101 protein-coding genes and 1 pseudogene (1 of these 102 running past the window's edge) are annotated in these 115343 nt (G+C 70.6%); 53 read left to right on the top strand and 49 right to left on the bottom strand.

All coding sequences use genetic code 11. From position 1 onward, the window contains the following. The first annotated feature begins 183 nt into the window (after window positions 1-183). The 3 genes from C4T78_RS31230 to C4T78_RS31240 all read left to right on the top strand — a co-directional run bounded on the left by C4T78_RS31230 (window position 184) and on the right by C4T78_RS31240 (window position 4812). On the top strand, window positions 184-2022 hold the full coding sequence (locus C4T78_RS31230; RefSeq protein ID WP_093350520.1) for an NHL domain-containing thioredoxin family protein: 1839 nt from the start codon (window positions 184-186) through the stop codon (window positions 2020-2022). Between the two features lie 364 nt (window positions 2023-2386). Next, on the top strand, window positions 2387-2707 hold the full coding sequence (locus C4T78_RS31235; RefSeq protein WP_093350517.1) for a GroES family chaperonin: 321 nt from the start codon (window positions 2387-2389) through the stop codon (window positions 2705-2707). A gap of 95 nt (window positions 2708-2802) precedes the next feature. Next, window positions 2803-4812, top strand: coding sequence for a VanW family protein (locus C4T78_RS31240; RefSeq protein WP_093350514.1), 2010 nt, complete (start codon window positions 2803-2805; stop codon window positions 4810-4812). Window positions 4813-5005: 193 nt separating this feature from the next. On the opposite strand, the gene C4T78_RS31245 is transcribed toward C4T78_RS31240, so the two are convergent. After that, window positions 5006-5767, bottom strand: a complete 762-nt coding sequence (locus C4T78_RS31245; RefSeq protein WP_093350511.1) for an exonuclease/endonuclease/phosphatase family protein — start codon at window positions 5765-5767, stop codon at window positions 5006-5008. Between the two features lie 465 nt (window positions 5768-6232). Here C4T78_RS31245 and C4T78_RS31250 point away from each other — a divergent pair, with 465 nt between their 5' ends. The 5 genes from C4T78_RS31250 (at window position 6233) to C4T78_RS31270 (ending at window position 12449) form a co-directional block, all read left to right on the top strand. Continuing rightward, window positions 6233-7048, top strand: coding sequence for a basic amino acid ABC transporter substrate-binding protein (locus C4T78_RS31250; RefSeq protein WP_235863427.1), 816 nt, complete (start codon window positions 6233-6235; stop codon window positions 7046-7048). A gap of 79 nt (window positions 7049-7127) precedes the next feature. Further along, the gene (locus C4T78_RS31255; protein WP_093350508.1) at window positions 7128-7973 is read left to right on the top strand and encodes an amino acid ABC transporter permease; all 846 of its coding nucleotides are present in this window, start codon (window positions 7128-7130) and stop codon (window positions 7971-7973) included. Between the two features lie 136 nt (window positions 7974-8109). After that, window positions 8110-8868, top strand: a complete 759-nt coding sequence (locus C4T78_RS31260) for an amino acid ABC transporter ATP-binding protein (protein WP_093351145.1) — start codon at window positions 8110-8112, stop codon at window positions 8866-8868. 278 nt (window positions 8869-9146) lie between these two features. Continuing rightward, a complete protein-coding gene (locus tag C4T78_RS31265; protein ID WP_093350505.1) occupies window positions 9147-11420 on the top strand; it encodes an oxidoreductase in 2274 nt (757 codons plus the stop codon). A gap of 180 nt (window positions 11421-11600) precedes the next feature. Beyond that, window positions 11601-12449 carry an SGNH/GDSL hydrolase family protein gene (locus C4T78_RS31270; RefSeq protein WP_235863426.1) on the top strand — a complete coding sequence of 283 codons (849 nt, stop codon included), beginning with the start codon at window positions 11601-11603 and terminating at the stop codon, window positions 12447-12449. A gap of 47 nt (window positions 12450-12496) precedes the next feature. On the opposite strand, the gene C4T78_RS31275 is transcribed toward C4T78_RS31270, so the two are convergent. Next, on the bottom strand, window positions 12497-14581 hold the full coding sequence (locus tag C4T78_RS31275; RefSeq protein ID WP_235863425.1) for an AfsR/SARP family transcriptional regulator: 2085 nt from the start codon (window positions 14579-14581) through the stop codon (window positions 12497-12499). A 180-nt stretch (window positions 14582-14761) separates the two neighbouring features. On the opposite strand from C4T78_RS31275, the gene C4T78_RS31280 reads away from it, so the two are divergent. The 9 genes and pseudogenes from C4T78_RS31280 (at window position 14762) to C4T78_RS31330 (ending at window position 27408) form a co-directional block, all read left to right on the top strand. Next, the gene (locus tag C4T78_RS31280; protein WP_093350502.1) at window positions 14762-15187 is read left to right on the top strand and encodes a hypothetical protein; all 426 of its coding nucleotides are present in this window, start codon (window positions 14762-14764) and stop codon (window positions 15185-15187) included. A gap of 52 nt (window positions 15188-15239) precedes the next feature. Next, the gene (locus C4T78_RS31285) at window positions 15240-16946 is read left to right on the top strand and encodes a PPE domain-containing protein (RefSeq protein ID WP_093350500.1); all 1707 of its coding nucleotides are present in this window, start codon (window positions 15240-15242) and stop codon (window positions 16944-16946) included. Continuing rightward, window positions 16943-17704, top strand: coding sequence for an ESX secretion-associated protein EspG (locus C4T78_RS31290; protein WP_093350497.1), 762 nt, complete (start codon window positions 16943-16945; stop codon window positions 17702-17704). Before C4T78_RS31285 ends, C4T78_RS31290 begins: the two co-directional genes overlap by 4 nt. Before the next feature lie 20 nt (window positions 17705-17724). Next, window positions 17725-18006, top strand: a pseudogene (locus tag C4T78_RS37350) (type VII secretion target); the annotation flags it as partial. 814 nt (window positions 18007-18820) lie between these two features. Continuing rightward, entirely contained in the window at window positions 18821-19423 is a 603-nt protein-coding gene (locus C4T78_RS31300; protein WP_093350491.1) for a YbaB/EbfC family nucleoid-associated protein, read from the top strand. Between the two features lie 83 nt (window positions 19424-19506). Next, window positions 19507-21171 (top strand): WXG100 family type VII secretion target, encoded by a 1665-nt coding sequence (locus C4T78_RS37470; protein ID WP_093350488.1) that lies wholly within the window; start codon window positions 19507-19509, stop codon window positions 21169-21171. A gap of 98 nt (window positions 21172-21269) precedes the next feature. Beyond that, window positions 21270-21794, top strand: a complete 525-nt coding sequence (locus C4T78_RS31310) for a type VII secretion system-associated protein (protein WP_143185773.1) — start codon at window positions 21270-21272, stop codon at window positions 21792-21794. 68 nt (window positions 21795-21862) lie between these two features. Next, entirely contained in the window at window positions 21863-27025 is a 5163-nt protein-coding gene (locus C4T78_RS31315; protein ID WP_143185771.1) for an RHS repeat-associated core domain-containing protein, read from the top strand. 29 nt (window positions 27026-27054) lie between these two features. Further along, on the top strand, window positions 27055-27408 hold the full coding sequence (locus C4T78_RS31330) for a toxin-antitoxin system YwqK family antitoxin (RefSeq protein ID WP_093350482.1): 354 nt from the start codon (window positions 27055-27057) through the stop codon (window positions 27406-27408). Here C4T78_RS31330 and C4T78_RS31335 read toward each other — a convergent pair. Then, window positions 27405-28646 carry an ROK family transcriptional regulator gene (locus C4T78_RS31335; protein ID WP_093350480.1) on the bottom strand — a complete coding sequence of 414 codons (1242 nt, stop codon included), beginning with the start codon at window positions 28644-28646 and terminating at the stop codon, window positions 27405-27407. The genes C4T78_RS31330 and C4T78_RS31335 overlap by 4 nt on opposite strands. A gap of 219 nt (window positions 28647-28865) precedes the next feature. Between C4T78_RS31335 and C4T78_RS31340 the strand changes: the two genes are divergently transcribed. Genes C4T78_RS31340 through C4T78_RS31350 form a run of 3 tightly spaced genes read left to right on the top strand, consistent with a single transcriptional unit; the run spans window position 28866 to window position 31923 of the window. Continuing rightward, window positions 28866-30200: an extracellular solute-binding protein gene (locus tag C4T78_RS31340; RefSeq protein ID WP_235863424.1), complete on the top strand. Its 1335-nt coding sequence runs from the start codon at window positions 28866-28868 to the stop codon at window positions 30198-30200. Continuing rightward, window positions 30200-31084: a carbohydrate ABC transporter permease gene (locus tag C4T78_RS31345; RefSeq protein WP_093350477.1), complete on the top strand. Its 885-nt coding sequence runs from the start codon at window positions 30200-30202 to the stop codon at window positions 31082-31084. Before C4T78_RS31340 ends, C4T78_RS31345 begins: the two co-directional genes overlap by 1 nt. Continuing rightward, entirely contained in the window at window positions 31084-31923 is an 840-nt protein-coding gene (locus tag C4T78_RS31350) for a carbohydrate ABC transporter permease (protein WP_093350474.1), read from the top strand. Before C4T78_RS31345 ends, C4T78_RS31350 begins: the two co-directional genes overlap by 1 nt. Before the next feature lie 301 nt (window positions 31924-32224). Here C4T78_RS31350 and C4T78_RS31355 read toward each other — a convergent pair whose 3' ends face one another. Continuing rightward, window positions 32225-32905 (bottom strand): TetR/AcrR family transcriptional regulator, encoded by a 681-nt coding sequence (locus C4T78_RS31355; RefSeq protein ID WP_093350471.1) that lies wholly within the window; start codon window positions 32903-32905, stop codon window positions 32225-32227. 82 nt (window positions 32906-32987) lie between these two features. Between C4T78_RS31355 and C4T78_RS31360 the strand changes: the two genes are divergently transcribed. After that, window positions 32988-34181 carry an FAD-dependent monooxygenase gene (locus tag C4T78_RS31360; RefSeq protein WP_093350468.1) on the top strand — a complete coding sequence of 398 codons (1194 nt, stop codon included), beginning with the start codon at window positions 32988-32990 and terminating at the stop codon, window positions 34179-34181. 76 nt (window positions 34182-34257) lie between these two features. Next, window positions 34258-35886: an alpha/beta hydrolase gene (locus C4T78_RS31365; protein WP_093350465.1), complete on the top strand. Its 1629-nt coding sequence runs from the start codon at window positions 34258-34260 to the stop codon at window positions 35884-35886. A gap of 114 nt (window positions 35887-36000) precedes the next feature. Here the strand turns inward: C4T78_RS31365 and C4T78_RS36655 are convergent, their stop codons facing one another. From C4T78_RS36655 to C4T78_RS31375, 3 genes are all read right to left on the bottom strand, one after another. Next, window positions 36001-36165 carry a hypothetical protein gene (locus C4T78_RS36655; protein WP_170210236.1) on the bottom strand — a complete coding sequence of 55 codons (165 nt, stop codon included), beginning with the start codon at window positions 36163-36165 and terminating at the stop codon, window positions 36001-36003. A 283-nt stretch (window positions 36166-36448) separates the two neighbouring features. Further along, complete coding sequence (locus C4T78_RS31370; RefSeq protein ID WP_093350463.1) at window positions 36449-38263, bottom strand: phosphoenolpyruvate carboxykinase (GTP); 1815 nt, start codon at window positions 38261-38263, stop codon at window positions 36449-36451. A gap of 399 nt (window positions 38264-38662) precedes the next feature. After that, on the bottom strand, window positions 38663-39421 hold the full coding sequence (locus C4T78_RS31375) for a DUF6802 family protein (RefSeq protein ID WP_258958386.1): 759 nt from the start codon (window positions 39419-39421) through the stop codon (window positions 38663-38665). 135 nt (window positions 39422-39556) lie between these two features. Between C4T78_RS31375 and C4T78_RS31380 the strand changes: the two genes are divergently transcribed. The 3 genes from C4T78_RS31380 to C4T78_RS31390 are packed head-to-tail and all read left to right on the top strand — an operon-like array spanning window position 39557 to window position 42799. Continuing rightward, window positions 39557-40135: a TetR/AcrR family transcriptional regulator gene (locus tag C4T78_RS31380; RefSeq protein ID WP_093350460.1), complete on the top strand. Its 579-nt coding sequence runs from the start codon at window positions 39557-39559 to the stop codon at window positions 40133-40135. Next, a complete protein-coding gene (locus C4T78_RS31385) occupies window positions 40116-41525 on the top strand; it encodes a nitrilase-related carbon-nitrogen hydrolase (protein ID WP_093350457.1) in 1410 nt (469 codons plus the stop codon). The genes C4T78_RS31380 and C4T78_RS31385 overlap by 20 nt, the downstream gene beginning before the upstream one ends. 41 nt (window positions 41526-41566) lie before the next feature. After that, entirely contained in the window at window positions 41567-42799 is a 1233-nt protein-coding gene (locus C4T78_RS31390) for an MFS transporter (protein ID WP_235863421.1), read from the top strand. Between the two features lie 93 nt (window positions 42800-42892). On the opposite strand, the gene C4T78_RS31395 is transcribed toward C4T78_RS31390, so the two are convergent. Continuing rightward, window positions 42893-43111 carry a hypothetical protein gene (locus C4T78_RS31395; protein WP_093350454.1) on the bottom strand — a complete coding sequence of 73 codons (219 nt, stop codon included), beginning with the start codon at window positions 43109-43111 and terminating at the stop codon, window positions 42893-42895. Window positions 43112-43388: 277 nt separating this feature from the next. Here C4T78_RS31395 and C4T78_RS31400 point away from each other — a divergent pair, with 277 nt between their 5' ends. The 3 genes from C4T78_RS31400 to C4T78_RS31410 are packed head-to-tail and all read left to right on the top strand — an operon-like array spanning window position 43389 to window position 45050. Beyond that, window positions 43389-44222, top strand: a complete 834-nt coding sequence (locus C4T78_RS31400; protein WP_093350451.1) for a helix-turn-helix domain-containing protein — start codon at window positions 43389-43391, stop codon at window positions 44220-44222. Between the two features lie 11 nt (window positions 44223-44233). After that, entirely contained in the window at window positions 44234-44425 is a 192-nt protein-coding gene (locus C4T78_RS31405) for a DUF397 domain-containing protein (RefSeq protein ID WP_093350447.1), read from the top strand. 19 nt (window positions 44426-44444) lie between these two features. Continuing rightward, window positions 44445-45050: a hypothetical protein gene (locus tag C4T78_RS31410; protein WP_093350444.1), complete on the top strand. Its 606-nt coding sequence runs from the start codon at window positions 44445-44447 to the stop codon at window positions 45048-45050. 34 nt (window positions 45051-45084) lie between these two features. Here the strand turns inward: C4T78_RS31410 and C4T78_RS31415 are convergent, their stop codons facing one another. The 3 genes from C4T78_RS31415 to erm all read right to left on the bottom strand — a co-directional run bounded on the left by C4T78_RS31415 (window position 45085) and on the right by erm (window position 49015). Next, window positions 45085-45672, bottom strand: coding sequence for a TetR/AcrR family transcriptional regulator (locus C4T78_RS31415; protein ID WP_093350442.1), 588 nt, complete (start codon window positions 45670-45672; stop codon window positions 45085-45087). Further along, window positions 45669-48149, bottom strand: coding sequence for a PEP/pyruvate-binding domain-containing protein (locus C4T78_RS31420; protein WP_093350439.1), 2481 nt, complete (start codon window positions 48147-48149; stop codon window positions 45669-45671). Before C4T78_RS31420 ends, C4T78_RS31415 begins: the two co-directional genes overlap by 4 nt. Before the next feature lie 128 nt (window positions 48150-48277). Then, window positions 48278-49015, bottom strand: a complete 738-nt coding sequence (erm, locus tag C4T78_RS31425; RefSeq protein ID WP_093350434.1) for a 23S ribosomal RNA methyltransferase Erm — start codon at window positions 49013-49015, stop codon at window positions 48278-48280. Window positions 49016-49311: 296 nt separating this feature from the next. Between erm and C4T78_RS31430 the strand changes: the two genes are divergently transcribed. Then, window positions 49312-50139 carry a M55 family metallopeptidase gene (locus tag C4T78_RS31430; protein WP_093350431.1) on the top strand — a complete coding sequence of 276 codons (828 nt, stop codon included), beginning with the start codon at window positions 49312-49314 and terminating at the stop codon, window positions 50137-50139. Window positions 50140-50671: 532 nt separating this feature from the next. Beyond that, a complete protein-coding gene (locus C4T78_RS31435; RefSeq protein ID WP_093351131.1) occupies window positions 50672-52663 on the top strand; it encodes a PhoX family protein in 1992 nt (663 codons plus the stop codon). Between the two features lie 100 nt (window positions 52664-52763). Here the strand turns inward: C4T78_RS31435 and C4T78_RS31440 are convergent, their stop codons facing one another. Further along, window positions 52764-54035, bottom strand: coding sequence for an MFS transporter (locus C4T78_RS31440; protein WP_235863416.1), 1272 nt, complete (start codon window positions 54033-54035; stop codon window positions 52764-52766). Window positions 54036-54357: 322 nt separating this feature from the next. Further along, complete coding sequence (locus tag C4T78_RS31445) at window positions 54358-55620, bottom strand: MFS transporter (protein WP_093351126.1); 1263 nt, start codon at window positions 55618-55620, stop codon at window positions 54358-54360. Window positions 55621-55790: 170 nt separating this feature from the next. Between C4T78_RS31445 and C4T78_RS31450 the strand changes: the two genes are divergently transcribed. Continuing rightward, the gene (locus tag C4T78_RS31450) at window positions 55791-56474 is read left to right on the top strand and encodes an SDR family oxidoreductase (protein ID WP_093350428.1); all 684 of its coding nucleotides are present in this window, start codon (window positions 55791-55793) and stop codon (window positions 56472-56474) included. Between the two features lie 243 nt (window positions 56475-56717). On the opposite strand, the gene C4T78_RS31455 is transcribed toward C4T78_RS31450, so the two are convergent. The 4 genes from C4T78_RS31455 to C4T78_RS31470 all read right to left on the bottom strand — a co-directional run bounded on the left by C4T78_RS31455 (window position 56718) and on the right by C4T78_RS31470 (window position 62672). Then, complete coding sequence (locus C4T78_RS31455) at window positions 56718-58043, bottom strand: amidohydrolase family protein (RefSeq protein WP_093351123.1); 1326 nt, start codon at window positions 58041-58043, stop codon at window positions 56718-56720. 248 nt (window positions 58044-58291) lie between these two features. Continuing rightward, window positions 58292-59929 (bottom strand): ribosomal protection-like ABC-F family protein, encoded by a 1638-nt coding sequence (gene abc-f, locus C4T78_RS31460; RefSeq protein WP_093350425.1) that lies wholly within the window; start codon window positions 59927-59929, stop codon window positions 58292-58294. A gap of 260 nt (window positions 59930-60189) precedes the next feature. Further along, complete coding sequence (locus tag C4T78_RS31465; protein WP_093350422.1) at window positions 60190-60840, bottom strand: response regulator transcription factor; 651 nt, start codon at window positions 60838-60840, stop codon at window positions 60190-60192. Continuing rightward, window positions 60837-62672, bottom strand: coding sequence for a sensor histidine kinase (locus C4T78_RS31470; RefSeq protein WP_093350419.1), 1836 nt, complete (start codon window positions 62670-62672; stop codon window positions 60837-60839). The genes C4T78_RS31465 and C4T78_RS31470 overlap by 4 nt, the downstream gene beginning before the upstream one ends. A 207-nt stretch (window positions 62673-62879) precedes the next feature. On the opposite strand from C4T78_RS31470, the gene C4T78_RS31475 reads away from it, so the two are divergent. Both C4T78_RS31475 and C4T78_RS31480 read left to right on the top strand, forming a co-directional pair. Next, a complete protein-coding gene (locus C4T78_RS31475; RefSeq protein ID WP_093350416.1) occupies window positions 62880-63587 on the top strand; it encodes an ABC transporter ATP-binding protein in 708 nt (235 codons plus the stop codon). Then, window positions 63584-65806, top strand: a complete 2223-nt coding sequence (locus tag C4T78_RS31480; RefSeq protein WP_177247518.1) for an FtsX-like permease family protein — start codon at window positions 63584-63586, stop codon at window positions 65804-65806. The genes C4T78_RS31475 and C4T78_RS31480 overlap by 4 nt, the downstream gene beginning before the upstream one ends. A 357-nt stretch (window positions 65807-66163) precedes the next feature. Here the strand turns inward: C4T78_RS31480 and C4T78_RS31485 are convergent, their stop codons facing one another. Next, a complete protein-coding gene (locus tag C4T78_RS31485) occupies window positions 66164-67405 on the bottom strand; it encodes a nitric oxide synthase oxygenase (RefSeq protein ID WP_235863414.1) in 1242 nt (413 codons plus the stop codon). Window positions 67406-67670: 265 nt separating this feature from the next. On the opposite strand from C4T78_RS31485, the gene C4T78_RS31490 reads away from it, so the two are divergent. Further along, window positions 67671-68129, top strand: coding sequence for a nuclear transport factor 2 family protein (locus C4T78_RS31490; RefSeq protein WP_235863413.1), 459 nt, complete (start codon window positions 67671-67673; stop codon window positions 68127-68129). 72 nt (window positions 68130-68201) lie between these two features. Here the strand turns inward: C4T78_RS31490 and C4T78_RS31495 are convergent, their stop codons facing one another. The 4 genes from C4T78_RS31495 to C4T78_RS31510 all read right to left on the bottom strand — a co-directional run bounded on the left by C4T78_RS31495 (window position 68202) and on the right by C4T78_RS31510 (window position 70508). Beyond that, window positions 68202-68642: a GNAT family N-acetyltransferase gene (locus tag C4T78_RS31495; RefSeq protein WP_093350408.1), complete on the bottom strand. Its 441-nt coding sequence runs from the start codon at window positions 68640-68642 to the stop codon at window positions 68202-68204. A 25-nt stretch (window positions 68643-68667) separates the two neighbouring features. Next, window positions 68668-69171: a DinB family protein gene (locus tag C4T78_RS31500; RefSeq protein WP_093350405.1), complete on the bottom strand. Its 504-nt coding sequence runs from the start codon at window positions 69169-69171 to the stop codon at window positions 68668-68670. A gap of 17 nt (window positions 69172-69188) precedes the next feature. After that, a complete protein-coding gene (gene trmB / locus C4T78_RS31505) occupies window positions 69189-69833 on the bottom strand; it encodes a tRNA (guanosine(46)-N7)-methyltransferase TrmB (RefSeq protein WP_218161565.1) in 645 nt (214 codons plus the stop codon). A gap of 120 nt (window positions 69834-69953) precedes the next feature. After that, a complete protein-coding gene (locus C4T78_RS31510) occupies window positions 69954-70508 on the bottom strand; it encodes a hypothetical protein (protein WP_093350399.1) in 555 nt (184 codons plus the stop codon). Window positions 70509-70727: 219 nt separating this feature from the next. Between C4T78_RS31510 and C4T78_RS31515 the strand changes: the two genes are divergently transcribed. Continuing rightward, the gene (locus tag C4T78_RS31515) at window positions 70728-71195 is read left to right on the top strand and encodes a universal stress protein (protein WP_235863411.1); all 468 of its coding nucleotides are present in this window, start codon (window positions 70728-70730) and stop codon (window positions 71193-71195) included. Window positions 71196-71831: 636 nt separating this feature from the next. On the opposite strand, the gene C4T78_RS31520 is transcribed toward C4T78_RS31515, so the two are convergent. The 5 genes from C4T78_RS31520 to C4T78_RS31540 all read right to left on the bottom strand — a co-directional run bounded on the left by C4T78_RS31520 (window position 71832) and on the right by C4T78_RS31540 (window position 76430). Continuing rightward, window positions 71832-72560: a hypothetical protein gene (locus C4T78_RS31520; RefSeq protein ID WP_093350396.1), complete on the bottom strand. Its 729-nt coding sequence runs from the start codon at window positions 72558-72560 to the stop codon at window positions 71832-71834. Then, window positions 72557-73498, bottom strand: a complete 942-nt coding sequence (locus tag C4T78_RS31525; RefSeq protein ID WP_093350393.1) for an ABC transporter ATP-binding protein — start codon at window positions 73496-73498, stop codon at window positions 72557-72559. Before C4T78_RS31525 ends, C4T78_RS31520 begins: the two co-directional genes overlap by 4 nt. 165 nt (window positions 73499-73663) lie before the next feature. After that, complete coding sequence (locus C4T78_RS31530; protein WP_235863409.1) at window positions 73664-74464, bottom strand: HAD family hydrolase; 801 nt, start codon at window positions 74462-74464, stop codon at window positions 73664-73666. 51 nt (window positions 74465-74515) lie between these two features. After that, the gene (locus tag C4T78_RS31535; protein ID WP_093350388.1) at window positions 74516-75172 is read right to left on the bottom strand and encodes a response regulator; all 657 of its coding nucleotides are present in this window, start codon (window positions 75170-75172) and stop codon (window positions 74516-74518) included. Between the two features lie 76 nt (window positions 75173-75248). Then, window positions 75249-76430 carry a sensor histidine kinase gene (locus C4T78_RS31540; protein WP_235863407.1) on the bottom strand — a complete coding sequence of 394 codons (1182 nt, stop codon included), beginning with the start codon at window positions 76428-76430 and terminating at the stop codon, window positions 75249-75251. 159 nt (window positions 76431-76589) lie between these two features. On the opposite strand from C4T78_RS31540, the gene C4T78_RS31545 reads away from it, so the two are divergent. The 3 genes from C4T78_RS31545 (at window position 76590) to C4T78_RS31555 (ending at window position 80527) form a co-directional block, all read left to right on the top strand. Continuing rightward, window positions 76590-78125: a dynamin family protein gene (locus C4T78_RS31545; protein WP_093350382.1), complete on the top strand. Its 1536-nt coding sequence runs from the start codon at window positions 76590-76592 to the stop codon at window positions 78123-78125. 5 nt (window positions 78126-78130) lie between these two features. Then, window positions 78131-78562: a nucleotide exchange factor GrpE gene (locus C4T78_RS31550; protein ID WP_374703918.1), complete on the top strand. Its 432-nt coding sequence runs from the start codon at window positions 78131-78133 to the stop codon at window positions 78560-78562. A gap of 117 nt (window positions 78563-78679) precedes the next feature. Further along, on the top strand, window positions 78680-80527 hold the full coding sequence (locus tag C4T78_RS31555; RefSeq protein ID WP_093350376.1) for a dynamin family protein: 1848 nt from the start codon (window positions 78680-78682) through the stop codon (window positions 80525-80527). Window positions 80528-80581: 54 nt separating this feature from the next. Here the strand turns inward: C4T78_RS31555 and C4T78_RS31560 are convergent, their stop codons facing one another. After that, a complete protein-coding gene (locus tag C4T78_RS31560; RefSeq protein WP_093350374.1) occupies window positions 80582-81016 on the bottom strand; it encodes a DoxX family protein in 435 nt (144 codons plus the stop codon). Window positions 81017-81205: 189 nt separating this feature from the next. Between C4T78_RS31560 and C4T78_RS31565 the strand changes: the two genes are divergently transcribed. After that, entirely contained in the window at window positions 81206-81661 is a 456-nt protein-coding gene (locus C4T78_RS31565) for an NUDIX domain-containing protein (RefSeq protein WP_093350371.1), read from the top strand. A gap of 4 nt (window positions 81662-81665) precedes the next feature. Here the strand turns inward: C4T78_RS31565 and C4T78_RS31570 are convergent, their stop codons facing one another. From C4T78_RS31570 to C4T78_RS31585, 4 genes are all read right to left on the bottom strand, one after another. Then, the gene (locus tag C4T78_RS31570; protein ID WP_093350369.1) at window positions 81666-82355 is read right to left on the bottom strand and encodes a hypothetical protein; all 690 of its coding nucleotides are present in this window, start codon (window positions 82353-82355) and stop codon (window positions 81666-81668) included. A 261-nt stretch (window positions 82356-82616) separates the two neighbouring features. Next, window positions 82617-84608, bottom strand: a complete 1992-nt coding sequence (locus C4T78_RS31575) for a PhoX family protein (protein ID WP_093350366.1) — start codon at window positions 84606-84608, stop codon at window positions 82617-82619. A gap of 185 nt (window positions 84609-84793) precedes the next feature. Continuing rightward, entirely contained in the window at window positions 84794-86017 is a 1224-nt protein-coding gene (locus C4T78_RS31580) for an MFS transporter (protein WP_093350363.1), read from the bottom strand. 224 nt (window positions 86018-86241) lie between these two features. Beyond that, window positions 86242-87984, bottom strand: coding sequence for a hypothetical protein (locus C4T78_RS31585; RefSeq protein WP_093350360.1), 1743 nt, complete (start codon window positions 87982-87984; stop codon window positions 86242-86244). Between the two features lie 522 nt (window positions 87985-88506). Here C4T78_RS31585 and C4T78_RS31590 point away from each other — a divergent pair. Beyond that, on the top strand, window positions 88507-88911 hold the full coding sequence (locus tag C4T78_RS31590) for a hypothetical protein (RefSeq protein ID WP_093350357.1): 405 nt from the start codon (window positions 88507-88509) through the stop codon (window positions 88909-88911). Between the two features lie 21 nt (window positions 88912-88932). Here the strand turns inward: C4T78_RS31590 and C4T78_RS31595 are convergent, their stop codons facing one another. The 7 genes from C4T78_RS31595 to C4T78_RS31625 all read right to left on the bottom strand — a co-directional run bounded on the left by C4T78_RS31595 (window position 88933) and on the right by C4T78_RS31625 (window position 95361). Further along, entirely contained in the window at window positions 88933-91233 is a 2301-nt protein-coding gene (locus tag C4T78_RS31595) for a LuxR C-terminal-related transcriptional regulator (protein ID WP_235863404.1), read from the bottom strand. 147 nt (window positions 91234-91380) lie between these two features. After that, a complete protein-coding gene (locus tag C4T78_RS31600) occupies window positions 91381-92697 on the bottom strand; it encodes a rhodanese-like domain-containing protein (protein ID WP_093351113.1) in 1317 nt (438 codons plus the stop codon). Beyond that, on the bottom strand, window positions 92697-93044 hold the full coding sequence (locus C4T78_RS31605) for a cupin domain-containing protein (RefSeq protein ID WP_093350351.1): 348 nt from the start codon (window positions 93042-93044) through the stop codon (window positions 92697-92699). Before C4T78_RS31605 ends, C4T78_RS31600 begins: the two co-directional genes overlap by 1 nt. Before the next feature lie 61 nt (window positions 93045-93105). Continuing rightward, window positions 93106-93480, bottom strand: coding sequence for a fluoride efflux transporter CrcB (gene crcB / locus C4T78_RS31610; RefSeq protein WP_093350348.1), 375 nt, complete (start codon window positions 93478-93480; stop codon window positions 93106-93108). Further along, a complete protein-coding gene (locus C4T78_RS31615; RefSeq protein ID WP_218161553.1) occupies window positions 93477-93818 on the bottom strand; it encodes a DUF190 domain-containing protein in 342 nt (113 codons plus the stop codon). Before C4T78_RS31615 ends, crcB begins: the two co-directional genes overlap by 4 nt. Further along, window positions 93818-94261 (bottom strand): fluoride efflux transporter FluC, encoded by a 444-nt coding sequence (locus C4T78_RS31620; RefSeq protein WP_093350344.1) that lies wholly within the window; start codon window positions 94259-94261, stop codon window positions 93818-93820. Before C4T78_RS31620 ends, C4T78_RS31615 begins: the two co-directional genes overlap by 1 nt. Before the next feature lie 344 nt (window positions 94262-94605). After that, on the bottom strand, window positions 94606-95361 hold the full coding sequence (locus C4T78_RS31625) for a MerR family transcriptional regulator (protein ID WP_093350341.1): 756 nt from the start codon (window positions 95359-95361) through the stop codon (window positions 94606-94608). Window positions 95362-95538: 177 nt separating this feature from the next. Between C4T78_RS31625 and C4T78_RS31630 the strand changes: the two genes are divergently transcribed. Together C4T78_RS31630 and C4T78_RS31635 are read left to right on the top strand one after the other, a co-directional pair. Beyond that, window positions 95539-96210 carry a biliverdin-producing heme oxygenase gene (locus C4T78_RS31630; RefSeq protein WP_093350338.1) on the top strand — a complete coding sequence of 224 codons (672 nt, stop codon included), beginning with the start codon at window positions 95539-95541 and terminating at the stop codon, window positions 96208-96210. A gap of 134 nt (window positions 96211-96344) precedes the next feature. Further along, the gene (locus tag C4T78_RS31635; RefSeq protein ID WP_093350334.1) at window positions 96345-98189 is read left to right on the top strand and encodes an acyl-CoA dehydrogenase; all 1845 of its coding nucleotides are present in this window, start codon (window positions 96345-96347) and stop codon (window positions 98187-98189) included. A 181-nt stretch (window positions 98190-98370) separates the two neighbouring features. Here C4T78_RS31635 and C4T78_RS31640 read toward each other — a convergent pair whose 3' ends face one another. Then, entirely contained in the window at window positions 98371-98802 is a 432-nt protein-coding gene (locus tag C4T78_RS31640) for a DUF3224 domain-containing protein (protein ID WP_218161552.1), read from the bottom strand. 51 nt (window positions 98803-98853) lie between these two features. On the opposite strand from C4T78_RS31640, the gene C4T78_RS31645 reads away from it, so the two are divergent. Then, a complete protein-coding gene (locus tag C4T78_RS31645; protein WP_093350331.1) occupies window positions 98854-99816 on the top strand; it encodes a helix-turn-helix transcriptional regulator in 963 nt (320 codons plus the stop codon). 87 nt (window positions 99817-99903) lie between these two features. On the opposite strand, the gene C4T78_RS31650 is transcribed toward C4T78_RS31645, so the two are convergent. Both C4T78_RS31650 and C4T78_RS31655 read right to left on the bottom strand, forming a co-directional pair. After that, on the bottom strand, window positions 99904-101229 hold the full coding sequence (locus C4T78_RS31650; RefSeq protein WP_258958390.1) for a glycosyltransferase family 87 protein: 1326 nt from the start codon (window positions 101227-101229) through the stop codon (window positions 99904-99906). Between the two features lie 115 nt (window positions 101230-101344). Then, complete coding sequence (locus C4T78_RS31655; RefSeq protein WP_093350328.1) at window positions 101345-102112, bottom strand: deoxyribonuclease IV; 768 nt, start codon at window positions 102110-102112, stop codon at window positions 101345-101347. Window positions 102113-102278: 166 nt separating this feature from the next. Here C4T78_RS31655 and C4T78_RS31660 point away from each other — a divergent pair, with 166 nt between their 5' ends. The 6 genes from C4T78_RS31660 (at window position 102279) to dnaB (ending at window position 106847) form a co-directional block, all read left to right on the top strand. Then, window positions 102279-103205, top strand: a complete 927-nt coding sequence (locus C4T78_RS31660) for a hypothetical protein (RefSeq protein ID WP_093350326.1) — start codon at window positions 102279-102281, stop codon at window positions 103203-103205. A 193-nt stretch (window positions 103206-103398) separates the two neighbouring features. Further along, complete coding sequence (rpsF, locus tag C4T78_RS31665; RefSeq protein WP_235863400.1) at window positions 103399-103755, top strand: 30S ribosomal protein S6; 357 nt, start codon at window positions 103399-103401, stop codon at window positions 103753-103755. Window positions 103756-103797: 42 nt separating this feature from the next. Then, complete coding sequence (locus C4T78_RS31670; protein ID WP_093151210.1) at window positions 103798-104280, top strand: single-stranded DNA-binding protein; 483 nt, start codon at window positions 103798-103800, stop codon at window positions 104278-104280. A gap of 45 nt (window positions 104281-104325) precedes the next feature. Continuing rightward, entirely contained in the window at window positions 104326-104562 is a 237-nt protein-coding gene (rpsR, locus tag C4T78_RS31675; protein WP_093151213.1) for a 30S ribosomal protein S18, read from the top strand. A gap of 19 nt (window positions 104563-104581) precedes the next feature. Continuing rightward, window positions 104582-105034: a 50S ribosomal protein L9 gene (rplI, locus tag C4T78_RS31680; protein WP_093151215.1), complete on the top strand. Its 453-nt coding sequence runs from the start codon at window positions 104582-104584 to the stop codon at window positions 105032-105034. Window positions 105035-105455: 421 nt separating this feature from the next. Further along, window positions 105456-106847, top strand: coding sequence for a replicative DNA helicase (gene dnaB / locus C4T78_RS31685; protein WP_093351105.1), 1392 nt, complete (start codon window positions 105456-105458; stop codon window positions 106845-106847). Window positions 106848-106914: 67 nt separating this feature from the next. Here the strand turns inward: dnaB and C4T78_RS31690 are convergent, their stop codons facing one another. Together C4T78_RS31690 and C4T78_RS31695 are read right to left on the bottom strand one after the other, a co-directional pair. Then, entirely contained in the window at window positions 106915-107847 is a 933-nt protein-coding gene (locus tag C4T78_RS31690; protein WP_235863398.1) for an EamA family transporter, read from the bottom strand. Between the two features lie 140 nt (window positions 107848-107987). Beyond that, window positions 107988-108965 carry a helix-turn-helix transcriptional regulator gene (locus tag C4T78_RS31695; RefSeq protein ID WP_177247517.1) on the bottom strand — a complete coding sequence of 326 codons (978 nt, stop codon included), beginning with the start codon at window positions 108963-108965 and terminating at the stop codon, window positions 107988-107990. A 103-nt stretch (window positions 108966-109068) separates the two neighbouring features. Between C4T78_RS31695 and C4T78_RS31700 the strand changes: the two genes are divergently transcribed. Next, window positions 109069-109473 (top strand): VOC family protein, encoded by a 405-nt coding sequence (locus tag C4T78_RS31700; protein WP_093350319.1) that lies wholly within the window; start codon window positions 109069-109071, stop codon window positions 109471-109473. A 124-nt stretch (window positions 109474-109597) separates the two neighbouring features. On the opposite strand, the gene C4T78_RS31705 is transcribed toward C4T78_RS31700, so the two are convergent. After that, a complete protein-coding gene (locus C4T78_RS31705; protein ID WP_093350317.1) occupies window positions 109598-110731 on the bottom strand; it encodes an FAD-dependent oxidoreductase in 1134 nt (377 codons plus the stop codon). 69 nt (window positions 110732-110800) lie between these two features. Between C4T78_RS31705 and C4T78_RS31710 the strand changes: the two genes are divergently transcribed. Continuing rightward, complete coding sequence (locus tag C4T78_RS31710; RefSeq protein ID WP_093350314.1) at window positions 110801-111481, top strand: TetR/AcrR family transcriptional regulator; 681 nt, start codon at window positions 110801-110803, stop codon at window positions 111479-111481. 41 nt (window positions 111482-111522) lie between these two features. Here C4T78_RS31710 and C4T78_RS31715 read toward each other — a convergent pair whose 3' ends face one another. After that, entirely contained in the window at window positions 111523-111963 is a 441-nt protein-coding gene (locus C4T78_RS31715) for a MarR family winged helix-turn-helix transcriptional regulator (protein WP_093351100.1), read from the bottom strand. Window positions 111964-112050: 87 nt separating this feature from the next. Here C4T78_RS31715 and C4T78_RS31720 point away from each other — a divergent pair, with 87 nt between their 5' ends. Continuing rightward, entirely contained in the window at window positions 112051-112458 is a 408-nt protein-coding gene (locus C4T78_RS31720; protein WP_093350311.1) for a nuclear transport factor 2 family protein, read from the top strand. 63 nt (window positions 112459-112521) lie between these two features. Here the strand turns inward: C4T78_RS31720 and C4T78_RS31725 are convergent, their stop codons facing one another. Both C4T78_RS31725 and C4T78_RS31730 read right to left on the bottom strand, forming a co-directional pair. Then, window positions 112522-113025: a GNAT family N-acetyltransferase gene (locus C4T78_RS31725; RefSeq protein ID WP_235863397.1), complete on the bottom strand. Its 504-nt coding sequence runs from the start codon at window positions 113023-113025 to the stop codon at window positions 112522-112524. A gap of 192 nt (window positions 113026-113217) precedes the next feature. After that, entirely contained in the window at window positions 113218-114114 is an 897-nt protein-coding gene (locus C4T78_RS31730) for an RNA polymerase sigma-70 factor (RefSeq protein ID WP_218161551.1), read from the bottom strand. A gap of 250 nt (window positions 114115-114364) precedes the next feature. Between C4T78_RS31730 and C4T78_RS31735 the strand changes: the two genes are divergently transcribed. Beyond that, on the top strand, window positions 114365-114850 hold the full coding sequence (locus tag C4T78_RS31735; RefSeq protein ID WP_093350306.1) for a carboxymuconolactone decarboxylase family protein: 486 nt from the start codon (window positions 114365-114367) through the stop codon (window positions 114848-114850). A gap of 24 nt (window positions 114851-114874) precedes the next feature. Here the strand turns inward: C4T78_RS31735 and C4T78_RS31740 are convergent, their stop codons facing one another. After that, window positions 114875-115343, bottom strand: partial view of a hypothetical protein gene (locus C4T78_RS31740; RefSeq protein ID WP_093350303.1) — the 3' portion only. The gene runs 149 nt beyond the window's last position; the window shows 469 of its 618 coding nt (coding positions 150-618); its start codon lies beyond the right edge, outside the window; its stop codon occupies window positions 114875-114877.

Here is a 115343-nt window from a genome sequence, read left to right on the forward strand (position 1 = left end):
TCCAGCCCACGGCCCACCGGTCTCATCACGGGAGGGTCTTACGGGTGAGGGACGGGAACTGCCCCCGGCGGGGGCGCGCACGCGTAGGAGCGGACGCGGCGAGCACCCCGCCGGAAGTCGTCAGGTCTTCCACCTACTAAAGGGGGTCGGGTGGGAAATCCGAGGCCTGATTGACTGGTCCGCATGGCTAAACGACCGCGAGTCCGCGCACCCGAGTTGACCGGCCGTCGGTGGCTGAACACCGGTGGCCGTGACCTGCGTCTTTCCGATTTTCGAGGTCGTTGTTTGGTACTCGACTTCTGGACGTTCTGCTGCATCAACTGCTTGCACGTGCTGGACGAGCTGCGGCCCTTGGAGGCCGAGTTCGCCGCCGAGGTCGTCACGGTGGGCGTGCACTCGCCGAAGTTCGAGCACGAGGCCGATCCCGCCGCGCTGGCCGCCGCCGTCGAGCGCTACGCCGTGCACCACCCCGTGCTCGACGACCCCGAGCTGACCACCTGGCAGCACTACGCCGTCAAGGCCTGGCCGACGCTCGTCGTGGTGGATCCCGAGGGCTACGTCGTGCACGTCGCCGCTGGTGAGGGCCACGTCGAGGCGCTGCGCAGCGTCATCACCGAGGTCATCGCCGAGCACGAGGCCAAGGGCACGCTGCACCGGGGCGACGGTCCTTACGTGCCGCCCGAGGCGCCCGAGACGACGCTGCGGTTCCCCGGCAAGGTCATCGCGCTGCCGAGCGGGAACCTGCTGGTGTCGGACTCGGCGAATCACTCGCTGGTGGAGTTCGCCGCCGACGGCGAGACCGTCGTGCGGCGGATCGGCACCGGTGCGCGCGGTCGGGCCGACGGGGCCGCTCCCGAGTTCTCCGAGCCGGGCGGGCTCGCGCTGCTGCCCGGGCCGCTGGCCGAGCAGGTCGGGTACGACGTGGTCGTCGCCGACACCGTCAACCACCTGCTGCGCGGTGTTCGGCTCGCGGACGGGCACGTCACGACGCTGGCCGGGACCGGCGAGCAGTGGCGCGACGGCAGCGACTCCGGCGCCGGGCCGGAGACGCCGCTGACCAGCCCGTGGGACGTCGCCTGGTGGGAACCCGCCGGTGGCGTGGTGATCGCGATGGCGGGCAACCACACGCTGGGCCTGTTCGACCCGGTGTCCGGCGCGGTGCGGCGGTTCGCCGGGACCACCGTGGAAGGGCTGCGCGACGGCGCGGCCGAGGAGGCGTTCTTCGCCCAGACCTCCGGGCTGGCCGACGGCGGCGACCGGCTGTGGCTGGCCGACTCGGAGACCTCGGCGCTGCGCTGGGTCGAGGCCGCCGACGGCGGGTTCGCGGTGCGGACCGCGGTCGGCACCGGGCTGTTCGACTTCGGGCACGCCGACGGTCCCGCCGACCGGGCGCTCCTCCAGCACCCGCTGGGCGTGGCGGTGCTGCCGGACGGCTCGATCGCGATCTGCGACACCTACAACGGCGCTATCCGGCGCTACGAGCCCGCGACCGGCGAGGTGTCCACGCTGGCGACCGACGTGGCCGAACCGTCCGGCGCCGCGGTGGTGGACGGCGAACTCGTGGTGGTCGCCTCCGCCGCGCACCGGCTGGAGCGGCCGGTTCCGCCCGGCGTCGCCGCGCGACTGGTCGAAGGGGCGTCGCAGCAGGTCAAGCGGCCCGCGACCGAGATCGCTCCGGGCGCGGTGGAACTGGCGGTGGTGTTCACGCCGCCGCCCGGCACCAAGCTCGACGAGCGCTACGGCCCCTCGACCCGGCTGGAGATCAGCTCCTCGCCGGAGGGCCTGCTGCTGGAGGGCGCGGGCGTGGGCACCGACCTGACCCGTCGCCTGGTGCTGGCCGAGGGCGTCGAGCAGGGCGTTCTGCACGTGGTGGCGCAGGCCGCCAGCTGCGACGACGACCCCTCCGTCGAACACCCGGCCTGCCGCCTGACCAGGCAGGACTGGGGCGTTCCGATCAAGATCGCGGCGTCCGGCCCGAAGCGGCTCCCGCTGGTGATGGGCGGCCTCGACACCGAGAGCTGAACCGTTCGGCGGTTCCGGGCCGTGTGGATTGCGGAGCCGTGCGAACGGGCCGTCCGTCTCGGAGGGGGAGGCGAGGGCCCGTTCGCTCGGTGTCCCGCTCCCGAGGATTGCTCCACCTGAGTGACGGTCCGCGTGCGTTATGTACGCCTGATCGGGTGGTGCCGCGAGTTCGTCGGGCACGGCGGGTCGCCGCCTCGACCGGCGCGGAAACCTCCGGGAGCCGGTGTGCCCGGCATCGGCAGAACGGTCCCTACCAGCTGAAACGGCGGTTCCGGTGGGGGTCGCCGGGGGCTGTGGCGGGAGGAGACTCATAACACCTGCCCTGGCCGGTCGGTCATCCGGTGGCGGCAAGTAAACTTTTCGGGTGACCGATGCCAAGCTCGAAATCCAGATGCTGCACGACCGGGTCATGGTGCGCATCTCCCCGGAGTCCGGGGAGCGCCGCAGCACCGGCGGCATCGTGATTCCGGCGACCGCCCAGGTGGCCAAGCGGCTCGTCTGGGGCGAGGTCTTCGGCGTGGGCAGCCACGTGCGCACCGTCAAGGTCGGTGACCAGGTGCTGTTCAGCCCCGACGAGCAGTTCGAGGTCGAAGTCCAGGGCCAGGCCTACCTCGTGATGCGCGAGCGGGACCTGCACGCGGTCGCCACCGAGCAGACCGAGCAGGGCACCGGGCTCTACCTGTAGTCGGCAACCCCGGTCGGTCGGCGACGGCCGGCGAACGCGCAGGAGCAGCGGCTCCAGACGCCCCCACCGCAGGACCGACAGGAGAAGGGGAAGCGGTGCCGGAAAACCACGACCACCAGAGCGGTGCGGAGCCTTCCACCGAACGGCTTCACACCGGTTCGGACCAGCGCTCTAGCGAGCCGGAACGCGACGTCGAGCGGACCACCCGGATCCCCCCGGTGCCCGCGGCCGACGAAGGCACCCAGCGCATCCGGCCGACCGCCGAACCCGAGTCGGACGCCGAGCGCACCGCGCAGATCGCCGCGCTGCCCACCGACTTCAGCAACTTCCCGATCGGTGAGACCCAGGCCATCCCGCAGGTCGCCGGTGGCTGGAGCGCGGCCGTCCCGCCGCAGCCGCCCGCCGAGCGCAAGAAACGCGGCCTGATCCGCGCCGGGATCGCGGCCGGTGCCGCGGTCGGCGTCCTGGCCCTGCTCTACGTGGGCGACCTGGCCCTCACCAGCGGAACCGTGCCGCGCGGCACCGTGGTGGCCGGGGTCGCCATCGGCGGCATGGAACCCGCCGCGGCCGAGAGCGCCCTGAAGGCCGAGCTCGGCCCGGGCCTCGACCAGCCGGTGCAGCTCCAGGTCGCGGACCGCTCGACGACCATCAACCCGGCCGACGCCGGACTGCAGATGGACTGGTCGGCGACCGTGGCGGAGGCCGGTGAGCAGCCGCTGAACCCGTTCACCCGGATCGCCTCGCTGTTCAGCACGCGGGAGGTCGCGCCGGTCAGCCACGGCGACCGGGACCAGCTGGTGCAGGCGCTGGAACAGGCCCGCCCGCAGCTGGACCGCGAGCCCGCCGAGGGCACCATCCGCTTCGAGGGCACCGAGCCCGTCGCCGTCGAGCCGGTGACCGGCCAGTTCATCGACGTGCAGCGGGCCACCGACGAGGTGCTGACGCACTGGGCCGAGGACGGTCCCGTGCAGGTGCCCTTCACCGAGAAGCCGGTCAGCACCACCGCGGACGGCGTGCAGCGGGCGCTGCGCGAGATAGCCCAGCCCGCGGTGAAGTCGCCGGTGACGGTGCGCGGCGAGGGCAAGGACGCGACGCTGGCGCCGGAGGCGATCGCCGCCGCGCTGCGGTTCGAGCCGGGCGACGAGGGCGGCCTGAAGGCCAACATCGACCTGCCGAGCGTGATCGGCGCCGTCGAACCGCAGCTGGCCGACACCATCAAGCCCGGCAAGGACGCCGAGATCGTGCTCGAAGGCGGGCGGCCCGTGGTCAAGCCCTCCACTGACGGCATCGGGGTCAACTGGGACAAGAGCTTCGAACGGCTCATGGACGTGCTGCGCGCCCCGCAGAACCGCTCGGTGCAGGCCGTCTACGAGCACCAGCCCGCGAAGTTCACCACCGAGCAGGCCGACCGGATGGGCATCAAGGAGGTCGTCGGCGAGTTCACCACCGGTGGCTTCGAACCGGCTTCCGGCGTGAACATCCGCCGCACCGCCGAGCAGGTCAACGGCGCGATCATCAAGCCGGGCGAGACCTTCAGCCTCAACGGCCACACCGGTCCGCGCGGCACCGCGCAGGGCTACGTGGAGTCCGGGATCATCCAGGACGGCCGGCCCGGGCGCGCGGTCGGCGGCGGCATCTCGCAGTTCGCCACGACGCTGTACAACGCCTCGTACTTCGCGGGCATGCAGGACGTCGAGCACAAGGCGCACAGCTACTACATCAGCCGCTACCCGGCGGGCCGCGAGGCGACGGTGTTCCAGAGCCCCAGCGGGGCGAGCATCATCGACGTCAAGTTCAAGAACGTCTCCAAGAGCGGCATCCTGATCACCACGACGTGGACGCCGTCCTCGATCACGGTGAAGCTGTGGGGCACCAAGCAGTTCGAGGTGTCCTCGCAGACCGGTGAGCGCACCAACCCGACGCAGCCGCACGAGAAGGTCGTGCCGCCGGGCGAGCCGTGCAGCCCGAGCAAGGGCTCGCCGGGCTTCACGGTGACCGACACGCGGACCATCCGCGACATCACCACCGGTCAGACCCGCAACGAGACCCAGCGCACGCGCTACGAGCCGCAGCCGATCATCCACTGCGGTGCCCCGCCCGCCTGACCGGCGATCACCGGGCCCACGGCTTCAGCTGAAGCCGTGGGCCCGGTTCGCGTCAGCGAGCCTTTTCGTCTGGGTGGTTCCGCAGCTGCGGGGCTCGGAGTGGGCATACATAAGAACGGGCTCCCGGAGACCAGGCGGCCTCTGAGGTTCCGCTACGGGACCACCTACGCAAAACGAGGTTGGAAAACCTCTTTCAGCGGGTGGTCTGGACGAGCAGCCCCGGGTGGTCGGTGCCCTCGATCGGCAGCGTCTCGACCTGCTCGAAGCGGAAGGCGTCCATCGCGAACACGTGCTGGACGCCGCCGTCGTCCTTGCGGTACCAGCCCTCCGGCACGCAGCCCTGGACGTCGGGCTCGCCGCCGGAGACCAGGCTCAAGTCCCCGCCCAGCACCGCTTGCGCGCCGAGCGCGGTCGCGACCCCGGACAGCTCGTGGCACTGGTCGGCCGCCACCCGGACGTCGGTCTCCGACAGGTGCGCGGTGCACGCCGAGACCTGCGAGTACGGCACGCACAGCAGCACGCGCTGCACGCCGCTGGTGTCCTGCGCGGCGAACTGCTGCTCGACGGGTTCTCCCGGTGCGCCCACGTCGGGGTGGGTCAGGATCGCCACGCCGAAGTCGCCGCGGCCGTGCCGGCACCTGGCCGGGTCGCCGGTGCTCGCGTCGCCGACCGGGGTGAACTCCCAGCGGTAGCCGGTTTCGCTGGTCATGCGGGTGATGTCGGACGCGCAGACCTCGTTGACCGTCACCACGTCCGGCCGCCGCTGGTGGATGGCCTCGATCGCGGCGTCGACCGACCGGCCCGCGGAGAAGCAGGCCTCGTCGCCGCTGTTGCAGAGGTTGAGCTGGAGCACGTCGAAGGATCGAGGGGCCTGCGCGTGCGCAGCGGGCAGCACGGCGGTGACCGCCGCGGCGAGCGCGGCCACCGCCCAGAGCACGGTCGAACGACGCAACATCGTGACCTCCTTCGGGGATTCGCGCCGAACGGCTCGACACCCGTTGCAGTCTGCTCACCTGCGGATATTCCCTCGACCGCTGGATGGGGTAGTGGCAACTTCTCGACAGCCGCTGCGCCGGAGGCGTCACACGTGCCGATGATCTGTGCACGGAGGGTGATCACGAGTTCACGTGCGCACGGCGCCCGCGCGCCCGCGGAGCCCCCTGTTGACCAGTGGCGCGCGCCACATGAGACTGAAGGGCCACTCGGTCGGGACGGCACATGTCCCACGGAAATGGGGGAGGTTCGGCGCAATTCCTTTCGCTGCTCGCCCGCTGGGCCGCCAGGTTTGCCGATCTCGGCGGGTGGTGGCGACCGGGGCGGCGGGAAAACTTGATGGCTTCGCAACATTCGGCATTGGGATTACGACCGATCGGGTGGCACCATTCGAGAACTCAGGTCCTCACCTACTAGGAGTGACATCGTGGCGCGTCGCAGAACAACACGAGCGCTGGCCCTGCTGCCCGCTCTGGCCCTCGCCACCGCAGCCGCGGCGGGGTGCGCCGAGTCCACCACCGCGGGCGGCGGCACCGCGGACGGCGGGGTGGCGGTGATCGAGGCCGGTTTCCTCACCACCTGCACGCACATGGACTACAAGCCCTTCCAGTACCACGACCAGGGCAAGATCGTCGGCTTCGACGTCGACCTCGTCGACGCGATCGCCAAGGACATGGGCCTCCAGCAGAAGATCGTGGACACCCCCTTCGAGGGCATCCAGTCCGGCGAGGACCTGAACACCCGGCGCTGCGACGTCGCCGCCGCGGCCATGAGCATCACGCCCGCGCGCGAGGAGAACTTCGACTTCTCCGACCCGTACTTCGACGCCACCCAGGCGCTGCTGGTCAAGAAGGGCCAGCCCATCCGCAGCCTGGGCGACCTGCGGGGCAAGAAGCTCGGCGTGCAGCTGTCCACCACCGGTGAGACCTACGCCAACGACAACAAGGACGCCAACGGCTACGAGGTCGTGCAGTTCGAGGACCTGCCGCTGTCGGTGACCGCGGTGCAGACCGGCCAGGTCGACGCGGCGATCAACGACAACAGCGTGCTGGGCGACTTCGTCAAGAACAACCCGGAGGTGGAGATCACCACCGAGTTCACCACCGGCGACCAGTACGGCATCGGCATGGCGACCGGCAACACGGCGCTGAAGGACCGCGTCAACGCCGCGCTGAAGAAGCTGAAGGACACCGGCGAGTACGACAAGATCTACGAGAAGTGGTTCGGCAAGAAGCCGGAGTGAGCTCGGCGTTCTCGAATTCTCAGCAGCGGGGTCGGCGGATGCTCCAACCGCCGGCCCCGAACACTGATCAGGAGACTTCATGACAACCGACACCGAGCGGCCCAAGTCCAAACTGGGCCGGCGGCAGCGGGCGAGGCTGAACCGGGGCATCCAGTACGCGGTGCTGGTCGTGGTCCTCGTCGTGGTGGCCTTGGTCGCGGACTGGAGCTCGATCGCGCGCGCGTTCTTCAACGTCGACGTGGCGATCGCGCAGTTCCCCGCGGTGATCACCACGGCGCTGGTGAACACCATCATCTACACCGCTCTCGGCTTCGCCTTCGGGCTCGCGCTGGGCGTCGTGCTGGCGCTGATGAAGATGTCGTCGGTCGGCCCCTACCGCTGGATCGCCACCGGCTACATCGAGCTGTTCCGCGGGCTGCCCGCGCTGCTGGTGTTCATCGCGCTCGGTTTCGGCGTGCCGATCGCCTTCCAGCTGCGGTTCGACATCTACTCCACCGCGATGCTCGCGCTCGGCCTGGTCGGCGCCGCCTACATGGCCGAGACCATCCGGGCGGGCATCCAGGCGGTGCCCAGGGGGCAGATCGAGGCGGCGCGCTCGCTGGGCATGTCGCCGACCCGGACCATGATCACCGTGGTGATGCCGCAGGCGTTCCGGATCATCCTGCCACCGCTGACCAACGAGCTGATCCTGCTGACCAAGGACTCCTCGCTGATCTACCTGCTCGGCCTGGCCAGCAACGAGTACGAGCTGGCCAAGTACGGCCGGGCGGCGCTGAACGAGTACGCCTCGCTGACGCCGCTGCTGATCGCCGGGCTGTGCTACCTGATCATCACCATTCCGCTGTCGCGGGTGTCGAACCTGCTGGAGCGCAAGTACGGCGGCGCGGTGCGGACCAAGGGCGGCCACGGAGGTGCCGGGGCATGACCAGCCTGTGTCAACTCCGGCCCCGCTCAACCGCGCATCAGGGGAACGTGACGCGAACCGGCCACGAGGCACCGCGAGACGCGAGATCTATCCCGAACGCAACCACCACTGTGGATCGCGGGGAGGCGGAACAGTGATGATCGAGATTTCCGGGCTGGGCAAGTCGTTCGGTTCGCTGGAAGTGCTGCGCGACGTCGATCTGCAGGTCGAGCGCGGCGAGGTGGTGTGCGTGATCGGCCCGTCCGGGTCCGGCAAGTCCACCTTGCTGCGCTGCGTGAACCTGCTGGAGGAGCCGACCGCGGGCAAGGTCGTGGTGGACGGCACCGAGCTCACCGATCCGGACACCGACCTGGACGGCGCGCGGCGGCACGTCGGCATGGTGTTCCAGCAGTTCAACCTGTTCTCGCACCTGCACGTGCTGGACAACCTGACGATCGCGCAGCGCAAGGTGCTGGGGCGCGACAAGAAGACCGCGGAGAAGATCGCCCGGGAGAACCTGGAGCGGGTCGGGCTGGCCGAGAAGGCCGACGCGATGCCCGCGCAGCTCTCCGGTGGTCAGCAGCAGCGGGTCGCGATCGCGCGGGCGCTGTCGATGAACCCGAAGGTGATGCTGTTCGACGAGCCGACCTCGGCGCTGGACCCGGAGCTGGTCGGCGACGTGCTCGGCGTGATGCGCCAGCTCGCCGACGAGGGCATGACGATGCTCGTGGTGACCCACGAGATGCAGTTCGCCCGCGAGGTCGCCGACCGGGTGCTGTTCATGGACGGTGGCGGGATCATCGAGCAGGGGCCGCCCGCGGAGGTCATCGGCAACCCGAAGGAGGAGCGCACCCGCACCTTCCTCGCCCGGGTCCTCGACCCCACCCACACCCACCCGGAAACCCCCGCCGAGTAGCGGAATCCCGTCGCCCGCAGCCCCATCGGGCCCCGGAGCGGCGCAATTTCAATTGAAATCAGCGGTGTGATTTCAATTGAAATTGCGGAAGCCGTCGGCGTGTCGTCCGCACGACACGCCGACGGTTTGTTTCACGTGGAACCGTCCGATTGGTCCGTTCGGCTGCATTGCTGGTCCGTTCGCAACCTTCTTTCGTGGTCACACGTCGGAGTTGTCGGGGTAGCTGATCGACTACCTTTCGTGTGGAGCGACGGAACGGGACACGGTCGGGGGAACTGGTGGCGGTCGTCAAGCCGTGGGAGAGCAACGGTCCGTTGACCGCGGCCGAGCAGCGGTTCGAGGAACTGCTGCGGCAGAGCCGGGGCGACCGCGCGGCACCGGACACCGGCCGACCGCTGGACGTGCACGCCGTCAACCACGACCCGGAGCGGGTGATCCGCGGCGAGTACCTCAGCCGCCGCCTGGTGGAGTCGCTCGACGAGACCGGCTGGCGGCCCTTCTCCCGGCGCACCGGCCAGCAACCGGTCATCGCCATCGAGAACGCGGTGATCACCGGGCGCGTCGACCTGCGGGCCACCGACCTGCCGTACCTGCTGGAATTCGTCCGCTGCCGGTTCGAACTCGTCCCCGACCTCCGGCAGGCCTCCATTGCCGGGCTGGTGCTCTGGCACTGCCGGCTGCCCGGCCTCAACGCCCGGAATCTCACCACCAGCAACGACACGGTGCTGCGCCACTGCCTCAGCACCGGCGGCATCGACCTGGCGGACGCGCAGCTCGGCGGTTCCCTGCTGTTCAACGACTGCGAGCTGCGCAACCCCGGTGGCCGGGCCGTCTACGGCGACCGGCTGGCGGTCTCCGGCGCGCTGCTCGGACTGCGGCTGCAGACCTCCGGCGAGATCCGCATCCCCGGCGCGAAGGTCGGCGGCAACCTCAACCTCTCCGGCGGCGCGCTGCGCAATCGCGGCCGGATCGCCTTGAACGCCAACGGGATCCAGATCGGCGGCAGCCTGCGCTGCGACGTCGACCCGCTGACCCGGCGGCCGTTCACCGTGGCCGGAGTGCTGTACCTGCCCAGCGCGCACATCGCGGGCGACGTCCGGCTGCGCGACGCGGTGCTCGAACCCGGCGTGATGCCGCCGCGGCGCGGCGAGTCCAAGCACGACGACCCGACCAGCACGCTGATCTTCGACCGCGGCGACATCCGCGGCGACGTGCAGATCGACCAGGGCTTCCGCAGCGGCGGCACGATCCGGATGGTCAGCGCGCGGATCGGCGGCGATCTGCGGATGGCCGGCGCGAACATCGACCTGGGCTGGTCGCGGTCGGCGAAGGCCGCGGTGGAGCAGCCGCTGCGCGCGCTGCACATCGACGGCACCGAGGTGCTCGGCAACGTGGACGCCTCGCGCGTCGACCTGCACGGCCAGGTGCGGATGGTCGACGTGCGGGTGGCGGGCAGCTTCCAGCTCAACCGCGCGCGGCTGCGCGGGCCGCGCACCGACGTGGTGCAGGCCAGCCGGATCAACGTGGGCAGCAACCTGGACTGCCGGGAGACCGACATCTCGGGTTCCGTCCAGCTGCAGGGCGCCCGGATCGGCGCCAACGTCGACCTGCGCTCGGCGCAGCTGACCAAACCCGCGTGGCACCGGCACAAGATGGCCTACAAGCCGTCGGTCGACCTGCGCGCCGCGCAGATCGCGCGCGACCTGGTGTGCGCGGCGGGCAACCGGCCGTTCCTGGCCGAGGGCGAGGTGCAGCTGCGGCGCGCGGAGATCGGGCGGCAGGCCAACTTCCTGGGCTGCCGGCTCGGCGACGGCTCCAGCCGCAACGCGATCAACGCGTTCGGCCTGGTCGTGCAGGAGTTCACGCTGCTGCCGGAGACCGCGCCGCAGGGCCGCATCATGCTGCGGCAGGCGCAGTGCGAGCTGCTGGCGGACAACTCGGAGCTGTGGGCGGCTTCCGGCGGCGTGGACGTCGAGGACTTCACCTACGACAACTTCACCGAGACCATCGAGCCCACCGACCGCGCCACCGTGCTGGAGCGGCTGGGCTGGTTGCGCGCCAACTCCGGCGGTCGCTACCAGCCGGGGCCCTACGACCAGCTGGCGAAGGTGTTCCGCGGCAACGGCAACGAGGAGCACGCGGTCACCGTGCTGATCGAGAAGCAGCGGCGCCGCTACCAGGCGATCGCGGCGGCCACCCGGCCGGTCTTCCGGTTGCCGGTGCGGCTGTGGAGCATGCTGCAGCTGGTCACGGTGAGCTACGGCTTCCGCCCGCTGCGTGCGCTGATCTGGCTGGTGCTGCTCACCGCGGCGGGCACCAGCTGGTTCAGCTTCCACGAGCTGGTGCCGATCAACGAGGAGGACCACCCGGTGTGGAACCCCTTCCTGTACACGGTCGACCAGCTGGTGCCGATCATCAACCTGGGCCACGACGTGATGTGGCGGGCCGAGGGCAACTCGGAGTGGATCACGGTGGTCCTGATCGCGGCGGGCTGGATCCTGGCCACCACGGTCGCAGCGGGCATCACCCGTGCCCTCCGCCGCGACCCGTGACGGGAGACCGCGTCGATTCTCGCGAAATCGACGTCGCGCGCGCCGGGCGTGGCGTCGGCACCTGGGGATTCGTGGTGACGGGGCGGAGTGCACCCGACTGACGGGTGAAATTCCGGGCCGGAGTGGATCTGCCGTGCTAGATCAGGTTCGGCCCTGTTCAGCCACGGCACGGAGGTTCGCGTGGTCCGTCGTCTCCCCCAACTCGCCTTCGCCCTAGCCACCGCGGCAGCCCTGCTCGCCCCGGCCGCCCACGCGGCCGACGACTTCGAGTACGTCGCGCTGGGCGATTCCGCCGCAGCCGGCCCGCTCATCCCGAACCAGGATCCGAACCTGCTCTGCTTCCGCTCCGAGATGAACTACCCGCAGGTGGCGGCCGCGCTGATCGGCGCGGACCTCGTCGACGTGACCTGCTCCGGCGCGAAGATCGACGACTTCTCCCAGCGGCAGTACGGAATCCTGCCGCCGCAGTACGACGTGCTCAGCCGCCGCACCGACCTGGTCACGGTCACCATCGGCGGCAACGACGTGCAGCTGGTGCAGGCCGCGGTCTCCTGCCTGAACCTGCTGCCGGAGCCGCTCGGCAAGTCCTGCGCGGACCGCTTCACCGCGGGCGGGCGCGACGAGCTGGGTTCGCGGATCGACGCGCTGGCGCCGAAGGTGGACGAGATGCTCGCGCAGATCCGCTACCGGGCGCCGAACGCCGAGGTGGTGCTCGTCGGCTACGGAACCTACCTGCGGCCCGGCGGCTGCTACCCGCTGCAGCCGATGTGGTCCCGGGACGCCGACTACGTCCAGTCCAGTGTGGACAAACTCAGCGCGATGCTGCGGGAGCGCGCCGAAGCGCACGGCGCCGGATTCGTGGACCTGGGCCCGGTGAGCGTGGGGCACGACACCTGCGCGGCCCCGAAGGACAAGTACTTCGAAGGCCTCGTCCCGACGTCGGAAGCCGCGCCGCTGCACCCGAACGCCCGCGGCATGGCGGCCTTCGGCCAGGAGGTGGCCGACGCGGTGTCCGACCAGCAAGCCTGAGATGACCGGCAGGAAGCCCCCGTCTGCGCGGGGACTTCCTGCCGGTGTCAGGAGGCGAGGTTCTCGCAGAGGTGCGCGGAGAAGATCGCCTGCGCGCGGGAATCGCCCAGTTCACGCGCGATTCCCAGACCGCGCCGGGACAGCTCGGTCTGCGCCTCCCGGTCGCCGAGGCGGTGGTGGAAGCGCTCCAGCGACAGCGCCAGGTGGCACGCCCGCGCGTGCTCGCCGCGCGAGATCGCCAGTTCGAGCACCCGGTGCAGGTTCGTCTCCTCCGCCCGGAACCAGCTCAGCGCCGCCTGCGCGGTGCGGACCTCGGGCAGCTCGGTGGGAGTCGGCGACACCCAGCGGTGCCACGGGGAGTCCACGACGAACCGCAGGCCGCGGTCGGCGATGTGCATGTAGTGCTCGAGGAGCCTGGTGAAAGCGGCATTGCGCTCCGGCACCGACTCCTCCTGGCCGATCCCCACCGCGTAGAGCCGGACCAGGTCGGACCACCGGTAGCGGCCCTGACCGCTCTCCTGCAGCAGGTGCACCGAGGCCAGCTGCTCCAGCTGGGACTGGGTCTCGTGCGCCGCGGTGCCCGCGAGCGCAGCGGCCGCCAAGCAGTCGATGCTGTCACCGGGGTGCTCGCCCAGCAGCCGGAACAGCCGGGCCGATGCGGGTTCGAGCCAGCGGTAGCTCGCGGCCAGGGCGGTGCGGACGCCTTCGCCGGAGTCCGGCAGCGAGAGCGTGTCCAGCCGGTGGCGGTCGTTGGCGGTCGCGGCGACCAGCGAGCGGATCGTGCGGTTCGGGGCGCGGGCCGCGGCGATCCGCAGCGCCAGCGGGAGCCGGTCGCACAGCTCGGCGAGCTCGGCGGCGGCCTCCGGTTCGGTGTCGATCCGCTTGGCGCCGAGGACGGTCCGGAGCACGTCGACGGCCGCTTCGCGGCTCAGCGGGGACACCGGGATCTGCACCGCGCCGGCCATGGCGGCGAGACCGTTCAGCCTGCTCCGGCTGGTCACCAGCACCGAGCAACCGGCACCGGGCAGCAGCGGGCGGACCTGCGCGGCCGAGCGCGCGTTGTCGAGGACCACCAGCATCCGGCGGCTGGACAGCATCGAGCGGTACAGCGCGGCGCGTTCGTCGGTGTTGTCCGGGATGCGGGCCTCGGCGACGCCGAGCGCGCGGAGGAAACCGCCCAGCACGTGGCCGGGCTCCACCGGATCGGCATCGGCGATCCCCTGGAGGTCGGAGAACAGGCAACCGTCCGGGAACTGCGCGGCCGACCGGTGCGCCCAGCGCAGCGCGAGCGCCGTCTTGCCGACACCGGCCGGGCCGGTGAGGATCTGCACGGCGCCGTCGCCGCGGGTCCGGTCGAGCTGCGCCAGTTCGTCGGCGCGCCCGACGAATCCGGTGCTCTCCCTGGGTAGTTGCGCCGGTGCGGAGGGTGGTTCGGACTCCTCCGCGGCGCTGAGCACGCCGTGGAACGCGGCCTGCAGCGCGGGGCCGGGGACGACGCCGAGCTCTTCGGCGAGCCGGGTCCGCGTCGCGTGGTAGACGTCGAGCGCCTCGGCCTGCCTGCCGGCCTGGTGCAGGCTCAGCACCAGCAGTTCCACCAGGGGTTCGCGCAGCGGCCGCATCGCCACGGCCTCGCGCAGCGGGTTGATCCCCTCGGCCGCGCGGCCGATCCGGTGCAGCCGCCAGGCCAGCTCGTGCACCGCGTTGATCATGGACTCGTCCAGCCGGTCCACGACCTCCCGGCGCAGCCGCTCGGCCGAGACGTCGGCCAGCGGCGGCCCGCGGTGCAGGGACAACGCGGCGTCCAGCAGTTCGACGGCTTCGGCGTCGGGCGCGTCGCGGGCGGCGGCGACCAGGTCCTCGAACTGCGTCATGTCGACCGCGGAGCGCGGTGCGCGCAGCTGGTAGCCGGGCGCGCGGGTGATCAGTTCGACACCGTCGCCGAGGGACTTGCGCAGCTGCGCGACGTGGCCCTGCAGGGCGGCTTTGGCGGTGGGCGGCGGCGCGCCCTCCCACGCCAGGTCCATCAGGCGGTCCGCGGAGACGACGCGGTTGAGGTCGATGGCCAGCGCGGCGAGGATGCTGCGCCGCTTGGCGGCGCCGATCGCGGCCGCACTGCCGTCGGCCCGCAGCATTTCCACAGGTCCCAGCAGGCGTATTCGCAGCTGTGTTGGTGTTCTGGGGGAAGACATCCGCTCTCGTTCGAGTGCTCTACCGTGCGCGCTCGCCTCGCCGCCCCACGAGTTGGTGCGACGTTGGTGCGACGTTGGCGGCGCTTGCCAGCATAGTGCCGTGATGTTGTGGCTGGGGGATTCATGAGCGAACCCGAGGAAGACCAGGCGGTCCAGAACCTGGAGCGCTCCGCCGTGAGTGTGAAGCGGTTGCGCCGAGCGGTGGAATCGCAGCAGCTGCGCTTGGACCCGGCGGCGGGCGAGCAGATCCGCGTCGCCCTCGAGGACCAGATGTCCAAGGTGGACTCCTGGGTGTCCAGGGCGGGCGGTCTCACGGTGAACGCCCCGCTGGGCGAGAACCCGGTCGCGGAGGCGATGGCGACGAAGTTCGCCAATCGGGCCGAGGGCACCGGTCGCTCGTTCAACGATGCGCTGCGGAAGTACCGCGAGGTGCTCGAGGAGGCGCGGGACGCGATCAACGCGGCCATGCGCACCTACGAGCGCGCCGACGAGTACGCGGCCGATTCGTTCCGCAAGATCGCCGATGACGCGTTCCAGCGCCCCGTGTGATGGCGCAGTTGCTGGGGCTCACCTGCCGCAGCCGAGGGGATGAAAGCCTGAGATGACCGAGCCGAAAGCCAAGCTTGGCCAAGACGTCGTTCTGACGGAGACGCAGAACTGGGCCTCGCGCAGCCACGACGAGCTCTACGCGGCGGTGCACAACAACAACGACCCCGGCCGGGTCGGGCAGCTGGCCGACGAGTGGAAGTCGCTGAGCAGCGATATCGACGAGTCCTCGCAGCGGATGTCGGAGAAGCTGCGGTCCACCGAGTCGGGCTGGCAGGGCGAGGCGGCCGACGCGGCGCGCGCGGCGATCCAGCAGCTGGTCGACTGGAACAGCGACGCGGGTGCGACCGCGGGCACGCTGTCGGAGCGGATCGGCACCCAGGGCCGGATCATGGAGGTCGCCAGGGCCGAGATGCCCGAGCCGGTCAAGGGCAAGGAGAACCTGACCGCCGCGCTGATCGGCACCTACACCGCGGGCAACCTCGAAGGCTTCATGCGGGCCACCGCGGACCTGCAGATCCACGAGGCCAAGGCCGCCGATTCGCACGAGCGCGCCGTCCAGGTCATGTCCTGGATGGAGAACGAGTCCCGCAACATCGACCAGGACACGCCGAGCTTCGAGCCGCCGCCGAACCCGGTGGAGAAGATGCAGCTGGTCGCGGCGAAGCGCGTGCTGCCCAGCGTCGAACCGCAGCAGCAGGGCACGCCGATGGAGGACTCCGCGCCGGGTGGCCCCGGTGGCCCCGGCGGGATGCCGCCGGGTGTGCCGGACAGCACGGTGGCGGCCAGCGCCGGCGGCCCGGGAGCGCCCGGTGGCGTGCCCGGCGGTCCGGGCGGCGTTCCCGGTGGTCCCGGTGGCGTGCCGGGTGGTCCCGGTGCGCCCGGTGCCCCGAACATGCCGCCGCTGGGCGGAGTGCCCGGTGGCCCCGGTGGCGTTCCCGGGAAGCCGGGTGGGATCGACGGGCCGACCAAGGCGATGCCGATGCCCAAGCTCGGCGGGCCCGGTGGGATCGACGGCCCGACCAAGGCGATGCCGATGCCGAAGATGCCGCCGCTGGGCGACGTCAGCGGCTCGACGCCGCAGGGCACGAATCCGCAGAGCACGAACCCGCAGAGCTTCAGGCCGCCGAACCTGCCCCCGGTCCCGGGCGGCGGTGGGGATCACCAGTACCAGCCGCGGTCGTTCGGCGACGTTCCGCCGGTGCCGGGCACCAACTGGCCCAACAACCGGCCCGGCAGCACCAACCGGCCGGGCGGTCCGGGCAACAACCCGTCCAGCGGTCCCCAGCCGTGGCGCGGCCCGCTCCCGCAGATCCCGACCGGTGGTGGGCCGGGCGGCGGTCCCGTCGGCACCGGCCCCGGTGGGCCCGGTGGGTTCCGCGGCGGCCCGGTTCCGCCGGTCCCGGGTGTCGGCGGCGGTGGCGCGGGCGGCGCCGGTGGTTTCGGCGGCGCCGGCGGTGGCGCCGGTGGTGGCTCGTCCAACATGACCCCCGGTGGTACTTCGGGTACCGGACGCCCTGGTGAGGGCGGTTTCGGCGGCCGCGGCACGGGCGGTGCGCCCGGCACGCCGGGCGCTGCCGGCGCGGCCGGGATGGGTGCCGGCCCGATGGGCGGCGCCGCCGGTCAGCGCGGCCGCGGCGAGGACGACAACGAACGCCGGGCGAAGTACGTGCAGGGCGGCCAGATCGTCGAGGTGCCCGGCGCCGACCTGCCGCCGCCGGTGATCGGCGAGGGCAAGCGGAAGAAGCGGGACAAGGAATGACGACGACAACAGCGCCGAACTTCGTGCTGTCGGCCGCCGAGTACGACCTGGTCAACGACGCGCTCGGCTTCGGCCGCCCGAAGTTCCCGCTGCGGGTGCCCAGCCTGGGCCGGACGATGGAGGAACGCGCCGACCTCGCCGCCGACGCGTTCCGCGCGCTGGCGGGCCGCGGTCTGGCGAAGGGCGACGAGCTCGACGAGGACCTGGTGGCGATGCTCCGGCTGCTGGTCGAGCACGACACCTCGGTGGACGCGGTCGGCCACCTCGGTGCGCCGGTGCAGGCGTTCGCGGCGGTCAGCCGGCGGTCCGGCGTGCTGGCCCAGCTGGCGGACGACCAGCTGCTGCTGACCGAGATCCGGCCCACCGCGCTGGCCCTGGCCGCGGTGAGCGTGCTGCCGCCCGGCGAACCCGGCGGCAAGCGCACGCTGTCGCTGCGCAAGGAGCAGCTGAACAAGGCGCTCGAAGAGGACGAGGACGATCCGTTCGGCGGGGACTACGACGACGAGACGGCGCTCGTCCGGGCCGGGCTGTCCGGATCGGAGGCCGCGGCGCTGGCCGAGCTCGTCGAAACCCGCGTCGGTGGCGGGCAGTTCGGCGTCACGCACCGGGGCGAGCGGTCGTCGACGCTGGTCACCTGGTTCGACACCAACGAAGGCCGGTACCTGATGGTCAGCGAAGGCGACTGGCTGAGCATCGCCCCGGCAGACAACCGCCGCATCGAGCACCGCCTGGCCGAAGTCCTGGGCAAACTCGACTGACGAGCTGAAGAGGTACAGCCATGACGTTCCAGGTCGAAGCCGAGGACCTGACCGCGCACGCCAGCCACCTGGACGGCCTGGCCGACCGGTTCGACACCGCGATCTCCGCGGCCGAGCAGGCGATGTCCGATGACGCCTACGGTCTGCTGTGCTCGTTCCTGCCGCCCATCATCAACCCCACCGAGGAGGAGGGGATGGCGGCGCTCAAGGCCGCCAAGGAGGGCGTGAGCACGACGGCGGACAACGTGCGCCAGACGGCCAAGGAGTACCAGGAGACCGACGAGGCCGGCGCGGACAACTTCGGCAAGTTCGACGATGCGGTGCGGGTCAAGGAATCCGCCGTCGCGCAGCTCGGCGTCCCGGCCGCTGCCGGTGGTGCGTCGGGAACCGCACCGACCGGCTTCAACGCGAACCCGGGCGAGCCCGTCGGCACGACGCCCGCCGGGTACGACGCGCAGTCCGGCGGCGCGGGCCAGGTCATGCCGCAGGAGTTCGCCGGACGTGCGGCGTCCGGACCGGCGATGAGCTCGGACTCGGACTCGGTGGGGCAGCTGACTCCCGCTTCGTACGCGGAGCCGAAGCAGGCGCCCGAGGGCTTCCAGCGGTTGGAGCCGCGGCAGATGTCGGAGCCGCTGCAGGCCGAGCCCAGGCAGATGGCGACACCGGCGTCGTTCTCGGGGACGTTGGAGCCTGCGCAGCGGGGCGCTCCGGCTGGCGATTCGGAGCCGCTGCGGCCGATGAGCCAAGGCGTTCCGGCCTCGTTCTCGGGAACGTTGGAGCCTGCGCAGCGGGGTGTTCCGGCCGGGGATTCGGAGCCGCTGCGGGCGATGAGCCAGGGCGTCCCGGCGTCGTACTCGGAGCCGTTGCAGCCGACGCAGCAGGGAGTTCCCGCTGGCGATTCGGAAGCGCTGCGGCCGATGAGCCAGGGCGCTCCGGCGTCGTACTCGGAGCCGTTGCGGCCGATGAACCAGGGAATCCCGGCGTCCTACGACGCACCTGTCAGGAATCGCGACGCCTGATCGGCGCACGAGCGGGTCGAACCGCTGAGGCAACACCGCCACCCCGAGCCGGGGCAGCAGGCGGTTCGCAGATGAAGAGTTCTTTGGAGGAAGTGCGATGCCGGGCCAGAACCAGGGCGGCTTCGCTGCGATCGGGGCCGACCCGGACGAAGCGGAGCGGCGGATCCAGGAGTGGGCGAAGGGCTTCGAGGAGAAGGCCCAGCGCTACCAGGCCGTGCAGGCCGAGACCGAGCAGCTGCGGCTGACCGCGACCAGCGACGGCGGCCACATCAAGGTCACGGTGCGCGCCGACGGCAGCGTCACGGACCTGGAGTTCACCGACAAGGTCCGCTCGCTGCCGCCGAGGGAGCTGGCCAACCAGATCCTGTCCACGATGCACCGCGCGCAGGCCGACATCGCCAACAGGGTCGGCGAGACGATGGCGGCGCACCTCGGCGACGAGGACCTGCAAACGCGCACGATGATGCTGGACAACCTCCGCGAGCGCTTCCCGGAGGAGCCCGAGGACGAGTCGGCCGAGCCCGAGGTCTCCTCGAAGTGGGACGCCCCGGCCGAGGAGGAGCCGACGCCGCCTCCGCCGCCGCCCGCGCCGCCGGTCGCCGGACCGAATCCGCCTGCGGCGCCGAAGAAGCGGCCCACCTTCGAGGACGACGACGACCCCGACTTCGACGACCCCGACTTCGACCCGCTGCGCGACTGACCGGCAGAGCACCGGCTTTCCCGCGTCGCCGCCCGCCTGGGCCGTGACGTTTCCCCGACCTGATCTGTTCCTGGAGTGTTGTCGTGACCAATCCGCTGGTGGCGGAGCGCAAGGATTCGACGCAGGCGTTCAGCGGCGTCCCGATCATGGAGTCGGTCGACGAGACGAAGAAGGCCGTCGAGTCCGGCGACTGGGCCGCCGGCGTGATGGGTGCGGTCGGCACCGGCCTGGACGCGCTGACCATGGCGCTGGACCCCTTCGGGTCGATCCTCGCCGCCGGTGTCGGCTGGCTCATGGAGCACGTCGGGCCGCTGTCGGACGCGCTGGACGCGCTGACCGGTGATGCGGATCAGATCAAGGCGCACTCGGAGACGTGGAAGAACGTCGCCACCGAGCTCGGTGAGATCAACACCGAGATGGCCAACATGGTCAACAACGACACCGCCAGCTGGGTCGGTGCGGCCGGTGACGCGTACCGGAACCGCAGCGAGGACACCGCGAAGCTGATCGAGGCGGCGCAGAAGGCCGCCGAGGGCGCTTCCAGCGGGATCGGCACCGCGGGCGAGGTCGTGGCGGCGGTGCGCACGCTGGTGCGCGACATCATCGCCGAACTCGTCGGCCGGTTGATCTCCTGGGCGTTGCAGGTGCTGGCGACGCTGGGCATCGCGATGGCCTGGGTGGTGCCGCAGGTCGTGGCGGCGGTGGCCAAGACGGTGGCCAGGATCGCCGATGTGACCACGAAGCTGGTCAAGGCGATGAAGTCGCTGGGCAAGCTGATGAAGAAGCTGGGCGACGGCTTCGGCGACGCGAGCAAGGCGCTGAAGAAGATCAAGGGCGACCAGGGCCCCGCCGCGAAGGTGGACAGCCCGGCCCCGAACCGCTCGACGGGCAGCGGCGGCCCCGGCCCGAGGGGCGACTCGCCCGCGTCGACCCGCTCGATGAACAACGACGACGGCGTCCGGTCGACTCCCGACGGCCCCGCGTCCACGAGATCGCAGAACGCGAATTCCGACGTGACCTCGCACCGCGATCCGCAGCCGACGAACAGCGCGGGCAACAACTCCGGCAACTCCGGGGCGAAGCCGCTCACCGGCAAGAACTCGTGGGGCTTCAAGGTCGAGTTCAAGCCGGACGACGTGGTGAGCATTCCGCTGAAGGACAAGAACGGAAACGTCATCGGCGTCTCCTTCCCGACCAAGAGCAGCGACGGACCGACCCTGTCGCAGTGGTCCGGAGCGCCCAGCCGGACGAGCGACGCGTCGTACTTCAAGAACTTCCAGTCGTCGAAACCCGCCTCCCCGGACGGCAAGACCCCGGCCCAGCCCGCGACCGGGGTCAACACCGGCGCGCCGTGGAAGGACCCGTTCTACGCGCACGCGCACGCCAACCCCAACGAGTTCGCGGTCGAGGTGAAGAAGCCGTCGTTCTTCGGGCTCGGCGGCGACACCCAGACCGTCACGGTCGACGGGGCGACGCACGGCAAGATCCTGTCGAGCAACAAGTACTTCCAGGACGCGTCGACGGCCAACCCGAATCGGGACGTCGTGTACATGTCGTGCGAATCGGCCAGTTCCTCGGGCAACGCGGCGAAGTCCTCTTCGACCGTTCTGCACGGCTTGGGTCACTCGGGCGCCGTGTACGCCCCTACGGGCACGGGGCACCGGCTGACCAGGCCGGACGGCTCGTGGTCGGGCTACGGTGTGTCAGCGGATCCGGCCGGTGGGACCGGCGAGTTCAAGCGTTTTTGACGTTCGCGCCGCGTTGCGCGAACGGCCGGGCGCAGGCCCGGGCGAGTGGTTGATCGTGGGAACGGAAGGCCCGTACCCGAGCGGAAGGCGTTGCTGTGGTGGATGAAGCTCCGGGCGAGGGCGGTACCCAGGACTGGGCGATGGTGCTCGACCCCAACTGGCAGCCGAGCTATCCGGACGAGCCGCCGCCGGTCGAGGCGATGGTGGGCGGCTGGCGGCTCGACAAGGACGGCAACGCCGGCCCGTTCGAGCCGAACCCGGAGTACGTGCCCTCCAGCCCGGACAGTCCCACCGACCCGGCGGACGCGGTGCTGCGCCTGGTCGCGGAGGGCAAGGAGCCGGTGGACGCGGTGCTCCCGGTGGTCAAGGACGCCCTGCTGGAGGTCGCCGTCGATGACGAGGGCCGACCGCTGGTGGGCCCGGCCCCGGACGGCGCCCCGTGCGTGGCGGTGGTGACCGCGGCGGTGCACCGCCAGCGCGTCCAGACCCCGCAGTGGCACAAGCTCACCGCCGAAGAGCTGCTCGCAGGCCTCCCGCCGGACGTCGACATCCTGCTCAACCCGGGCGCACCCGGCTCCATGCGCCTGCTCGCCCGCGCCCTGCGCGACAGCTACACCGAATAGTCGTGGGACCTCGCTGATCCCGGCCCGTTGCCGACCGGCCTGCTCGTACTGACCTGTGGGGAGTTGTCGTGAGTAATCCGCTGGTGGCGGAGCGCGAGGATTCGACGAAGTCGTTCAGCGGCGTGCCGATCCTGGAATCGATCGACGAGACGAAGAAGGCGATCGAGTCCGGCGACTGGGCCTCCGGCGTGATGGGTGCGGTCGGCACCGGTCTGGACGCGCTCGGGATGGCGCTGGATCCCTTCGGTGCGATTCTCGCCGCCGGTGTCGGCTGGCTCATGGAGCACGTCGGGCCGTTGTCGGACGCGCTGGACGCGCTGACCGGTGATGCGGATCAGATCAAGGCGCACTCGGAGACGTGGAAGAACGTCGCCACCGAGCTCGGTGAGATCAACACCGAGATGGCCAACATGGTCAACAGCGACGTCGCGGACTGGGCCGGTGACGCGGCCGATTCCTACCGCAAGCGCAGCGAGGACACCGGCAAGCTCATCGAGGCGGCGCAGAAGGCCGCCGAGGGCGCTTCGGAGGGCGTGGGCACCGCGGGCGAGGTCGTGGCGGCGGTGCGCACGCTGGTGCGCGACATCATCGCCGAGCTGGTCGGTCACCTGGTGTCGTGGGCACTGCAGGTGCTGGCCACGCTGGGCATCGCGATGGCCTGGGTGGTGCCGCAGGTCGTGGCGGCGGTGGCCAAGACGGTGGCCAGGATCGCCGACATCACCACCAAGCTGGTGAAGGCGATGAAGTCGCTGGGCAAGCTGTTCAAGAAGCTCAAGGACGGCTTCGGCGACGCCAAGAAGGCCCTCGACAAGATCAAGAAGGACGACAAGGGCCCGAACGGCAAGCCCGACAGCCCCGCCCCGACCCGTTCGGCGGGCAACGACGGCCCCGGTTCGAAGGGCGGTTCCGGCGACTACCCAGCGCCGAAGCGGGACACCGGCAACGACGGTCCGGCGCAGACCTCCTCGAGCTCCCACAACGGGGATTCCTCCAGATCGCCCGGCGGTGGCGACAATTCCAGGTCGCTCGACGGCGGCCCGAACTCCAAGTCGCCCGACAGCGGCCCGACGCCGAGCACCAACGGCCCCGCGTCGACGAACCCGGCGGGCAACAAGCCAGGCAGCTCCAACAAGCCGGCGAACTCCCGGGAACACGCGGTGGAGGGCGACAAGAAGCTCACGAAGGACACCGACCCGGTCGACCTGGCCAACGGTTCCGTGGTGATGGGCGAGGTGGACCTGGAGATCCTCGGCCCGCTGAACATCGTCCTGGAGCGGATGCACGTCTCCTCGTACCGGGCCGGCCGGTGGTTCGGCCCGACCTGGTCCTCGACGCTGGACCAGCGGCTGGAGGTCGACGACGAGCACGTCTGCTACTTCTCGCAGGACGGCATGATCCTGGTCTACCCACTGCCCAGCGGCGATTCCCCGGTGCTGCCCCTCGACGGCCCGCGGTGGCCGCTGGTCCTGGGTGAGGACGGTTACGCCATCACCGAGCAGGGCCGGTACCTGCACTTCGGCAAGTCGTCCAAGCAGCACGGCGTTCTGCCGCTGCGGCGGATCTCGGACGACGACGGCCGGACCATCGACATCGAGCACACCCCGTACGGTCCGCCGAAGGAGCTGCGCCACTCCGACGGCTACCACGTGGTGATCGACAGCGAGCACGGCAAGCCCACCGCGGTCCGGGTGCTGGACGAGGAGCGCGGGCTGGACGTGGTGGCCGTGCGGTACGGCTACGACGCGCGCGGCCGGCTGAACGAGGTCATCAACTCATCCGGTGTCCCGCTGCGGTTCGACTACGACGACGAGGACCGGCTGACCGGCTGGCAGGACCGCCTCGGAACCTGGCTCCGCTACGTCTACGACGAGCGCGGCCGCTGCGTGCGGACCGTCGGTGACAAGGGGTTCTACGACGCGACGTTCTCCTACCGGGAACGCGTCACCACCCACACCAACTCGCTGGGCGGAGTCGCCGAGTACCACTTCAACGAAGCCGGGCAGGTGGTCCGGGAGATCGACCGCCTGGGCGGTGTCACGGTGTCGGAGTGGGACCGCTACGACCGCCTGCTGTCCCGCACCGACCCGCTCGGCCGGACCACCAGCTACGAGTACGACGGGACTGGGCGCCCCAGCGAGATCACCCGGCCGGACGGCAGCGTCGTGGAGCTGTTCTGGGACGGGGACTCGATCGGTTCGATCGCGGTGCACGACGGCGAGCAGACCTGGACCCGCACCTACGCGCCGGGAGAGCGGCCGGACCCGTTCAGCGGGAAGGTCGGTGCGGCACCGGAGTTCAGCCTCGACCTGCTGTCGTCCGGGGGCATCGGCGCCGACAGCGGCTCCGAACCGGATTCCGCGCCGGAACCGCCTCGCGACCTGTTCGGGCGAGTGACGGTGCGGACCACTGCGAGCGGTGCGCGGATCCAGCACGGCTGGACCATCGAGGGGCTGCCGTCCTGGCAGCTGGACGCGCGGGGCGGCAGGCAGCAGTGGCGCTACGACCCCGAGGGCCACGAGATCTCCCGCACCGACGAGCTGGGCGGCGTCTCGATCAGCGAGTACGGGCCCTTCGAGGTGATCACCGCCGAGGTCGACGCGGTCGGAGCGCGCACGGTGCGCGACTTCGACACCGAGCGGAACCTGCTGTCGGTCACCAACCCGCAGGGCCAGACCTGGCGCTACACCTACGACCTCGTGGGCCGGGTGGTCGAGGAGTGCGACTTCGACGGTCGCGTGCTGCAGTACGCCTACGACGCAGCGGGACAGCTGGTGCGCTCGGTCAACGGCGCGGGCGAGGTGACCGAGTACGTCTACGACGCGCTTGGGAACATGGTCGAGTGGCGCGCACCGTCGGGTGTCACCAGCTACGCGTATTCGCCGGTCGGCAACCTGATCCGCGCCGCGACGGCGGACGCGGTGCTGACTCGTGAGTGGGACGACGCGGGCCGGATCACCGCTGAGACCACCAACGGCCGCACGGTCACCTTCACCTACGACGACGAGAACGGCGCGGTCGCGCGCACCACACCGTCCGGTGTGGACAGCCGATGGGCGTTCGACGAGACCGGCGCCGCGCGCGAGCTTTCCATCGCCGCGCACGCGATGAGCTTCGAGTACGACGAAGCGGGCAGGGAAGTCCGGCGGTCGGTGGACGGCTCGGTGTCGCTGGCGCAGTCCTACGAGGGCGAACTGCTCGTTTCGCAGGCGGTCACCGCAGGTGCGGGGCAGGAGGTGGTGCAGCGCCGGTTCGACCACCGGGCCGACGGCCACCTGGTCGGTGCGGTGGACAGCGTCTTCGGGCAGGCGCGGTTCCAGCTCGACCCGGCAGGGCGTGTCGTCGAGGTGATCGCGCCGGACCGGCGCGAGCGCTACCAGTACGACGGGATGGGCAACGTCGTCGCGTCCGAAGGGCTTCCGCACGCCGAATCCGGGCCGCGCCGGTACCGCGGCAACACGCTGGTCGCCGCCGGGTCGGTCGGCTACGAGCACGACCCGCAGGGCCGGCAGGTGTCCCGGACCGCCCAGCAGGGCCGGAACTGGCGCTACGAGTGGGATTCCTACGACCGGCTGATCGGGGTCACGACTCCGGACGGCGCGCTCTGGCGCTACCGGTACGACCCCCTCGGCCGCCGGATCGCCAAGCAGCGGCTGACCCCGGGGCCCGGCGCTCCCGCCGTGGTGGAGCAGGTCGACTTCGTCTGGGACGGCGGCAGGCTGATCGAGCAGATCCACACCGACGCCCAGGGCCACCGGTCGGTGACCACGTGGGAACACCACCCCGACGCCGACGCCGCGGTGGCGCAGCTCGAACGCAGCGGTGCGGCGGAGCGCTTCCACTCGGTCGTCACCGACGCCATCGGCAAGCCGACGGACCTGGTGGCCGCTGACGGAACTCTCGCCTGGCGCGACCGCACCAGCCTGTGGGGCGGCTCGCTGCCCGGCCCGACGCCGACGGCCACGATCCCGCTGCGCTTCCCGGGCCAGTACGCGGATGCGGAAACCGGCCTGAACTACAACGTCTACCGGTACTACGACCCGGCAACCGGCCGCTACCTCAGCCAGGACCCGCTCGGCCTCGCCCCGGCACCCAACCCGATGGCCTACGTCGGAAACCCGCACTGGGAGACCGACCCGCTCGGCCTCCACCGCGGTGGACGTGGTGGCGGTGGAGGCGGCCGCGGCGGACGTGGCGGCGGGAACGGCGGTGGTCGCGGCGGCGGAAACGGTGGTGGTCGCGGCGGCGGACGTGGCGGTGGTAACGGCGGCGGACGCGGCTCCGGACGCGGGCACGGCCCCCGCGGTGGGAACGCGACCCAGCCGACCGGTGCGACCGGCAATCAGGCCGGGAACGTCAAGGACGGGCAGTCCGGGCGCCCCCAGGGCCCGCCCAAGCCCCCGCCGGGAGCCAATCACCCGGCTGCCTGGAGGCCGAACAACCGGCTGAAGGACTACGGCAAGCAGCCGGTGAACAACCCCGGGGCACCGCCGAAGGCGTCGAAGGACGGGAGCCTGAACGATGTCACCCGCAAGCGCGGCGCGGAACTGAAGCAACTGGACGAGAAGGACGTCGTGCGCGGCGAGGACGGCCTCATCACGCACGTCAAGGACTCGAAGGGGAACCCGGTCCCGGTCAAGGACTACGTCCAGAACCTCTCGCGCGAGCGAGCGGAGTTGATCTCTCAGCACCAGCGGCCCGGTGTCGACGGGCCGTGCTCGGCGGTCGCCATCGACAAGCGCACCGGGAACATCACCGAAGGCGTGAACGGGGCCAAGAACGACACCATCGACATGGACAACGTCCACCCGGCCTTGCGCAAGAACTTGGACGAGCTGGACAAGTGGCGGTACCCGGTGCGGGACGACGCGAACAATCCGAACAACATCGCCAAATACCCCGATGGTGCGCTCCAGATCAACAACGGCAAGGTCCACCAGGACGATCCGCTGCGCCATGCCGAGGTCAAGGCGACCAACGAGCTCCTCTGGCAACGTGACGAATGGGCGAAGGCGAACAACAAGCCGGAGATGATGGCGAACCAGAACACCCTCAAGGAGATGAACTTCGATCCGCGTTGGACCGCCAACCAGGGCAAGCACGTCCACGTCGGTGGATCGGCGGCCGCGTGCGGGAACTGCAACTCCGTGCTCGACGGTGCGGGCAGCTACTCGGGTCGCTATACCTTCCACTCGAAGGACTACCGCGCCAACATTGAATCGTTCGCAGAGTAGCGCCTGCGGGATCGAAGACGAGGACACCGGTGAACGAGACACGCGTCGACAGCGCAGACACTTCCCTGGACGAATCGATGGTCACCTGGTACCAGGGGGCCCCCTTCACGGGCGAGGCCGTCGCTCACGCGGCCAACGGGAACATGATCTCGCTGGTCACCTACAAGCACGGGATCGAGCACGGCCCGCAGGCCGCGTGGTACCCCGACGGGACCAAGCAGCTGGAGGGGCAGTGCGATCGGGGCGAGCCCGTCGGTGAGTGGCGCAATTGGCACCCGTCCGGGCAGCTCTCGCGGTACACCCTGTTCAGCGGAACCGGCGACAAGCTGAAGGTTCAGAGCTGGGACGAGTCGGGTGAGCTGATCGAGGACAAGACGTTCTAGCGGCGTTGACCGGAGCGCTCCGGCCCTGCTCCCAGGAGCGTCGCGAGCCGGGGCGAGTAGGCGCGGTCGAGCACCAGCGATGCCGCGCCGACCGCGCCCGCGTCTTCGCCGATCAGGGCCGGGGTGACCTGGACCGGGCGGACTTCGGGCGCCCAGACCTGCTTCGACAGCACCTTCGACACCTGGGTGCGCACCAGCTCGGAGACGTGGCGCAGCGCCGGACCGCCCAGCACGACGCGGTCCACGTCGAGCACGCTGACCACCGACGCCAGCGCCTGGCCGAGCTTGGTCGCCGCCGCGCGCAGCACCTTTCCCGCCACCGCATCGCCGTCGGCTGCCCGGCGGGTGAGCTGCTCGTAGGACTGCGCGATCGACGCCTCGTCGGTTTCGCCGCCTGCTGATCGCCAGTCCGCGACGATCGCTCGCATCGAGCAGTGCGTCTCCAGGCATCCCCTTCTACCGCAATGGCATCCGCGGCCGCCGCCGCTGTTGAGGTGGCCGATCTCGCCCGCGTTGTTGCTCACGCCGCGGTGCACCTGGTCGTCGAGCACCACGCCGATGCCCACCCCGGTTCCCCAGTAGACGTAGACGAACGAGCCCGTGCGGTGCTCGCCACCGGCCCAGCGCTCGCCGATCGCCGCCGCCGTCGCGTCGTTGTCCATCACCACCGGCAGCCCGGCGCGCTCCGCGACGATGTCGGCCAGCGGCACCGCTCCCCAACCGGCCAGGTTCGGCGGCGAGAGCACCTGCCGGTGGGCCGAGTCCAGCGGGCCCGGCACCGCGAGCCCGACGCCGAGCACCCGGCTCTCGTCGATGCCGGAACGGCGCACGAGCTGCTGCAACGTCCGGGCCAGGGCCGAGGCGGCGGCCTGCGGCGTCGCGCCGTCGGGCAGCCGTCGGGTGCTGCGCATCCGCACGCCGCCGGCCATGTCCAGCAGGACTCCGGTGATCCGCTCCGGGTCGAGGTGCAGGCCCACCGACGAGTAGGCGTCCGCGGCGACCTTCAGCAGCACCCGGCGCTTGCCGCCGGTGGAGGGCGCGTGGCCGTTCTCGGTGACCAGCCCGTCCTCGATCAGCGCTCGGACGATGTTGGACATCGTCTGCGCGGTCAGGCCGGTGCGCTGGGCGAGCTCGACCCGGCTGATCTCGCCTCGGCGGCGGATCGTGTCGAGCACGACGGCCCTGTTGAAGCCACCCACGCGGGGAAGGTTGGTGCCCTGCCAGGACGCTTCGGCCATGCACGCTCCTCAAAGCCTGTTGGTGGTCGTCTTGCTGAGGTGCCCCAAGCGGCTGGCGCCGCTTACCCGAGCGCGGACGGCATCCGCCGACAGCTCCTCGGTGGCGCACCCCTTCGGGGCGGCGAGATCGTTGACTTGTTCCATCGAATGGAATTAACTACCCCAGAGTGTGATCCGGATCTCAAGCCGCGCGCAACCACTGCTGGCAGGAGGCTCGCGATGCAGCGCCGCACTGCGATGTCCGTGCTCATCACCGCCACGTTGGGGTTCACCCTGGCCGCTTGCGGCGGAGGCGCCGCCGACGACCCGAACACGATCAGCGTCGCCTACCACCGCTACGGCAACACGCAGCAGGTCGATCAGTGGATGCAGCGGGTCAAGCAGCAGTACGAGCAGGCCAACCCGGGCAAGACCGTGAAGCTGGACCCGGTGGTCGCCCCGGAGGCCGAGTACCTGTCCAAGCTCCAGCTGCGGATGCGCTCGACCTCCACCGCGCCCGACGTGCTCTACGAGGACAGCTTCAACGTCAACTCCGACGTCGCGGCCGGCTACCTGGAGCCGCTGGACGACCGGCTGGCCCAGTGGCCCGACTGGCAGCACTACATCGACACCACCAAGCAGGCGGGCAAGGCCGCCGACGGCAAGACCTACGGCGTTCCGCTGGACACCGACACCCGCGGCCTCTGGTACAACCGCGAGCTGTTCGCCCAGGTCGGCCTGCCCACCGACTGGCAGCCGCGCACCTGGGACGACGTGCTCGCCGCCGCCCGGCAGGTCAAGCAGCGCCGCCCGGACGCGATCGCGATGGACCTCGCGCTGGGCAAGGCCGAGGGTGAGTCGGTGAGCATGCAGACGGTGGAGATGCTGCTCTACGGCACCGAGACCGGCACCCTGCACGACGGTCAGAAGTGGATCGCGCCGAGCAAGGGCTTCGCCGACGCGATGGGCTTCCTGTCCACCGCGCTGGCGGAGGGCCTCACGCAGAGCAAGGCGCAGATCGCCGACGCGCAGTACGACAAGGTGCAGCGCGACGAGCTGGCCAGGGACGGCAAGGTCGCGATCCGGCTGGACGGCAGCTTCGCCTCCGGCAACTGGCAGGACTCCGGCTGGCAGGACTGGGCCCGGACCATGGCGGCCGCGCCGATGCCCACCCAGCACGGCCAGGCACCGGGCACCGTGACGCTCTCCGGCGGCTGGACGCTGGCGATCAGCTCCGCCAGCGAGAAGAAGGACGCCGCGTTCGAGTTCATCAAGCAGGCGATGTCCAAGGACAACGTCGTCGAGTACACCACGGCCAGCGGGAACCTCCCGGCCCGCGAGGACGCCGCGGCCGATCCTCGGGTGCTCGGGGCGAACCCGCTGAACGAGTTCTGGATCGGCCTGCTGGACAACACGCACTACCGTCCCGCGCTGCCGGAGTACCCCAAGGTGTCCCAGCAGATCCAGCAGGCGGTGCTCGACGTGGTGGCGGGCAGGCCGCCGGACGAGGTCGCCGACCAGTGGGCGCAGGAGGTCTCGCGGATCGTGCAGCCGGCCAACACCAGGGCGGGCTGATGGCGGTGCGGGCGCGGCAGTGGCTGGTGCCGATGGCGCCCGCGCTGCTGCTGCTCGGCCTGTTCGTGGCCGGGCCGATCCTGTGGAGCGGCTACGTCTCGTTCACCAACGCCGCGCTGACCGGTGCCGCGGCCACCGAGCCGGAGTTCGTGGGGCTGGAGAACTTCCGGCGGCTGTTCAGCGATCCGGCGCTGTGGCACTCGGCCTGGCTGACCGTGGTCTTCACCGTCGGTTCGGCGGTGATCGGGCAGAACTGCCTGGGCATGCTGATCGCGGTGCTCACCCAGCACCGCAACCGCTGGCTGCGCACCACCGTCGGCACCGTGGTGGTCTCGGCGTGGGTGCTGCCGGAGCTGGTGGCGGCGTTCGCGGTCTACGCGTTCCTGAACTCCGAAGGCACTTTGAACAACGTGCTGGCCGGGATGGGCCTGGAACCCCGCGACTGGCTCTACAGCGTGCCGATGCTCGCGGTGATCCTCGGCAACGTCTGGCGCGGCACGGCGTTCTCGATGCTGGTGTACCAGGCGTCGCTGTCGGAGGTGCCGAGCGAACTGGTGGAGGCCGCGGAGGTGGACGGCGCCGGGCCGTTCCGCCGGTTCTGGCACGTCACGCTGCCGATCATCCGCCGCACGGTGCTGACCAACCTGATGCTGATCACGCTGCAGACGATCGGGCTGTTCACGCTGATCTACGTGCTGACCGCGGGCGGCCCGAACGCGGCGACGCAGACGTTGCCGCTGCTGATGTACGACTCGGCGTTCGAGTTCCACGAGATCGGCTACGGCGCGACGATCTCGCTGGTGCTGCTGCTGATCGGCGGGCTGTTCGCCTTGGTGTACGCCAAGAGCATCGGAGATCCGGATTCCCGGGGGGACGGAGTCTGATGGTCGCGGTGACTTCTGCTCGGCGGCGTTCGGTGTCGGTCGTGGTGCACCTGGTGCTGGCGGTCGTCGCGCTGGCGTTCCTCGCGCCACTGCTGTGGTTGCTCACGGCGGCTTTCGACGCCGACGCCGCGTTGTCGGCCAAGGTGCCCGAGACGTTCACGCTGGACAACTTCGCGCAGGTGCTCAGCTGGGAGCAGAGTGGGCGTCCACTGTGGAACGGGTTGCTGATGTGCGCCGGTGCGGCGCTGATCTCGGTGGTGTCGGCGGTGCTGTGCGCGTATCCGCTGTCGCGCTACCAGCTGCGGTTCCGGCGGCCGTTCCTCTACGTCGTGCTGTTCGCCTCCGGGCTGCCGATCACCGCGGTGATGGTGCCGGTGTACAGCATGTTCGTGCAGCTGGAGCTGATCGACTCGATGTTGGGCACCACGCTGTTCCTGGCCGCCACCTCGCTGCCGATCGCGATCTGGATGGCGAAGAACTTCATGGACGGCGTGCCGATCAGCCTGGAGGAGGCGGCGTGGGTGGACGGCGCCTCGGCGATGCAGGCGCTGCGCACGATCGTCCTGCCGCTGATCGTCCCGGGCATGGGCGTGGTCGCGATCTTCACCTTCATCACGGCGTGGGGGAACTTCTTCGTGCCGTTCATCCTGCTGCTCGACCCGGCGAAGCAACCGGCCTCGGTGGGGATCTTCACCTTCTTCGGCCAGGGCGGCCTGATCGCCTACGGCCAGCTGGCGGCCTACTCGATCCTCTACACGACCCCGGTGGTGGCCCTCTACCTGATCGTCTCCCGCTCCCTCGGCGGAGCCTTCAACCTCGCCGGAGCGATCAAGAACTGAACCACCACCCCTCCAACCCGGTCCCCCCCACCCCGACGAAGACCGACGCAATTTCAATGGAAATCACCCACGCAATTTCAATGGAAGTTGCGCCCGTCGGCGCGTCGGGCCCGCGCGTCGGGCCCCAACACGCCGACGGCGCGTCGCGTTGTCCGCAATTTCAATGGAAATCACACGTCCAATTTCCATTGAAATTGCGCGGATCCCAACGCGCCGTCGGTGTGTCGGGTGCCCGACGCACCGGCGGGACGTTCAACTTCCATTGAAATTGCGTTGGTCCGGACGGAGCGGGGGTGCCGGGTCAGGTCGAGCGGGTCGCGATGAGGGTGGCGAGGCCGTCGAGGATTCGGGCGAGGCCGAAGTCGAGGGCCTGGTCCTGGCCTCCGGTGTCGGTCAGTGCGTTGGTGAGCGCTGGGAAGCGGTCGCCGTGTTCGCGCAGCAGTTCGGCCAGCTTCGAGCCGAGCTGCTGTTCGGGGTTGCCGTCCGGTGTCGCTGCGGCCTGCTGGGCGATGCCCCGGACGTGCCCGACCAGCACGACCACGGCGTCCAGCCGCTCGCTGCCGCGGAGGCCCGTTCCGGCGAGCGCGGCGACGGCGGCTTCGGTCCACGCGAGTTCGTTGGGGCCCGGCAGCCGCGGGCCGGTCGTCGCTTCGAGCACCCAGGGGTGCTGCGTGAAGCGCGGCAGCAGCGCGCGGGCCCACGCGTCCAGCCGCTCGCGCCAGCCGCCGTGGAGCTCGGGCGGCGCCCCCATCGCCAGGTCCGCCATCAGCGCGACCAGCTCCGCCTTGCCCGGCACGTAGCGGTAGAGGGACATCTTCGTGAAGCCGAGCTCGGCGGCGACGCGCTGCATCGAGACCGCGGCCAGCCCTTCGGCGTCGGCCAGCTCGATGCCGGTGCGAGCGATGCCTTCGAGGCTGAGCGCGGGCTTCGGACCGCGCCGCGTCGCCGGCCGGGCGCCCCACAGGACCTCGTAGCCGTCCACCGACCCTCCCTTGTGCTCGCCGAATAACTGTGTCTATCGTACACAGAAATAACTGTTTCCACCGGACACAGAAGGTGTGCACATGCGAGGAAGTGTTCTGATCTCGGGCGCGAGCGTCGCCGGGCCCGCGCTGGCCTGCTGGCTCGGTCGCTGCGGCTTCGAGGTGACGGTCGTGGAGATCGCCCCGGCGCTGCGCAGCGGTGGAGCTGCGGTGGACTTCCGCGGCGACCTGCACCTGGCGGTGCTGGAGCGGATGGGAGTCCTCGCGGACCTGCAGGAGGTCCGGACGGGTGGCAGCCCGATGACCTTCGTCGACGAGCGCGAGCGCCCGCTGCTCGAACTGCCCGCGGAATTCGCCGGCGGCGCGCTCGAGGTGCTCCGAGGCGACCTCGCGCGAGTGCTGCACGCGCACAGCGCGGACGTCGCCGAGTACGTCTTCGGCGACCACGTCGTGGACCTCCGCGACACGCCGGACGGCGTCGAGGTCACCTTCGCTTCGGGCGCGAACCGCTTGTTCGACCTCGTGATCGGCGCGGACGGCGTGCACTCCGGCGTCCGGCGGCTCGCCTTCGGCCCGGAGGAGCTGTTCATCAGCCACCTCGGCTACTACGTCGCGACCTGGGACCTGCCCCGCTACCGGGAGCTGCCGCCGGGGTCGGTGGGCCACAACCAGCCGGGCCGGTTCATCTCCGTCGGTGCCGACCGCCGCGATCCCGGGCGGGCGGGTGCGTTCGCGATCTTCAAGTCGCCGCGGCTCGACTACGACCGCCACGACGTCGTCCGGCAGCGCGCGCTGATCGCGCAGGCCTTCGCCGGTGTGGGCTGGGAGGCGCCGCGCCTGCTGGCGGGACTGGAATCCGCGGACGACCTCTTCTTCGACTCGATCAACCGGGTGGACGTCGAGTCCTGGTCGCGCGGCCGGATCGCGCTGCTCGGCGATGCGGCCTGCGGCGCGACGCTCGGCGGCATGGGCACCGGGGCCGCCGTCATCGCCGCCTACGTGCTCGCCGGCGAGCTGGTCGCCGCGAACGGGGATCACCGAGCTGCTTTCGCGCGCTACGAGGCGAAGGTCCGCCCTTACGCGCAGGCGTGCCAGGGCGGTGGTGGGCGGACCGGGAAGTTCCTGGCACCGGGCCGTTTCGGCGCCCGGGCGCGGAACGCGATGCTGGGCAACGGCTTCCTGCTGAGGCAGATGCTCAAGATGGGCGAGGACCTCAGCACCGGCATCGACCTGCCGGACTACGACCTGACATTTGTCACGGGAAGTGGTGCTTAACGGTAGTACCCGCCAAATGTGGTCACCTGATTGAGTGATCTTCGAATCACCGAAGGTCACTGCAGAAGGGGACTGCATGCGAAGCGCGACACGTGCGTTGGGCGTCACCGCGGTGCTGGGGGCGTTGCTCGCGACCGGTCAGCCGGCGATGGCGAAGCCGGGCGCGCCGACGTTCGACGTTCCGGCGAAGTTCGCCGAGCAGGACATCCAGTGGGCGCCCTGCTTCGAGGGCGAGCTGCCGCCGGAACTCCCGCCGGGCTCCGAGCGGCTCCAGTGCGGCACGCTCACCACGCCGATGAACTGGCACGACCCGGACAACGGCAAGGAGATCAGCATCGCGGTCAGCAGGCTGTCGCCCGAGGGCGGCCCGGCCGGTCGCGCGCTGTTCACCAACCCCGGCGGGCCGGGCGGCGCGGGCCTGTCCATGCCGCTGGCGATGCTGAACTACGGAAGCGACGCGCTGCCGAACAACTTCGACGTCTACGGCATCGACGTGCGCGGTACCGGCGCCAGCAGCACCGTCTCATGTGGACCTGCGGAGGACGCCTGGCAAGGGCTGGACTCCCGCGACCGCGACCCGGCGAGCATCCGGGCGATCATGGACGTGACCCGCGAATTCGCCGCGGCCTGCCAGCAGCGCAGCGGTGAGCTCGGTCGCTACGTCACCACCGAGCAGACCGTCGCCGACCTCGACCTGCTTCGCCTGGTCGAAGGCCACGACAAGATCAACTGGTACGGCGTCTCCGGCGGCACCTGGCTCGGCGCGTACCTGGCCACCTACTTCCCGGACTCGGTGGACAAGGTGGTGCTGGACTCCAACACCGAGTTCACCGGCAGCTGGCAGCAGGTGTTCTCCTGGCAGCCGATGGCCTTCGAGCGCCGCTGGCGCGAAGACCTCCGGCCGTGGCTGGCGGCGCACGACGAGACCTACCGCCTCGGCACCACGCCGGAGCAGGTACAGGCCACTGTGGACGGTCTCCGCGCGGAGCTGAAGGCGAACCCGCTGCCGGTTCCGGACGGCCTGCCGATCGACCACAACGTGCTGGACTCCCTGCTGCTGCAGAGCATGTACTCGAAGTACGCCTTCCCGGCCGTCGGCCAGACCCTGGCGGACCTGCGCGCCGGAACGGGCTCGGAGCAGGCCGTCGCCGCGCTGGCCGCGGTCCGCGACCGGAACATGCCGATGCTGGCCGACCCGCAGGACAGCATGGTCGCCACGCTGTACTCGATCCGCTGCAACGACACCGCGTTCCGCGGCAGCCCGGGCTCGGTGGTGGCGCGCTCCGGCGTCGAGGGCAAGCGGTACCCCTTCTACGGCTACTACACGATCTCCCAGCCGTGCGTGTTCTGGGACCGCCCGGAGGTCGACCTGCAGAAGCCGACCGGCAAGGGCCTGCCGCCGGTGCTGATGCTGCAGTCCGAGAACGACCCGGCCACGGCGCTGGAAGGTGCCGAGATCGCGCACCGGAAGTTCCAGGGCTCGCGGATGATCACCGTTCGCGACGAGGGCGACCACGGCGTCTACGGCGCGGGCAACGCGTGCGTGGACAACGCGGTGGACGCCTACCTGATCGACGGGACGGTTCCGGCGGACATGACCTGCGACGGGATGCCGCTGCCGGATCCGGCGGTGAGCACCTTCGCGACGACGAACAACAGCACCCTGCTGGACCGGCTGGACGCGATCGACCGCGCGCTGGGCTGATCCGGGAAAGACCGCGGGCGGTGCCGGGAAATTCCCCGCACCGCCCGCGGTTTTGTGCTCGTGAAGCGGCTCATCGCCGCTGCCTGCGCGATGTTCCAGCGCAGACCGTGCAGGTCACGGCGTACTCGCTCGTTCCGCCATCGCGACCTGGTCCCGGCGAATTCGGTCGATCTCGCCGGCTTCGGACTTCTCGCCGGACTCGTCGTCCTCGGTGCGCAGCGCGAGGAACACCGCAGCGACCGCGATCAGGGACAACGCCAGCATGGCCAGGTGGACCATGACACACCCCCTCGGTTCGGCGCCCTTTTTCTCGGCGGATATCACTGGGACGCTTCCAGTGTCCGTCGGGTTGCTGATCGTTTGCGATTCCCGGATCTACTCCACCGGGCTGGGTAGATCCACCTGGCCGGAAAGCAGAAGCGGCGTTTCCCCGAAAGAACTTCGCGTTCTTTGGGGAAACGCCGCACGTTCGCGCACGTTTCAGCGGGCTTCCGCGCCGGACGGGTGGCCGCGGGGCTTCCCACGTTGCCCCGACAAGACCACCCGTCCGGGGGTCGCTCGGTCAGTTACCGAGACGCTGTTTGAGCGCTTCCAGCTCGTCGCGCATCGAGCTCGGCAGCGCGTCACCGATGGTGTCGAACCACTCCTCGATGAGCGGCAGCTCCGCCTTCCACTCCTCCACGTCGACCTTCAGCGCCTCGTCGACATCGGAGGCCGGGGTGTCCAGCCCGCTCAGCTCCAGCTCGGCGGCGTTGGGCACCCGGCCGATCGCGGTGTCGGCGGCGGCGGCCTTGCCCTCCAGCCGGTCGATGATCCACTTCAGCACGCGGGAGTTCTCCCCGAAGCCCGGCCACAGGAAGCGGCCGTCGTCGCCCCGGCGGAACCAGTTCACGTAGAAGATCTTCGGCAGCTTGCTGGCGTCGGCCTCCTTGCCGACGTTCACCCAGTGCTGGAAGTAGTCGCCGACGTTGTAGCCGATGAACGGCAGCATGGCCATCGGGTCGCGGCGCACCTCGCCGACCTTGCCCGCGGCCGCGGCGGTCTTCTCCGAGGACAGCGTGGCACCCATGAACACGCCGTGCTGCCAGTCGAAGGCCTCGTTGACCAGCGGGACGGTCGTCTTGCGGCGGCCGCCGAACAGGATCGCCGAGATCGGCACGCCCTTCGGGTCGTCCCACTCCGGCGCCAGGATCGGGCACTGCGACATCGGCGTGCAGTAGCGGGAGTTCGGGTGCGCCGCCTTGACGTCGCTCTCCGGCGTCCAGTCGTTGCCCTTCCAGTCCGTGAGGTGCTGGGGCTCGCCCTCCATGTCCTCCCACCACACGTCGCCGTCGTCGGTGAGCGCGACGTTGGTGAACAGCGAGTTGCCCTGCTCGATGGCGGTCATCGCGTGCGGGTTGGTCTTGCGGTTGGTGCCCGGCGCGACGCCGAAGAAGCCGGCCTCCGGGTTCACCGCGTACAGGCGGCCGTCCTCGCCGAAGCGCATCCAGGCGATGTCGTCGCCGAGCGTCTCGACCTTCCAGCCCGGGATGGTCGGGCGCAGCATCGCCAGGTTGGTCTTGCCGCAGGCCGATGGGAACGCGGCCGCGACGTAGTAGACCTTGTCCTCGGGCGAGATCAGCTTGAGGATCAGCATGTGCTCGGCCAGCCAGCCCTCGTCGCGGGCCATCGCCGAGGCGATCCGCAGCGAGTAGCACTTCTTGCCCAGCAGCGCGTTGCCGCCGTAACCGGAGCCGTAGCTCCAGATCATCCGCTCCTCGGGGAAGTGGGTGATGTACTTGATGTCGTTGCACGGCCACGGCACGTCCTGCTGGCCGGGCTCCAGCGGCGCGCCCACCGAGTGCAGCGCGGGTACGAAGTCGGCGTCCTCACCGAGGCGCTCCAGCACCTTGGCGCCCATCCGGGTCATGATGTGCATCGACACCACGACGTACTCGGAGTCGGTGATCTCCACGCCCAGCCGCGGCGGGTCGGCGTCCAGCGGGCCCATGCAGAACGGGATGACGTACATGGTGCGACCACGCATGGAGCCCCGGTAGAGCTCGGTCATGGTGGCCTTCATCTGGTTGGGGTCCATCCAGTTGTTGGTGACCCCGGCGTCCTTCTCCTCGACCGAGCAGATGTAGGTCCGCTCCTCGACGCGCGCCACGTCCGACGGGTCCGACGCCGCGTAGAAGGAGTTCGGCTTCTTCTCCAGGCGGGTGAAGGTGCCGGCCTCGACCAGCTGGTCGGTCAGCCGCTGCCACTCCTCCGGCGAGCCGTCGCACCACACCACGCGGTCGGGCGTGGTCAGCTCGGCGACCTCGCGCACCCACGACAGCAGACGCTCGTGTTTGGTCGGTGCCTGATCGAGACCGGGGATGGTCAGTGCGGTCATCGCGTCGTGTCTCCTGACTGGGCGCCACAGCCCGGACTGGTCGCCGACGGGGTCCGTCGACGTTTGTGGGAATGCTTCGCCCGTCCCGAAGGCCGGGCGATTTGAAAAGGGATGCACCGAGGCTAGCCGGGACAGCGGCGCGCGATGGAGATCAGTCCTGTTCGTTCTCTCACAAGAACGATAAGGGAATCGATTCAGTTGCGATCTTTCGGGTGGCGCGGCCGGAGATTCCGTTGTCGGAGGCGCGCTGGAAACGATGTTTTCCGGCGAAACGGACGCACGTGCGAACGGCCGGTGAACCAGGGGCGTCGCCCGGATGGCGGGTGGCGGGGCGCGGCGGAAACGAAAAGAGCCCGCCCGGGCGGTTCCCGGGCGGGCTCTTCGGAAGCGTTCGAGTGGTCAGCCCCAGACGTCGTCGGAGTCGGGGCCGGCGCCCTTGGCGCCGGAGGGCGCGGAGGCCTGCGCGCCGTTCGCGGCGTGCTCCGGGCCGCCTGCGCCGCCCGCGCTCGGCTGGTCGAGGTTCCAGGTCGCGTCGTCGGTGGCGCCGGTCGCCGGGCTCGGCGCGTACTGGCCGTCGCCGGTCACCTGGCCCTGCTCGACCACGGTCCACTGCCCGTCGCCGGTGTGGTGCGAGATGGTCACTTCGCCGGTCTGGCTGATCTCCACCACCTGATCGGCGGAGCCGTCACCGTCCACGTCGGTGACCAGCATGGTTCCGCCCGACTCGGTCTCCACCACGGCGGTGTCGGCGATGCCGTCGGAGTTGGTGTCCTCGGTGGCCGGGCCGACCTGCATGTCGCCCTGCGGGGTGTCGATGACCATGGCGCGGCCCTGGTCCTGCTGCGGGTCCACGCCGCCGGGGTGCTGCTGCGGCACCTCGCCGGCCCACTTGCCGGTCCCGGCGTCGTAGCGCGCCTGCTCGACGACGACTCCGTCGGCGTTGATGGTCTGCATGATGTCGGCCTGGCCGTCGCCGGTCTCGTCGACGTAGGCGACGTAGCCGTCCTCGGTCATGATCGCGACGGTGTCGTCCACCCCGTCGCCGTTGAGGTCGTAGTTGGCCTCGGCGGTGTACTCCTCGCCCTCGATGGTGACCTTGATGTCACCGTCGCCCGCCCCCTGCTCCTCGATGTACACGTCGCCACACCCCTCAGCCACGGATCACTGCAAACCTACGACGCAGGGTAGAGGTCCGGGGTTCCGGAGGAGAAGCACCTGGCCTTTTCCGGTTGCCGGGGCTTTTGGCCCGAATACACGTGTACGCCGTAGACCTGCGCTGTGTACGGTGTAGACATGGCTGGGACCGCGGAGCGCATCGCCGCTGCGGCGCTGGAGATCCTGCTCGCCGAGGGCGTCGAGGCGGTGACCATGCGGCGGGTGGCCGCGGCGGTGGGGGTCACGCCGATGGCCACCTACCGGCACTACCCGAACCGGGAGGCGCTGCTGCGCTCGGTGGTCGACCGGGCCTTCGCGGAGCTGGGCGAGCACTACGGCAAGCGGTCCGAGGGGCTGGACTTCCACGCCCGGCTGGACGGCCTGACCGACGACTTCCTGGACTTCGCGCTGGGCAAACCGAACTTGTACCGGTACCTGATCACCGAGCAGCGTGCGGGATCGCTGCGGTTCCCCGACGACTTCCGGGAGGGCGGTTCGGCGGCCTTCGCGCCGGTGCACCGGGCGGTCGAGCAGGGCATGCGGGACGGCGTGCTCCGGCCCGACGACGTCCTGGAGACCGCGCTCGCGCTGACCATGCCGGTCGTGGGCCTGGTGCAGCAGTACCTCGGCGGCCGCTACGAACTGCCCGAACCCGAGTTCCGCGCGCTGTGCAAGCGAACGATGCGGAGGGTTCTGCATGGGCTCGAGGAGAAGTGAGGCGCTGGCAGCGCTGATCGGCTCGGCAGCGCTGTTCTACTTCGGCACCGGGCTCGCCCCGCTCCCCGCGCTGACCTGGCTCGCCCCGCTGCCGGTGCTGCTGGTGGCGCCGCGGGTGTCCGGCGGCGTCGCGGCGGCGATCGCGTTCGCCGCGCTCCTGATCGGGATGACGAACCTGTGGGGCTGGTCGGCGCGCTCGCACGACCTCCCGCTGTGGCCGTGGGGACTCGTGGCGAGCATCGGCTTCGCGCTGACGTTCCTGCTGGTCGTGGTGGTGTTCCGAGCGCTGCTCCGACGCGGTCGGCCGCTGCTCGCGGTGCTCGCCGGCCCGGCGGTCTGGGTGGCGCTGCTGCACCTGATCTCGTTGGCCAGCCCGGCGGGGATCGTCGGCACGCTGGCGACGGCGCAGGCTGACGTGCCGGTGGTCCTGCAGATCGCCGCGGTGACCGGATCGCTCGGCGTCGACTACCTGGTTCTCCTGGTGCCGTCGGCGATCGCGGCGGCGCTGACCTCGGCGGCGACCGGGCGCATCCGCGTGCTGGTGACCGCCGGCGTCGTGCTGGTGCTGGCGCTGGGCGGAGGAGCGCTGCGGCTGACCGGCGAACCAGGCCCGGCTCAGCCCGTCGCGCTGATCGCGCACAACCAGAGCGGCTGGGCGCCTGATCTCGCCACCCGGGAAGGGCATGATCTGGTGACCGCTTACGCCGCCGAGATCGCCGCGCTGCCGCCGGGAGTCCGCACCGTCGTGCTGCCGGAAGCCGCGTTCGGATCGACCGAAGCCCGCCCGGCGGTGCTGGTGGAGCCGATGAGCCGCCTCGCCGAGGAACGAGGCCTGGACGTCGTAACGGGTTTCGCCCACCGGGACGGCGGTGCGAAGTACAACTACGCGCTGACCTTCCCAGCGCTCGGCGGCGACCCGGTCCCGTACCTGAAGCAGCACGACACGGTGAGCCCGCCCGGGAACGCCGAGGTCTTCCCGCCGACGACCGGCGCACGCCTCGGCCTGGAGGTCTGCGCGGACGTCAACTTCCGCGACCCGACCAGCGCCTATGCGACTGCGGGCGCGGAGCTGCTGGCGATCCCGGCCTCCGACGAGCGCGACAACGGATGGCAGCACAGCCGAACGGCGCTACTGCGCGCGGTGGAGAGCGGAGTCCCGATCGCCTGGAGCGGCCGGGAAACGACGCAGCTGCTCACCGACGGCTGGGGCCGCGTGATCGCGGACGCACCCACCGGAGGCCCGACCCGCTTCACCACCCTGGTCGCCGAAGTACCGACCGGACCAGGCCCCACCCCTTACGCCCACCTCGGCGACTGGTTCCCGTGGCTCTGCCTGGCCTTCGCGGTGATCGCCGCAGTCGCCGCGCGGGGCGAACGGGCCGGCAGCTGACTCGGGGACGCCTCGTCGGTCCGGTGCGGAATAGTCGCGGTGTGCGGCGATCACTGGGGCGAGAATTCGGATGGCTGTGGGCTGCCTACGCGGCCAGCACGATCGGCACCCGGCTCGCGTTCGACGCCTTCACGCTGATCGCGGTGCTCGTGCTGCACAGCAGCACCGCGCAGGTCTCGGCGCTGGCCGCCGCGGGACTGGCGGTGGGCGCGCTGATCGCGGTGCCGCTGGGGCCGTGGGTGGAGTTCCGGCGCAAGCGGCCGGTGATGATCGGGATGGACCTCGTCCGGTTCGTCGCACTGCTGTCGGTGCCCGCCGCGCACCTGCTCGGGGTGTTGACGTTCGCGCAGCTGGTCGTGGTGTCGGTGCTCGCCGCCTCGGCCAACATCGTGTTCAGCTCCGCCGGCGGCGCCTACCTGAAGACGCTGGTCAAACCGGAAGACCTGGTGGTGGCCACCGGCCGCTTCGAAGCCACCCAGTGGACCGCGACCGCGCTCGGCCCGCCGCTCGGCGGTGCTGCCATCGGGATGTTCGGGCCGCTGACGACGGTGCTGCTCGACGCGGCGAGCTACCTCTTGTCCGCGCTGGGCGTCCGGGCGATCGGCGGCCGCGAGCCCGCACCGCGGGCCCGGCGTGCGGAGCGGATCGGCGCCGGCGAGGTGCTCGAAGGCTGGCGGCACATCCTGCGGCACCCGCAGCTGCGGCTGCTGTTCTTCAACACCACGCTGGTGAACGGCCTGATCATGGCGACATCACCGCTGGTGGCGGTGCTGCTGCTCCGCGATCTGGGCTTCGAACCGTGGCAGTACGGCCTGGCGTTCGGCGTGCCGTGCATCGGCGGCCTGATCGGCTCGCGCCTCGCGCAGCCGCTGCAGGCGAGGTTCGGCCAGCACCGGGTGCTGCTGATCAGCGGCGCGCTCCGCGCGTGCTGGTCGATCGGGCTGGCGTTCGTCCCGCCGGGGCCGTGGGGCCTGGTGTTCGTGATCCTCATCGAGTTCGGCCTGATCACGAGTTCGGGAGTGTTCACCCCGGTGTACGCGGCCTACCGCCTGGAGCACACGGCACCGGACCGGATCGCCCGGACGCTGTCGGCCTGGTCCATCACGAGCAACGCGAGCATCGCGGCCCTGACGGCGTGCGGTGGTCTCCTCGCCGCGATCACCGGCCCCCGGATCGCGGTGGGCGTCGCCGGAGTCCTCATCCTCTGCACGCCCTTCCTCCTGCCGCGCAGCGAGGTGAAGCCGTCGAGCGACGTCGTTGCTTCGGGGAGTTAGCAGTGGCCGGGCGCCGGGTCGGGGGCGCGGAGCGCCCGGCCACCATGCGGCCCGGCGCGGGGAGGGATGCGGCCGGACCAGGTCTTCGGCGGATCAGATCCGGAGACGAGCGAGCGTCTCGGGCGAGATGTGGTGACGCCCGGTCGAGGCGGCCTGCCGTTGTCGCTCGGCCTCGACCTGCTCGATCAACTGCCAAACGCTCAGCGCCCCATCACCGGCACTGTCATGCGCCGCCCGCGGCGGCCGGACGAACAACATGCTCGCGATCAGCACGTTGACCAGCACGAGCGTCGAAACCTGAAGCCAGAACATCTCATCACCAATCCGTTGAAGGTCGTGTTCGCGCAGGTCAACTGCCGTGAGTGTTTTGGGGTGCCATAACGCCCCAAAACGCTCACGGGGCTCAACCCCACCGGGCGCTGATCCGAGCCCAGCAATCCATGCAGGTCTCCAGAACCAATCCACCCCAGCCCCTCCGCACATCCCGTCCTCCTCGCTGGCCTGATCGCTTGGTTTTGACGATATTTCTTATCGATCAGAATTTGTATCGCTCAGCTGAGTGATCATCTGACGTGACTACGCTTCGGCTATGGCTAGTCCGACCATGCGCCGCAAGACCTTGGGAGCTGAGCTCCGCAAACTGCGCAACGCGCAGGACCTCCCGGCTGAGGAGATCGCCAGCCTGCTGGGCTGTTCGGTAGCCAAGGTCAGGCACATGGAGAACGGCAGAACCTCCCCGTCGAAGGCCGAGCTCAAGGTCCTGATGGATCACTACGGGTTGTCGCAGGAGCGACGTGAGCTTCTGGAGGAGACACGCGAAGGTGCTCGCAAGCGTGGCTGGTGGTCGACGTATCGCCTGCCGTCGTGGTTCCAGGACTACGTCGGTTTGGAGACCGACGCCGTGCGAGTGCGCACGTTCGAGCTGGAGATGGTTCCCGGCTTGCTGCAAACGGAGGCCTACGCCCGATCGATCAACGTCGTGGGCAGTCACATGACCCAGCCCGAGGACGTCGAGCGGCAGGTGAATGCGCGGATACGACGTCAGGAACGTCTTGGTGACGACTCGATGGAACTCCATGCAGTGCTGTCGGAGTCGGCGTTGCATCGGTGCGCTGCTGACTCGACTCTTGCGTCTGGCCAGCTGAAACGACTTCTTGAACTTGGTGAGCGACCGAACATCACGATCCAGGTTTTGCCGTTCAGCGTTGGACTCCACGCCTCGGTGTCCGGCAGCTTTACGCTGCTCGACTTCCCGCTGGAGACCTGGCCGTCTATGGCTTACCAGGAGTACGCGGTGGGAGGACACCTCGTCGATGACAAAGAAGCGGTGGCAGCACTCGGCACCGTCTTCCAACGGCTTGGTGACCTTGCGTTGAATGAGAAGGACAGCGCAGCAGCGATCGAATCGCATCTTGGCAACTGAGAGGCACGATTATGGAAATCTGGCGGAAGTCCAGCTACAGCGGTCCGAGCAACAACTGCGTCGAGGTCGGGTTGGGTGCCGATGAGGTCGGGGTTCGGGACACCAAGGATCGTGATGGTGGGCTGTTAGCCCTGGATCAGCGGCAGTGGCGGTCGTTCCTCGCCGCCGTACGGGCCGACCGGTTCGGTGCGGCGAAGTTCTGAGGCAGAGAGGCACGCGGTCGTGAGCCGGTACGTCCTGGAACGGGTGCAGCTGTCCGCGCAGAACCATCCCAAGCGCCACGCGGCGGTGAGCTGCGCGATCGGCGGGTTGCTGGTCGCCGCCACTTCGGCTCTGTCGGTGATTCAGCGCTCCGAGACGGTGTCCTGGCCTGCCGTCATCGCTGTCGCCGTCATCGGCGGAGGTGCGTGGGCCGCTGCCATGGCGGTGTTCGTGGTGCGGCTCCAGCGGCGGATGAAGCCGTTACCGCCGGAGACCGATCCGGCACGGGTGCGCGCTGCGCGGCGACTGATGCGCAACGGCGAGCTGGGACCCGACCCGGAGACGAACGCTCTCGCGGTCCGAATGGCCGAGCAGCTGCAGTCCATTCCCCGCTGGAAGAAGTTCACGACCACCGCATTCCTCTGCACCACCATCCTGGGCGTTCTAGTCACGGCGCCGGCGATCAGCGACGGCGAAGTGGGGAAGTCCGTCTTCTACGGCGCCTGCACCCTCTTTCCCCTGCTGATGCTGACCGTCGGCCGGGCCCGGCTGGATCGCCACCACCGCAACGCGGCCGAAATCCGCCGAGCCGCCGAACACCGCACCAACACCGAAGCGGAACGCTGAACACCGCTCCCCGAACCCGCTCCGCGCGAACGCGCTACTTCGTGAGGAGGGGAAGCAGGACGTCGTCGACGATCTCCACGATCATCTCGTCCGGGATCGGGGTGCCGTTGAAGAGGAACTGCTGGCGGATCATCGCCTGGCCTACTTCCAGGCGGCGGGCCGGGATCGGCGCTTCCACCTCGCCGCGCTCGGCCGCTCGGCGGACGATCTCCTCCACCGTCCGCCTGCCGCGCTCCTGGGAGAGCTGCCGGAGCTGCACCGTTCGGCCCCGGTCCGACAGCACATCTCCGAGCAGGCCGCGCATCGCCTCGCCGACCGGCCCCGCCAGCGCCTCGGCGCTGCGGCGGAGCATCGCGAGCAGGTCGCCGCGCAGGGTTCCGGTGTCCACCACCTCGGCCGGTTCCGGCCAGGTGTTGTAGACCGCGGCCAGCACCAGTTCCATGCGGCTCGGCCACCTCCGGTACAGCGATGCCTTGCCGGTCCTGGCGCGTTCTGCGACTCGCTCCATGGTCAGGCCCGCGTAACCGGAATCCGCCAGTTCGGCCAGGGTCGCCTCGAAGATCGCGGTGGTGAGCTCGTCGCCGCGGCGGCGGGGCAGTTTGCGGTGGTCGGTGCTGGTCACTGTCCCGCCTCTCCGGGATTTTCAGTGGTGGTTGCGGTGGGCGTTGTCCGCGCGTTCCGCGGTTTCTTGCGGCTGGGTTGCGTCACGGTCTCCTGGGGTGCGGTCGAGCGGGACTCAGGTTCCGGGACGACCCTTCCGGTGTCGCCGTCGACGGTGATGGTCAGGCCGTCGGTGATCGCGCTCGTGCCGTCCGCTGTGCCCATCACCGCCGGGATGCCGTACTCGCGGGCCACGATCGCGGCGTGCGAGGCGGGCCCACCGGAGTCCACGACCACGGCCGCGGCTCGCTGGAACAGCGGTGTCCACGATGGATTCGTGTACCGGCACACCAGCACGTCGCCGCTGTTCAGCCGGGAGAACTCGGCCGGTTCCCGGATGATCCGGGCCGGTCCCGTGGCCCGCCCGCCGCTGGCCGGGGTTCCGGACGCGAGCGCGTCGCCGTGCTCCTCGCGCGGGAAGACCAGGTTCGGATCGATGAGCCGGACGCCCGCCAACTCCTCGCGGCGGGCCGCCCGCGCCGCGACCAGCTCGCGCAGCCGCGCGCCCGCAGCGGGTTCGTCGACGGCCTCCAGCTCCTCCAACCGAAGGTGGAAGACCTCCTCCGGCTCGTCGAGCGACCCGGCACCGACCAGCCGGCGACCGATCTCCAGCAGCGATCGCCGCAGGATCGGTTGCGGCATCGTGAAGTAGAAGTGGCTGTCCTCCCGGAAGGCGACACCGTCGCGGGCGCGCTGCACCCACCTCCGGATGCGGTGACCGCGCAGCTGCTCCATCGCGCGGTCCGCGTGCCCGGTGGGCTTCGGGTCCCCAGCGGCCAGCACCGCGACCAGCCGCAGCACCGTTTCCGGCGATTCGCCCCAGGTCGGCGGTGTGACCAGGACCGGGGTCTCGGTCTCGCGGTGGCCGTACTCGGCCAGGAACGCCGTGAATTCCGCGTGGAACTCCGGGAAGTCGGTCAGCTCCGCCGGATCGAGGCCGTCGACGGCTTCTCTCAACCGCGGGTTCGCCCTGGCCCGAGCGGCCAAGCCCTCCAGAGCACGGTTGGCGTCGGAGGTGCGGGTCGGAGCACCGGCGATCAGCTCGCCCAGCAGCTCCGCACGTCCGATCAGCTTGAGCGCGACGAACAACCGCACCAGCGACAGCCCGGTGGCCGGGAGGTAGTCGATGCGCAGTTCGGCGATCGGAGCCACCAGGCCGAGGGCTCGCCTGGGCATGCGCACCAGCTGCGACCACGGCAACGCCGCCAGGTCGCGCGCCGCGAGTTCGCGGACGCCGGCCCGGAACCGGATGAACCGCGGGTCCTCCGTCCAGCGCGCCGGATCGTAGCGGCGTGCCTTGGCGAGCAGCTTGAACGGTGCCTTCACGACTCCGAGCGACGGGCGCGGCGACGGAGGAACCAGCCGGTCCACCACGCCGTCGACCTCCGGCAGGAAGCCGTCGAAGGCGCCGCGGATCCCGTACGCGCCGGTGACCTCGGCCATCAGCCCGACGGGACCGTGCGGTACCCATGTCGACATGTCGATCGGGTACGGCCGGTAGGGGACGTATTCGAGCAGCACCGAGCCGACCTTGCGCTGCCGCCGGTTCAGCCGCAGCGGCGGCGGTGGCAGCGCCGTCATCGGCCTGGCCTGCAACAACAGGACCCGGCCTGCGACGCAGGCCCACTCGATGTCCTGCGGACGGCCGAAGTGCTCGGCGACCCGGGTGCCGATCCGGGCGAGCTCGGCGAGGACCTGGCCGGGCAGCCGCTCGACCGCGGCACCGGTCTGCCGGGTGACCCCGCCGCCCGCCGCGCTCCGGAGCACCACTTCGCGGCGGCCCGGCGACCACTCGGCGACCTGCCCTCCCGGGCTCAGGACGTAGTGGTCGGGCGTGACCAGACCGGACACCACGGCTTCGCCGAGGCCGCTGCTGGCGTCGACCACCAGTTGCCGCCGATCACCGGTCACCGGGTTCGCGGTGAACAGCACCCCGGCGAACTCGGCGTCGACCATCCGCTGCACCACCACGGCGATGCGCACCTCGGCGGGCGAGATCCCGCGCTTCTCCCGGTAGGCGATCGCCCGGTCCGTCCACAGCGAACCCCAGCACCGCCGCACCGCGTCCAGCAGCGCGGCTTCGCCGACGACGTTGAGGTAGGTGTCCTGCTGCCCGGCGAACGCGGCTCCGGGCAGGTCTTCGGCGGTGGCGCTCGACCGCACCGCGACCGGCCCGGAACCCAGCTCGGCGTACCCGGAAACGATCGCCTCGCGCAGCTCGTCCGGCACCTCCACCGCATCGAACTCGGCTCGCAGGGCAGCCGCGTCCTCCGGGGTCACCAGGCCCGCCGCGACCTCGGCGTAGGCCTCGGTGGTGATCACGAAGCCGTCGGGGACGGCGAACCCGGCGTTGACGAGCTCGCCGAGGTTCGCCCCCTTGCCACCGGCCGAGGCCAGGTCACCGCGCCCGACCCCGCGCAGCGGAACGACGTACTCCACCGCGACCTCCGATCCCGGTTAGAAGACGATCCGTTCTCTACGACGGTACGCCTCCCAAGGTTGAGAACGCAACGTTCACTAATGGTGTGCACCGATCTCGCGCGAAATCGCCACCACGTCCCCGGTGGTCAGGTGGTTCCGGTGTAGAGGCGGGCCCAGCCCTCGGCGGACAGGTCTCTCGGGAGCGCGGGCAGGTTTCGCACCCGGTATCCGGTGACGTTCCGGACGATCTCGGTCAGGCCTCGACCGCGACCTGTGAACACCGCTTCGACGAACCGCTGGTACCGGCGCTGCTCGTCGAGCGGCACCAGCGGACGGGACCTGCGGCGCAGCTTGAGGATTCCGCCGTCGACGGCGGGCGTCGGGCGGAACGATCGGGCGGGAATCCGGCCGCAGGACTGGAACTCGTACCAGGGCGACCATTGGGCGTTCAGCTGGTTGCCGCCCTCGGCGCGCTTTCGGGCGACGTCCCACTGCACCAGCAGCACCGCTTCCGACCAGGTCTTCTCGGTCAGCAGGCGGCGGGTCACCGAGGTCGTGATGCCGAACGGCAGGTTGCCGATCACGGCGTGCTCGGCGGCGGGGAACCGGAAGTCGAGCATGTCGCAGCGGATCACGCGCACTTCGGGGAACGTGGCGCGGAGGCTGGACGCCCAGTGCGGATCGAGTTCCACCGCGGTCACTCGACGTCCGCTGCCGACGAGTTCCCGGGTGATCGCGCCGCTTCCGGCGCCGAGCTCCACGACCGGTCGCGGGACTGGATCGAGCAGATCGACCAGGCGGCGGACGACACCTCGGTCGACGAGGAAGTTCTGGCCGAGTTCACGGCGCGCGCGATCGCGCGCCGACCTGCGGCGGTAAGGCATGTTCGGCTTCTCCTGCGTTTCGCGGACCGGTGGGAACCGGACCCCCGCGAGCGCAGGTCAGCGTGGTTTTCAGGGCACGACGAACCGCGCGTCAGGAAGCAGGAGTCCGGACGCGGCGGCGGCGCGGAATGCGATAGCTGCGCCGCCTAAGCGGAACGCAGCCGGCTGAAAGCGGCAGCAGCTGGAGAAGCCATGCCGCGGAAGTTAGCAACGGAAGAGCCCCGGCCGAAACTGATTTTTCGCTGGTCGCTGTGCAACGATCGATCGGACGTGGTTCCCGGCTTCGGAGCGTGCGCATGCGGGTCTACCTGAGCGTCGACATGGAAGGCATCACCGGACTGGTCGACGCTCAAGACGTCCAGCCGACCGGCCGGGACTACGAGCACAGCAGGCTGATGATGGCCGAGGACGTCAACGCCGCCATCCGCGGCGCGCTCACCGCCGGGGCCACCGGTGTCACCGTCAACGACGCGCACGGTCCGATGCGCAACCTGCGTTCGGACATGCTGCATCCCGCAGCGCGGCTGATCCGCGGCAGGCCCAAGGCCATGGGCATGCTCGAAGGGCTCGACGGCACCTTCGACGCAGCGCTGTGCATCGGCTACCACTCCCGAGCCGGAACCGCGGGCGTGCTCAGCCACAGCTTCATGGGGCGCGAGATCGAGGACATGTGGCTCGACGGCCGTCCGGTCGGCGAGATCGGGCTCACGCATGCCACCGCCGCAGCGCTCGGCGTCCCCGTGGTGCTGCTCTCCGGCGACGATGCCGCCTGCGTGGAGATGGCGGAGTGGGATCCGAACGTCCGGACCGTGCCGGTGAAGTACGCGCGAGGGCGTTTCGCCGCCGAACTCCTGCCGGTCGCGGAAGCGCACGAGGCCATCGAATCCGCCGCCGCCACCTGCCTGACCGGCGAACTCACGGCCCCGCCCGCATCGGAGACCACGACGCTGGCCGTGCGCTGGCAGTCCACCGCGGTGGCCGACGAGCTGCGGAACCTGCCAGGTGTCACCGGTCGCGATGACCGGACCATCGCGATCAGCGGCCAGCCGCTCGAGGTCTACCGGCAGTTCCGGGTGTGGATGAACGTGGCCGGTGCGCTCGGGAACCAGCCTCCCTACTGCTGAGCTGTTCAGCGCACGGCGGCGCGCTGCGCCGCTTAAGCGCGACGCAGGCGGCAGGAGAAGCCGTGCCGCATTGGTGACGTTGGCCGAGACCACGGTCCGGCTTCGTCGAGCACGCGGGAACCGCGTTCCGCGACGCCGAACACCTGGCGCAAGAACTCGATCTCCGCAGCGGTGTCCTGCGAGATCACCCACGGGTCGATGCGCGACTAGCCGTCGGGGACGGGTTCTGGCGCGTCCCCGATCGTCATGCGCGGAACTTCCCGCGGCCCGCGCCGCCTCGGGGTGGCGACTCCGGTATGTAGTCGTGCGGCTACCTTGAGCTCGTCTTTCGGCAGATCGGCCGCGGGTTTCGATAACTCTGCGTCGCCCGTTCGGCCGTTGTTCACCTCGGCGTACGGGAACCATCGCCTGATCGACCTAACGTCCAGGCGTTCCCGATGTGCATTTGGAGGTCCGCTTGTCTCCCCGACCGGACAACGGGCGGGTCATCCCGCTTCCGCTGCTTCCCCACCACTCCGCGAACCGTTCCTCGGTGACCTGCAAGTACCGGTGCGGCAACGCCTGCGCGCACGAAGCCCCCAACACCTCGGACAACTCCTACTTCGGCGACATCGTCGAGAGCGTGCTCAGCCGTCGCGGCGCGCTGAAGGCCACCGGTGCCTTCGCGCTGGCAGTCGGCGGTGCGGCCGCTCTGTCCGGCACCGCGGCCGCAGCCGCTCCGGCGCCGGTGCGCCGTCCGGGCGGACGGGCCGTCCCGGGCACCGACTTCACCGCGGTCGCCCCGAACACCGAGGACGCCGTGGTCACCGCTGAGGGCTACGAGCAGGGCGTGGTCATCCGCTGGGGCGACCCGGTGGTGCCCGGTGCTCCCGAGTTCGACTTCAACAACCAGACCGCGGCCGCGCAGGAGCAGCAGTTCGGCTACAACAACGACTTCGCCGAGCTGGTCCCGCTGGACGGCAGCGGCAAGCGGAACCTGCTGGTGGTCAACCACGAGTACACCACCGAAACGCACATGTTCCTCGGCTACGACGAGGAGAACCCGACCGAGGAGCAGGTGCGCATCGCGTGGGCGGCGCACGGCCTGTCGGTCGTCTACACCGAGCGGGAGCGCAACGGCGGCCTCAAGGTCCGGCCGAGCCACTACAACCGCCGCATCACCCTGAACACGCCGTTCGAGATGCGCGGACCGGCCGCGGGCAGCGACCACCTCAAGACCTCCGCCGACCCGACCGGCACGAAGGTGCTCGGCACGCAGAACAACTGCGCGGGCAGCATGACGCCGTGGGGCACGATCCTGTCCGGCGAGGAGAACTTCAACCAGTACTTCGCCAACGCCGACTCGATCACCGACCCGAAGGCCAAGGAGCGGCTCGCCCGCTACGGCCTCAAGGGCGCCACGAGCAACCGCAAGTGGGAGCGCTTCGACAAGCGCTGGGACCTCGCGCAGGAGCCGAACGAGGCCAACCGCTTCGGCTGGGTCATCGAGATCGACCCGCACGACCCGAACTCCACGCCGATCAAGCACACCGCGCTGGGCCGCTTCAAGCACGAGGGCGCGGCGGTCAAGGTCGCCGAGGACGGCCGGGTGGTCGCCTACTCCGGTGACGACGAGCGCTTCGACTACATCTACAAGTTCGTCTCCAACGGCAAGATGAAGCGGGGCAAGAGCGCCCACGCCCGCCGGCACAACATGACGCTGCTCGACGACGGCACGCTGTACGTCGCGAAGTTCACCGGCAACAGCCCGGAGAGCGAGATCGACGGCACCGGCAAGCTGCCCTCCGACGGCGCCTTCGACGGCACCGGCGAGTGGATTCCGCTGGCCAGCGGCAACAAGTCGTTCGTGCCCGGCTTCACCGCCGAAGAGGTCTACATCTTCACCCGGTTGGCCGCCGACAAGGTCGGCGCGACGAAGATGGACCGGCCCGAGGACATCGAGCCGAACCCGGTCAACGGCCGCATCTACTGCGCGCTGACCAACAACTCCAACCGCGGTTCGACCGGCAACGCCGCGCCGGACGAGGCCAACCCGCGGGTCGGCAACAAGCACGGCCACGTGCTGGAGATCGACGACGACGCCACCGGCACCTCGCTGCGCTGGACGCTGCTGCTGGTGTGCGGCGACCCGAACGACGCGGGCACCTACTTCGGCGGCTTCGACAAGTCGCGGGTCAGCCCGATCTCGTGCCCGGACAACGTGGCCTTCGACCGGCACGGCAACCTGTGGATCTCCACCGACGGCAACGCGCTGAAGAGCAACGACGGCCTGTTCGCGGTGCCGGTGGACGGTCCGGAGCGCGGTTTCGTCAAGCAGTTCCTGACGGTGCCCAACGGTGCGGAGACCTGCGGCCCGGTGGTCCGGGACGACCTGGTGACGGTGTCCGTGCAGCACCCGGGCGAGCTGGACGACGCGAGCGCCGACAACCCGGCATCGCACTGGCCGGACGGTGGCGACTCGCAGCCGCGTCCGTCGGTCGTGGCGGTCTGGCGCAAGGACGGCGGTGAGATCGGCCGTCGCTGATCTCACCTTGCGAGCGCGGGGGTCTCCGGCATTGCGACCGGGGGCCCTCGTTGCGTTGCTGGGACCGGGCAGGCGGCGGTGGCCGCCTGCCCGACCTGCCTCAGTCGATGCGCCAGGCGATCAGCGCGGCCGCGGCGAGCCCGACCAGGGCCAGCGCGCAGCTGACGGCGAAGGAGTCGACGCCGACCAGCGCGGGTGCGAACCCGATTCCGATGTAGAGCGTGACGCCCGACGACCCGCCGAGCTGGTCGGCGGCGCGCTGAACGCCCGACGCGACTCCCGCGTCGTCATCGGTGACGCCGGTGACCGCCGCCTGCTGCAGCCCGACCAGTCCGAATCCCATCCCGGCGGCGATCAGCACCATCGCCGGGATCGTCTCGACCGCACCGGCACCGAGCTGCGCACCCGCCGCGATGGCGATCATCCCGGCCGCAGTCGAGGCGATGCCGATGACGGCGCAGGTGCGCGCGCCCCACCGCCCGGCGACGCGGGGCACGAACGTCACGGCCGCGACGAGCGCCACGGCCAGCGGCAGGAGCGCCACGCCCGCTTCGAACGGTGTCAGCCCCGCACGCTGCTGGAGCTGGAAGGTGAACAGCAGGAACGACGTGGACAGCGCGGCGCTGAGCAGCGCGGTCGCGATGTTGGCCAGCACCCGTGTGCGGTTGTGGAAGAACGACATCGGGACCAGCGGATTGGCCGCCTTGCGCTCCACGACGACGAACGCCCCGGCTGCGAGCACCGCGCCGATCAGGGCGATCGGCGCGTCGACGACTCCGAGCACGAAGAGCAGGGGAGCCGCCGTGAGCAGGGCGGCTCCGGGCAGGTCCAGCTCCTTGCGCTCGCCCGGCGGGTCCGCCGGGACGAGGACCAGGGCGGCGCCGACCACGTAGGCGGTGAACGGGACGGCGACCAGGAAGATCCACCGCCAGCCGAAGAGCTCGGTGATGACGCCCGAGAGCACGAACCCGAGCACCAGGCCGGAGCTCGCCACCGCCGCCCACACGCTCAGCGCGCGGGTGCGCCGCGGCCCCTCGGGGAACGCCAGCACGATCATCGCCATCGCGGCCGGGAGGGCGAGCGCTTCGCCCGCCCCCTGCAGCAATCGCGCCACAACCAGCAGCGGGAACGTCTGCGTCAGGCCGGCGAGGAGCGAAGCAGCGCCGAACACCGAGGTGCCCACCAGCAGCATCCGCCGCCGACCGAGCACATCGCTCAGCCGGCCGCCGAGCATGAGCAGGCCGCCGCCGGTGACGGCGTAGCCGACGACCACCCAGGTCAGTCCGCGCGCGTCGACACCGAATTCAGCGCCGATCGAGGGAAGCGCGATGTTGACCACCGTGACGTCGACGGCGATCAGGAACTGCAGCATGGCCAGGGATCCCAGGAGGAGCCAGGGCCGCGCGCCGGTGTTCCGGCGCTGGACGGGAATGTCCGCGTGCAAGAGAGAACTCCGTTGCTCGATGCGAATCCGAGCAGCACAAGAGAGCCGCTTCGGTCTGGACGCGAAGCGACGGAACGTTCAGCAGGACCGCGCCGCCGCTAGAAGCGGGGCGTGCGGGTCACAGCGGCCGCGGCCGCAGCAGAAGCACCGGACATGCCGCGGAGGCTAGCAGGGGAGGCGGTGCGCGGTCGCGGCATTTTTCGGTGGACACCTGCTCGGTGGCCGCAGGCGCCTCTCCGGCCACGTCGGGTCAGTCCTGGTCGGAGGTTTCGGTGCGCGGGGCGGCCTTGAGCGCGATCACGGTGATGGCCGCCGCGATCATCACGATGCCGACCACCCAGAGGCCGGTGCGTTGGGATCCGGTCGCGTCCTTGAGCGCGCCGGTGATGTAGGGCGCGGCGAAACCGCTGATGTTGCCCAGCGAGTTGATCAGCGCGATACCGCCCGCGGCCGCCGCGCCGGCCAGGAAGTTGCTGGGCAGCGCCCAGAACGTCGGCAGCGCCGAGCAGACGCCGACCGCGCAGGCGGTCACCGCGACCATCGCCAGGAACGGGTTGCCCAGGTAGAGGGCGATCGGGATGCTGACACCGCCGAGCAGCAGCGGCAGCGCGACGTGCCACACGCGTTCGCGCTTGCGGTCGCCGTGCGTGCTCCAGAGCACCATCGCCACCGCGCCGATCACGTAGGGGACGGCGGTGATCAAGCCGGTTTCCATGGTGGACAGTTCGGTGCCGTACTGCTGCTCGAACCCCTTGATGATGGTGGGCAGGAAGAACCCGAGCGCGTACAGGCCGTAGGCGATGCCGAAGTAGACGAACGCCAGCGCCAGGATCCGCGGGTGGGTCAGCGCCTTGCGCAGCGGCCAGCTGTGCTCGGCCTCGGTCTGCTCGCGCTCGGCCGTCAGCTGACCGGTCAGCCAGGCGCGTTCCTCAGCGGTGAGCCACTTCGCCTCCGACGGCCGGTCGGTCAGGTAGAACCAGGTGACGAAGGCCAGCAGGATCGCGGGCACGCCCTCGACCAGGAACATGAACCGCCAGCCGGACAGGCCGAAGATCCCCTCGCCACTGGTGATCAGCACGCTCGACACGGTCGCGCCGATCGCGCTGGACACCGGCACGGCGGTCATGAACAGCGCGACCGCCTTCGCCCGCTGCGCGGCCGGGAACCAGTACGTCAGGTACAGGATGATGCCGGGGAAGAACCCCGCCTCGGCCACGCCGAGCAGGAAGCGCAGCACCACCAGCGTCGTGGCGTTCGGCACGAACGCCATCACGGTCGCCACCACGCCCCAGGTGATCATGATCCGGGCGAGCCACTTGCGCGCCCCGAACCGGTGCAGCGCGAGGTTGCTCGGCACCTCCAGCACCAGGTAGCCGATGAAGAAGATGCCCGAGGCGAAGCCGAAGAGCGTCGCGGTCAGGCCGAGCTCGTCGTTCATCCCGTTCGGGCCTGCGAAGCCGATGTTGACCCGGTCCAGGTAGTTGACGAAGTACAGCAGGCACAGGAACGGCATCAGCCGCACTGCGACCTTGCGCAGGATGCGGTTCTGCACCGCGGCAGGGGCTTCCTCGACTCCGCTCACGCGAGTGACCTAAGTCCCATCCCCCTGATGGGTCAAGGCCCTGCCCGCTGGTTGGGACAGCCGGTGACTGCCCCGCGACCCGCCGACGTTACCGTTGAGGCATGCCCGAACGCCCAATTGCCCTGGTCACCGGTGCCTCGCGTGGTATCGGTGCCGCCGTCGCCCGCTCGCTCTCCGACACGCACGACCTGCTGTTGGGCGGGCGCGACGCCGACGCGCTGCAAGCACTCGTCGACGAGCTCCCCGGCGCCAAGCCGTGGCCGGTCGAGCTGACCGACCACGACGCCGTCGCCGCCGCGGCCGCCGACATCGACAGGCTGGACGTCGTGGTGCACAGCGCCGGCCTGGTCGAGCTCGCTTCGGTCGCCGACGCCACCAGCGACTCCTGGCGACGCACGTTCGAGCTGAACCTGTTCGCGGTCACCGAGCTGACCCGCCTCCTGCTGCCCGCGCTGCGCGCCAGCAAGGGCCACGTCGTGCTGGTCAACTCCGGCGCCGGGCTGTCCGCGAAGCCGAACTGGGGCTCCTACGCCGCGAGCAAGTTCGCGCTGCGCGCCTTCGCCGACGTGCTCCGCGCCGAGGAAGCCGCCAACGGCGTGCGGGTCACCTCCGTGTTCCCCGGCCGCACCGCCACCGACATGCAGCGCGGCATCCGCGAGCAGGAGGGCGCCGAGTTCCAGCCGGACGACTACCTGCGTCCCGAGTCGGTCGCCGGCCCGATCGTGTCCGCCGTGCGCGCCAGCGCCGACGCCCACCTCACCGAGATCGTCATCCGGCCGTCCTGACCGCACACCTGCGCTAGCGGGGCCTCAGCGTCGGCCTGACGAAGATCGGCGGGGCTGGGGCCCACCGGCCGAGTGCTGAGGACCCGCGTTCGCACGGGGCACCGCGACGTGCAGATCCGGAACCGGGTCCGACGGTGGACGGCTCGCCTGCCCGGGTGTCCGGCCGCAGCGACGCGCCCGGACGCCAGCCTGGGACTCGCGAGCCAGACGGGCGTGACACCCCGCTCAGCCCGCGAGACGGCTTCAGCCGCGGACGTGCTGCGCCGCAGTCCGGGCAGCCGCCTGCACTGCACGGCGATCCACCTGCGTGGGTTCCCGGTCGCGCAACACGCGGTCACCCGCGACCCAGACGTCCCGGACGCAACGTGAACCGGCCGCCCACACCACGTTCGCCAGGATCTGCTCGTCCGGCACGTCCAGTCCGGTGGCGAACGCCGGGTTGTCGACGTCGAGGTGCACGATGTCGGCCCACCGGCCCGCCTCCAACGAGCCGATGTCGTCCCGGTGCAGCGCCTCCGCTCCGCCCCGGGTGGCGGCGAGCAGCGCCGTGCCTGCGCTCAGCGCGTTGGCGTCACCGCTCAGGGTGCGCGCGAAGAGTCCTGCCAACTGCACCTCCTCCCACAGGTCAAGGTCATCGTTGCTGGACGGCCCGTCGGTGCCCAGGCCGACCGGGACGCCGGCGGCCAGCAGGTCGACCAGCCGCGCCGTCCCCGAAGCGAGCTTCGCGTTGGAACCGGGGCAATGCGCCACCCCGACCCCGCGGCGTGCGAACAACTCAATGTCCTCATTGGACAGGTGTACGGCGTGCGCGGCGAGCACCCGTCCGTCCAGCACACCGAGCTTCTCCAGCAGCTCGGGCACCGAACCGAACTGCTTTCGCTGCTCGACGTCCTCGGCGAGGGTCTCCGCCACGTGCGTGTGCACCAGCGCCCCGCGCTGCTGCGCGGCCTCACCGATCGTCTGCAGCGCCTCCGGCGGCAGCATGTATGCCGAGTGCGGGCCGTAGGCGAGCTCCACCCGATCACCGGGGCCGAACCGCAGCCCGTCGGCGTCGATCCACCGGTCGATGCCGTCGACCATGCCCTGCCAGCCGCCGAGCTTGTCCAGCTCCGGTGTGGCGATCACCGCCGGAGCGCACACCACGCGCGAGCCGACCGCGAGAGCCGCACTGGCCACCGCCTCACCGTCGAAGTACATCTCGGCACTGGTCGTGACACCGTTCCGCAGCATCTCGACGCACCCGAGCTCCATGCCCGCCCGGATGTCCGATGAGCGGAGCCTCGCTTCGGCAGGCCAGATCACCTCGCGCAGCCAGCGCAGCAGCGGAAGGTCACCCCCCATCCCCCGCAGCAGCGTCATCGGGCTGTGCGCGTGCGAGTTGATCAGCCCCGGCAGCAGGATCCCGCCGCATTCCCGGACATCCGCGTCGTTCGGACGTTCCGGCGCAGCACTGCGCGGCCCGCAGTACGCGATGCGGCCGGTCTCATCGATGTCCACCACCGCATCCCGGATGACCGAGCATCCCGGGTCGCAGGGCAGGACCAGCGGTGCGTGCAGGCGCAGTGCGATCGACATGCCCGCATTCTGCCGGACGCCTACGCGGTTCCTAAGCTGCTCATGAGCAGCATCATGATCACCCCCGCCAAGCCCGCGATGCCGGTCAGCACTGCCACGAGAACGGTGTCCTGAGTTCGCTTCGTCATGACTCCAGAGTCGCGGATTCGCAGGCCCATGACCTCGGCTGAAAGGCCAGTCGGCCTCGTTCGATCGGCCATTGCCGAGAGGCCGACCGGCCGACCCCGGCAGGGTGACGGCGATCAATCCGCGTCGGGTGCCCCGGTCTCGATCAGGCGGCCGCCGTCCAGCCGGAGCCAGCGATCGACCCCGATCCCCGACAGGAACCGCTCGTCGTGGCTGACCACGACGAACGCGCCTTCGTAAGCGTTGAGCGCGCTCTCCAGCTGACCGACGCTGACCAGGTCCAGGTTGTTGGTGGGCTCGTCGAGCAGCAGGAGCTGCGGTGCGGGCTCCGCGTTCAGGACGCAGGCCAGCGTCGCGCGCAGCCGCTCACCACCGGACAGCGAGCCGACCGGCAGGTGCACCCGCGCTCCCCGGAACAGGAAGCGGGCGAGCAGGTGCATCCGCTGCGATTCCGGCATCCTCGGCGCGAACTGGACCAGGCTCTCCAGCACCGTGCGGTCCAGGTCGAGCAGGTCCAGCCGCTGGGAGAGGTAGGCGATCCGGCCGTCGGCCCGCTTGATCCGGCCGTGCTCCGGCTCCAGCTGGCCCTCGACCAGGCGCAGCAGCGTGGACTTCCCGGCACCGTTCGGGCCGGTCAGCGCGATCCGCTCGGGCCCCTTGATGGCCAGGTCCGCGCCCTCCCCGGTGAAGAGTGCCCGCCCGCCCCGGCTGATCCGCATCCCTTCGCCGACGAACACCACGCGACCGGCCGGGACGCGCGTGCCGGGCAGCCGCAGCGAGATCTTCTGCTCGTCCCGCAGTCCGCGGCTCGCCTCGTCGAGCCGGGACTTGGCCTCGTCGACCCGGCTGGCGTGCATCTCGTTCGCCTTGCCCGCGGTCTCCTGCGCACGGCGCTTCAAACCGCCCGCGACGATCTTCGGCAGGCCCGCGTTGCCGATGTTGCGGGCTGCGTTGCTGGCCCGCCGCGCAGCTCGTTCCCGGGCCTGCTGCATCTCGCGCTTCTCGCGCTTGAGCTCCTGCTCGGCGTTGCGGACGTTCCTCTCCGCGACCTCCTGCTCGGCGCGGACAGCTTCCTCGTACTCGGTGAAGTTCCCGCCGTAGAAGCGGATTTCGCCGCTGCCGAGCTCGGCGATGCGGTCCATCCGGTCGAGCAGCGACCGGTCGTGGCTGACCAGCAGCAAGCAGCCGTTGAACTCGTCGAGCACTCCGGCGAGCTGGCGTCGCGCATCGCTGTCGAGGTTGTTGGTCGGTTCGTCCAGCAGGAGCACGTCGGGCCGCTTGAGCAACTGCGCGGCGAGGCCCAGCGAAACCACTTGGCCGCCGCTGAGGGTGTGCAGCTGCCGGTCGAGCTGCACGTCGGCCAGGCCGAGGCGGTCCAGCTGGACGCGGGTGCGCTCCTCGATGTCCCAGTCGTTGCCGATGGTGGTGAAGTGCTCTTCGGCGGCATCACCGGATTCGACCGCGTGCAGGGCCTCGATCACCGCGGACACGCCGAGCACCTCGGCGACGGACAGGTCGCCGACGAGCGGGAGGGACTGCGGCAGGTAGCCGAGAACGCCGCGGGTGGACGCGGTTCCGCCGCTGGGCCGGTACTCGCCCGCGAGCAGTTTGAGCAAGGTGGACTTGCCTGCGCCGTTGGGCGCGACGAGCCCGGTGCGGCCGGTGCCCACCGTGAACGACAGGTTCTCGAACACCGGGGTGTCGTCCGGCCAGGAGAAGGAGAGGTTCGAGCAGGTGATGAACGCTTCGGACATGCGAAAGCCCTCGGAAGTGATGCGGGCGCGTTGAAGCGACCCGATGTGGAACGGGAAATGTGGCGCGACGAATCAGCCACCGCGGCGGCGCCCCGCGCCTGCCCGTGGCCGATCACTCCCGGGAATCACCCGGAGATGTCGTCGTCCCCTACCCCTGCCACTGCCGCTCCTTCGTCAGGCATCACTCGCAGCCCGGGAGCCTAACAGCAGGCACCCCGGAACGCGGACTCATTTTCCGGCCGCGGGCGCGGCGGCGGTCATCAGTCGTCCATCAAACCGCTGCGCCAGGCCCACGCGGCCGTTTCCACCCGGTTCCGCGCCTTGATCTTGCTCTGCGCGGAGGCCAGGTGGGTCTTCACCGTGGACAGGGACATGAACAGCTCCTGCCCGATCTCACCGTTGGTCAGACCGCGCGCGGTCGCCCGCACCACGTCGAGCTCGCGCTCGGTGAGATCCACGTCCGGGACCGCTCGCCGCTGCGTCTGCGGCTGGGAGAAGTGCTTGAGAAGGCGCACCGTGATCTGCGGTGAGACCAGCGCGTCCCCGCGCTGGGCGGCGCGGATGGCTTCGAGCAGCAACGTGGGACCGGCGTCCTTGAGCAGGAATCCGCTCGCGCCGTTGCGCAAGGCGCGGTCGACGTACTCGTCCAGGTCGAAGGTGGTCACCACCACGACCTTGATCGGATCGGTCACGTCGGGGCCGGCCAGCTGCTTGGTCGCCTCCAGGCCGTCGATGCCCGGCATGCGGATGTCCATCAGGCACACGTCCGGCCGCTTCTCCCGCGCGACCTGCACCGCGTCCACCCCGTTGGCGACATCGGCCACCACCTCGATGTCGTCCTGGGACTCCAGGATCATTCGGAACCCGGCGCGCACCAGCTCCTGGTCGTCGGCGATCAGCACCCGGATCATCGCTGCCCCTCATCTCCGCTCTGGTCTTCCAGCGGCAGCTCGGCTTCGACCCGCCAACCGACGTGCTCGCCCGGCCCGGCGTGAAACGTGCCGCCGAGCAACTCGATCCGCTCCCGCATCCCGACGAGACCGTATCCCCCCGACCCACCGACGGGTTGGCGGCGCACCCCCGAGCCGTCGTCGGTGATCAACGTGTACAGGTTCTCGTGGTCGGCCCACACCTTGACCTGGATCAAGCTCGCGTCCAACGCGTGCTTCTCCGAGTTCGTCAGGGATTCCTGCACCACGCGCAGCGCGGACCGCGCCACTTCCTGCGGAACCGGGCGGTGCACCAGGTCGACCCGCAGGTCCACCCGCGGTGGGCGGGTGTGCTCCGTGGGCTGGCGCTGGGCGGACTCCACCAGCGCCCGCAGGTCGGCTTCGAGGTCGGTGGTGGCCTGCTCCGTCGCGGTCGAAGCCCCGGCGGGTTCGGTGCTGCGCATGCTGCCCACCAGCCGCCGCATCGCGGTCAGCGCCTCGGTGCCGCTCTCCGCGATCCGCGCGAGCGCGTCGGTCGCCGCCTTCGGGTTCATCTCGGCCACCATCTGCGCGGCCTGCGCTTGCACCACGATGCCCGTGACGTGGTGCGCCACCACGTCGTGCAGCTCGCGGGCCAAGGCCATCCGCTCGGCTTGCTGCGCGCTCTCCACCGCGGAGTGCACCGTTCGGGCGCGCTCCTCGTCCCTGGCGCGGAAGTACATCCCGGTGCCGACCGAGATCACCAGCAGCAACCCGCCCATGAACACCGCGGGCATCAGCTCGCTGGTGTTGCCCGGGTCGTACTCGTAGAGGTCGTTGCGGTACCTCGGGGTCATGAACACGGAGAGCAACGTCACCACGACCAGCGTCGCGGTGGCCTGGATGGCGCGCCGGGTCTCCGCGTGGCGGACCACGTAGGTCACCAGCAGCATGCCCGCGCCGGTCGCCGCCAGGGACACCGGTCCCAGGATGTTGCCCCGGCTGCCGGTCAGCCCGAGCACCTGCATCACCAGGGTCGTCAGCAGCATCGTCGCCGCGCCCAGGTAGGCGGACTCGGTGGGCCGCATCGGGGCGAAGGTGGCCAGCACCGCCATGACCAAGCCGCTGAGCAGCACCACCAGGCCCGACAGGAAGCTCAGGTTGTCGTTCTTGCTGAACTCCAGGAACAGCAGGATGCTCAGCGCGGCCATCACCGGCCACTGGCGCCGCAGCAGCCCCTGCATCGGCGAGTCCTGGAAGCGGCTCCGGCCGGGCCAGTTCCCGCGCAGGTACAGGCCGGTGCCGGTGGCCAGGAGCAGTTGCAGGACCCCGAAGGACAGCGTCGACTCCAGGTCGCCGTCCGAGTAGGTCGCCACCTTCATCCGGACCACGACCGAGGCCAGGCAGGCCAGCACGAGCACGGCGGTGACCGGGATGGCCTTGCGCAGCGAGCTGGCCCGGAAGAGGTAGAGGACCAGCAGCAGCCCGGCGGCGTTCTCCGTCGGCAGTATCTCCGCGAGACCGAGGTGGTAGACCTCCGAGCGGGTCAGCACCAGCACCCCGGTGTTGCCGATCAGCGCGAGTGCCGCGAGCAGTCCACATCGGACCGGTCGCCGCCTGCCGAGCACGGCGAGCAGCGCCATCGCGGTGATGCCGGGGATCAACAGCGGCCCGCCGCGCTGGTAGCCGCCGATGCTGATCAGCGCCAGCGCGTCGCCGCACAGCACCAGGCCGAGCAACGCCGCGAAGATCCACTGCTCGCGCAGCAAGCTGCCGAACCGGTGCCACCAGGGCGCGTCCGGTCCGGTTCCGTTGGGCGTCGCGAAACTGCTCACGCTGAAACGGTAGTCCGTGCGCCGGCTCGGGCACCTTGGCCGATCGGCTTGAACAACCTGGCCGATCGGCCGACCTCCGGCGCGCGATCAGCGGCCCGCAGGCCGATCCGGAATCTGCTCCCGCCGACCAGTCTTGGTGACATCGCGGCGGCCCGCCCCGAGCGGCGCCCCATCACCCAGAGCAGTGCACACGAGCAGGAGGAAGACATGTCGGCTCCCATGGCCGCGCAGCGGCCCGGAGATCCGTTCCTGGTGGGACGGGGGCTGGTGAAGAACTACGGCGCGTACCGCGCGCTGGCCGGTGTGGACATCTCCCTCCGCGCCGGTGAGGTGGCCGCGATCGTGGGGCCCTCCGGATCCGGCAAGACCACGCTGCTGCACGTGCTGGCCGGCATCCTGCGCCCGGACGGCGGGGAGGTCCTGCTCGACGGGCACCGCATCGACCAGCTCGGCGAGGCCAAGCGCAGCGCGCTGCGCAGGCACGAGTTCGGCTTCGTCTTCCAGCAGGGCATGCTGGTCGGCGAGCTGACCGCGGCCGAGAACACCGCGTTGCCGCTGCTGCTGGCCGGTGCCAACCGCAAGCAGGCGATGGCCGGTGCGCGGGACTGGCTGGGGCGGCTCGGCCTCGGTGGCATGGAGGACCGGCTGCCCGGTGAGCTCTCCGGTGGTCAGGCGCAGCGGGTCGCGATCGCGCGGGCGCTCGCCCACCGGCCGAAGGTGATCTTCGCCGACGAACCCACCGGCGCGCTGGACACGCGCACCGGCGAGGAGACGACCAATGCGCTCTTCGCCGCCGCTGCCGCCACCAACGCGGCGGTGGTGATCGTGACGCACGACCGCGAACTGGCGGCCAAGGCGGGCCGGGTCGTGGAGATCCGCGACGGGCTGATCGCCGGCGGGGTGATGGCCGCATGAATCCGGTGCAGTTGGCGCTGCGGGTGCTGCGCGTGGACTCGCGCAGCCGCCTGTCCGCCTTGCTCACCGCTGCGGGCGTCGCGGTGGCCACCGCGCTCGTCCTGTTCCTGGCGACCCTGCCGAACGCGACGGATGCCCGGATGGAGCGCTCGGCGTGGCAGCAGGGCTCGGTCGGCGAGCACGGCGTGACGCTGACCAGCCGGGACTTCTTCCAGAACCAGACCATCACGCGGCTGGACGTCTCCGGCACCGCGGACCCGGCCAACCCGGCTCCGAACTACCCCGCGCCCGGCGAGGTGCTGCTCTCGCCGCGGCTGGCCGACCTGGCGGGGAAGTACCCGAGCCACGAGCTCGCCGACCGGTTCGCCGGCAAGGTGATCGGCACGCTCGACGAGAACCACCTCAAGTTCCCCGAGCAGCTGGTCGCCGTCGTCGGCCACCCACCGGGAACGGTGGACGCCGAGGCCGCGGAGATCTCCGGCTTCGGGGCGGTCGACACCAGCGACTTCCTCCTGAAGTTCATGTCCGGGGTCGGCATCGTGCTGCTGGCGATCCCGAGCATGGTGCTCGTCGCCTCGGCCGCCCGCCTGACCGCGGCGCGTCGGGAACGGCGGCTGGCGGCGCTGCGGTTGGCCGGTGCGACACCGGGTCAGGTGATCGGCGTGGTCACCGCCGAGACGGCCGTCGCCGCCGTGGTGGGCACCGTCGTCGGCCTGCTGCTGAGCTGGCCGCTGCGCTACCTCGGCGTGGTGATCCCGTGGGGCGGCGGGACCTGGCTGCTCAGCGACTTCACCCCGTCTCCGATCACCGTGGTGCTGATCGGATTGCTGATCCCGACGCTGGTCGTGGTGGCCGCGGTGCTGGGTCTGCGCCGCGTCGTGCGCGCCCCGCTCGGCGCGGCGATGAGCCACGTGCCGAAGCGGCCGAAGGCGTGGCGCTTGCTCGCCCTGGTGGCCGCGGGCGCGTTCTTCCTCTTCGGGCTGTGGACGGCGGAGGAGACCGGTGGGCTCGGGTTCCTGCTCGCAGCGCTGGCCGCGGTGCTCCTGTCGGCCTCCATCGTCGGCCCGTGGCTGACCGGGATGCTCGGCTCGCTGTTCGCCTCGATGTGGCGCAAGCCGTCGATGCTGCTGGCGGGCAGGCGACTGCGCAGCGATCCGAAGGCGGCCTACCGCTCGGTGTCGGGCATCGTGCTGGCGGTCTTCGTCGGCTCGATGGCGCTGACGCTGCTGCCGAGCTTCGAGACGTTCGCCGGTGGCGGCCGCTCCTTCAAGGACCCGGTGCTGTACCTGGACGTCCCTACGGCGGGCGCGGTCGAGCAGGAACAACGCATCAAGGACCAGCTGGCGAGCAGCGGTACCGCCGCAACGGTGGTGCGCGCCGAGAACGTCATCCTGGAAGACCCCGACGGGAACATCGCGGTCGGTCTGGTGCTGAGCTGCCAGGACGCCGCCGCCGTCACCCGCTTCGGCGTCGGGGACTGCGCGGGGCCGCCTGCGGTGTGGACGGCCGCCGGCCAGCCGCTGCCGAGCGCCGGTCTGAAGGTCCAGTCCACCCCGCCGTCGGGCGTCGACGACCCGCAGACGCAGGAGATCGTGCTGCCCGACGGGGTGCCGGTGCGCCAGATGGGCGAGCAGGACCCGGAGGTCGACGGCTCGGTGATCATCGATCCGGCGCTCGTCCCCGCGTTCACCGAGCACGGGGAGACCACCCTGGCGGTCAAGCCGGCGAACGAAGCGGACCGCGAGAAGGTGCGCACGGCGCTCGCGACGGCCCTGCCCGGGGAGCGGTTCAACAGCCGTGAGCTGCGGCTCTACGAGCAGCAGACGATGCTCGGCGACCTCAAGCGGATCACCGCGATCGGGCTCGGGCTGACCGCGCTGCTGGCCGGTGCCAGCGCGGCGATCACGGCGGCGTCGTCCGTGGTCGACCGGCGGCGCACCTTCAGCGCGCTGATCGCCGCGGGAACCCCGGTGCGGATGCTCGGCCGGGCGCTGAGGACCGAAGCGGCGCTGCCCGCGATGGTCGCGACGATCGGGGCGGGCGTGGCCGGAACGGCGGTAGCGGCCGGGATCTTCACGCTGTTCGGCGACTACCCGGTGGTGATCAGCGGCTGGATCCTGGCGCCGGTGGTCATCGGGATGGTCGTGGCGGTGCTCGCGTCCTCCAGCAGCGGGCCGATGCTGCGCCGGATCAGCGCGGAGCGCATCAGCGACGAGTAGACCAACGGCAGGTCGGTGTGCGGGCACGGTCGGGAACGGCCGTGCCCGCACACGCATGTCCTGCCAGCCGATCGGCCGGTCCGCCACCGCCCGGGACTGGCCGATCGGTCAGCCGGCCCGGCCACCTGACCGATCCGCCGACCCCCTGCCGGAAGCGAAGCTTGTGGTGTCAACGCGAAAGCGGCGCGATCAGCGGAGCGCCCGGAGCCAGGAAGGTCGGGATTGAAATGGTCACCACCATCTTCTCCATCATCGGAGCCGTCCTCGCAGTCGCCGTGCTGCTGCTCATGTCGATCAGCTCGGTCCTGCCGGACCTGATGGAGCGCTTCGCGGCGCGCCGGGACGCGGGCGACGCGGTCACTCGGCGGGCGGATCGGTCCCGAGGCAGCGCCGGTTCAGCCTCGACAGCTCGTCGTAGCGCGGTTGCCTCGGTGCGGGGGACTGGAAGTCACGCGGTGCTCCCTGCCGGGCACGGCGGTTCGCTTCCCTGGTGACGCTGAACATCGGCCGGGAGGTGCCGGGGCGCTGCCCGGAGCGCAGCCAGGCCAGTCGGTGCAGGGCTTCGCTGTGGTGATCGGTGATCGTGACCCGCGCGGAGTCGAAGGAGTACAGCACGGCCCGGTTGATCTCCACGATCGCCCGGTCCCGCCACAGGGTCCGCTCGGTGGAGGTGTCCATGCCCAGTCGTTCGGCGACGTGCCTGGTGATGCCGTAGGCGTTCTCGTCGGCCAGTCCGCGGGTGCCGATCTCGGTTCCGACGAACCAGGTGTTGAACGGCGCGGCCGGGTAGCGGATTCCACCGATGTCCAACTGCATGTTGCTGATCAGCGGCACGGTGTGCCAACGCAGTCCGAGCTCGGCGAACCACGGGTGTTCCGGGTGTTCCAGCGGAACCTCCTGCACCACGTCGCGGGGCAGGGGAACCAGCTTGATGCCCTCGTGGGCGGTTTCCACCACGAGCGGCAGGTGGTCGAAGCGGCCGCGCTGAACCGGCGGTTTCCAGCCCATCCGCTGGACTTCCGCGGTGAAGCCGCTGTAGCGCGCGTCGCCGAGCACTCCGCCGCCGGACATCGCGTAACCGGCGTAGCGCACCACCTGCTCGTTCCAGATGCGCGGGCCGGGGTTGCCGGGGGAGTCCGGGGCGAAGACGGTGACCAACGGCTGGATCCGGCCGGCGTTGGTGGCCAGCCGGAGGTGTTCGAAGCATTCGCTGGCGATGGCCGAGCCGTGGCGAAGCCCGCGCAGGTCGCGGACTTTCAGCCGGCGCCACGGAACTCCGCTGGTGCACCAACCGCTGTCGCGGAGCGCGACTCGCGCGCCGTAGGCGAGTTCGGGGCCGGTGTGCCGGTAGGTGCCGGTCGCGGCGATCGAGCGGCGCACCTCGGTCAGCCGTTCGGCCAGCGATCCGGCCTTCGGGTGTGCGTCGTGGAAGGCGCGCAGGAACTCCTCGGCGGCTGAGACGTCCGTGGTCGAATCCGTCCGCACGAGCGCGCTCGAAGAAGGGCTGTCGCCGGACTCGCCGACCTCGCACACAACGTCCAGAGCTTGCTCGGGCGGCCGTTGCTGGATCGGGATCACTTCATCACGGGTAACCGTCACGGGCCGGAAACGTAGTCGCGATCGGCGCTTACTCGTCACTCCAGCGGCACTCTTCTTTCCGGTGAAATTACTGGCCACGATCGTAGCCATGACAACCGGACGTGAACGGCTTCGGCCAGCATGCAGCTGAACTTGATCGCTCAATCAAGCGAATTGTTATCTGTTGATCTTCGTCCTCGGACGGCTCGCCGCACCGCCACCAGGAGCGATCGCGAGGTCCGGAAGACGCCAGCCACCGGCGTCCGCAGCGGCGATGCTGAGTGCTGTGACCGATCAGAGCAACACCAAGACGATCTTGAAGCGGATGTACGCGGCAGAGGCCGAGTACCTGCTGGCGGGCGGGCCCGGCAGCGCCGACTTCGAACCCCTCGCCGGACACTTCTCGCCAGAGGTCGTGCTGCACCAGGCTGAAGCGCTGCCCTACGGCGGGACCTGGCGCGGCCACGCGGACTTGGAGCGGTTCTTCGCCGCGATGAGCCGGACCTGGGCGGTGTTCGAGTTCGTCGAGCAGGAGTTCGTCGCCACCGACGAGGACACCGGGACCGCGGTGGTGCTCACCCAGGTGCGAGCCCGTTCCCGCGCCACCGGCCGCGAGCTGGAATTCCCGATCCTGCAAACGATCACCGTCCGGGACGACCGGATCGCCGAAGTCCGCCCGTTCTACTGGGACACCGCGGCGATAGCCGCAGCCTGCACGCCCGAGCAGGCAACGCCGCAGCGCTGAACCGAACTCGCGGCGGCCGAACGAACCTCCCCGGGCAGTGACCGGCTGCCCGGGGCAGCCACGACCGGGCCCTCAGACGGGCTGGCGCGCCATGAAGACGTCCACCGGATCCTCGGACTCGATGAAGAACCCGTGCCGTTCGTACAGCCGCAGCGCCGGGCTGCCCTGCAACACGTTCAGCCGCACCAGCAGCCCATCGCGGTCGCACTGCTCGAGCAGCAAGCGCAGCACGCCCGAACCGATGCCACTGCCCTGCAGGCGCGGGTCGAGGTAGAAGTGCTCCAGCCAGTGGGCGTCCTCGGCCGGTCGCAGAGCCACGCAGCCGGCGAACGCGCTGTCCACTTCGATCACCTGGGTGCAAGAGGGATCGAACCCGTCGCGCAGCCGCTGCCGGACGCGCTGCTCGTCGTACCGGCCGAGCCGCTCCAGATCCGCCCGCAGCACCACGGCACGCAGTTCGGCCACCGCCTCGACGTCGGCCTCCGAAGCCGCTCGGACATCCCAGCTCACCACGGGCGTCACGCTACTTCGGGCTGTCCTAGCGCCCGACGGAGCCGTCGATGTGCTCGCGGAGGATGTCCGCGTGGCCTGCGTGCCGCGCGGTTTCCTCGATCATGTGCAGCAGGATCCAGCGCATCGATGGCGGAGCCGCCTCGAGCACCGAGCGCGCGCCAGGCGTGCCCAGGTCGCCGCACGCCAGAGCGATCTCGTTGCTCCGCCGGATCGCTTGCCGGTAGGCGCTGATCAGCTCGTCAGCGGTTTCCCCGGCGGTGGGCCGCGCCTGGTCGTCCAGAACCGGCACGTCGAGACCGGCGTAGGAGAACTCGAACCAGTTCGCCTCGACCGCGGTCAGGTGCTTGATCAGGCCGAGCACGCTGGTGCCGGAGGCGACTCCGGGAGTGCGGGCCTGCTGGTCGGAGAGACCGGCTGCTTTGGCGATGACGGCTTCCCGGAGGTAGTCCAGGAAGGCCAGCAGCATCGTCCGCTCGTCGGTGTTGACGTCCGGCGGCCCGAGATCACTGCGCGGTGCGAGGTCGGTCATGCCGCGACGGTACGCGTTCAGACGCGCTCGAAGATCAGGTCGCGGATCTCCCGGCCTTCCTCGTGCGCCCGGTTCTCGAACTTCGTGACCGGCCGCCACTCCGGCCGCGGCGCCCAGCCGCCGGGCTCGTCGGCGTAGCGGTTGCGCAGCTGCGACTCGCCCTGGCAGACCTCCAGCATCTGCTCGGCGTAGTTCTCCCAGTCGGTGGCCAGGTGCAGCACCCCGCCCGGCTTGAGCCGGGAGGCGATCAGCGCCACCGACTCGGACTGGACCAGCCGCCGCTTGTGGTGGCGCTTCTTCGGCCACGGGTCGGGGAAGTAGATGCGGACCTCGTCCAGCGACTCCGGCTCGAGGTGCTCGCGGAGCAGCACGAGCGCGTCGCCGCGCAGCAGCCGGAGGTTGGTGACCTCCAGCTTCTCCGCGCGCAACATGAGCTGCGCCAGGCCGGGCTTGTAGACCTCGACCGCCAGGTAGTTGGCCTCGGGCTGGGCGGCCACCAGCTGCGCGGTCGTCTCCCCCATGCCGGAACCGATCTCCAGCACGACCGGCGCCGAGCGGCCGAACCAGGACGCCACGTCCAGCGGGCCTGCCGGCAGCGCGGTCACCTCGGAGCCCAGTTCGGCCCAGTGGCGGTCCCAGGCCCGCTGCTGGCCCACCGTCATCCGCTCGCCCCGCTGGACGTAGCTCACGACAGTACGACGGAAAGGAACCTGCTGGTCAGAGGCGTTCACGGGGAGCCAGTATGGCAAACCGGCCGCTCGCGCCGAGCAGCGCGGTGCCGGTCACCACGATTCGATCTGCGGCAGCATCGCGACCAGCCCGGCGACGCCCTTGACCGGGATCGGGACCGGCTCGGGGTCGTGGTGCGCGGGCACCACGTTCAGCCAGCCGTTGTGCTCGTCGGTGAGCGCCACAGTGGTCGGCATCTGCATCGGTGCCCGGTCCGACGGCGCGTACTCCCAGTACCCGGCCTCGCCCGTTCCGGCCCAGGGCACGAACACCCAACCCGGTCGGGCGCGCAGGACCGCGTGCACCTCGTCCTCGACCTCGAACGCCGCCTCGCGGGACGGCAGCTCACCGCGGTCCAGCGCCCGCAGCCACCACGGCGCGGGCAGCCGGTGCTTGGCGCCGTGCAGCTTGCGGAACAGTTCGAGCACCTGCGGTTCCGGCGCGGTGTGGATCCAGCTGCGGCGCAGCGAAGCGGGCTTGGCCGCTTCCAGCGCTGGTGGATGCGCTTCCGTCGCCAGGGACCACTCCAACCGGGGAACCGGTTGCAGTTGGACCTCGTCGGCCGACCGGCCCGGTCCGATGACCGAGCCCTCCTGCGGTTGCACCATTGGCCCACCCCTCTGCTGTTGAGAAAGTTGCGAGCCGCCAACTCGCCCTCGACCAGCTCATGCCCCCAAGCGACGCTGGTTCGGGACATCCCTACTCAATGCCTTACCACAACGGATGCGATCAATGACACCATGTAGTCAATTGTGTCTGAATTCACACATTGCCGACCGACGCGGATCGCCCCGGCGACCCGCCCCGAGACCGCCTGGAGTGGACAGATGGCCGACCAGATGATCCAACGGGTCGAAATCGACGGCGGTGTCGCCGTGGGCTTCGACAGCTCCGCGTCGTCGGCGCGTGCGCTCGTCGCAGCAGCCGAGGAGGCGAGGCGGCGCAACACCGTGCTGCACGTCGTGCGCGCGTGGAGCCTGCGCACCGCTCCGAGGCCCGCGGACTGCCCGCCGAACGTGATGCCGAGCATGGACGCGTTCCAGCAGGCGGTTCAGGAGGACACCGAGCGGATCGTGAGCGCCAAGCTCGGCGACCGCGGTGACCTCCAGGTTCAGTTCCACATCGTCCACTCGCCGTCGCCGCAAGCGCTGCTGTCCGCGTCGAAGGGCGCGGACCTGCTGGTCGTGGGGCACCGCGGGCGCGGCGGGTTCGCCGGGCTGATGCTCGGTTCGGTCGCGGAGCAGTGCGTCCGCCACGCGGCGTGCCCGGTGCTCGTGGTCCGCCCGAACGTCTGAGGGGCTCTTGGTTGAGAACGCGTGGGCGCTCGCGAAGGCGCGGAAGACTGCTGGGCTCTGGTCGAGGAGGTCGTCCGGCGGTGTCCGAGGCATGATCCGCAGCCCTTCACCCGGTCTCGGTTCCGTGCTGCGCGGCGCAGTGCCTCTGCGTTCGCGGTGATGCGGCGAGGTGGCAGGCGCCACTTCGCCGCGGGGCCGAGTTCGTCGTCGTGCGGAGGAGGGGCCGGGCGGCTAGCTTGTCCAGGATCCGGCTGTGCTTCACGGGTGCGTGCTCCCGGTCGGGGCGCGGCTGCCGATCGCGGAAAGCACAGGGCCCGGGCCATCCCCCGAATGACAGCCCGGGCCCTCCCCCGTCCCGACCGCCGGCGCCCCCGAGCGCTGCTGCAGTCGGTCGATTAACTTGTGCCAGTCGGCCGCGCCATCGCCAGTCCCGCACTATGTCCACTGAGGACACTTCGCGCCGCGTTGATCAGTTGCGTCGAGCAGGTGACGGCTGCGGCTCGATCTTGCCGTCGATCCTATCGGTTGACGTGATCAGACTCTCGGCCGGGCCGGGTAACGTTTTGCTATCCGCCGCCCAACTGGGCATTTCCAGAGTTGATCATGGTGGGTTCCAGCGCGGACGATCCGCGCTGGTCAGGCGTCCCGGCGCTGCACGACGACCAGGGCGATCACCCAGATCGCGAGCACGACGGCCGCGAAGTAGCCCAGCGAACCCCACGGTCCGAGCGGCATGCTCGCGGCGCCGTCGGCAGGCGTTCCGGACAGGAAGTTGCTGGCGTGGTTGAACGGCATCCACTTCTGCACGGTCTCGCCGATCCCCGGGATCAGGCCGACCAGGCCCTCCACCAGCAGCGACCAGATCAGCAGCAGCGTCACCGCACCCGCGGTCTGCCGCAGCAGCGCGCCGACCGCGACCGCCAGCACCGCGCCGAGGGCGAACACCAGGCCGACCCCGGCGACGATCCGCCAATCGTCCGCAGTGGTCAGCGCCAAGTCCGAGGCGGGCGCGAGCACCTTCGCCACGGCCCACGAACCGAAGGCGGAGAGCTCACCGATCACCAGCGCCACCAGCGCGACGAGCACGGTCTTGGCGGCCAGCGCGGCAGTGCGGTTGGGCACCGCGAGGAAGGTCGCGCGGATCGTTCCGAAGCGGTACTCGGTGGTGATCGACAGCGCGGCCAGCACCAGCACCACCATCAGGCCGAACTGGTAACCGGCCTGCGTCATCCCCAGCGAGATGGCGTCCAGCTGGCTGGCGAACAGGCCCGCGAACCCGATGGTCAGCGCCAGGGCGAGCGCGGCGCACCACCACGCCGAGCGGGTGGAGAAGAGCTTGATCCGTTCCACGGCGAGCAGGGTCATCGGGCCACCCCCGGAGCGATCGGCGCGGCCGCGCCGAGATTCGTCTGGTATTCCACGGAATCACTGGTCAGCTGCATGAAGGCGTCCTCCAGCGAACCGCGCTGCGCGGTCAGCTCGTGCAGCACGATCTGGTGCTGCGCGGCGAGTTCGCCGACCTGATCGGTCTCCGCGCCGTCGATCACGAGCGTGTCGTTGGCGGTGGCGCGCACGCTCAGGCCCTGCGCGGCGATCAGCTGCTGCAGGTCGGATGCGCGCGGTGAACGCACGAGCACCGCCTGCGAACCGGCGTTGTCCACGAACTGCTGGGTGCTGCACTGCGCGATCAGCTCGCCGCGGCCGATCACCACGAGTTCCTCGGCCGTCAGCGCCATCTCCGACAGCAGGTGGCTGGAGACGAAGACGGTGCGGCCCTCCGCGGCCAGGCCCTGCATGAACCGGCGGATCCAGTGGATGCCCTCCGGGTCCAGGCCGTTCACCGGCTCGTCGAACAGCAGGATCTTGGGGTCGCCGAGCAGCGCGCCGGCGATGCCGAGCCGCTGCGACATGCCGAGCGAGAAGCCGCCGGCGCGGCGGTTCGCGGCACCTTCCAGGCCGACCATGCCGAGGACCTCGTCGACGCGGCGCAGCGGGATGCCGTTGGACTTGGCGAGCCACCGCAGGTGGCTGCGCGCCGAGCGGTTCGGGTGCACCCACTTCGCGTCGAGCAGTGCGCCGACGGTGGTCAGCGGGTTCTTCAGGTCCTGGTAGCGCTTCCCGTCGATGCGCACCTCGCCCGCGGTCGGGCGGTCCAGGCCGAGGATCATCCGCATGGTGGTGGACTTCCCGGCGCCGTTCGGACCCAGGAAGCCCGTGACCTGGCCGGGCTTCACCGTGAACGACAGGTCGTTCACCGCGACTTTCGGGCCGTAGCGCTTGGTGAGGCCGATCGCCTCGATCATGATCACTCCTGTTGCCGAGGACAACGCTGGGCGGCCCCTTCCGGGCCACGACAGCAACGATGCCCGCTCAACGGGTGCGCGGGCATCGTTCCGGTGTATCGACCTCGGGTCAGACCCTGGTCGTAGAAGAGCCTGACCAGAGGATGACTCCGCTGGTCGGCGGGCTCAGCCGAACCAGCGGTCGAGGATCGCGGCCAGGCCGTCCTCGGCGACCGGGGCGGCGACCTCGTCGGCGGCCGCGTGGACGGCCGCCGGGCCCTGGCCCATCGCCACGCCGTGCGCCGCCCAGCGCAGCATCTCGATGTCGTTGTCGCCGTCACCGGCAGCGAACGTGTCCGAGGCGAGCACGCCCAGCTCGGCGCGCAGCTTCTCCAGGGCCGAGCCCTTCGACACGCCTTCGGGCGTCACGGTCACCCAGGGCTCGTAGTGGTCCAGCGTGTAGGTGCACGACGGCAGTTCGACGCCGGCGAGCCGCTCGACGACCTCGGCGGGCCGCCGGCCGGGCCAGCTGGCGATCAGCCGCGGCGCCGGAACGGCGGCCAGTTCGTCCACTGTGGTCGGATGCTGCAGGCCTTCCAGCTGGTGCGCCGGGAACTCGGCGGTCACCCGGTTGCCGATGCCGAGGTCCTCGGCGGCGAAGATCACGCCCGGCAGCCGGGCCGACAGCTCCGACAGCACCGGTGCGAGGTCGAACGTCTCCACCGACGCCGCCTCGCGGGTGGCCACGTCGAGCAGCACTGCCCCGTTCGAGCACAGGGCGAAACCGCTGGTCAGCTGGAGTTCATCGAGTACGGGGCCGGCACCGAGCACGGTCCGGCCGGTCGAGACGACGACCTGGCCGCCACCGGCGATGGCGCGGTGCACGGCGGCCTTCACGGCCGCCGAGATCAGCCCGGTGTCCGGGTTCAGGAGGGTTCCGTCGACGTCGAGGGCGATGAGTCGGGGTTTCCACGCGGCGTCGGTCACCAGGGCAGGCTATCCGCCGGTTCGCGCGTTGTGGCTGGTTGGAGGTGAAGTTCACGCCTCGCCGGGTTTGACCAGACCGGTCTCGTAGGCGAGCACCACCGCCTGCACCCGGTCCCGCAGGTCCAGTTTGGACAGGATCCGGCCGAGGTGGGTCTTCACGGTGGCCTCGGACAGGAACAGCTTGCCCGCGATCTCGGTGTTCGACAGGCCCTTCGCCACCAGCACCAGCACCTCGCGCTCCCGCTCGGTCAGCGCGTCGAGCACCGCGGCGTCGCGCAGCTCACCGCCGCCCTCGCCCAGGAAGCGGTCGAGCAACCGCTTGGTGACGCTCGGTGAGACGACCGCATCGCCGCTGGCCACCGACCGCACCGCGCTGACCAGGTTCTCCGGCGGGGTGTCCTTGAGCAGGAATCCGCTGGCCCCGCTGCGCAGCGCCGACAGCGCGTACTCGTCCAGGTCGAAGGTGGTCATCACCAGGACCTTCGCCGCGTCGGCCGCGACGATCCGGCGGGTCGCCTCGACGCCGTCGAGCACCGGCATCCGCACGTCCATGAGCACCACGTCCGGGCGCAGCTCGCCGGCGAGCTCGACCGCGTCCTCGCCGTTGCCCGCCTCGCCGACGACCTCCAGGTCCTCCTGCGCGTCGAGCACCATCCGGAACCCCATGCGCATGAGCTCCTGGTCGTCCACCAGCAAAACCCGAATCATGTCCCCGACCGTAGCGCTGCCGGTCCTGCCCGGCGGCCCGGGTAGCGGCTGCGCTTCGCCGGTGTCACGACGCCGCTCACGGGGGTTCGAGGGGCAGCACGGCGTGGACCTGCCAGCCGCCGCCGGGGCGGGGACCGGCCTCCAGGGTCCCGCCGTAGACCACCGCTCGTTCCCGCATGCCGATCAGGCCGTTGCCGCCCGACGCCAGATCGCTGGGCAGCGATGCGGTTCCGGCGTCGACCACCTCGATGTCGATGCACCGGCCGTCGTTGACCGCGCGGACGTCGGCCTTCGCGCCGGCCCCGCCGTGCTTGACCACGTTGGTCAGCGACTCCTGCACGATGCGGTAGACGCTGAGCCCGATCCCGGCGGGCAGGCCGGTGAAGTCGCCGGTCAGCTCCAGCGAGGTGGTCACGCCGAGCGCGCGCACCCGGTCGACCAGGTCGTGCAGGTTGGCCGCGGTCGGCTGCGGGATGCGGTCCGGTTCGTCCTCGCCGGGGTTGCGCAGGACGCCGAGCAGCCCGCGCAGCTCGCTGAGCGCCTCCCGCCCGGTGGCGCTGATCGTCTGCAGCGCCTGCTCGGCGAGCTCCGGCTTCTTGCTCATCGCGTAACCGGCGCCGTCGGCCTGCGTCACCATCACGCTGATCGAGTGCGCCAGGACGTCGTGGATCTCCCTGGCGATGCGGTTGCGCTCCTCGGCGACGGCGATGCGGGCCTGCTGGTCGCGCTCGAACTCCAGGTTGCGCAGCCGCCGCTCCACCTCGGCGAGGTAGGCGCGGCGCGCTCCGATGAACGCGCCCAGCGCCCAGCAGAAGCCGACCAGCATCACGAAGAACATGATCTGGACGATCAGCAGCTGCACCAGGTCGTCCGTCGGCTCCAGGCCGATGAACAGCTCGACCAGGAACAGCACGCCGACCAGCAGCGTGTACAGGGCACCGATGCGCCGGGTGGTGTAGGCGACCAGCGTGTAGATCATCACGCACTGGACCAGGGCGCCGACGACGGCGTCCTCCTGCACGGCGACCAAGACCGCCGACGCGAGCAGCACCGCGTAGGCCGACCGGATCGGCCAGACGCGCCGGAACGCGATCGGGACGGTCACCATCAGGTGGACCGGGAGCAGCAGCCAGAACATCAGGCGGTTCTGCTCGCTCTGGGCACCTGTCTCGGCGACCTGCAGCAGCAGCATGAAGGCGGCGATCGCGCCGTCGCCCACCACTGGATGCACCTGCAACCACAGGCTCAGTTTCCGCACGCGCCCGAGCCTAGAGCGGTCCGACCTGCGGTGACGTCATGCCAGCGGCTCGATTCGGGTCAACCTGTGGTCGTACGTGCGCCCCCGCGGGCGGGCCGCTGCGTGGCAGGATGTAGCGGCGCAGAGCGCGCAGTTGGCATCGGCATCGAGAGGTCCGCGTTGAGCACGGCATCCGAGCAGCACTGGCCAGGCCCGCTGTCCGCTGCGGTCGCCCGGTTGTGCACCGGGCTGCAGCCGCAGGTGTCCGAGCAGACCGCGGCCGGTTTCGCGGAAGTGCTGCGCCGGTTGTCCGCGCCGCTGCAGGTGGCCGTCGCGGGGCGGATCAAGTCCGGCAAGTCGACGCTGGTGAACGCGCTGATCGGCCGCCGGGTGGCACCCACCGACGTGGGCGAGTGCACCCGGCTGGTGACCCGCTTTCAGTACGGCACGGTGGACCGCGTCGAGGTGATCTTCCGCGACGGCAGCAAGCAGGCGGTGCCCTTCGACGCCGACGGCGGCATCCCCGCCGACCTGGGCGTGGACATCGACGAGGTCTCGCACCTGGAGGCCTACCTGACCAACGCGGTCCTGCGCGATCTGACGGTGATCGACACCCCCGGGCTCGGTTCGCTGGACGCCGCATCGGTGGCGCGCACCGAGGAGCTGCTCGGTGCGGGCAAGGACGCCGACGGCGAGCTGGACCCGGTGTCGCGCAACGCCGTCGCCGGGGCCGAAGCCGTGCTGTACGTGGTCACGCAGGGCGTTCGCGCCGATGACGAGCACGCGCTGGCGTCGTTCACCGCCGCCACGGCCAGCCGCGAAGCCGGGCCGGTCAACGCGATCGCGGTGCTGAACAAGGCCGACACCATCGAGGCGAGCACGGTGGACGGTGCGGGCGAGGACGTGTGGAAGGCCGCCTCGCTGCTCGCCGAGAAGCAGGCCGAGCTGCTCAAGCCCAAGGTCGCCGACGTGCTGCCGGTGATCGGCCTGCTCGCCGAGACCGCGGAATCGGGCGCGTTCACCGCCAACGACGCCGAAGCCCTGCGCGAACTGGCCAAGCTCGACGAGGCGACCCGCGAGACGCTGCTGATGTCGGCGGACCTGTTCACCAGCTGGGAGTGCGACGTCCCGGCGGGCACCCGCACCCGCCTGCTGGAGCGGATGGACCTCTACGGGATCCGCAGCGCGCTGGAGGCCATCGACGCGGACCCGGAGATCACCGCGGGCGCGCTGCGCCGCCGCCTGCTGGACTCCTCCGGGCTGGCTTCGGTGCTGCAGCGGCTGGACACCGTGTTCCGCGCGCGGGCGGACGGGATCAAGGCCGCGGCCGGGCTGGCCTCGGTGACGGCGCTCGCGCACTCCTCGGGAGACCCGGGCGAGCGGCAGCGGGTGCACGACGCGATCGAGGTGCTGCTGGCCAAGCCGGAGGCCCACCAGCTGCGCGTGCTGGAGGCGTTGACGCTGGTCGCGGCGGGTGCGGTGACGATGCCCGCGGACCTGGCCGAGGAGGTGATGCGGGTCGGCAGCAGCACCGACGCGGGTGAGCAGCTCGGCCTGCCCGGGCGGCACCGCAAGGAGCTGACCGACTACGCCCTGGAGCGGGCGAACTGGTGGCGCTCGTTCTCGTCGTTCGGCGCCACTCCGGCGCAGAGCCGCATCGCGCACGTGGTGCACCGGGCCTACTTCCTGCTCTGGCAGCAGCTGCGCTCGGGGTGATCGGGATGTGGGGCTGGCGGCGCAAGAATTCACCTGAAAGTGGAACCGGTCAGGCTGCCGACACGTCTGAGACCGAAGAGGGCACTTCGGACGTGGAGTTGGGAACAGACATGACCGCCGTGACCGCGGATCCGCTCGGCCAGGCGCTCGCCGAGCGCGCGACCTTGATCCAGCTCTGCATGTACGCCCTGGACCGGGCACGCAGCACGGGAGTCGTGGAGCGGCTGGCCGAAGGTCTCAGCGGAATCGGCGTGGCCCCGCTGCGCCCGGACGGCACCCGCTTCGACCCGGCCCTGCACGAGGCAGGCGGCACGCTGCCCACCGACGATCCGGCCCTGGACGGCGTGATCGCGGAGACCGAGGTGCTCGGCTTCGCCGACCGAGACCGGATCCTCCGCGCCCCGATCGTGACCGTCTACCAACTCCGCAAGCGGTAACCCGCTCTCCTCGCACCCGACGCCCCGGGTGGGTTTGCGGAAGTGGTTCCCGGCGGTGAAGGCGGTCGGGGAGAATCCGGTGGTTCGACCGGATCGCGGGAAAGGAGCTGGGCGCGCATGACGGCACCCGGCGTTGCGGTGGCTGCGGCTCTTCCGCAGCAGGTCAAGCAGACCAGGGACAAGCTCATCGGGCTGCTGCGGGAGGTCGACCCGGAGGCCGCCGAGTGGGTCGAGCAGGTCCGGCGCGGTCGTCCCCGCACGCCCAGCGTCGTCGTGGTCGGCGAGACCAACCGCGGCAAGAGCTCGCTGGTCAACGCGCTCCTCGGACACCCCGGGCTGTCCCCGGTGGACGCCGACGTGGCCACCTCCACCTACCTGCAGTTCGAGCACGGCGAGCAGTGGGCGGCGCACGCCTGCTACCCGGGCCAGCAGGAGCCGGTGGCCTTCGACCTCGCCGAGCTGGCGAACTGGACCAGCGCGGGCCGCGACCTGCCGGAAGGCCAGTTGCCGCCGCGCTACGTGCGGGTCACCGCGCCGCTGGAGGCGCTGGCCAAGGTCGCCGTGGTGGACACGCCGGGCGTCGGCGGGCTGGACGAGATGCACGGCGAGCTGGCGATGGAAGCCGCCGCTTCGGCGACGGCACTGCTGTTCGTCGTCGACGCCTCCGCCCCGTTCACCCGCGGTGAGCTGGAATTCCTGCAGAAGGCCGGGGAACGGGTGGAGACGGTGGTCTTCGCGCTGGCCAAGACCGATCAGTACCGCGGCTGGCGGCAGGTCCTGGAGGCGAACCGGAAGCTGCTGGTCGAGCACGCGCCGCGGTTCGCCGAAGTGCCGATCTTCCCGGTGTCGGCGCGGTTGCGGGAGATGGCCGCGAAGGCGCCGAGCGAGCAGGCGGCGGAGATGCTGCGGGAGAAGTCCGGCATCGCGGAGCTCCGCAGCGAGCTGGAACGGCTGATCGGCGGCCGCTCCGCGATGCTCGGCGAGGCCAACACGATGCGCGCGCTGTCCACTGTGCTCGGTGAGCAGGTGGTGAAGCTGGAGGGCGAGAAGCGGGCGCTGACCGTCGGCGAGGACGAGGCCGAATCGCTGCGCGCCCGCCGCGACGAGCTGTCCGCATCCCGGCGCTCGTCGACCCGGGGCTGGCAGGTCAAGCTGCGCGGCGAGGTGCAGCGCACCAGGGTGGAGACCAGCCACGAGGTGACCCGCCAGGTCCGCGAGGTGCAGAACTGGTTCCGCCGCGCCATCGACGCCGCCGACCGCCAGCAGCTGGCCGAGCTGCCCCGCCAGGTGGACGTGGCGCTGCAGATGGCCTCCACGCGCGTGGCGGCGACGCTGTCCGCGCGGCTGGCCTCGGTCGCCGAGCAGTCGTTGAAGGAGCTGTTCTCGGCAGAAGAGCTCGACGTGATCCGCTCCCAGTTCGCCCGCGGCGCGCAGGCCCCGATCGCGCTGCGCCCGCCGGACAAGCGGCCGCCGACGGCGGAGGACAAGCTCCTGGTGTTCATGGGCGTCTCCGGTGGCCTCGGGGTGGGGCGGGCGGCAGCGATGCCGCTGGCGGGCCTGGGGATCGCGGCGCTGAACCCGGTGGTGCTGCCGGTGACGATCGTGCTCGGTCTCGGCGCGGGCTGGTGGATGGCCCGGACCCGCAAGCACGCGGCGGACAAGCAGCACCTGAAGCAGTGGCTGACCGAAGCGATCGCCGACGCCCGCTCCGCGCTCGACCAGCTGGTGGCCGAGCAGCTCATCGAGGCCGAGCAGCAGCTCTCGCTGGCGCTGGACGACGCGCTGACCAAGCGGATCGAAGCGATCGAGGCGGAGCTCCGCGAGGTGGACAAGGCGCTGAAGATGGACGCCGCGGAACGCAGCCGCCAGCTCCAGACGGTCAACCGCCGCCTCGCGGAAGCCACCAGCGGCCGCGAACGAGCCGAAGCCCTCCTCGCCAACATCCGCAACCTCCGCGACACCTGAGCACGCTGAAGGGCACCGCCTGAGCTGCCGGCTCACGCGGTGCCCTTCGGCTGGTCAGCGGCGGAGGGCGAAGGCGCCGGGGCCGAAGGCGGCGAGGAGCAGGAAGATCCAGGAGTACATGGCCGCCGGCTCGCCGCCGTTGTGCATCGGCATCAGGGCCATCGGGGCGTGGTAGACGAAGTAGGCGTAGGCCATCACGCCGGAGAGCAGGAAAGCCGCGGTGCGGGTGCCGAAACCGGCCAGCACGCAGGCGGAGCCGACGACCTCGATCAGGCTGGCCCACCAGCCCGGCCACTCGCCGAAGGCCATCGCCAGGCCCGCGCCGTCGATGCCGCCGAAGAAGCCGAATCCCTGCAGGCCGTGGCAGAGGAACAGGAATCCCATCACGATGCGGAAGAGCCCGAGCACGATCGGGCGGGTGCGGTCGGCGTTGGCGGCGACGGTGGCGGTCTTGGGGGCGGTGGTCTTGGGGGCGGTCTGGATGCTCATGGCTGGTGTCCTCTCCGGGGCTCTTGAGGCGCTTTCACCCATGCGTCGAAGAAGACCGGCCCGGATCGACACGAACCGCGGAACTTTTTCGAAAAAATCTTCGCGGCGCTGTTCTCCGAGGTAGCGGCGCTGGAAGTCGACACCGATGGGCGCTTGGGAACCGCCCGGAGCCCCGCCAGGATCGGAGACGTGCTGATTCCGCGTGCGGTTGCCGTGGTCCTCGACGGGCGGCGTGCTCTGGTCATCAAGCGCTACGTGCGGCGCGAGTCGGCCGCGGCGTGCGCGATGTGCGGGAACGCTCGGACACCGAGCTGTCCCGGGCACCGCTACGCGGTCTTGCCCGGCGGGCACGTCGAGGACGGGGAGACGGCGGAAGCGGCGGCGGTGCGCGAGCTGGCCGAGGAGACGACGCTGCGGGCGCGGATCGACCGGTTGCTGTGGACCGGGAACCACAACGGGCGCCCGGCCTCGTACTTCCTCATGGCGGACGTCAGCGGAACGGCGGTCCTGTCCGGCTCGGAGGCTCAAGCGCACAGCGCGGACAACAGCTTCGAACTGGCGTGGGCGACCGCTGAGGAGCTCGACGGACTGAACCTGCACCCCGCCGATGTCAGGGGCCCGCTCGCCCGGCTGCTGGGCCGGTGACCGCTCAGCGGGCGCGCCACCAGGGCTCGGCTTCGGTGGTCGGGAACATCCCGTCGCCGAGGACCACCCGGAACGGGTTCGGGCCGATCACCGCCCAGGCGTGCTTCGCCTGCTCCGCCGGGAATTCCGGGGCTGTGACCAGCTGGAACAGGTCGTCGAAAGCGTCCGAGAACAGTTCGCTCAGGGCCTCGCCGAGCCGGTCGTACGCGCCGTCGCGCAGGTGCGCGGACAGTGCTCCCAGGTCCACCGCATCGAGCATCCGCGCTGCCGCCGGGTCGTCCTCGCGCAGGTGGTCGGCCGCCTCCAGGCAGAGTTCGCGCAGGCCGCCCGGGACCTCGACGACGGAGGGCAGCGTGCTGAACGCCGCCATCAGGTCGCCCGGGTCCTGGCGGGGGAAGCCCTGGGCCTTGCCGAGGCAGTACGGGACGAACTGCGGGAACTCCATGGCGCTCGCTGCTTGCACCACGCGCGTCCAGAACTCGGTCGGCAGCTCGTCGTCCCGGCCGACCTCGTCGGCCCAGTGCCCGATGTAGTGCAGCGCGTCCATCCAGAAGTGGTAGTAGCCGTCGGCGATGCAGTCGGCCAGTTCGGCGGCCTGCCCGCTGTCGTGGCGCACCTCGTCCGGAACGAGTTCGGTGGCCGTGGTCAGGTGCTCCACCAGCCCGCCGTCCGGGAAGGTCAGGCCAGCGGTCAACCAATCGGGGAACATTCCTCGCCTCACTCTCGGGCCGACCGGGAAGGTCGGCGCGTCGAGCGGTGGGACGCGCGGCCGCGGCACCGAGTTCCGACCCGGCCGCTGATATCGAGAACAGTTCGCACGGGCGGTCAATCGCACGTCCGGCCCCGAGGGAGTCCTATGTGGATGATCACCGCGTGCCCGGTGCGCCACCAGGTGAGCGGTGAAGGGCACCTTCGAGCCACCAGTCGGCTCCAAGATGCCCTTCACCTCGCTGGGTCAGCGCCAGACGGCTACCACGGAGGGGCGGGGCTGGGAGTTCCCGCCGTCGGGCCAGTGGGAAACGGGGTTGTCCGCGTTCGCGCCGTCCACTTCGCCGGGGTGCTGGGCGGAGACCATGATCAGGCCGTCCTCGACGATCGGGCCGCAGGCCTCCGCGCCGCGGGGCACGGACAGGAACTGCATCACGTGGCCTCGGTGCGGGCCTTCCAGCGGGACCGCGTAGAGGCCGTCGTTGGCGCCGAGGGCTTCCGAGGAGTCCGTGCTGATCCAGAGGTTGCCGTGGCCGTCGAAGGTCACGTTGTCCGGGCAGGAGATCGGGCTGACCTGGGACTTGTCGAAACCGCCGAAGTAGGTCGCGGGATCGTCCGGGTCACCGCAGACCAGCAGCAGGCGCCAGGAGAAGCGGTCGCCCACCGGGTCGTCGTCGAGCTCCAGGACCTGGCCGTGCTTGTTGGCGGTGCGCGGGTTCGGCTCGTCGGCGGGCGCCTTGCCGTCCGGGCCGCGGTCGGAGTTGTTGGTCAGCGCGGCGTAGACGCGGCCGGTCTTCGGGTGCGGTTCGACGTCCTCGGGGCGGTCCATCTTCGTCGCGCCGACCCGGTCGGCGGCCAGCCGGGTGAAGACGTAGACCTCCTCGGCGGTCATCCCGTCCACGAAGCTGGTGTCGTTGTGCGCCAACGGGATCCACTCGCCGGTGCCGTCGAACTCGCCGTCGGCCGGGAGCTTGCCGGTGCCGTCGATCTCACCGGGGCTGTCGCCGGTGAGCTTGGCGACGTAGAGCGTGCCGGAGTCCAGCAGCGACATGTTGTGCCTGCGCGCGTGCGCGCTGGCGCCGCGCTTCATCTTGCCGTCGGAGACGAAGCGGTAGAGGTACTCGAACTTCTCGTCGTCGCCCATGTAGGCGACGGCTCGGCCGTCGTCGGTGAGGCGGATGTTCGCGCCCTCGTGCTTGAACCGGCCGAGCGCGGTGTGCTTGACCGGCGTCGACTCCGGGTCGTACGGGTCGAGCTCGATGATCCAGCCGAACCGGTTCGGCTCGTTGACCTGCTCGGTGAGGTCCCAGCGGGAGTCGAAGCGCTCCCACTTGCGCTCGCTGGCGGCGCCCTTGATCCCGTAGCGGGCCAGGCGCTGCTGGGTGGCCGGGTCGGTGACCTGGTCGGCGTTGGCGAAGTAGAAGTGGATGTTCTCCTCGCCGGAGAGGATCGTGCCCCACGGCGTCACGCCGCCGGAGCAGTTGTTCATGGTGCCGAAGGACCGGGTGCCGGTCGGATCGGCGGGGGTCTTCAGGTGGTCGCTGCCCGCGGCCGGCCCGCGCAGCTCGAACGGCGTGTTGAGGGTGATCCGGCGGTTGAGCCGGTCCAGCACGGGTTTCGGTGCGCCGTCACCGGTTTCGAGCACCACCACGGACAACCCGTGCGCCGCCCACGCGATCCGCACCTGCTGCTCGGTGGGGTTCTCCGGGTCGTAGCCGCGGAAGAGGAACTCCTCGGTGGTGTACTCGTGGTTGTTCACCATCAGCCGCCGCTTGCCGTTGAGCGGGAGCAGGGCGCAGAAGTCGTTGTTGTAGCCGAACTGGGCTTCCTGCGCCTCCGGAGTCTGGGCGTCGAAGTCGAATTCCGGGGCGCCGGGCAGGATCGGATCGCCCCAGCGGATCACGATGTCGTGCTGGTAGCCGTCCGGGACGACCACCGCGTCCGCGCTGTTCGGCTGCACCGGGGTGAAGTCCAGGCCTGGAGGCGGGCCGGGCTCGGCAACGGCCGGGCGGGTGCCGAGCCCGGGGAGCACGGCGGCCGATGCCGCGACCACCGCACCCGCCCGCAGCAGGCCGCGCCGGTTCAGCGCGGTGGCCAGCAGGTCGCCGAAGTACGGATTGTCCGTGGTGTTCGGCGGGTGCTCGGCGCACTGGTCTCCGCAGCGGTACCGGCAGGTCAAGCGCGCCCGGCCGGTGGAGAGCAGTGGCAGGAGTCGACGTTCGTCCGGCTGTGGTGGCACCGGTACCTCCAAGCAGTTCGAGAAACGGCTTGGAGCGTATGCCAAGGTGAACGAATAGCAAGAGATCTGGGAAAAACAGGTGAATTCCCGACGGTTGGTTGCTCGGTGCGCGCTCGCCCGCCGGAATGGCGAACGGACCGCTCACCTCGTCGGGCGAGGCGAACGGTCCGTCCGGGGTGGATTTCTCAGAACTCCTCGCCGACCAGGGCGGCTTCGGCCGGGACCTGGTGGGCGTCGCCCTTGCTGCGCAGTTCCAGGGAGAGCAGGCCGGCCGCGATCACGCACAGCACAGCGCCCACGGCGAACGGCGCGTGATTCGAGCCGAAGAGGGTGGCGATGTGCCCGACCACGGTGGCCGCGACCGCACCGCCGAGCCAGCGCAGGAAGTTGTAGCCCGCGCTGGCGACCGGGCGCGGCGCGTCGCTGATGCTCATCGCGGATCCGGTGAACAGGGTGTTCAGCAGGCCGGAGGCCAGACCGCTGAGGATCACCGCGACGACGACCACCGGCTTGGACCCGACGGCCATCGCGCCGAGCAGGACGGCGAAGGACAGCACCGCGATGATGGTGCCGCCGACCTCGCCGAAGCGGGCCGCCAGCCGCGGCGCCAGGAACACCCCGGCGAAGGCGACGCACAGGCCCCACCCGAAGAACACCAGGCCGACCGCGATCGCGCCGAACTCCAGGACGAACGGCGACCAGGCCAGCACGATGAAGAACGCGGCGGTGTAGAAGGCCGATCCCAGCGCGGTCCGCAGCAGGCCGCCGTGACCGAGCGCGCGGATCGGGTCCAGCAGCCGGACCTTGGCCCGCTCGGAGCGGGGGCCGTCCTTCGGCAGGAAGCCGGCGGACAGGATCAGCGCGATCGCCATCAGCACCGCGGTCCCGGCGAACGGCCCGCGCCAGGAGATGTTGCCCAGCAGCGCGCCCAGCAGCGGCCCGGTGGACAGGCCGATGCCCAGCGCCGCCTCGTAGAGCATGATGGCGGCGCCTTGGCCGCCGCTGGCGGCGCCGACGATCACCGACAGCGCGGTGGCGATGAAGAACGCGTTGCCCAGGCCCCACACGGCGCGCAGCGCGACGAGCTCGCCGATCGAGCCGGCGAGCGCGCACAGCACCGTGGCGACCACGATCAGCACCAGCCCGGTGACCACGGTCCGCTTCGGGCCGAAGCGGGCGCTGAAGGCGCCGGTGATGAGCATCGCCACGACCTGCACGCCCAGGTAGGACGAGAACAGCAGCGTGACCTGCTCGGGGCCGGCGCGCAGCGCTTCGGCGATCGAGAGCAGGATCGGGTCGACGAGCCCGATGCCCATGAACGCGATCACGGCGGCGAAAGCGGTGATCCACACCGCTTTGGGCTGCCCCTTGAACACATCGAGAAACCGAACGTCATGCCCGGCGCTCATCGGCCGACACTCCTCGCAGCAGGAAGTAGTTTCGTTTGCAATGCTAACAATATTTGATTAGCACACCAAACGAACATGAGCGGGCTCACCTGCGCAAGGGGCCGACCAGCTGAAATGCGCCTGGCTCGGGGCAAGGCTGACGGTGCTGGCCGCGGTGGGTGATACCTCCTCTCGGTGTTGTGCGTGGCTGGCCGCTTCGACGGACGAGGCGGCCAGCCCGGCCATCAGGCGCCCAGCCCGGTGCGTGCCGCCGTCGCGATCACCTCCTCGGGGTGGTGCTCGGCGATGACGGCGAGCACTTCGGTTGCGCTGGAGTGCTCGCTGCCGGCGATCTCGGTGATCAAGGACAGCTGGTCGGACGCCGGATGCCTGCCGAACTCGGTGAGGAACAGCTCGATGTCCTCGTCCAGCGCGGCGGCCATGCCGTCCAGCGCGCACAGCAGCTCGTCGCCCGGCCGGAGCGCGGCATCGGTGCTCGACGGCCTGGCCTGCAGCCACACGCGCGCCGCCGGGCCCGCCACCGGGTCGTCGATCAGATCGCGCGCCGCAGCCACGCCCTCCGCTCCGGTGTGCTCCAGGACGGCCAGCGCCGACAGCCGGACCGTCGGGTCGTCGACCCGGCGCAGCAGGGCCGTCAGCTCACCGCTCGCCTGCCGGGCGCCCCGCTGCTCGATCCACCGCCCGATCAACACCGGCTGCACGTCGACGGGAGTGTCGGTGAGGGCCAGGGTCAGCAGCTCCGCTGGGGCGGCCGCCAGGTCGTCCACCGAGGGAACCCGGAAACCGAAGGCGCGCAACGACTCCCGCGCCGCCCACAGGCCCGCTGGCAGCAGCTCGACCTCGACCTCGCCCGGCGCGGCGGTGTGCGTGCGGACCGCCTGCATCGACTCCCACTGGGCGAGCACCTGGCCGACGACATCGCGCACCGCCTCCTGCGCCGCGGGCTCCGCCTCGTCGAGCAGGTCGCAGGTCATCGACACGATCAGCTCCAGCGGCACCGCGTCGGTCCGCGCGTACAGCACGCTCAACGCCGCCTGCACGATCTCCGGCAGCGCGTCGGCGCCCTCGGACAGCACGTCCAACCGCTCCCGGAAGACGTCGTCCACCAGCACGAACCGCTGCCACAACCGGCTCCACAGCAGCTCCGGCCGGGCCAGCAGCGGGTCCGCGATCAGGGTGCGCACCAGCAGGTCTCCGGCGGAGCGGACCAGACCGGCCCGTTCGGCCCACTCCAGCAGCAGGTCGGCGTCCTCGGCGTGACCGCCCAGCGCCGTCACCAGATCGTCCACATCGGACGGATCGCGGCCGTCGCCGATCCACTCCAGCACGATGTGGATCAGCTGCACCACCGGCGATCCCGCCGCTATCGCTCGGTGCGGTTCGAGCTCGGCGAGCTCCACCGGTGGCAACCACAGCGCGGGCTGATCGCCCGGCTCCAGCGCTTCGCGGCGCTCGATCTCCTCCAGCACGTCGTGGTCCACGTCGACCTCGTCGGCGTCCACCGCGGCGAAGAACTCCGCCACGGCCTGCTGGTCGTCGGTGTCCACGCCGAGCTCCCGCATCGTGATCGACCAGAACTTCGCCGAGCTCCACTCGGCCGGTTCGGCCATCGCGATCAGGTAGTCCGGGGTGGCCCGCTCCACCGCCTCGTGCAGCTCGGAGACCGTGTTCGGGCCGGTCAGCAGGTCGTTCTCGGCGAGGAAGCCGATCCACTGGTGCAGGAAGTCCGGCGCCAGCGACCAGTCCGCCAGCACCGACCGGCGCGGCACCACCGCCACCAGGAACCTGGCCAGCTCCTCCTCGGACCACCAGGCCAGCAAGCCGTCCCTGGCGAACTTGTCGGTCAGCAGCTGGTCGAGCAGCTCGGCGGCGTCCAGCTCGGGGCGGCTGCGGCCGAACCGGGCGATCAGCTCCTCGCGGGAGGCGTCGAACCGGTCGGCCTCGCCGTGGATGAAAACGGTGCGCATGGGGTGCTCCTCTTCGCTCAGGTGTGCGGATCACCGTCGAGAGTAAGGACGGAGCACGAGGAACCCGGGTAGCGCAAGCAGGGTTCTGCACGTGTGTCGGGACCCCCTATCGGGTGAAGTTCGTGGGGGCATCGGTATGGCCGTCGGTACTTGTCCCGCTTCGGGCACCAGGGCCATTGGTCCATGCTTCCGCTGCGTCCGGCGCGGACGCGGCACCGCTCCAGCGGTGGCGCACCACCGCGAAGGACCTGCCCGGCAGCCCCGGAAGCGACTCCGCCGCCCCGGCTCCGGCCCACCCGGCCGGAGCGGTGGAGCGGACTGCGGGCACAGCCGCAAAAGGGAGGAGGTTCCGGCGACCGGCCGAGAGCACCTGCCCCAAAGCTGCTCATCGGTCCGGCCTCCCGTCAGCGAGGTGGGTGCCACCCGTCCGACAGGCGGCAACGGCGCCGCCGCCACCCGCCTCGCTGAACCCCACCGCGGCGTCCCCCGTCCCCCGATACCAGAAGGCCCTCGAACCGCCCCATGTCCAGCCATTCCGAATTCCACGCAGCGGGCTGGCGGGTCGATCACGACCCGCGCACCGACCGAACCACGATCCTCGTCGGCGACCGGGTGAGCGCACTCCGCGCGCCCGCCGCCTTCGCCGCCCACGTGCACCGAGTGCTGGCCGTGCACCTGCAGGCCGGCCCGGTGCTCGCCGACGGATCGGACTGGGTGCTGTTCACCCAGCCCGAGCCGGACGCTGAGACGCCGGTCGACCTGACCGAGCTCACGACCATCCCGAACGGCACCCGGCTCGAAGTGCCGCCGCTGACCGACTCGCGCTGGATCACCCCACCGCGCCTCGGCCTCTCGGCACCCGCGCACCAGGTGGTCTGCTCCGCGACCCGGCGGGCCATGCTGACCACTCCGCGCGCGGCTGCTTGAACGCTCGTCGGACGGGCTCCCTCAAGCCTGCTCGGCGACCCACACCGCGATCTGCGCGCGCGAGGTGACGCCGAGCTTGGCCATGATGTGCTCGATGTGGCTGTCCGAGGTCCGCTTGGAGATCACCAGCTGCTCGGCGATCTGCCGGTTCGACAGGCCCTGCGCCACCAGCCCCGCCACCTCGCGCTCGCGCGGTGTCAGCCGCACCGAGGTGTCCATCGCAGGCGCCGAGTGCCGCTCGCCCAGCGCGAACCGGAGCACTTCGTCCAATGTGGACTCAGCGCCCCGGCGTCGCGCGGTGCGCAAATCCGCGGTGGGCAGCGCGTTGCGGATCCGCGCTTCGGTCTCGGCGTGCCAGGCCAGGTACGGGCGCAGGCCGAACAGGTAGCTGCCCATCGGCTGCCACAGCCGGCTCACCGCGGCGCTCAGCTGCGCGGCCCGGGCGGCCCGGCCCTGCCCCGCGGCCACCCAGGACTCGATCTCGACGGCCAGCAGCACGCCGGGCACATCGCCGAAGAGCTGCTTGGTCCGCAGGCATTCGTGCAGGTGGGACACGGCGGCGTCGAGGTCGCCCTGCTGCCAGCGGACGAGCCCGAGCACCAGCTCGCACCACGACCGCGCCCACTTCTCGCCGTGCTCCGCGCAGATCTCCCGGCACCGCCGGCACAGGTCGAGCGCGCGCGGGAGGTCGCCGTGGAAGACGTGCAACGACGCCAGGCTCGCCATGCTGAGCATCGCGAGTCCGTCGTGGAGCATGACCTCCTCCTGCTCCAGCGCTTCGGCGAACCACTCCATCGCGGCCTCGTGCCGGTCGCGGACCATGTCGATGAGCCCGGCGATGTGCGGGACCAGGCCCAGCACCGCCTCCGCCCGCACCTGGCGGGCCACCTCCTGGCCCTCGGCCAGCAGGTCCAGCGCCGCACCGGAATCCCCCTGCCAGCCGGTGATCAGCGCGTCCACCAGCAGCGCGCGGGCCCGCTGCGGGCTCGGTTCGGGGGAGACCTGCAAGGCCTCGCCCAGCCAGGAGACGGCTTCCCCGGGAGTTCCGCCCGCGAGCCAGAAGAACCGCAGGGCCGCCGCCATGCGCAGGGCCTCGTCGGCTTCACCGGGTTCGGTGCAGCAGAACCGCAGCGCACCGCGCAGGTTCTCCCGGTCCAGCCGCAGCCGCGCCAGCCACTCCACCTGGTCCGGCCCGAGCCACTCGGCGTCGACGCGTTCGGCCAGCAGCAGGAAGTGATCGCGGTGGCGGCGGCGCAGCACCAGTTCCTTGGTGCCGCCGCCGAGCCGCTCGCGGCCGTACTCCCGGATCGTCCGCAGCAGCCGGTAGCGGGTGCGCGCGTGCTGCGGGTCCTCCTTGACCAGCACGGACTTCTCGACCAGCCCGGCCACCCCGACGAAGACGTCCTCCACGGTCACGCCGTCGCCGACGCACACCGCCTCGGCGGCCTCCAGCTCGAAGCCGTGCGCGAACACCGACAGCCGCGCCCACACGGACTGCTCCACCGGCGAGCACAGGTCGTAGCTCCACTCCACCGCCGCCCGCAGCGACTGGTGGTGCGGTGATGCGCTGCGATCGCCCCAGGTCAGCAGCCGGTACCGGTCGGTCAGCCGGGCCAGGACCTCCGACACCGACAGCGACCGCATCCACACCGCGGCCAGCTCGATCGCCAGCGGCAGCCCGTCCAGCTGGTGGCACAGGCGGACCACGTCGGCTTCGTTGTCCGGCCCGATGGTGAAGCCCGGCAGCACCGCCGACGCCCGGTCGGCGAACAGCTCCAGCGCCTCGTGCCCGACGGCCCGCCGCACCACCCGGCCCTGCTCGTCGAGCTGCGGCATCAGCAGCGGCGGCACCGACCACACCTGCTCACCGGCGATGGCCAGCGGCGCCCGCGAGGTGACCAGGACGCGCAGTTCGGGAGCGGTCGTCAGCAGCCCGTTGACCAGCGGTCCGCACTCGTCGAGCAGGTGCTCGCAGCCGTCCAGCACGATCAGCATCCGCTTGTCGGCCAGGCGCTCGGCGAGCAGGTCCTCGGCCGCACCGGGTGGGGCTCCGCGCAGGCCGAGGCTGCTGACCAGCACCTGCGCGAGGTCGCCGTGCGCGGGTATCTCGGAGAGCTCCACCAGCCGGATGCCGTCGGGGAAGGCGCGGCGCAGATCTCGCGCGACGCGGGTGGCCAGCCGCGACTTGCCGACTCCGGGCACCCCGGTGAGAGTCACCAGTCGTGAGCTCGACAGCAGCCGTTTGACCTGCGTGATCGCTCCGCGCCGACCGACGAAGCTCGTCAGGTCGTCGGGAATCCTGCCCACCCGTCGGGTTGCCATCGCGGGACCACCCGCACTCACCGGAAGTACGTCGTGTCCGAGTGTAGGCCCGCTACCACCCGGGTTCACCCGATGAGGGACGTCCGGAGCACGCCGCAGCCGACGCGGTGAGCAGCGCGTCGGACGTGCTCGGCCGATCAGACGTTTTCAGCGATCGGAGGCCAGCGGGAGGCCGGTCCGGTGCGCGGCGGTGAAGTCCTCGTCGACGAACACCACTTCGCGCCCTTCCCTGGCCAGCAGCGATGCCGCGACCGCGGCGCGGTAGCCGGTGCTGCAGTGCACCCACACCACGCCGTCGGGCGGTTCGCTGGAGCGGTCGCGCAGCTCGAACAGCGGGATGTGCACGGCACCGCGCAGGTGACAGCCGCGCCACTCGCGGCGCATCCGCACGTCCAGCACCACCGTTCCCGGCCCTGCCTCGGCGAGATCGGCGAAGGTCGCCGACGGCAGGCCGCGCACCAGGCTCGGGTCCGGTGCGAGCTCCTCCGGGGTGCCGACCGCGGCGGTCGTGCGGTCCAGGCCGATGCGCGCCAGCTCGCGCTGCGCGGCGGCTACCTGCTCGGCCGTCTCGCCCAGCAGGGTCATCGGCGAGGACCAGTCGGCCAGCCAGCCCAGCCAGTGCGCCAGCGGCCCGTCCAGGCCCAGGCAGATCGCGCCCGCCAGGTGCGCCCGGGAGAACTCCCGGCGGGAGCGCAGGTCGATCACCCATTCCCCGGTGCGCAACCGCCGGGCCAGCTCCGCAGGCCGCAGCCGGATCGGTTCGCGCAGGTCGACCGGTTCCGGCCCGGCCTGGTTCCGGGCGCTCAGCTGCGCGTAGTAGCCGGGAACGGGATCCAGCGAGGTCAGGGCTTGATCGACGAAGGCGTCCTCGTCGAGGTGGAACGCGGCGTTGACCTTCAGCTGCTGGCCGATGGTCGCGCTGTCGCCGTGCGCCGGCCAGACCTGAGCCGCACCGGGCAGGAGCTCGGCGAGCTTGCGCACCGAGGCGTGCTGCAGCCGGGCGAGGTCCTCGCTGTGCTGCGGGCCGAGCAGATCGGTTCGCCCGGTCGAGCCGGAAAGCAGCGAGTCGCCGGTGAAGACGCCGATCGCGCCGTCGGCGTTCTCCAGCACGTAGGCCAGGTGGTGGAAGGTGTGCCCGGGCGTGGCCAGCACGCGCAGCCGCAGCTGCGGCGACACCTCCAGCACGTCGCCCTCCACCAGCGGCCGCGCGTGAGGCACCTGGTCGGCCGCCGCGACCCCGTACTCCGCGCCGGTCAGCCGGGACAGCTCCACACCGCCGGAGAGGTGGTCGTGGTGCAGGTGGGTGTCGAGCACGTGCGTGATGCGGACTCCGCGACGCCCCGCGGCGGCCAGGAAGCGGTCCACATCGCGGGCCGGGTCGATCACCACCGCTCGCCCGTCGTCGCAGACCAGGTAGCTGCGGGCGCCCAGCGATGCGGTCTCGACGGTTTCGACCTCCACCATCACGCGGGTTTCTCGTCCCGGCCGTGGACCTGGGCCGGCGGGTGCGTGGCCTCCACGGCGGTGAACTCCTCCAGGATCTTGTAGTGATGCTCGGCGCCCTTCGGGATGATCCACGAGTCCCCGGGCTGCAGCAGCACGACCTGGCCTTCGCTGTGCAGCTCCGCGCGGCCGCTGATCACGTAGCCGACGGTCTCGTAGTCCCTGGCGGCTGATTCCTTCTCCAAGCCGGGCGGCTCACCGCGCCACAGCCGCATCGCCAAGCCGACGCCTTCGGCGAGGTAGTACTGGCCCTGCGTGCCGCGTGGCGAGTGCGCGCCGTCCACCTTGATGATCGTGGTGTCGCTCATCGGATCCACCTCCCGCGGGTGTCCCCGATTCTCCCGCCGGTGTCGCGGCGGGGCAGCGCGATCAGGCCAGCACCGCGGCGGCCAGCACCACGCCGACCACTCCGGAACCGATGCCGGCCAGCACCGTCCCGAGCACGTTGAGCACCGCGTACAGCCGCGCGCCGTCGGCGAGCAGGCGCACGCTCTCGTAGCCGAAGGTGCTGAAGGTCGTCAGCGCCCCGCAGAACCCGACGCCCACCAGCGCCTGCAACTCCGGCGACTCCAGGCCGAACAGCGCTGCGCCGGTGAGGACGCCGAGGATCAGGGAACCGACCGCGTTGACCGTCAAGGTGCCCCACGGGAAGCCGGTGTCGTGCCGGGCCTGGACCCAGCGATCGGTGAGGAAGCGCAAGCAGGCGCCCAGGGCGCCGCCGATCGCGACCAGTGCGAAGGTCACCGCTGCTCCCGTCCGGCGTAGCGGATCACCTCGACCTCGTCGAGCAGCACCAGTCCCTCGGTGACCAGCTCGTCGAGCTCGGGCAGGAAGTCCCGCACCCGCTGCTCGTCGTCGACGATCACCACCGCGATCGGCATGTCCTCGCTCAACGACAGCAGCCGCGTGGTGTGGATCGCCGAGGAGGCGCCGAAGCCCTCCACGCCGCGGAACACCGAAGCTCCCGCCAGCCCGGCTTTCCGCGCCCTGCGCACGATCTCGTGGTAGAGCGGTTTGTGCTGGTAGGTGTCGGTCTCACCGAAGATCGCGGTGAGCCGGACGGCATGGCCGTGCAGCCGCATCAGCGATTCCCCCTCCCGAGCGCACCGGCCACCGACCGCGCGCCGAGCACGCCGACGGCCACCGCGAGCAAGCAGGACAGCACGGTGCCCGCGAGGTAGGCCAGGGCGAGCGCGGCACGGCCGTCGAGCACCAGGTGCACCGCGTCGGCGACGTAGGTGGAGAACGTGGTGAACCCGCCCAGCACGCCGACACCCAGGAACGGCCGGACCAGCCGGTGCGCGGTGACCAGGTCGGTGATCACGAACATCAGCACGCCGATGGCCAGGCAGCCGACCACGTTGACCACGAAGGTCGACAGCGGGCCGGGCCAGGCCAGGTAGGCGCCGTAGCGCAGCACCGAGCCGGTGGCGCCACCCGCGGCGACCGCGGCGAGCACGTCCCACGGCGGACGCGTCCGGGGCCTGCGGGCCGGGCGCAGCTCGGCGGGGAAAGCGGACCCCATGAACCCTCCCGCACGATCTCGACCTGTGCCCGAACGGTACTCGGGCACGGCCCGCGGAGCTGCGCCGCGATGGCTCCGCCGCGCAATTTCAATTGAAATCAACCTGCTGATTTCAATTGAAATTGCGGTCCTTCGGCGCGTCGGGCACCCGACACGCCGGTGGTGCGTCGGGTGCCCGTGGGATTCCGTCGGGTGGTCGTGCGATTTCCATTGAAATCAGACGTGCGATTTCCATTGAAATTGCACAGGTCCCCACGGCCCCACGGGGTTCTGATCGCGTCTTCCGGGGTGTCGGGTGTTGGACGCACCGGAGGTGTGCCTGCTTTCGTTGGCGTTGTGGGGAGCTACTCGCCGGCTCGGTCGGCGTTGGCGTGGATCGCCGTGCGGATGTAGGCCGCCAGGCCCGGTTCGAGCTTCTCGTAGTGATCCGTGAAGCGCTCGTCCGCCACGTACATGTCGCCGAGGCCGCGGTGGATCTCGTACGTGCAGTCGTAGCACCAGCGCGTGATGTGCCGGCGGTGCTCCTCCGCGAGGTCCATGGCCTGCTCGCTGTCCGGTGCCACCCCGGCCTGCTTGGCCTGTGCGAGCCGCTGCCCGACTTCCTGCTGCTCGGCCATGAAGCGCTGCCAGTCCTGCTTGGTGAAGGAGCTCATCCGCTGCTGGGACTGGCGGTACGCGTCGGTGCCGCCCCAGCGCCGCTCGGCCTCCTCGGCGTGGTCGTCCGGGTCGAAATCGCCGAACAGCTCGAACTTCTCCTCCTGCGTCAGCTCGACGCCCATCGTGCTCGCCTCCAGTTCGCGTTCCACTGCCGCGACCACCCGCTGCAGCCGGTCGATCCGCGCCAGCAGCAGTTCGCGTTGCCGCCGCAGGTGTTCGCGGTCGGTGCCGTCGGCGAGGATGGTCGCGATCTCGTCGAGGCCGAGGTCCATCGCCCGGTACCCGAGGATCCGGCGCAGCCGGTCCAGGTCCGCGTCGGAGTAGCTGCGGTAGCCCGCGGCCGTCCGGGCGCTCGGGGTGAGCAGTCCGATCTCGTCGTAGTGGTGCAGGGTGCGCACCGTCGTTCCGGAGATCCGCGCTGCTTCGCCGACCGAGTGGGGCACGGTCCTCACCTCCTCGTCGACGAGCCTGGGGCCTCACGCGACGTGAGGGTCAAGCCGGATTCTGCCGCGTCCGCCCGGGTGAAGCAGAGATCACCGGAAACCGGCCCTTGGCAGCGCCGGCACCGCGATCTAGGGTGAGTGAAGTTAAGTAAGGCTTGCCTAAGTAAGGGGTTGCCGATGACGACCACCGAACGTCCGGTCCGCCGCGACTTCGCGCAGCGGCTGCGCGCGGAGACCCGCGCCGAGCACGGCCGCGCGCACCGCCAGCCCTACGTCCGGGCCCTGCTGGCCGGTCAGCTCGGGGCCGAGGACTTCGCGATGCTGCTCGCCCAGCACTACTTCGCCTACGCGGTGCTGGAGGCGGCCGCCGAGCACATGCGCGGCGACCTCGTCGCCGGTCCCTTCGTCAGCGACCGCCTGCGGCGGCTGCCCGCGCTGGAGGCCGATCTCCAGCACTACTTCGGCCGCGGCTGGCGGCGCAAGATCGCGCCCAGCGCCGCCACCGAGGAGTACCTGGCGCGGATGCGCGAGGTCTGCTTCGACTGGCCGGGCGGTTTCGTCGCGCACCACTACACGCGCTACCTGGCCGATCTCTCCGGCGGTCAGGCGATCCGGGCGATCGTGGGCCGGAGCCTCGGCCGCTCGGACGGTGCCGGTTTCACGTTCCTGACCTTCGAGCGGATCCCGAACGGCCCGCGCTTCAAGGACGCCTACCGCACCCTGCTGGACACTGCGGGCTGGAGCGCCGCGGAGGAGGATCGGATCGTGGCCGAGGTCAAGCGCGCCTATGCGCACAACACGCGCGTCCTCGCCGAGCTCAGCTACCTGCTGATCCCGCGGCAGCGGTGATCTGCTGGCCCTCCCGGGTGGTGTAGCGAAGACCGCCTTGGCAGAAGTTACCGTCAGGTAATACCCTCTTGTTACCGACGAGTAAGGGCTCTAGCCGGGCCCACCCGCAGCAGCGTGCAAGAGGGAGCCTTTCCATGGGCCACTACAAGAGCAACGTACGAGACCTCGAGTTCAACCTGTTCGAGCTGTTCAAGGTGCAGGAACGGCTGGGCAAGGGCGCCTTCGAGCAGTCCGACGAGGACACCGTGCGCGGCGTGCTCACCGAACTCAACGAGCTCGCCACCGGGCCCCTGGCCGAGTCCTTCGTCGAGGGCGACCGCAACCCCGCCAAGTTCGACCCGGCCACCCACTCGGTGACCCTGCCCGAGGCCTTCAAGAAGTCCTACCAGCAGGTCATGGACGGCGAGTGGTGGCGGCTGAGCCTGCCGGACGAGCTCGGCGGCTACGGCACCCCGCCGAGCGTGATCTGGTCGGCCGCCGAGCTCATCCTCGGCGCCAACCCGGCCGTGTACATGTACATGGCCGGCCCGAACTTCGCGACGATCCTGTGGCGCAACGGCACCGAGGAGCAGCGCCACTGGGCCGAGCTGATGATCGAGCGCGGCTGGGGCGCCACCATGGTGCTGACCGAGCCCGACGCGGGTTCCGACGTCGGCGCCGGCCGCACCAAGGCGGTCAAGCAGGAGGACGGCTCCTGGCACCTCGACGGCGTCAAGCGGTTCATCACCTCCGCCGACCAGGACATGACCGAGAACATCATGCACCTGGTGCTCGCCCGGCCCGAGGGCCCCGGCGTGGAGGCCAAGCCCGGCACCAAGGGCCTCAGCCTGTTCCTGGTGCCCAAGTTCCACTTCGACAGCACCACCGGTGAGCCCGGCGAGCGCAACGGCGCCTTCGTCACCAACGTCGAGCACAAGATGGGCCTGAACGCCTCGGCCACCTGCGAGCTGACCTTCGGCCAGCACGGCGTCCCGGCCAAGGGCTGGCTGCTCGGCGAGGTGCACGACGGCATCGCGCAGATGTTCCAGGTCATCGAGTACGCCCGGATGATGGTCGGCACCAAGGCCATCGGCACCCTGTCCACCGGCTACCTCAACGCGCTGGACTACGCCAAGGAGCGCGTGCAGGGCGCCGACCTGACCCGGGCCGCGGACAAGACCGCCCCGCGCGTCACCATCACCAACCACCCCGACGTGCGGCGCATCCTGATGCTGCAGAAGGCCTACGCGGAAGGTCTGCGGTCGGTGTACCTCTACGCCGCGGGCTTCCAGGACCAGGTCTTCCAGGGCCAGCACGAGGGCACCGACTTCAGCACCGCCGAGCAGGTCAACGACCTGCTGCTGCCGATCGTCAAGGGCGTCGGCTCGGAGCGGGCCTACGAGATGCTGACCCTGTCGCTGCAGACGCTCGGCGGCTCCGGCTTCCTGCAGGACTACCCGATCGAGCAGTACATCCGCGACTCCAAGATCGACAGCCTCTACGAGGGCACCACCGCGATCCAGGCGCAGGACTTCTTCTTCCGGAAGATCGTCCGCAACAACGGTGCCGCGCTCGGCCACGTCGCCGCCGAGATCCAGGCGACCCTGGAGGCCGAGGGCGCCGACGAGCGCCTCAAGGAGGAGCGGGCGCTGGTGGCCCGGGCGCTGCAGGACGCCCAGGGCATGCTCGGCACGATGATCGAGTTCTTGACCTCCTCGCAGGAGGACGTCAAGAACATCTACAAGGTCGGCCAGCACGCGGTGTCGTTCCTGATGAGCATGGGCGACCTGCTCATCGGCTGGCTGCTGCTGCGCCAGGCCGAGATCGCCCTGGCCGCGCTGGACGCCGGCGCCTCGGCCAAGGACCAGCCCTTCTACCAGGGCAAGGTCGCGGTGGCCCGGTTCTTCGCCAAGAACGTGCTGCCGGAGCTGACCGGTCGCCGCAAGATCATCGAGGCGGCCGACAACTCCCTGATGGAGATCGACGAGTCCGTCTTCTGAACCATCCGGTGAACCCCCGCTGATCTCGGGCGCAGCTCCACCCAGGAGTTGCGCCCGAGATCGTTCCCGGCTCCGTTTGCGCTGGTCAGGTGCCGTGAGTGCTTTGGGATGCTATGACACCCCAAAACACTCACGGGCCCCCACCTGCATGAAGTGGGCGGACGACGGGACTCGCCGCGTCTCAGCTCAGCTCGTAGTCGAAGGTGAAGGGCACCGCGGGGACTCCGTGCTCGGCGGTGTACTCGCCGGTGCCGCGGAGGCCGGTCAGGCCGCCGGTGCCGGAGCCCGGGACGACCTCGAAGGTGCTGCGGATCTTCCCGTCGGTGCCGAAGTGGCCGCGCTCCTGGAGCGCGAACGCACCCGCGCGGCCGTCCAGGCTGCCGCGGACCAGCTGGATCCCGGTGAACGCGCCGGTCAGGTCGCCGCTGTAGACGAGCGTGTACTCGCAGGCGACGTCGGCCGCCTCGATGCCGCCGGTGAAGGTGTTGGTGATGGAGGCGTGCGCGAGCTTCGGGTGCTCGTCCGCGCCGATGGTGCTCTCGTCCCAGCGGGCGACGGTGAAGTGGCCGGTGGTCTGCATGGAATTCCCTTCGATCAGTGCTGCCACCAGCATCGACGGCGTACCTGACATCTCCTGTCAGGTACTGCGGCAGAATTTCCGGGCATGCGCGCCGACCGCCTGCTCTCCCTGCTCCTGCTGCTGCAGAACCGCGGCCGGATGACCGCGACCGAGCTGGCCGCCGAGCTGGAGGTGTCGGTCCGGACGGTCTACCGCGACGTCGAAGCCCTCGGCGCCGCGGGCGTGCCGGTCTGCGCCGACCGCGGCCCCGACGGCGGCTACCGCCTGCTGGACGGCTACCGCACCCGCCTCACCGGCCTCACCGATGCCGAAGCCGGCTCCCTGTTCCTGTCCGGCGCACCCGGCCCGGCCCAAGACCTCGGACTCGGCGCGGTGCTGGCCACCGCGCAGCTGAAGGTGCAGGCCGCGCTGCCCGCCGAGCTGGCCGAGCGGGCCCGCCGCATCCAGGACCGCTTCCACCTCGACGCGCCGGGCTGGTTCCGGGACGCCGACGACGTGCCGCACCTGGCCGAGATCGCCCGCGCGGTCTGGGAACAGCGCGTGCTGCACGCGCACTACCGCCGCTGGAACGGCGAGGTGCACCGCGAGCTCCACCCGCTGGGCATCGTGCTGAAGGGCGGCATCTGGTACCTGGTGGCCCGCGCCGGTGAAGCCGTCCGCACCTACCGCATCGCGCGCTTCCTCGACGTGCGGATCGAGCCCGGGACCTTCGACCGCCCAACGGGTTTCGACCTGGCCGCGAGCTGGGCGGAGTCCGCCCGCCGGATGGAGGAGTCGATGGTGCGCGGAACCGCCAGGCTGCGGCTCTCCCCGGTCGCACAACGCCTCCTGCCCGCGCAGTTCGGCGCGAAGGGCACGCGAGCGCTGGCCGAAGCCGGCCCGCCGGACGAGCACGGCTGGGTGGAGGTCGACTTGCCGGTCGAGAGGACCAGCGTCGCCGTCCACGACGTCCTCCGCCTCGGCGCGGAAGCCGAAGTGCTCGCCCCGCCCGAACTCCGCGCCGCCGTCGCGGAAACCGTCACGGCTCTCGCTGCCCGCTACGCCTGAGCGCGAGCCCCAGCACCGTCGGCAAGCGCTCGCTGTCCAGCAACGGCGCTCGCACGATGTCCACCTACGCCGTGGGCGCCCGGCTGGTCACGGATGCCGCGGCGCGCTGGCTGGAACACCGCGGGATTCGCGGCCCGGCAGAAACCGCCCTCCGCCGACCGGTCCAGCGTCGTCCGCAGTGGACCGAGCGGTCAGGAACGCGACGAACAGCCCGACCAGCAGCGCGGCCCGGCCCCACACCCCGATCATCAACGCCTGCGCGGTGAAACCGTCGTGGATGCCGCTCGCCTCGCCCATCATGTTCAGGTACAGCCAGCGGAAGATGCTGACGCCCATCGCCACGTCGGCCACCAGGTACGCCGCGATCCAGCCCCAGCGCACCCGCACCAGCACGAAGAACGGCAGCAACCACAACGTGTACTGCGGCGAATGCACCTTGTGCAGCAGCAAGAACCCGCACAGCATCGCCGCCGACACCGGCACCCACGGATACGTCCCGGACCGCTCGTACCGCAACCAGCCCACCGCGCAGGCGACCGCGAACGACAGCAGCATCAGCAGCGGCGAGACCACGCCCATCGCCGACTGGAAGTCCGCCGAATCCGTCCAGTGCCGGAAGCCCCAGTACCAGACCGAATTCGTGCTGATGTCCACCTGCCGGCGCGACTGGAACTCGAACGACGCCGCCCACCCGCCGAACCCGGCGATGGCGAACGGCAGGTTCACCAGCACCGCGGTGGCCACCGAAGCCCCCACGACCTGCAACGCCCCGCGCACGTCCAAGCGCTCCCGGCCGCTGGTCAGCACGTACAACGCCAACGGCAGCACGAACAACGCCGGGTAGATCTTCAGCGCGAACCCGAGGCCCAGCACCACCGCGGCCACCGTCGCGCGCCGCCGCAACGGCACCGACGTCCACCGGTGCACCACGAACACCGCCGCGACCGCGCACGCCACGACCGGCAGATCCCAGTTGTGGAAGGCATAAAGCACCAACGGCGGGGACAACGCCCACAACAGCGCGCGCCACCCGCTCAACCGGCCCAGCCACCACGCGGTCGCGAGCCCGAACGGAGCCATCAGCAACGCCGACGCCGCCAGGAAACCGGCATCGGTGTCGACGAAGAACGCCCCCGCCCACATCAGCAACCCGGACAGCACCGGGTACTCGACCACCCCGCCGTAGAGCGAACCGTCCGGCTCGATCCCGCCGTGCACGTACGGGAAGACGTGCCGGTCGATGTCCCGGCCGATCCACAGGTTCTGGATGTCGGAGTAGCAGACGTCGCCGTAAGCCCGCTCCTGGTACGCAGGCCCCGACCGGCCCCACTCGTCGAACTCCGGGCCCGTGCACCGCGCCTTGTTCGCATAGCCCAGGGCCAGCGACAGCGCCGTCAGCACGCACAGCGCCACCAAGCCGGAGATCGTCAGGCCGCGAGCCGTCCTGCTGATGCCGATCCCTCCACCCGATCCGATACCGGGGTGAAGGGCGCCTCTCCGCGAGCGAGGTGCCCTTCACCCCGAGAGCTCACTGCACCTTGCCGCGCAGGAAGGCGATGTCGTCGGCCTGGCCCTCGTCCGGGGTCTCCACCACCACCGGCGCACCGGCGCTCGCGCAGACCGCCACCAGCAGATCCGGGTCGATGGTGCCCGCGCCGATGTTGGCGTGCCGGTCGCGGGAGGAGTCGAACTCGTCCCGCGAGTCGTTCAGGTGCACCAGGTCGATCCGCCCGGTGATCGCCTTCACCCGGTCGACGACGTCCAGCAGCTCCTCGCCCGCCGCGTGCGCGTGGCAGGTGTCCAAGCAGAACCCGGCGCCGAACTCGCCGACGGCGTCCCACAACCGCGCCAGCGCGTCGAACTTCCGCGCCATCGCGTTGGCCCCGCCCGCGGTGTTCTCGATCAGCACCGGGACGTCGAACCCGCCGTCCGCGGCCTGCCGCTCGAACAGCTTGCGCCAGTTCGCCACGCCCTCGGCCGGATCGTCGTCCTTGGTCACGTGCCCGCCGTGCACGATCAGCCCCCGCGCACCGACCTCGGCCGCCGCCTTCGCCTGCTGGCCGACCGCCTTGCGCGACGGGATCCGGATCCGGTTGTTCAACGACGCCACGTTGATCACGTACGGCGCGTGCACGAACACGTCCAGCTCGCTGGCGCGCAACTGCTCGGCCTGCGGATGCGGCTTCGGGGCCTTCCAGCCCTGCGGGTCGGACAGGAAGAACTGCACGACCTCCGCACCGCGCTCGGCGGCGGCGGTCAGCGGGTCGTCATCTCGGACGTGGGCGCCGATACGCATGCCCGGAGTCTAGGCGGCCGCCCGACACCGCTCGCGCCCACCGAATCCCACGAGGTGGAAACCGGACCGGACCGTCACCAATGGCGGTGTTCAACCGTTGTACACATCTGAGAGGTTCTCGTTTGAGAGAGTGATCACCCAATCGCGCATCCTGGGGAGGCGAGCCATGGGAGCACGGGGGCGACCCAACCCGTTGATCAACCCGCAGGTCCGCGGCCGGGCCCTGTCGGCCGGACTCGTCGGCCTCGTGCTGACCGCGAGCACCTTCCTCGGTGCCGGCACCGCCCATGCCGTCGACCCCCTGGTCGTCGACAGCCCGCTGGCGATCGTCAAGGCCGTGCCCGGCCAGCAGGTGACCGTCAAGCCGAGCACGCTGGACTTCAAGGTCCGCGAGGCCGTGCTGCTGGCCATGCCGCTGGCGTTCGGCCGGGCCAAGGAAGCAGGCGACCGCTTCGCCGGGCTGAGCCCGATCCCGCTCGGCACCGCTCCCGAGGGCCGCACCTTCTACTCCGGCAAGAAGATCGCCGAGGCGGCCGCGCCCCGGCTCGCCGAGATCGGCCTGCCGGAGGACAAGGTCGACGCGGTGCGCTGGCACTTCACCAACCTCGTCAGCATCGGCAACGCGGTGACGGTGAACGCCGAAGCGCCCGAGGAAGAACCGCCTCCGCCCCCGCCGCCCGCGCAGCAGCCGCCACCGCCCCCGCCGCCGTCCCCCGCGCCCGGCACGCCCGCGCCGCCGGAGCCCAGCCCGGCGCTGCTCCCGCCGGACCCGACGACGTTCGTCCCGCAGCCGGGCGGAGCGCCGACCGCGATGAGCCTCTTACCGCCCGAGCTGCGCGGCTCGTCGCTGACCTGGGCCCAGGGCCACTACGGCCAGGCGCCAGGGATGACGCCCAACATCGGTGACCTGGTCAAGCAGACCGAGGAGCGGAAGGCGCGCGAGCAGCAGGACGAGGTGCTGGCCGCGGGCAAGGCCGAAGCCCTGCCCACCGAGGTCACCGAGCGGGTGGCGGTCCCGGTCCTCCTCGCCTCCATCGCCCTCGCGGTGGCCACCGCGGCGCTGGTCAGGAGCTGGGTCCTCCGCCGCCAGTAGGGCGTTTCCGCAGTTCAGAACCCGTGAGCGGTTCGGGGTGCCAGAGCGCCCCGAACCGCTCACGTGCGTGCGGCGGGTGTGCGTCGCCCCGTCCCCCGGACCGTCGGCGGGCCTTGCTAGCCTTGTCCAGTTCGTCGACGCGAACGACCCTCCTGCCATGGAGAGCCCATGGCCGTGAGTCCACAGGAGGTGAATGGTCTTCATGCGTCATTACGAGCTCATGGTCATCCTGGACCCGAGCCTGGACGAGCGCACCGTCGCTCCGTCCTTGGAGAACTTCCTCAACGTCGTCCGCAACGACGGTGGCACCGTCGAGAAGGTCGATGTCTGGGGCCGCCGTCGGCTGTCCTACGAGATCGAGAAGAACGCCGAGGGCATCTACGTCGTCCTGGACCTCAACAGCGAGCCGGCCACCATCAAGGAACTGGACCGGCAGCTGAACCTCAACGAGTCGATCCTGCGGACCAAGGTCCTGCGCAAGGTCGTCGAGCCCCGCAAGGCCGCGCGTGCCGCCAAGGCCCGTGCCGCCGCTGCTCAGGCCAGCGCCTGATCCGGCCCGAATCGCTAACGACCAGACTGGAGTCCCCAGGTCATGGCTGGTGAAACGGTAATCACGGTGGTCGGCAACCTGACCGCCGATCCGGAGCTGCGCTTCACCCCGTCCGGTGCCGCGGTCGCGAACTTCACGGTCGCGTCCACGCCCCGGACCTTCGACCGCCAGAGCGGCGAGTGGAAGGACGGCGAAGCCCTCTTCCTGCGCTGCAACATCTGGCGGCAGGCAGCGGAGAACGTGGCCGAGTCGCTGACCCGCGGCATGCGGGTGGTCGTGCAGGGCAGGCTGCGCCAGCGCTCCTTCGAGACGAAGGAGGGCGAGAAGCGCACCGTCGTCGAGCTCGAGGTCGACGAGATCGGTCCGTCCCTGCGCTACGCGACCGCCAAGGTCAACAAGGTCAGCCGTGGCGGCAGCGGCTTCAGCGGCGGTGGCGGCCCGGCCGGCCCGCCGGCCGACGACCCGTGGGGTTCCGCACCACCTGCCGGTTCCGGCGGTGGGTTCAGCGACGAGCCGCCGTTCTAAGCGCGGCGACAACGCTCTCGAAGTTTTCGTTCAGGAGGAAGACCGATGGCCAAGGCGCCTGTGCGCAAGCCGAAGAAGAAGGTCTGCGTGTTCTGCAAGGACAAGGCCGCGCAGATCGACTACAAGGACACGACGCTGCTGCGGAAGTACATCTCCGACCGCGGCAAGATCCGTGCCCGTCGCGTGACCGGTAACTGCAGCCAGCACCAGCGCGACGTCGCCATCGCGGTGAAGAACGCCCGCGAGATGGCGCTGCTGCCCTACACCTCGACCGCTCGCTGACCAAGGAAGGAGCCACGTCGTGAAGATCATCCTCACCGCTGACGTCTCCAACCTCGGCGAGTCCGGCGACATCGTCGAGGTCAAGGACGGCTACGCGCGCAACTACCTGCTGCCCAAGGGCCTGGCCATCGTGGCCACCAAGGGTGCGCAGAAGCAGATCGAGACGATCCGCCGCGTCCAGGAGAACCGCCGCGTGCGGAACCTGGAGCACGCGCACGAGCTGAAGCAGCAGCTGCAGAACCTGGGCGGCGTCACGCTGACCGCCAAGGTCTCGCCGCAGGGCAAGCTGTTCGGCTCGATCACCACCGGCGACGTCGTCGCCGCTGTCCGCAAGGCGGGCGGCCCGAACCTGGACAAGCGTTCGGTCAGCCTGCGCGGTCACATCAAGTCGCTCGGCAAGCACGTCGTCGACGTGCAGCTGCACCCGGACGTGGCGGCCAACGTCAGCGTCCAGGTCACCAAGGGCGAGTGACCAGGTAACACCGCTTCAACCGCAGCATCGTCCACTCCGACCTTCAGGTGAAGGGTGGACGATGCTGCGTCCGGCGCGCGCACCGGCGGTCACGGTGACGACGGAGTTCCACCGATTCCGACACGCCGAGCAGCGCGACACGCCCGGACTTTTCCACGGATTTCTTCCACAGCCTATGCACAGCCTCTGACCAGGGGATTCTTGTCACTTTTGACGAGTTGTCCCCAAGTTGTCCCCAGCTGTGCGGATGGCTGCTGCGAGTTATCCCCAGCTCGGTTCGATCTATCCACAGGTTGTCCCGAGCTTTGTCCACAGCTTGACTTGCCTGCTCCGAGCAGGCGATCTAGCTTCGCGCGCGTGCCCACGCGCCCACCGCGCGCGATGGTCTTGGCGCCGGAGGAGGTGACCGGGTCAGGTGGCGATGCCAGAGGAACCCGAAGACCCCTACTTCGACGATGACGAGGGCGGCGGCAGCGGTGCCGCTCGCACCTTCGAGCGGCAGCCTCCGCAGGACCTCGCCGCGGAGCAGTCCGTGCTCGGCGGCATGATGCTGAGCAAGGACGCGATCGCCGACGTCGTCGAGGCCCTCAGCCCCAACGACTTCTACCGCCCGGCCCACCAGACGATCTACGACTGCATCCTGGACCTCTACGGCCGCGGCGAACCGGCGGACGCGATCACCGTGTCCGCCGAGCTGGAGCGCCGCCAGGAACTGCTCAAGGTCGGCGGCGCCCCCTACCTGCACACGCTGATCGCCACCGTGCCCACGGCGGCGAACGCGGGCTACTACGCGGAGATCGTCGCGGAGAAGGCGATCCTGCGCCGGCTGGTCGAGGCGGGCACCCGCATCGTCCAGCTCGGCTACCACGGCTCCGAAGGCGCGGCGATCGAGGAGATCGTGGACCGCGCCCAGGCGTCGATCTACGACGTCACGGAACGCCGCGCGAGCGAGGACTACCACGCCCTCGAAGAACTCCTCCAGCCGACGATGGACGAGATCGACGCGATCGCGTCCCGAGGCGGCCAGTCCCAGGGCATCCCCACCGGCTTCGCCGACCTCGACGCCCTCACCAACGGCCTCCACGCAGGCCAGATGATCATCGTCGCGGCCCGTCCTGGTGTGGGTAAATCGACCCTGGGACTGGACTTCTGCCGGGCTGCTTCGGTGCAGCACGGGTTGGCGACCGTCATCTTCTCGCTGGAGATGGGGCGCACCGAGATCGTCATGCGCATGCTCTCCGCCGAGGCCCGGATCCGGCTCGGCGACATGCGCGGTGGCCGGATGACCGATGACGACTGGACCCGGTTGGCGCGGCGGATGAGCGAGATCAGCGAGGCACCGATCTTCATCGACGACTCGCCGAACCTCACCATGATGGAGATCCGCGCCAAGGCGCGGCGGCTCAAGCAGCGGCACGACATCCAGCTCATCGTCGTGGACTACATGCAGCTGATGACCTCGGGCAAGCGCGTCGAGTCCCGTCAGCAGGAGGTCTCGGAGTTCTCCCGAAACCTCAAGCTGCTGGCCAAGGAGCTCGAAGTCCCGCTGGTCGCGATCTCCCAGCTCAACCGAGGCCCGGAACAGCGAACGGACAAGAAGCCGCAGCTCTCCGACCTCCGCGAGTCCGGCTCCCTGGAGCAGGACGCGGACATGGTGATCCTGATCCACCGCCCGGACGCCTTCGAGCGGGACGACCCGCGCATGGGCGAGGCGGACCTGATCCTGGCCAAGCACCGAGCCGGTCCGACGGCGACGATCACCGTCGCGCACCAGCTGCACTACAGCCGCTTCGTCGACATGGCCCAGGAGTAGTCCCGGCTGCAGGTTGTTGGAACAGCGGCTGAGCGCTCGGTCCTCGGTCGACGCAGAGCACCATCGATCAGCAGGCCCGGGTGCCTGACCGGGCAAACCGGTCCTGCGCAGGATCGGGGCCGTCCGGAAGTGGTTTCGGGCCGACCAGTTGCACCAGCACCGCGCCGGTCAGCAGGATCACCGCCCCGGCCACCTGCGTCAGGCCCAGCGCCTGGCCGAGCAGCAGCCAGGCCAGTACGGCGGCGACCAGCGGTTCCACCAGGGCCAGCACACTGGCCGAGGCCGGGGGCAGAGTGCGCAGCGCCCGAAGCCCGGCCAGGTAGGGCAGCACGGTGCCGGCCAGGGCCAGCACCAGCAGCGCCAGCCACACCGGAATCCGCAGGCCGCCGAGTTCCACCGGGGCGTCGAGCAGGCCCGCGGGGAGCGTCCACGGCGGGGTGACGGCGCTGACCACCACCGCGCCGATCACCAGCCCGGCCGCGGTCAACCCGAACGTGTCGTGCCTGCTCGCACCGCGCTCACCGAGCAGGAAGTACCCGGCCGAGCAGATCGCCGCGGCCAGACCGCAGGCGAGGCCGAGCAGGTCGATTCGGGCTCCCCGCCCGAACTCCGCGACCAGCGCCAATCCGGCCACCGCCAGCCCGATACCCAGCCACACCAGACCGGGCAGCCGGGTGCGGCGCACCACCCGCACCCACAGCGCGACCAGCGCGGGTGCCAGATTGACCAGCACCATCGCCACCCCGACCGGGATCCGGGCCACGGCCAGGAAGAAGAACAGCTGCACTCCGGCGACGCCGAGCAGGCCGTAGCTGACCAGCGGCCACAGGTCGGCGCGACGGAACCGCAGCGCCTGCGGCCGCAGCACCACGACCACTGGTGCCAGCAGCACCGCGGCCAGCGCGATCCGCGCCGAGGTCACTGCCATCGGGGACCAGCCCGTCGCCATCACCGTCTTGGCCAGCGGGCCGGAACTCGCGAACAGCACCCACGAGCTCAAGCACAGCCCGGTCGCCTGGGCCTGGCGCGGTCTTCTCCAGTGCGGCCACAGTCCGCAGTCTGCCCCCGGGATCACCTTCCTGAACAGCGATTTTCCGGCGGCAGATGTCGGCGCCGGTGTGCGAGCGTCCCGGCGCGTGATCAGCCTTCCTGTCGTGCGTCGGCGTGGTCGGCGAGCCGGCTGGCCAGTGCTCGCACCAGGTCGCGGAGGGCGTCGGGTCGTTCGATGACGAACGGCCGGTCGAGGGCGGCGAGCAGGGGCGGTATCCATTCGAGGCGTTGTGCTCGGATCCGGGCCCGGAACCAGGGAGTGCCGGGGTCGATCTGCTCCAGCTTGGCGACGGACGGTGGGAGGACGGAGCGGATCTGCTCGGGCGTCGCTCGGATCCGCACGGACACCTCGTGCTCGTACGGCGTCTCGGCGATCGCGGTCAGCACCCGCTCGGCCGGGTCGAAGCCCGTTGGGGCGTCGAACGTTCCGGGGCGCAGCTCGACGGTCGTGATCCGGTCGACGCGGAACGTGCGCACCTGCTCGCTGGCCGAGTCGAAGCCGGTCAGGTACCACCGCCCGGAGTGGGCCACGACCCCGTACGGGTGGACGACGCGTTCGCTGGCGCCGCCGTGACCGGCGGTGTAGCCGAGATCGACCGGGCGTCGATCCCGCGCCGCTTCCGCGACGGTGAGCAGGACCTCGGCTTCCGCCGTGAGCGCCGATCGCGCGGGCGCGGTGAAGTCGGCGATCTCCAGCAGCGCGTCGAGCCGGCGGCCTAGAGCTCCGGGCAGCACCCGGCGGACTTTCGCGACCGCGCTCTCGGCGGCCGCGGCCGAGGTGCTGAGCAACCCGGCGCGGCGGCCCGCGACCAGGCCGAGCAGGACGGCGAGCGCCTCCTCGTCGGTGAGCATCAGCGGCGGCATCCGATAGCCCGGCGCCAGGCGGTACCCGCCGTGCCGCCCGCGCACCGAGCGGACCGGGATGTCCAGGTCCAGGAGATGACCGACGTAGCGGCGGACCGTGCGCTCGTCCACGTCGAGTCGTTCGGCGAGCTCGGCGACGGTCCGGGTGCCTCCGCGCTGGAGGATCTCCAGCAATGCCAGTACGCGGGCGATCGGCCGAGTCACCGCAAGATCCTCCCAATACCGGGCGGATCCTGTCCACTATTGCTCCTAACGTGGCCGGTGACCCCTCGGGAGGGAGCGCCCTCCCAGGCAGGAAGGACCCACCGTGCAGCTTGTTTCCGTCCGCGTCATCACCAACGACGTCGCCCGCCTTGTCGAGTTCTACGAGCAGGTGACCGGCCTCGATGCGCGTCGGCCCGCCGAGCAGTTCGCCGAGCTCGTAGGCCCGTCGTGCACCTTGGCCATCGGCAGTGCCGAGACGATGGCGCTGTTCAGCGCCGGGGCCGCCGTACCCGAGTCGAACCGGACCGCGATCCTCGAATTCCTCGTCGAGGACGTCGACCGGGAGCACGAACGGCTGACGAGCCTGGCTGCCGCGCCCGAGGTCGTGCAGGAGCCGACCACGATGCCGTGGGGGAACCGCTCCCTGCTGTTCCGCGATCCCGACGGCAACCTGGTCAACTTCTTCACCCCGCTCACCGACGAGGCCCGCGCAAGGCTCGCCCGCTGACCGGCCGCGTCAGCATCGGACCAGCCGTTTTCGGCACGGCACGCGAACCACAGCGCCGGGACAGCCATGCGTCGCAAGGGATTCGCTGCCCTTGGCGCCCCGAGATCTCGCGCGGAGTGCTCAGCTACGACGAGGTCGGGCTGTCCGAGCAGCGGGGCTGGAAGAAGTCGAGCATCTTCCGGCTGGCGTCCGGGGCCATCAGCAGTTCCTGCAGATCCGCGGACATCCGGGCGGCCGCGCTGGTGCGCTCGAACATCTCGCGTTCGTATTCCCTTGCGGCGGCGGGGAAGTCGTCCGGGTGCTCGGCCAGCGCGAGGCCGAGCAGGGCGCCGTCGAGCAGCGCCATGTTGGCGCCCTCTCCCACCGGTGGCATCAGGTGGGCGGCGTCCCCGATCAGCGTGACGTCCGGCTTCGGCGGCCAGGTCAGGCCGACCGGGAGCGTGGTGATCGACCGCGGCACGACCGTGTCGTCGCAGGCCGCGATCAGCGCGGTGATCCGCGGGTCCCAGCCGGGGAGCAGCTCGATGAGCCGCGCGCGGGCGGCGGGCGGGTCGTCGAACGGGATTCCGCTGGTGTCGAACCAGTTCTCGGCGGTGTTGTAGAAGCTGATGCCGATGCGGACGCGGCCGTCACGGTTGCGCTGCGCGGCGAGCGAGATGCCGTCGCCGAGCACCCAGTAGTTGCCGCGCCCGACCATCGCCGCGAGGTCGGGGTGCGTGCGGTCGACGTCGGGAATGCCGACCTCGACGACGTTCTGGCCGATGTGCGCCGGGCGGGCGTCGGTGAGCAGCGCGCGGACTCGGGAGTTCGCGCCGTCGGCGCCGACCAGCAGGTCGTACGTCGCAGTGCTGCCGTCGGCGAAGTGCAGCACGCCGTTGTCGGCTGATTCGAACGCTCGCCCCCAGCGCACGGCGCCTGCGGGGAGCGAATCCAGCAGCAGGTCGCGCAGATCGGCGCGGTCGACCTCGGGTCGTTCGAGCGGAGCGTCGTCGGGCGTGTCCTCTTGGAGCAGGAGGGTTCCGTCCGGTTCGAGGAGGCGCATGTCCTGGCCTTCGCTCCGCGCGATCGCGTGGAACTCGTCGATCAGGCCGGCCTCGCGCAGCGCCCGCTGGCCGGAGTGGATGTCGAGCATGCCGCCCTGACCGCGCGCGTCGCGCGACGGTTCCCGTTCGTGCAGCACGGCGTCGATGCCGTTCACGTGCAGCACCCGGGCAAGGGCCAGACCGCCCAGGCCGGCTCCGACGATGGCGATGGTCATGGTTCCCTCCTTCGATACGGCGTACTGATCGATACACTGTATCGGCCGATGCGGTGTATCGTCACCGGCATGTTGGTGTGGGAGAGGCCGGAGCCGCCGAATCGACCCGCGCCGGCCCCGTTGAGCCGGGAGCGGATCGTGCGAGCGGCGATCGGGCTGGCCGACGCGGACGGCCTGGATGCGGTCTCGCTGCGCAAGGTCGCCACCGCGCTGGACGTCCGCCCGATGCGGCTCTACGGCTACATCGCGAGCAAGGAGGAGCTGCTCGACCTGATGGTCGACGCGGTGCACGCCGAGATCCGGCCGGTCGGAGACGGTTGGCGGGAGGTGCTCCGGTCCCTCGCCGAAGTCACTCGGCACGCCGCGCACGAGCACGAATGGCTCGCCGACCTGCTGGGCGGCCGACCTCAGCTCGGGCCGCACGCGCTGGCCAGCGGGGAAGCCGTGCTGGCCGCGCTGGGCGAGGTCGACGTGGACGCGGTCATGCCGGTGGTCGCCGCGGTCAACGCGTACGTGATCGGCGCGGTGCGCCGGGAGATCGCCGAGCGGCGGGCCGAGCGGGCCACCGGGATGGACGAGAAGCGCTGGCAGGCCGCGCTCGGGCCGTATCTGGAGCGGACCTTCGCCACCGGCCGGTTCCCCGCGATGGCCGCGGTGGTGCGCGATGCCGCCCACCTGGACGCCGACGAGACCTTCCGGATCGGCCTCGAGTTCCTGCTCGACGGCATCGGAGCCAGCATCGCGAGGTGACCGCTCAAGCCGCCGCGGGGCGGAGGCCGTTCAGCGGGGCTTCATCGCCGCTGGTGGTGCGTGAGCAGTTGGGCGAGCAGGCGGGTCAAGGTCTGGCGGTCCTCGGCCGGGAGCGGCCCGAGCAGGTCGTCCTGCACCTCGTCGAGCGCTCGGTCCAGGCGCTGCAGCTGCTTGGTGCCCGCCTTGGTGACGGTCACGATGTTGCGCCTCCGATCGTCCGGGTCGGGGGACCGCTCGACGGCGCCCTGCTCGGCCAGTTCGTTGATCGCCGCCACCACGTCGCTGCGGTCCATGCTGCACCGGCGGCCGAGTTCGGCCTGGCTGGCCGCGCCGAACTCGTCCAGCGCGGCCAGGATCCGGTAGTGGTAGCCGCGCGCGCCCGCCTCGGCGAAGCCGTCGGACACCAACCGCGCGCTGTGCACCGCCAACTGGCTGAGCAGCCAGCTCGGCTTCGCGGTTAGGCGTGAGGGCGTCTTGTCCACGGCGACCACCCTACATCGTTGGCCGGGCCAACGAATGTGTGTATCGTTGGCCGCGCCAATGTTGGACCAGCCAACGAAGGGGGCGTCATGCCCACGGATATCGCGGACCGCATCGAGATCGCCGACCTGTTCACCCGCCTCGCGCGCCTGCTGGACGAGAAGCGGTGGGCGGAAACCGGCGACGTCTTCGCCGACGATGTGGCGGTGCACTCGCCGCGCGGGGGCGAACTCCGCGGCATCGACGAAGTCACCGGCTACCTGAGCCGGTCCGACGATGAAGCGCAGCGCACCCAGCACATGACCGCTGACCTGCAGGTGAACGTCACCGGCGACGAGGCGACTGCCTCGGCGAACTCGCTCGTGCACTTCTACCGCGACGGCCGGGCCCCGCACCAGACCAGCGGGCTGCGGCTGTTCTGCACCACTGTGCGCACGCCGGTGGGCTGGCGAATCCGCGACTACCGGATCGTGCCCGCGTGGACGCGCGAGAACTGATCTCCCGCGCTTGGAGGACAGGCGGCCAGGGGCCCGGAGGCGTTGCTTCCAGGGCCCCGGCTGTCAGCGCTGGTCCAGATCCGGGCGCGTGAGCCTGAACCGGGCTGCGTTCTCGTCGGTCGCCCAGCGGTGGAAACCGGCCTTCTCCAGGACGCGGACCGAGGACGGGTTCGACAGTTCCACGTTGGCGGACACGGTGTGGACGTCGGGTGCGGTGAGGGCGAACTCCGCCAGCGCGCGAGTGGCCTCGGTGGCGTAGCCGCGGCCGCGGCGGGAGGCCACGATGCCGTACCCGATCTCGACGACGCCGTTGCTCGGCGGCCAGAACAGGCCGATCGAGCCCACCACCGAGCCGCTCTCGCGCTCGACGACCAGCCGGTGGCCGTGCGCACCGAGCCAGGCGGGGTTCTGGTCGAGGAGACCGGCGATCACGCGATCGCCCTCGGCGGGGAAGTCCTCCGCCCAGTGCGCGGACCGGATGCCGTCGCGGACCGCGGTGGCCTCGCTGGGTGTCCAGGTCCGCAGGACGAGGCGCTCGGTGATCACATCGGCGGGTGAAGAAGACACGTGCTTTCTCCTGGTCGTTGGAACGACCCGGACCGCGCTTCGACTAGTGCGCGGGCCGGATGAGGGCATGCTGATGAGGGCCGGTGGCGGCCATATTCATCAACCTCCCCATCCAGTGATCGCGCTCCTGTCGAGACGGTAGCGGCGATTCCCCGGTCACGGCAACAGATTTCGCGCGTCCGCTGGAGGCCCTCAGCGGCTCACCGCGGTTTCGAGGTCGATGCGCGCCAGCTTCTCGGGATTGCGCACGGCGTACAGGCCGGTGATGAGGCCGTTGTCGATGCGCACCGCCAGCACGGAGTCGGCTTCTCCGGTCAGCTTGATGCGCAGCCCGGGTTGCCCGTTGATCTGCACCGGCTGCAGCGCGGCCCTTGCGGTGAGCCGCCCCAGCACGCCGGTCACCCGGTCGGCGCCGACGACGGGTGCCAGCGCGGCTCGGACGACTCCACCGCCGTCGGTCAGCAGGACGACGTCGGGCGCGAGGACGTCGAGCAGGCGTTGCACGTCGCCGGTTTCCACTGCTCGCCGGAAGGCGTCGAGCGCGTCGCGGGCCTCGGCCGGGGAGGAGTTCCCGCGCGGTCGCCGCGCGGCGACGTGGTTGCGCGCGCGGTGGGCGATCTGGCGAACGGCGGCCGGTGTTTTCCCGACGGCGCCTGCGATTTCGTCGTAGCCGAGGTCGAAGACCTCGCGCAGCACGAACACTGCGCGCTCGGTCGGGGCGAGCGTCTCCAGCACCAGCAGCATCGCCATCGAGACGCTGTCGGCCAGTTCGACGTCCTCGGCCACGTCGGGCGCGGTGAGCAGCGGTTCCGGTAGCCAGGGGCCGGCGTAGGACTCCTTGCGGCGGCGGAGCGTGCGCAGTCGCGTCAGCGCTTCGCGGGTGGCGATCCGCACCAGGAAGGCGCGTTGATCGCGGACCGATTCGAGGTCGACTCCCGTCCAGCGCAGCCAGGTCTCCTGCAGGACGTCCTCGGCGTCGGCGGCCGAGCCGAGCATCTCGTAGGCCACGGTGAACAGCAGGTTCCGGTGGGCGACGAACACCTCGGTGGCGGGATCCATGCGTTCGTGCGCGGGGGCGCCCTCGTTCATTCCCGGCTCCTGCCTGCTCGCTCTCGTCGGGCCGCTGGGCGGTTTTCCGGCGGATGGCCCGATCCTGCAACTTGAAGCGCGGTCGAGCTCGATCGACCGCGTCCACGCACCAGAAGCCGCGCGGGGCTGCTCTGTGACAGCCCGGATCGGTGTCCTGCGTCACGTCGCGCCGTTGTCACAGCGGCCGGGTGGGCGGCTTCTCCATGGTCGTCACGATGCCGCGAAGCAATCCACGAGTGAGGACGAAGCGATGGAACCCCGTATCGACCTGATGACCAACCAGCTCGGTGCCAAGGTCAGCAAGCGGATCTACGCCGTCAACCTGGCGATCAAGGAGGTGTCGCTGCCCAAGGCGTTGCTGGAGCTGATCGCGCTGCGGGTCAGCCAGATCAACGGCTGCGGCTGGTGCGTCGACGTGCACACCAAGGAAGCGGCGGCCGCCGGGGAGAGCGCGGCCCGGATCAACCTGGTCGCCGCCTGGCGCGAGTCCGCGGTGTTCGCGGAGGCCGAGCGGGCCGCGCTGGCGCTCGCCGAGGAGGGCACCCGGCTCGCCGACGCCCACCACGGGGTGACCGACGAGACGTGGGCCGAGGTGCGCGAGCACTACGACGACGACCAGATCGCGGCGCTGGTCTCGCTGATCGCCGTGATCAACGCCGCCAACCGGCTCGGCGTGATCACGCACATGCGCGGAGGTTTCTACGACCCCGGCATGTTCGCCGCCCTGTCGAGCTGAGCGGCCTCCGGCCTGCCGGTCGAGTCAGGGTTGGCGGGCGGCGGCGCAGGTTTCGATCCACGTCGCCAGGTCGGGTACGCCGTCGATGGTGAGCAGGGACGGGCAGCCCGGGAGGGGCGTCGCTCCGGTGAAGGCGTGGTCCTGGGCGAAGAGCAGGAGCCGGCCGCTCCGGCGGTGGGCCAGCGTCAGGTTGCCGTTGGCCTCGACCGCGACGACGTAGTGCTCGTCGGGCCGGACGGGGACTTCGAGTCCCGCGTCGAGGACTTCCGAGAGCCGCGTGTTCGCGATGCCGGCGGTGAGCACCTCGTCCTGGTTGCGCCACCAGGATCCGGGTTCGCCGAACCACTCGGTGATCCCGCCGCAAACGGCCGAGAACGCCCGGTGGACCGGGTGGAACGCCTCGGTGCCCTCTTGCCGGGGTGGGTGGCAGAGCCACCCTCCCCGGTCGTCGGGTGGTCCCCAGGCCAGCAGCTCGTAGGCCTCTCCGTCCTCG

It is taken from the genome of Saccharopolyspora kobensis (assembly GCF_900108315.1).
Classification (GTDB): domain Bacteria; phylum Actinomycetota; class Actinomycetes; order Mycobacteriales; family Pseudonocardiaceae; genus Saccharopolyspora; species Saccharopolyspora kobensis.

Excerpts from the sequence above, each read along its gene's own strand:
- C4T78_RS31450 (WP_093350428.1), top strand. The coding sequence starts at position 55,791 with ATGCCCGAACGCCCAATTGCCCTGGTCACCGGTGCCTCGCGTGGTATC.
- C4T78_RS31290 (WP_093350497.1), top strand. The coding sequence starts at position 16,943 with ATGACGACGACAACAGCGCCGAACTTCGTGCTGTCGGCCGCCGAGTAC.
- C4T78_RS31555 (WP_093350376.1), top strand. The coding sequence starts at position 78,680 with ATGACGGCACCCGGCGTTGCGGTGGCTGCGGCTCTTCCGCAGCAGGTC.
- C4T78_RS31720 (WP_093350311.1), top strand. The coding sequence starts at position 112,051 with ATGCCCACGGATATCGCGGACCGCATCGAGATCGCCGACCTGTTCACC.
- C4T78_RS31300 (WP_093350491.1), top strand. The coding sequence starts at position 18,821 with ATGCCGGGCCAGAACCAGGGCGGCTTCGCTGCGATCGGGGCCGACCCG.
- C4T78_RS31635 (WP_093350334.1), top strand. The coding sequence starts at position 96,345 with ATGGGCCACTACAAGAGCAACGTACGAGACCTCGAGTTCAACCTGTTC.
- C4T78_RS31480 (WP_177247518.1), top strand. The coding sequence starts at position 63,584 with ATGAATCCGGTGCAGTTGGCGCTGCGGGTGCTGCGCGTGGACTCGCGC.
- C4T78_RS31360 (WP_093350468.1), top strand. The coding sequence starts at position 32,988 with ATGCGAGGAAGTGTTCTGATCTCGGGCGCGAGCGTCGCCGGGCCCGCG.
- C4T78_RS31595 (WP_235863404.1), bottom strand. The coding sequence starts at position 91,233 with ATGGCAACCCGACGGGTGGGCAGGATTCCCGACGACCTGACGAGCTTC.
- rpsF (WP_235863400.1), top strand. The coding sequence starts at position 103,399 with ATGGTCTTCATGCGTCATTACGAGCTCATGGTCATCCTGGACCCGAGC.
- C4T78_RS31350 (WP_093350474.1), top strand. The coding sequence starts at position 31,084 with ATGGTCGCGGTGACTTCTGCTCGGCGGCGTTCGGTGTCGGTCGTGGTG.
- C4T78_RS31710 (WP_093350314.1), top strand. The coding sequence starts at position 110,801 with ATGTTGGTGTGGGAGAGGCCGGAGCCGCCGAATCGACCCGCGCCGGCC.
- dnaB (WP_093351105.1), top strand. The coding sequence starts at position 105,456 with ATGCCAGAGGAACCCGAAGACCCCTACTTCGACGATGACGAGGGCGGC.
- C4T78_RS31340 (WP_235863424.1), top strand. The coding sequence starts at position 28,866 with ATGCAGCGCCGCACTGCGATGTCCGTGCTCATCACCGCCACGTTGGGG.
- C4T78_RS31525 (WP_093350393.1), bottom strand. The coding sequence starts at position 73,498 with ATGATCGAGGCGATCGGCCTCACCAAGCGCTACGGCCCGAAAGTCGCG.
- rpsR (WP_093151213.1), top strand. The coding sequence starts at position 104,326 with ATGGCCAAGGCGCCTGTGCGCAAGCCGAAGAAGAAGGTCTGCGTGTTC.
- C4T78_RS31345 (WP_093350477.1), top strand. The coding sequence starts at position 30,200 with ATGGCGGTGCGGGCGCGGCAGTGGCTGGTGCCGATGGCGCCCGCGCTG.
- C4T78_RS31405 (WP_093350447.1), top strand. The coding sequence starts at position 44,234 with ATGGAAATCTGGCGGAAGTCCAGCTACAGCGGTCCGAGCAACAACTGC.
- C4T78_RS31580 (WP_093350363.1), bottom strand. The coding sequence starts at position 86,017 with ATGAGCGCCGGGCATGACGTTCGGTTTCTCGATGTGTTCAAGGGGCAG.
- C4T78_RS31670 (WP_093151210.1), top strand. The coding sequence starts at position 103,798 with ATGGCTGGTGAAACGGTAATCACGGTGGTCGGCAACCTGACCGCCGAT.
- C4T78_RS31515 (WP_235863411.1), top strand. The coding sequence starts at position 70,728 with ATGGCCGACCAGATGATCCAACGGGTCGAAATCGACGGCGGTGTCGCC.
- C4T78_RS31620 (WP_093350344.1), bottom strand. The coding sequence starts at position 94,261 with ATGGGGTCCGCTTTCCCCGCCGAGCTGCGCCCGGCCCGCAGGCCCCGG.
- trmB (WP_218161565.1), bottom strand. The coding sequence starts at position 69,833 with ATGACGGTGGGCCAGCAGCGGGCCTGGGACCGCCACTGGGCCGAACTG.
- C4T78_RS31550 (WP_374703918.1), top strand. The coding sequence starts at position 78,131 with ATGTGGGGCTGGCGGCGCAAGAATTCACCTGAAAGTGGAACCGGTCAG.
- C4T78_RS31735 (WP_093350306.1), top strand. The coding sequence starts at position 114,365 with ATGGAACCCCGTATCGACCTGATGACCAACCAGCTCGGTGCCAAGGTC.
- C4T78_RS31245 (WP_093350511.1), bottom strand. The coding sequence starts at position 5,767 with ATGTTGCGTCGTTCGACCGTGCTCTGGGCGGTGGCCGCGCTCGCCGCG.
- C4T78_RS31365 (WP_093350465.1), top strand. The coding sequence starts at position 34,258 with ATGCGAAGCGCGACACGTGCGTTGGGCGTCACCGCGGTGCTGGGGGCG.
- C4T78_RS31400 (WP_093350451.1), top strand. The coding sequence starts at position 43,389 with ATGGCTAGTCCGACCATGCGCCGCAAGACCTTGGGAGCTGAGCTCCGC.
- C4T78_RS31510 (WP_093350399.1), bottom strand. The coding sequence starts at position 70,508 with ATGGTGCAACCGCAGGAGGGCTCGGTCATCGGACCGGGCCGGTCGGCC.
- C4T78_RS31395 (WP_093350454.1), bottom strand. The coding sequence starts at position 43,111 with ATGTTCTGGCTTCAGGTTTCGACGCTCGTGCTGGTCAACGTGCTGATC.
- C4T78_RS31605 (WP_093350351.1), bottom strand. The coding sequence starts at position 93,044 with ATGAGCGACACCACGATCATCAAGGTGGACGGCGCGCACTCGCCACGC.
- erm (WP_093350434.1), bottom strand. The coding sequence starts at position 49,015 with ATGCCTTACCGCCGCAGGTCGGCGCGCGATCGCGCGCGCCGTGAACTC.
- C4T78_RS31590 (WP_093350357.1), top strand. The coding sequence starts at position 88,507 with ATGTCCAGCCATTCCGAATTCCACGCAGCGGGCTGGCGGGTCGATCAC.
- C4T78_RS31615 (WP_218161553.1), bottom strand. The coding sequence starts at position 93,818 with ATGCGGCTGCACGGCCATGCCGTCCGGCTCACCGCGATCTTCGGTGAG.
- C4T78_RS31640 (WP_218161552.1), bottom strand. The coding sequence starts at position 98,802 with ATGCTGGTGGCAGCACTGATCGAAGGGAATTCCATGCAGACCACCGGC.
- C4T78_RS31280 (WP_093350502.1), top strand. The coding sequence starts at position 14,762 with ATGAGCGAACCCGAGGAAGACCAGGCGGTCCAGAACCTGGAGCGCTCC.
- C4T78_RS31730 (WP_218161551.1), bottom strand. The coding sequence starts at position 114,114 with ATGAACGAGGGCGCCCCCGCGCACGAACGCATGGATCCCGCCACCGAG.
- C4T78_RS31660 (WP_093350326.1), top strand. The coding sequence starts at position 102,279 with ATGGGAGCACGGGGGCGACCCAACCCGTTGATCAACCCGCAGGTCCGC.
- C4T78_RS31585 (WP_093350360.1), bottom strand. The coding sequence starts at position 87,984 with ATGCGCACCGTTTTCATCCACGGCGAGGCCGACCGGTTCGACGCCTCC.
- C4T78_RS31535 (WP_093350388.1), bottom strand. The coding sequence starts at position 75,172 with ATGATTCGGGTTTTGCTGGTGGACGACCAGGAGCTCATGCGCATGGGG.
- C4T78_RS31520 (WP_093350396.1), bottom strand. The coding sequence starts at position 72,560 with ATGACCCTGCTCGCCGTGGAACGGATCAAGCTCTTCTCCACCCGCTCG.
- C4T78_RS31655 (WP_093350328.1), bottom strand. The coding sequence starts at position 102,112 with ATGCGTATCGGCGCCCACGTCCGAGATGACGACCCGCTGACCGCCGCC.
- C4T78_RS31385 (WP_093350457.1), top strand. The coding sequence starts at position 40,116 with ATGGGCTCGAGGAGAAGTGAGGCGCTGGCAGCGCTGATCGGCTCGGCA.
- C4T78_RS31380 (WP_093350460.1), top strand. The coding sequence starts at position 39,557 with ATGGCTGGGACCGCGGAGCGCATCGCCGCTGCGGCGCTGGAGATCCTG.
- C4T78_RS31440 (WP_235863416.1), bottom strand. The coding sequence starts at position 54,035 with ATGCTGCAGTTCCTGATCGCCGTCGACGTCACGGTGGTCAACATCGCG.
- C4T78_RS31645 (WP_093350331.1), top strand. The coding sequence starts at position 98,854 with ATGCGCGCCGACCGCCTGCTCTCCCTGCTCCTGCTGCTGCAGAACCGC.
- C4T78_RS31560 (WP_093350374.1), bottom strand. The coding sequence starts at position 81,016 with ATGAGCATCCAGACCGCCCCCAAGACCACCGCCCCCAAGACCGCCACC.
- C4T78_RS31230 (WP_093350520.1), top strand. The coding sequence starts at position 184 with ATGGCTAAACGACCGCGAGTCCGCGCACCCGAGTTGACCGGCCGTCGG.
- C4T78_RS31285 (WP_093350500.1), top strand. The coding sequence starts at position 15,240 with ATGACCGAGCCGAAAGCCAAGCTTGGCCAAGACGTCGTTCTGACGGAG.
- C4T78_RS31630 (WP_093350338.1), top strand. The coding sequence starts at position 95,539 with ATGACGACCACCGAACGTCCGGTCCGCCGCGACTTCGCGCAGCGGCTG.
- C4T78_RS31600 (WP_093351113.1), bottom strand. The coding sequence starts at position 92,697 with ATGGTGGAGGTCGAAACCGTCGAGACCGCATCGCTGGGCGCCCGCAGC.
- C4T78_RS31370 (WP_093350463.1), bottom strand. The coding sequence starts at position 38,263 with ATGACCGCACTGACCATCCCCGGTCTCGATCAGGCACCGACCAAACAC.
- C4T78_RS31705 (WP_093350317.1), bottom strand. The coding sequence starts at position 110,731 with ATGACCATCGCCATCGTCGGAGCCGGCCTGGGCGGTCTGGCCCTTGCC.
- C4T78_RS31500 (WP_093350405.1), bottom strand. The coding sequence starts at position 69,171 with ATGACCGACCTCGCACCGCGCAGTGATCTCGGGCCGCCGGACGTCAAC.
- C4T78_RS31475 (WP_093350416.1), top strand. The coding sequence starts at position 62,880 with ATGTCGGCTCCCATGGCCGCGCAGCGGCCCGGAGATCCGTTCCTGGTG.
- C4T78_RS31255 (WP_093350508.1), top strand. The coding sequence starts at position 7,128 with ATGACAACCGACACCGAGCGGCCCAAGTCCAAACTGGGCCGGCGGCAG.
- C4T78_RS31275 (WP_235863425.1), bottom strand. The coding sequence starts at position 14,581 with ATGCTGCGGGCCGACGGCAGTGCGGCCGCGATCGGCGCCGCCAAGCGG.
- C4T78_RS31465 (WP_093350422.1), bottom strand. The coding sequence starts at position 60,840 with ATGATCCGGGTGCTGATCGCCGACGACCAGGAGCTGGTGCGCGCCGGG.
- abc-f (WP_093350425.1), bottom strand. The coding sequence starts at position 59,929 with ATGTCCGAAGCGTTCATCACCTGCTCGAACCTCTCCTTCTCCTGGCCG.
- C4T78_RS31260 (WP_093351145.1), top strand. The coding sequence starts at position 8,110 with ATGATCGAGATTTCCGGGCTGGGCAAGTCGTTCGGTTCGCTGGAAGTG.
- C4T78_RS31430 (WP_093350431.1), top strand. The coding sequence starts at position 49,312 with ATGCGGGTCTACCTGAGCGTCGACATGGAAGGCATCACCGGACTGGTC.
- C4T78_RS36655 (WP_170210236.1), bottom strand. The coding sequence starts at position 36,165 with ATGGTCCACCTGGCCATGCTGGCGTTGTCCCTGATCGCGGTCGCTGCG.
- C4T78_RS31445 (WP_093351126.1), bottom strand. The coding sequence starts at position 55,620 with ATGCCGTTCCTGTGCCTGCTGTACTTCGTCAACTACCTGGACCGGGTC.
- C4T78_RS31335 (WP_093350480.1), bottom strand. The coding sequence starts at position 28,646 with ATGGCCGAAGCGTCCTGGCAGGGCACCAACCTTCCCCGCGTGGGTGGC.